A 113508-nucleotide genomic window follows, 5' to 3' on the forward strand; every position below is an offset into this window, starting at 1 on the left:
GGAGAGCTTCTTGCCGTCGTAGGGGCCCTTGTACTTGTCGCCGCCGACCAGCCACTGCTGGACGTAGCGGGGGCCCTCGGTCACGAAGGAGGCGAAGAGGCGCTCGAAGGTGTGGCGGACGTCGTCCATGGACAGCTCGGTGCCGTCCTCCCACTTGATGCCGTCCTTGATCGTGAACGACCAGGTCTTGCCGCCGTCCTTCATGGTGCCGGCGTCGGTCGCGACGTCGCCGACGAGCGTGGCGCCGCCCTTGTCGTCGACCTTGTAGCCGGTCAGACCACGCAGGATCGGGCGGGTGATGGCGCCCTCGGTGGAGACGTAGATCTGCGCCGGGTCCAGGTGGTCCATGTCGAACTGGTCGAGCGAGTAGACCGTGCCGCCCTTGACCGCGCCCGCGACCTCGGGCGCCGGGCCCGTGGAGTCCGCCTTGGTGCCGACCGGGATGTTCATGGTCTTCGCGGTGGAGACCGACGGGACCTTGGACGAGCCCTTGCTGTCGTCACCGCTGCTGCAAGCGCTCAGCACGGTCGTGGAGGCCGCAGCCACACCGGTGGCGATCAGGAAGTTTCTGCGAGAAAAAGACATGCTGAGCCTGCCTATAGGGGTCAATTCGGATGGTCGGAACCAGCCGGACGTCATCGAACCGGGCCGGGTGGTGCAGGGGGTGGCTACCGCTTGGACTTCGGGTCGAGCGCGTCGCGCACCGAGTCACCGAGCAGGTTGAAGGCGAGGACGAAGACCACCATGGAGATGCCCGGGAAGAGCATGAAGGTGATGTCCTCGGTGTAGAACTGCGCGCCTCGGCCGATCATCACGCCCCAGTCGGGGGTCGGGTCGATCATGCCTACGCCGAGGAAGGCGAGGCCCGCCTCCGCGGTCACGAAGGCCGGCAGCAGCAGGGTGGACTGGATGATGATCGGAGTCCAGAGGTTGGGCAGCAGTTCCTTGAACACGACACGCATCGGTGACGCACCCGTGACCTTGGCCGCCTCGACGAACTCCCGTTCGCGCAGGCCGAGTACCTGTCCGCGCAGTAGTCGGGCGATGGACGCCCAGCCGAAGGCGGACAGCACGAGGATCAGCGCGGTGGCGCGGAGCCAGGTCGGGATGTTCTCGTCGGGGGCGACGAAGAAGCCGAAGACCACCGGCATGAACGCGATGAAGAAGAGCGTGGACGGGAACGACAGCAGGATGTCGATGATCCGGCTGACCAGGTAGTCCGTCTTGCCGCCCAGGTAGCCCGCCGTGACACCGATCACGACGCCGAGGACCGTGGTGAGCAGGGCGGCGGCGGTCGCGATGCCGAGGGAGTTGCGGATGGCGTACAGCAGGAACGTGAAGACGTCCCGGCCGAGCTGGGGTTCGATGCCGAACCAGTACTCCGAGCTCATGCCGCCGTTCGGCCCTGCGGGGTACGAGAAGGCGTTGAGGAGCTCGGGGTGCTGGGTGGTGTAGGTGGTGTACGGGTCCTTCCCGTACAGCTTCGCGATCAGCGGCGCGGCTATGCCGATCACGAAGAAAAAGATCACGACGTAAGCGGATATAACGCCCGTCCGGTCGCGCCTGAAACGCTTCCAGGCCAGACGGCCCGGCGACCTGCTCTCGCTGCCCTTCGAGCCGTCCGAAGTCGTCGACTTCTTCGCGGTCTCGTCGGTCACCTCGAGCGGGGCAGCCGCGGATGGAGATGGGGGGGTCATGGTGCTCCTGGCCCAAGGGAGGGTCTGATGACTCCGCAGGGCACTCCCCTACGGGCTACGCCGGACTTTTTCAACGCAATTCATTCAAGGTCAATAAATTCTCGGGCGGCTTGAGTTTCTCTTTACCTTCTTTGCCTGGCCTTGACCATTCCGTAGCTACGCGGGTAGCACCTCGTAATCACCCCGTGCTTTAGTTCGGACTAATCGGGCCAAACGGGCAAGGAGTTCGATATGCGGACGCGAGTGTGCCGAAATACGTACATCGACGGGTCGCAATCCAACGTTTCGGCATCGTTACGCGTAGATCCATTGCGTTGCTGCCCCAAGATCCTCAAGTGGCTCTCGAGGGGCCGTCTGCAATCGGGTGACGTGTCCCCCTAAAGGTCGTCATGGGGCTCCTGGAGGCCGCCGTTCGGTGCAGTGGGTGAGCGATATCGACCGATTGAGTCGATATTGACCGGTAGCGCACCTTTCGCGGATGACCCTTCATGGAGGAGGCACGCCATGCGTTCAGCCACGCACGCCCGATGGGCGGCCTGCGCGGCCGTGACGGCGCTCGCCGCCACGGCCTGCGGGGGCGGCGGCGGCAGCGGCGGGGGCGGCGGCGAGAGCGGCGTGCTCAGCTCCTCCTGGAGCGATCCGCAGAACCCGCTGGAGCCCGCCAACACCAACGAGGTCCAGGGCGGCAAGGTCCTCGACATGATCTTCCGGGGTCTGAAGAAGTACGACCCGAAGACCGGCAAGGCCCAGGACATGCTCGCCCAGAAGATCGACACGAGCGACTCGCAGAACTACACGATCACCGTCAAGAAGGGCTGGACCTTCTCCAACGGCGACAAGGTGACCGCCCGCTCCTTCGTCGACGCCTGGAACTACGGGGCGAGCCTCAAGAACAACCAGAAGAACGCCTACTTCTTCGGGTACATCGAGGGATACGACAAGGTCCACCCCGACAGCGGCAGCCAGAGCGCCGAGGCGCTGTCCGGTCTGAAGGTCGTCGACGACCAGACCTTCACGGTGAAGCTGAACCAGAAGTTCTCCAGTTTCCCGGACACCCTCGGCTACGCGGCCTTCGCCCCGCTGCCCCGGTCCTTCTTCACCGATCACGCCGGTTGGCTGAAGCAGCCGGTCGGCGACGGGCCGTACGCCATCGAGTCGTACACCAAGGGATCGCAGATGTCCCTGAAGAAGTGGGACGGCTACCCCGGTGCCGACAAGGCGCAGAACGGTGGAGTGACGCTCAAGGTCTACACGGACAGCGACACCGCCTACACCGATCTCATCGCCGGCAACCTCGACCTCGTCGACGACGTTCCCGCCTCGCAGCTGAAGAACGTCAAGAACGATCTCGGTGACCGTTACATCAACACCCCGGCCGGCATCATCCAGACGCTCGCCTTTCCCTACTACGACAGCGCCTGGAACAAGAGCGGATCGGAGAAGGTCCGCACCGGCCTTTCCATGGCCATCAACCGGAAGCAGATCACCGACACCATCTTCCAGGACACCCGCACCCCGGCCACCGACTGGACCTCGCCGGTGCTCGGCACGGCGGGCGGCTTCAAGGAGGGGCTGTGCGGGAGTGCCTGTGACTACGACCCGGCACAGGCCAAGAAGCTCATCCAGGAGGGCGGGGGGCTGCCCGGCGGACAGCTCAAGATCACGTACAACGCCGACACCGGCTCGCACAGGATGTGGGTGGACGCCGTGTGCAACTCCATCAACAACGCGCTCGGCAACGACAAGGCGTGCGTCGGGAATCCGGTGGGCACCTTCGCCGACTTCCGCAACCAGATCGGCCAGCACAAGATGACCGGCCCGTTCCGCGCGGGCTGGCAGATGGACTACCCGCTCATCCAGAACTTCCTCCAGCCGCTCTACTACACCAACGCCTCCTCCAACGACGGCAAGTGGTCCAACAAGGACTTCGACAAACTCGTCGACCAGGCCAACGCCGAGACCGACACCGCCAAGGCCGTCTCCACCTTCCAGAAGGCCGAGGAAGTCGTCCGCGACAACATGGCCGCCATTCCGCTCTGGTACCAGAACGGCAGCGCCGGTTACTCCGAGCGGCTCTCGAACGTGGCCCTCAATCCGTTCAGCGTCCCCGTGTACAACGAGATCAAGGTCAGCTGACGCGGCATGGGGCGCTATGTCGTCCGGCGGCTGCTCCAGATGATCCCGGTGTTCCTCGGGGCCACGCTGCTGATCTTCCTGATGGTCAACGTCATGGGCGACCCGATCGCCGGGCTGTGCGGAGAGCGGGCCTGCGATCCGGCGACCGCCGCCCAGCTGAAGAAGGAGTTCGGACTCGACAGGTCGGTGTGGTGGCAATACCTCACCTATATGCGGAAGGTCTTCACCGGCGACTTCGGTACGGCCTTCAACGGGCAGCCGGTCACCGAGCTGATGTCCACCGCGTTCCCCGTCACCGTCCGGCTGACGATCGTGGCCATCGTCCTCGAGGTCGTCATCGGCATCACCCTCGGCGTCCTGACCGGTCTGCGGCGTGGGCGGCCCGTCGACACCGGGGTGCTGCTGGCGACCCTGGTCGTCATCTCCGTACCGACGTTCGTCACCGGCCTGTTGCTCCAGCTGCTGCTCGGCGTGGAGTGGGGCTGGATCAAGCCCTCCGTCTCCCCGGACGCCACCTTCGGCGAGCTGATCGTGCCGGGGCTCGTCCTCGCCTCCGTCTCGCTCGCCTACGTCACCCGGCTGACCCGCACCTCCATCGCCGAGAACAGGCGGAGCGACTACGTCCGGACGGCCGTCGCCAAGGGGCTGCCCCGGCACCGGGTCATCACCCGGCACCTGCTGCGCAACTCCCTCATCCCGGTCGTCACCTTCATCGGCACCGACATCGGCGCCCTGATGGGCGGCGCGATCGTCACCGAGCGGATCTTCAACATCCACGGCGTGGGCTACCAGCTCTACCAGGGGATCCTGCGGCAGAACACCCAGACGGTCGTGGGGTTCGTGACGGTGCTGGTCCTGGTGTTCCTGGTGGCCAACCTGCTGGTGGACCTGCTCTACGCCGTACTCGACCCGAGGATCCGCTATGCCTGAGCAGCCGTTCGAGCAGGACCGGGCCATCGCGGGGACGGGCATGGGCGGGGCGATGGACCTGGCGGCGAGCGAGGCGGAGACGCTGGAGCGGACTCCGGGAGGGCCGCTCGGCACCGGCCCGACGGAGAAACCCCGCTCCCTCTGGTCGGACGCCTGGCGGGACCTGCGCCGCAACCCGGTCTTCATCGTCGCCGGCCTCGTCATCCTCTTCCTCGTCGTCATCTCCCTGTGGCCGTCCCTGATCGCCTCCGGCTCCCCCCTCAAGTGCGACCTCGCCAAGGCCCAGGAGGGCTCCCAGCCGGGCGCGCCCTTCGGGTACGACGGACAGGGCTGCAACGTCTACACACGGACCGTCTACGGGGCCCGTACGTCCGTCACGGTGGGCGTCTGCGCCACGCTCGGGGTCGCGCTGCTCGGGTCGGTCCTCGGCGGGCTCGCCGGGTTCTTCGGCGGGTTCTGGGACTCGGTGCTCTCCCGGATCACCGACGTCTTCTTCGCGATCCCGGTCGTCCTCGGCGGTCTCGTCCTCCTCTCCGTGGTGACCAGCAATACGGTCTGGCCGGTCATCGGGTTCATGGTGCTGCTCGGCTGGCCCCAGATCTCCCGGATCGCCCGCGGCTCGGTGATCACCGCCAAACAGAACGACTACGTCCAGGCCGCCCGCGCGCTCGGCGCCTCCAACTCCCGGATCCTGCTGCGGCACATCGCGCCCAACGCGGTGGCGCCCGTGATCGTCGTGGCCACCATCGCGCTCGGCACCTACATCGCGCTGGAGGCGACCCTGTCCTATCTCGGCGTCGGCCTGAAGCCGCCCAGCGTCTCCTGGGGCATCGACATCTCCGCGGCCTCGCCCTACATCCGCAACGCCCCGCACGCGCTGCTGTGGCCCTCCGGGGCCCTCGCGCTCACCGTCCTGGCCTTCATCATGCTCGGCGACGCGGTGCGCGACGCCCTCGACCCGAAGCTGAGGTGAGCGCCCCCGTGCTGCTCGAAGTGCGCGACCTGCACGTGGAGTTCCGGACCCGGGACGGAATCGCGAAGGCGGTCAACGGGGTCTCCTACGCCGTCGACGCGGGGGAGACGCTGGCCGTGCTGGGGGAGTCCGGGTCCGGGAAGTCGGTCACGGCCCAGGCGGTGATGGGGATCCTGGACACGCCGCCGGGGCGGATCGGCGGGGGCGAGATCCTCTTCCGGGGGCGGGATCTGCTGAAACTCAAGGAAGAGGAGCGGCGGAAGATCCGGGGCGCCGAGATGGCCATGATCTTCCAGGACGCGCTGTCGGCGCTGAACCCGGTGCTGAGCGTGGGCGACCAACTCGGCGAGATGTTCGTCGTGCACCGGGGGATGTCCAGGAAGGACGCGCGGGCCAAGGCGGTCGAGTTGATGGACCGGGTGCGGATCCCGGGCGCCGCCCAGCGGGTGCGGGACTATCCGCACCAGTTCTCCGGGGGCATGCGCCAGCGCATCATGATCGCCATGGCGCTGGCCCTGGAACCCGCGCTCATCATCGCGGACGAGCCGACCACGGCGCTGGACGTCACCGTCCAGGCCCAGGTCATGGACCTGCTCGCGGAGCTGCAGCGCGAGTACCGCATGGGGCTGATCCTGATCACCCACGACCTGGGCGTGGTCGCGGACGTCGCCGACCGGATCGCCGTGATGTACGCGGGGCGGATCGTCGAGTCCGCGCCGGTGCACGACATCTACAAGGCGCCGGCGCATCCGTACACGCGCGGGCTCCTCGACTCCATCCCGCGCCTGGACCAGAAGGGCCAGGAGCTCTACGCCATCAAGGGCCTGCCGCCCAACCTCATGCACATCCCTCCGGGCTGCGCCTTCAACCCGCGCTGCCCCATGGCCCAGGACGTGTGCCGCACCGACGAGCCACCGCTGTACGAGGTGGATCAACACCGGGGCAGCGCCTGTCACTTCTGGAGGGAGTGCCTCAATGGTTGACGCGACGGTTGAGCCGATCCTGGAAGTGACTGGACTGGTCAAGTACTACCCCTTGACGCAGGGCATCTTGATCAAGAAACAGATCGGTGCCGTCAAGGCCGTCGACGGTGTCGACTTCGTGCTCAGGAAAGGAGAGACCCTCGGCATCGTCGGGGAGTCCGGCTGCGGCAAGTCGACAGTCGCCAAGATGCTCGTCAATCTCGAACGGCCCACGGCCGGGTCGATCAAGTACAAGGGCGAGGACATCACCGGGTTGAGCGGGCGGGCGCTGAAGGCCGTCCGCCGCAACATCCAGATGGTCTTCCAGGACCCGTACACCTCGCTCAACCCCCGGATGACCGTGGGCGACATCATCGGGGAGCCGTACGAGATCCACCCCGAGGTGGCCCCCAAGGGCGACCGGCGCCGGCGGGTCCAGGAGCTGCTGGACGTCGTCGGTCTCAACCCCGAGTACATCAACCGCTATCCGCACCAGTTCTCCGGCGGCCAGCGGCAGCGCATCGGCATCGCGCGGGGGTTGGCCCTGCGCCCCGAGGTGATCGTCGCGGACGAGCCGGTGTCCGCGCTGGACGTCTCCGTCCAGGCCCAGGTGATCAACCTGCTCGACCGGCTCCAGAACGACTTCGACCTGTCGTACGTCTTCATCGCCCACGACCTGTCGATCGTCCGGCACATCTCGGACCGGGTCGGGGTGATGTACCTCGGACGGATCGTGGAGATCGGCAAGGACGAGGAGATCTACGAGCACCCGACCCACCCCTACACCCAGGCCCTGCTCTCCGCGGTGCCGGTGCCGGATCCGGACGCCCGGGAACACCGGGAGCGGATCATCCTGAGCGGGGACGTCCCGTCGCCGACGAACGTTCCGTCGGGGTGCCGGTTCCGCACGCGGTGCTGGAAGGCGCAGGAGCGCTGCGCGGTGGAGGTGCCGATGCTCGCGGTGCCCGCCGTGTTCCGGCTGGTGCCGGGGCCGGCCGCCCATGATTCGGCGTGTCACTTCGCGGAGGAGAAGCAGGTGGTTCCGCCGGAAGAGCGGCCGGACGATCTTGCCGACGGGGGTGCATAGCGGGGCGAACCGGGGTCAATCTCGTTAACACGGAGGCAACTTCACCGACCCGGTCCCGATATACGGACGCGGCACTGTAATCAGCGTACGGCCGTGCGGGTGCCGTAAACGGGCCGGGACGCGCCATGTCGTCCCGGCCCGTTGCCCCTTTCCTCTGTGGAGCGCTGTCGCTCAGTCCAGTCCGAGAGTGCGCCGGAGGAAGTCCAGCTGGAGCAGCAGCAGGTTCTCCGCGACCTGTTCCTGTGGGGTCATGTGTGTGACGCCCGACAGCGGGAGCACCTCGTGCGGGCGGCCCGCCGCCAGCAGGGCGCTGGACAGGCGCAGTGAGTGGGCCACCACCACGTTGTCGTCCGCCAGACCGTGGATGATCATCATCGGGCGGTGCGGTTCGGCCGCGTCGACCAGGCCCGCGTCGTCGATCACCGAGTTGCGGCGGTAGACGTCCGGCTGCTCGCCCGGGTCCCCGAGGTAGCGCTCCTGGTAGTGGGTGTCGTACAGGCGCAGGTCGGTCACCGGGGCGCCGACCACCGCCGCGTGGAAGACGTCCGGGCGGCGCAGGGCCGCGAGCGCGGCGAGGTAGCCGCCGAAGGACCAGCCGCGGATCGCCACCCTGGTCAGGTCCAGCGGGAAGTCCGCGGCGAGTGCCTGGAGCGCGTCGACCTGGTCCTGCAGCGCGATCGCCGCGATGTCGTCCTTGACGGCCTTCTCCCAGGCGGGGGAGCGGCCGGGGGTGCCCCGCCCGTCGGCGACGACCACCGCGAAACCCTGGTCGGCGAACCACTGGGAGGTGAGGTGGGCGTTGTGCGCGGCGACCACGCGCTGGCCGTGCGGACCGCCGTAGGGGTCGAGCAGAACCGGAAGGGGAGTGTCCCCGTGGTAGTCCCGTGGCATAAGCACGGCGCACGGAATTCGGCGTGCGCCCCCCTCGGTGAGTGTCACGCGCGGGGACAAACCGGGATCTTCGGCGTACGACATGACAGTTGTCAGAGGTTTTCCGTCACGCAGCACCTGGACACGGGCGCCCGGGGTGTCCAGAGCGGCGGACACCAAAACGGTCACGCCCCCGGCGCGTACGGCCGTGTGCACGCCGGGCGCCTGCGACACGCGCTCCACGCCGAGTTCATTGACGCGGTAGACGTGTACCTCGCCGATCTCGGGGGACTCGGCCTCCTCGCCGGCGGACGCGGAAACCAGCACGTCGTCGGTGGTCACGTCGAGCACCGCGCGGATGTGCAACTGGGCTCCTGTGAGCGGCCGTTCACCCACCGCGAGCACCCGCGCGCCGCCCTCGTCGGCGATCCGGACCAGCTGTCCGGAGGGGCTCCAGCAGGGCACTCCACCGAACAGTTCAAGCCATGTTGGATCTTCGTCGGCGTGCACCATCCGGGTCGCCCCCGACCCCGGGTCCACGGCGAGGAACAGCTGGCTGCGCTGGTCGCGCGCCTGTACCAGCAGCAGCGGTGCACCCGCCTCTGACCAGTGCACATGCGCCAAGTACGGGTAACGCTCCCGGTCCCAGGAGACCTCCGCGCGCCCCCCTTCGAGGTCGTAGGCGAACAGTCGTACGTCCGCGTTCTTGGTGCCCGCCGCCGGGTAGGCGACATGATGTGGCTCACGCTCGGGGTGGGCGGGGTCGGCGATCCACCACCGCTGTACCGGCGTGTCGTCCACGCGGGCCACGAGCAGCCGGTCGGACCGCGGCGACCACCAGAATCCGCGCGCACGCCCCATCTCCTCGGCCGCGATGAACTCGGCCAGTCCATAGGTGACCTGTTCCGACTCGGGCTCCGCCAGCGCCCGGTCGCCCTCGCCGCCGGCGCCCACGATCCGCAGGGCGCCCTCCGCGACGTACGCGACATGGCGGCCGTCGGGGGACGGGCGGGGGTCGATCACCGGCCCGGGGACCGCGAGTTCGCGTGTGGTGCCGGCCCGGAGCTCCGCCGCGAAAAGCCGCCCTGACAAGGCGAAAGACGCCAGCTCCAGGGCCGCGTCGGCGGCGTAGCCGACGATGCCGGCACCGCCCTCACGGCTGCGTTCGCGACGGGCCCGCTCCTGCGCCGAGAGGTGCTCCTCGGCGCCGCCGAGCAGGGTGCGCGGGTCCGCCGCCAGGCGCTCCTCGCCGCTCGGCACATCGAGAATCCACAGGGAATTGGCCCGGTCCGTACCGGAACCGGAGCGCAGGAACGCCACGCGTGAGCCGTCGGGGGCCACGGTGAACGCGCGTGGCGCGCCGAGCGTGAAACGCTGGGTGCGGGCGTGCCGGCGGGGGAATGAGACAGCCTCGGTCTTCATGCCCTGACCATATTGGCCATGCGCCCCCTTGTGCGGCCGTGCGCCGAGCGATGCGCGAGCACGCATAGTTATGATCACTACCGCTGAGTGGGTATGAACCCGCTGGCTTGCGCATGGATTTGCTGTACCGATCTACAACCCCCATACCCGAACCCCCCGCGTCCCTGGGATCTTTGGAGGTGAGCCGCCGTGGCACTCTCGATTTCGGCGGTGGTGCTGCTGGCGATCATCGTCTTCTTGTTGATCAAGAAGTCGGGTCTGAAGGGCGGGCATGCGGTCGTCTGCATGCTGCTCGGTTTCTATCTCGCCTCCTCGACCATCGCGCCGACGATCAGCGATCTGACGACCAACGTCGCCAGCATGATCGGCAGCATCAAGTTCTGACCCGGACCACCTTCCGACCCGGCCGGCCTCGGTGACCGGGGCTGCGTGGCGCTGCCGGTGGCGTTTCGTAGGCTGGGCACATGACGGAACCGCCCGCCCGGCCGCTACCCGCCCGGCGTCTGCTGCTGGTGCACGCGCACCCGGACGACGAGTCGATCAACAACGGCGCCACCATGGCCCGCTATGCGGACCAGGGCGTCCATGTGACGCTGGTCACCTGCACCCTCGGCGAGGGCGGTGAGGTCATTCCGCCCGAGCTGCGGGATCTCACCGGCCCGGCGCTGGGCGAGTACCGGCTCGGCGAGCTCGCCGCCGCCATGCGCGAGCTCGGCGTCACCGACTTCCGGCTGCTCGGCGGCCCGGGCCGCTACCGCGACTCCGGGATGATGGGCCTGCCCGACAACGAGACGCCCGGCTGCTTCTGGCAGGCCGACGTCGACGAGGCCGCCGGACGTCTGGCCGAGGTGATCCTGGAGGTCCGCCCCCAGGTCGTCGTCACCTACGACGACAACGGCGGATACGGCCACCCGGACCACATCCAGGCCCACCGTGTCGCCATGAGAGCCGTCGAACTGGCCGCCGAGGCCGGCCACCGCGTCTCCAAGGTCTACTGGAACCGCGTCCCGCGCACGGTCGCCGTGGCCGCCTTCGCCCGGCTCCAGGACGAGTTGCCGGGGCTGCCCTTCGCCAAGTCCGCCGCCGTCGACGACGTGCCCGGCGTGGTGGAGGACCGTCGTGTCACCACCGAGATCGACGGCACCGGGTACGCCGCCGCGAAGACCGCCGCGATGGCCGCCCATGCCACCCAGGTCGAGGTGGCGCCGCACGGCGTCCCCTACTTCGCGCTGAGCAATGAGTTGGCGCAGCCCGTATTCATCACCGAGTACTACGAGTTGGCGGTCGGCGAGCCGGGCGCGGCGCGCGAGACCGATCTCTTCGCCGGTATCGGGGAGGCGTCATGAGCTCCGCAGGGCGTGGCTCGATGCTCGCGCAACCGTTGCAGCGGCCACCCGCCGGGCGGATCGCCGCCCTGATCGGGCTGATCGTGCTCGGCGCGGTCGTCGGCCTCGCCGGAGCCCTCGTCCAGGCCGCCTGGTTCCCCGGCGGGCTGCTGCTCGCCCTGGCCGGTGCGGCCGGGCTCTTCCTCGGCGGATCGCGGGCACTGGGCAGCCGGTCCGGGGCCGTGGCGCCCGCGTTCGGCTGGGTCGTCGCCGTCATCCTGCTCACCGCCAGTAGACCCGAGGGCGACTTCCTGTTCGGCGCGGGAGGCGGTTCCTACCTCTTCCTGCTCGGCGGCATGGCGCTGGCTGTGATCTGCGCCACTATAGGTTTGGGGCGGCAACCCGACGCGGACGGCGCCCGACTTGGCAACTGACGTACTACTTCGCCGTGCGGCGCGCGTGCGAGTCCGGTGTGGGTTTCCCCAGCGGTCATGGGATAAGCGCCAGAAGTGGCCAGTATGGTGGTGCGCGCCGCCGAGCCGCCCGAGCAAGGTCGTACGGGCGGCGGAGCCAACCGGGAGAACCTGCCTTGAGTCGTGAAACTGACACTCCTTCCTCCGGGCCCGACGGGCACGGGGGAGCCGCTTACCCCTCGGGCACACCGCCGTACGGGACCCCCATGGCTTCCGACGACGGCAAGGGCGCGGGCCGTTCGGCCGCGCAGCCGGAGGAACGAAAGACCGAGACCACGCTGACGACCCGGATCCGGATCAACATCCCCGGATCCCGGCCGATTCCGCCGGTGGTCGTCCGTACCCCGGTCGCCGACGCCGAGAGCGGCGGCGGCGAGGAGACGGGCACGCACGCGCAGCCGACGGGCGCCGCCATGTCCACCGGCACCGTCGAGCCGCCCGCCGAGACCGCGCCGGGGCCCGCCACCGGCGAGCAGGCCAGCGACTGGTTCGCGCCGCGCAAGTCCGGTCCGGCCAAGGGCGGTCAGCGCGGCGGCGCCACCAACGGTGCCGGCCTGCCCGGCGGTTCGCCCGCCGCGGCGCCGAACGCCCCGGCCGCGCAGGGCACCCCCGGTGCCGCGCGTCCGAACGGCGGCCGCCCCGGCGGTGTCGTCGGCTCCATGAGCGTGCCCGGCGCGTCCCGGCCCGGCTCGACCAACGGCGCGGGGCTGCCCACCGGCGCGACCGGCGGCCCGGTGGCCCCCGGACACGGCGGCGGCACCGGCTCCTTCGACGTGACCGAGGCGCTCGCCGCGGGCCCGCTCGGCGGCCCCCGGGGCGGCGCCAAGGGCCCCGGCGAGCCCCGCCGGGACGAACTGCCGTACTTCTCCGAGAACGGCGGCCAGAACGGCGCCCAGCCCGGTCCCGGCGCGCCCGGCGGCGGCCCGGCCGGTCCCGGCGGCCCCAGCGGCTTCAACGGCCCCGGCCTGCCCGGCGGTCCCGGCGGCCCGCAGGGCCCGGCGGGCCCCACCGGCGGCCCGGTCACCGGCGACGGCCCGTTCATCCCGCCGGTCACCGGCGGCCCCGGCGGTCCGGGCGGCGCGCCCTTCACCGGTGGCGAGTCCTTCGGCGCGCCCGGCGGCCAGGCCGGCCCCGGCGTACGTCCGGGCGGCCCCGCCGGCCGGCACGCCCAGGCCGGACCCGGCGCGCGCACCGCCCCCGCCGGTCCCGGCCTCGGCCCCGGCGGCGGTCTGAGCGACGACACCGCGATCCTCACCCCGCAGAAGCCCGCCCCCGAACCGGGCACGCCCGGCTACGGATCCCCGGCGGACATCGTCTCCGGACACACCGTCACCAGCGGTATCCCGGTGGTACCGCCGGGCGCGAACTCCCCGTTCGCGCCGGGCGCGCCCGCCGACGGGCCGCTGCCGCACACGCCCCCGAAGCTGCCCGAACCGGTCTCGCCGCCCCCGGCCGAGTCCAAGGGCAAGGCGAAGGCGAAGAAGAAGCGCGGCAAGCTGCCGCTGCTCGTCGGCGTCGTGGTGGTCGCCGGCCTCGGCGTCTACGGCGCCGGGCTCCTGATGAACCACTCCGACGTGCCCAAGGGCACCACAGTGCTCGGCGTCGACATCGGCGGCGGCACCCGTGACGACGCCGTCAAGAAGCTCGACGACGCGTTCGGCTCACGGGTGAACAAGCCGCTGAAGCTGTCGGTCGACGGCAAGACCGTCTCGCTGCCGCCGGACCAGGCGGGCCTGCAGTTCGACATGCAGTCCACGGTCGAGGCCGCCGCCAAGAGCGACTACAACCCGGTCTCCGTGATCGGGTCCCTGTTCGGCCAGAAGCGGGTCGTCGAGCCCGCCATGCCGGTCGACGAGGAGAAGCTCCAGGCTGCTCTCAAGGGCCTCGGCAGCGGCTCCGGCTCGGCCACCGAGGGCACCATCAAGTTCACCTCCGGCAAGGCCGTCGCGGTCTACGGCAAGGCGGGCAAGGGCATCGACGCGGCCGCCTCCACGAACGCGGTGAAGCAGGCGTACGAGTCGATGGTGGAGACGGGCGCGGCTTCCGCGGTGGCCGTACCGACGACCACCGTGCAGCCGACGGTCTCCAACGCCGAGGTCGACCGCGAGATGAAGGCCTTCGCGGAGCCGGCGATGTCCGCCAATGTCATCGTGCAGACGGACTCGGTGCACAGCATCCCGTTCGGTGCCCTGTCCCTGCCGAAGATCCTCGGTTTCAAGGCCGTCGACGGCAAGCTGGTGGAGACGTACGACCTCGATGCGCTCAAGAAGGCGTACGGCGCCACCTTCGACGGCGTGCTGATCACCCGGGGCACCGGTCAGAAGACGGCCGTCACCCCGCAGGACGTCGCCTCCGCGCTGCGCAAGGCGCTCGTCGGCAAGACGACGGCGGAGCGCGTCGGGGTCATCGACACCAACCCCAGCTGACGCCCACTCCGAGAGGGGGGCGCCCGGTGAGCACCGGGCGCCCCCCTCTCGCGTGTCACGCCGTGCGGATGACATCTGTCATACGGCACTCCGGACGGTCGGCACTGCCCCCGGCCAGGGTCCCGCCGCGAACATGGACGGCATGACAACGACAGCGGCGACGACCGCCACCGGCACCCCGGTGGTGGTCGGGTTCGACCAGGTGAGCAAGACCTACGGGAAGGTGCGGGCCGTCGACGGGCTCTCGCTTCGGCTGCACCCGGGGGAGACCGTGGCCCTGCTCGGGCCCAACGGCGCGGGCAAGTCGACCACGCTCGATCTGCTGCTCGGCCTCAAGCAGGCCGACACCGGCTCGGTGAGCGTCTTCGGCATGACCCCGCGCGAGGCCATCGTCGCCGGCCGGGTGGGCGCGATGCTGCAGAGCGGCGGCCTGATGGACGAGGTCACCGTGCGCGAGCTGGTCAAGCTCGCCTGCGATCTGCACCCGAAGCCCTACAAGGTCACCGACGTCCTCGCCCGCGCGGGCATCTCGCAGATCGCCGACCGCAAGGTCAACAAGCTCTCCGGCGGTCAGTCCCAGCGCGTCCGCTTCGCCCTCGCGACCGCCGGCGACAGCGACCTGATCGTCCTGGACGAGCCGACCACCGGCATGGACGTCTCCGCCCGCCAGGCCTTCTGGGCCACCATGCGCGAACAGGCCGACCAGGGCCGTACCGTCCTCTTCGCCACCCACTACCTCGAAGAGGCCGACGCCATCGCCGACCGGGTGCTGGTGCTGCACCGGGGCCGGCTGCTCGCCGACGGAACGGCCGCCGAGATCAAGGCCAAGGCGGGCGCCCGCCGGGTCTCCTTCGACCTGGAGGGCGAGATCGACGAGGCGTCGCTGCGGGCGCTGCCGTTCCTCACGGCTGTCGACATCTCCGGGCAGACCGTCCGTATCCAGTCGTCCGACGCCGACGCCACCGTCCACGCCCTCTACGGCCTGGGTGTCTACCCCCACAACCTCGAAGTCGCCGGGCTCGGCCTGGAGCAGGCGTTCGTCGCCATCACGGAGGCCGAGGAGGCCAAGGAGGTCACGCAGTCATGAACGCCCTGATCAAGCTGGAACTCGCCCGCGCCCTGCGCAACCGCAAGTTCCTGTTCTTCTCGGTGATCTACCCGTCGATCATCTTCCTGCTGGTCGCCAGCCAGGGCGACACCAGTCAGACCGTCGACGACTCGGGGCTCTCCCTGGCGGCCTACGTCATGGTCTCCATGGCCTCCTTCGGCGCCCTGACCGCCGTCCTGATGGGCAACAGCGAGCGCATCGCCAAGGAGCGCGAGAGCGGCTGGGTACGGCAGCTGCGGCTGACCACCCTGCCCGGGCGCGGCTACGTCCTCGCCAAGACCGCCAGCGCCGCCGTGGTGAGCCTGCCCTCCATCGTGGTCGTCTTCGTGGTCGCCGCCACGGTGAAGGACGTACGGCTGGACGCCTGGCAGTGGCTCGCCCTCACCGGCGCCATCTGGGCCGGCAGCCTGGTCTTCGCCGCGCTCGGCGTGGCCATCGGCTACCTCGCCTCCGGGGACGCGGTGCGCCCGATCACGATGATCACCTACTTCGGCCTGTCGATCCTCGGCGGCCTGTGGTGGCCGTCCTCCTCCTTCCCGACCTGGCTCCAGGACATCGCGAAGTGGCTGCCCACGCACGCGTACGCTGCACTGGGGCGGGCCATCGAACAGAGCCAGGCCCCGCAGGCCAAGGACATCGCCATCCTCGTCGTCTTCTTCGCCCTCTTCGTCGGCGGCGCGGCCTGGCTGTACCGGAAGGACACGCTGAAGGCGTGAGCACGATGACGGAAGACCCGCGGCCGGACGAGCAAGCGCGGGGGGACCGGCTGGTGCGGATCGGCCAGCCGCCCCGCAGCCGGGGCGAGGCGCTGCGCAAGATGGTGTGGGTCCTGCCCTGGCTGATCTACCTCGCCTCCCCGGCGGACGACCTGGCCTCCGGCCACCACGGCACCGCGGCCACGGTGGCCGGCTGGGCGGGCCTGGCGGCCTTCGCCTGGATCTACCTGGCCATCGTCTTCCGCTCCATGGGCCGCCCCTTCCGGGGCTGGATCGTCGACGCCGCGATCGCCGTGGAGGGGACGCTCGCGGTCGTGCTGGCCTTCGGCCTCGGCGGCTCCTGGTTCGGTCTGTTCGTGTACGTCTCCGTGATGTGCGGAGTGACCTTCCCGCTGCGGGTCGCCTACTGGACGATCCCGCTGAACACCGCCGCCATGATGCTGGCGGGCTGGTACCACCACGCCCTGGACGAGGCCTGGGGCCTGTTCCTGGTGGTGCTCCTGGTCGGCTACTCCATGATCGGCGTACGGCAACTGGTCGCCACCACCATCGAGTTGCGCAAGGCCCGCGCCACCGTCGCCCAACTGGCCGCGAACGAGGAGCGGTTGCGGCTCGCCCGTGACCTGCACGACCTGCTGGGGCACTCGCTCTCCCTCATCACCCTGAAGAGCGAGCTGGCCGGCCGGATGCTCCCCGACCACCCCGACAAGGCGGCCCAGCAGGTCTCCGACATCGAGCAGGTCAGCCGACAGGCCCTGGTGGACGTCCGGGAGGCGGTCACCGGCTACCGGCGCCCCCGGCTCGCCGCCGAACTCGCCGGCGCCCAGGTCGCCCTGACCGCCGCCGCGGTCGTCGCCGAGGTCCCGGCCGACCCCGACCTCACCGACGTACCCGAGGACGGCGAGGCGGCCCTCGCGTGGGCGCTCCGCGAGGCGATCACCAACGTCGTACGGCACAGCGGCGCGACCCGCTGCACGGTGGAGCTGCTGCGCCGCCAGACCCTCGACGGCCCGGTCCTCGAACTCTCCGTCGAGGACAACGGCTCGGGCGGCTCCGGCAAGGGCCCCGGCAACGGCCTCACCGGGCTCACCGAGCGGCTGGAGAAGGCCGGCGGCACCCTGGAGGCGGCCCGTGGGAAGCGCGGTTTCCGGCTGGTCGCCAGGGTCCCGCTCGGCGTCGGAGGGGCCGTAGGATCCGGGGCATGAGCAGCACGATCAAGGTCCTCCTCGCCGAGGACCAGTCGATGGTCCGGGAGGCGCTGGCCGCCCTGCTGGGCCTGGAGGATGACATCGAGGTCGTGGCCCAAGTCGCGCGCGGTGACGAGGTGTTGGCCGCCGCGCAGGCGAACGGCATCGACGTGGCCCTGCTCGACATCGAGATGCCGGGCTGTACGGGCATCGAGGCGGCGGCGCAGCTGCACAGGGCGCTGCCCGCCGTGAAGCTGGTCGTCCTCACCACGTTCGGGCGGCCCGGCTATCTGCGCAGCGCGATGGAAGCGGGCGCCGACGCGTTCCTGGTCAAGGACGCCCCCGCCGCCCAACTCGCCGAGGCCGTCCGCAAGGTCCTCGCCGGCGAGCGCGTCATCGACCCCACCCTGGCGGCGGCGGCCCTGGCGGAGGGCGCCAACCCCCTCACCGACCGCGAGCGGGAGGTCCTGCGCGCGGCGGCCGACGGCTCCACGAACGCGGAGCTGGCGGCGGCGCTGCACCTCTCGCAGGGGACGGTACGGAACTACCTCTCGACAGCCATCCAGAAGCTGGCGGTACGCAACCGGGCGGAAGCGGTCCGGATCGCACGGGAGAAGGGCTGGCTGTAGCCGGCCCAGAGGGCGTGAAGAACGGCGGTCAAGCCAGGACGCGTACGAAGGACCGATCGACGGCAGTCTGTCGGCGCCGGGCGGGGTGGCCGGCTCAGGGGCGTGGGGATCGGCGGTCAAGCCAGGACGCGTACGAAGGACCGATCGACGGCAGTCTGTCGGCGCCGGGCGGGGTGGCCGGCTCAGGGGCGCGGGGAACTGCGCGACAAGCCACGACGTACCCGCGGCCGCACACGCACCGCCACTCCTACGGCGAAGCGGCGGCGGCCCCCGCTCCCGTCAGTTGAGACGGGCCCGCGCCGCCCGGGCCTCGCCCCGCACCTTCGCCGCCGCCCCCTCGTCCACCGCGTCGATCAGCCCCGCGTACTCCTCCAGCTCCTCGGCGCCGTCGACGAAGTCGCCCCGCTCCACCAGCAGCCGCGCCCGGTCGTACCGCAGCCGGGCCGGGTGCGAGGGCATCAGCAGCGACAGGTCCACCGCCCACAGGCCCACCTCCGACCGCTCCGGCCGGGCCGCCGCCCAGGCCCGCACGTTGTTGAGGATCCGCCGCAGGACGTCCAGCGGATCGGCAGGTTCCAGCATCGCCGGCTCCAGCGGCACCCCCGCCGCCCCTGCCACCAGCGTCTGCGCGTCCGCCCCGCTCAGCACCCGCCCCCCGTCGAACGGATCGGCCAGCACCTGCTCCTCGGCCGGCCCGAACCCCACCACGAAGTGCCCCGGCAGCGCGACCCCGTACACCGGTGCCCCCGCCCGCCGGGCCACCTCCAGCCAGACCACGGACAGCAGGATCGGCAGCCCGCGCCGCCGGCGCAGCACCTCGTGCAGCAGCGAGGACCCCAGCCTGCGGTAGTCCGAGGCGACGCCGTGGAAGCCGAACCGTTCGCCCAGCACTTGGTGGGCCGCCGTGGCCCAGGCGAGCGGCCCGCCCGGCCGGTACGGCAGCTGCCCGGCCAGCCGGTCCAGCTCCATCTGCGCCGCGTCGATCCCGGCCTCGTCCAGCGAGCCGTCGGCCGCCGCGCCCAGCAGCAGACACAGCGTCGCCAGATCGGGCCGTTCAGACCGCACCTCCTCCGCGAACCGCTCCCGCACCTCGGCGGCCCGCTCCGGCGACGGCGGACGTGGCTGCGGACGTGGATCCGGATCCGGATCTGGAAATGGGGGATGCATAGCTGTTCGGTGCCCTTCCGGAACGATCCGTACCGCGGCGGCCTCAGCGGCCGTCCGCCTCCGGCGCCCTGTAGTGGTGGTACGCGTGGTGCGCCCCGAACCCCAGCCGGGTGTACAGCGCCCGCGCCCCCGTGTTCTCCGCCTCGACCTGGAGCCAGGCCGCCGACGCGCCCTCCTCCAGCGCCCGCCGGGCGAGCGCGGCCATGACCTCGCCGGCCAGCCCCCGGCGTCGTAGCGCCGGATCCACCTCGACGGCGGCGAACCCGGCCCACCGGCCGTCCACCACCAACCGCCCGATGGCCGCCGGGGCACCCTCGCCGGGAACGGTCGCGAACCACACGGACGGCCCTCCGCCCAGCACCCGCAGGGCGACCTCGCCGACCCCCTTGCGCTGGTAGCGCGCCAGCCAGGCCTCGTCGGCCGTCCGGGAGAGGACCACATCGGCCCCCTCCGCCCGGTCCGCCACCGGCGCCAGCGCACCGGTCCACAGCTCGGCGCTCACCTCACGCACCCAGCCCCGCCGCTCCAGCTCCGCGCAGAGCAGCTCCTGGGTGCCCTCGGCGCCGGTCGCGGTCTGCACGTACGCGGGCAGCCCCCGCTCGCCGTACCAGCGCCGTACGGCCTCCAGGGCCGCGTCCAGCGGCAGCCCGGGGTCACCGAGCGGCAGCACGCTGTTGGCCCGCCGCGTGAACCCCGCGGCCGCCCGCAGCTCCCACTCGCCGAGCTGTTCGCTCTCCAGCGGGAGCCAGCCGCGCGAGGCGACACGCGCGAGTTCCCGGTACGTCGCCGCCGGTCCCCGGCGGCGCGCCGGAGCGGCCGGCACCACTTTGGCGGCCACCAGCGCGGACTCCGCTATCCGGACGATCTGCCCGTCCCGCCGGATGATCGTCAACACGCCGTCGTCGTCCCATGATGTGAGAACACCCACCGTGTCGGTGAACTTCTCCTCGGTGGCGCCATTTCCGGCCAAACGGCGCACAGAGACCCGTTTGCCCACGTCAGCAGCGGTGATACGGACCTCGAAGCGTCCTGCGGCCGAGATTTCCACTGGTCAGTTCACCCCTCCTGTTCGGATCATGCCCGAGAACGGAGATACTAGGTGCGGGCATCGACGACGCCGCGCTCCCGCGCGCCAGGCGGCGGAGCCTACGGAGGCCCGCCAGCGCCCAATCGAGGAGGAACGACAGCGTGACCTACGTCATCGCGCAGCCTTGTGTCGACGTGAAGGACAAGGCGTGCATCGAGGAGTGCCCGGTCGACTGCATCTACGAGGGCCAGCGGTCCTTGTACATCCACCCGGACGAATGCGTTGACTGTGGCGCCTGTGAGCCGGTCTGCCCGGTCGAGGCGATCTTCTACGAGGACGACACTCCGGAGGAGTGGAAGGACTACTACAAGGCCAACGTCGAGTTCTTCGACGAGCTCGGCTCGCCCGGCGGCGCCAGCAAGCTGGGCCTCATCGAGCGCGACCACCCCTTCGTCGCCGCGCTGCCCCCGCAGGCCGAGTAAGCCGTAACGGCGGCCCGCCGCACCACCGTGCCGCCTCGGTCCCGTACGGCCTGATCACACCCGATCCGCGCCTGCGGGACCGAGGCGTTTGCCGTACCGGTCGTACCGGTCGTGCCGGTCGTGCCGGCCGCACCAGTCGTACAGGCCGCACCGGTCGTACCGAAGAAAGTGAGCCAGTGACCGTGTCCGCAGTCTCCGACCGTCTGCCCACCTTCCCCTGGGACAAGCTGGAGCCGTACAAGAAGACGGCAGCGGCGCACCCGGACGGCATCGTCGACCTGTCGGTCGGCACCCCGGTGGACCCGGTCCCCGACCTGATCCAGAAGGCCCTGATCGACGCGGCGGACTCGCCCGGCTACCCCACGGTCTGGGGCACCCCGGCGCTGCGCGACGCGATCACCGGCTGGGTCGAGCGCCGCCTGGGCGCGCGTGACGTCACCCACCGCCACGTCCTGCCGATCGTCGGCTCCAAGGAGCTCGTCGCCTGGCTCCCCACCCAGCTGGGCCTCGGCCCCGGGGACAAGGTCGCCTACCCGCGCCTCGCCTACCCCACCTACGAGGTCGGCGCCCGGCTGGCCCGCGCGGAGTACGAGGTCTACGACGACCCGCGCGATCTGGACCCGACGAACCTGAAGCTCCTCTGGCTGAACTCCCCGTCCAACCCGACGGGCAGGGTCCTCTCCGCGCAGGAGCTGACGGAGACCGTCGCCTGGGCCCGTGCCCACGGCGTCCTGGTCTTCTCCGACGAGTGCTACCTCGAACTGGGCTGGGAGGCCGACCCGGTCTCGGTCCTGCACCCGGACGTGAACGGCGGCTCGTACGACGGCATCGTGGCCGTGCACTCCCTCTCCAAGCGGTCCAACCTGGCGGGCTACCGCGCGGCCTTCCTGGCCGGCGACCCGGCGGTGCTCGGCCCCCTCCTGGAGATCCGCAAGCACGGCGGCATGATGACGTCGGCACCGACGCAGGCGGCGGTGGTGGCGGCCCTGTCCGACGACACCCACGTCCAGGAACAGCGCGAGCGCTACGCGTCCCGCCGCGGCCTTCTCCGGGAGGCGCTGGTGGCCCACGGCTTCCGCATCGAACACAGCGAGGCGAGCCTCTACCTGTGGGCGACGAAGGGCGAGTCCTGCTGGCAGACGGTGGCCCACCTGGCCGAACTCGGCATCCTGGTGGCACCGGGCGATTTCTACGGAACAGCGGGCGAGAACTTCGTACGCGTGGCCCTGACGGCGACGGACGAGCGCATTCGCGCCGCGGTGGCGCGACTGGCCTAGGGGCGCGGGGCCGCATCGACACGCGGTTCCGCCGCGTGGGCGCGACCGGACCCCGCCCACCCGCGCGCAACGCACGACGGAACCACCCGCGCGCAACGCACAACGGAAAGGGACCCGGGGCGAACCCCGGGTCCCTTCTCACACCACCGGTGCCGCGGCGTCAGCCGCCCAGCGGCAGGCCCTTGACCGGCAGCCCACCCTTGGTGAGCCCCTGCGTCGGCAGCCCGCCCTTGGTGAGCCCCTGCGTCGGCAGCCCGCCCTTCGTCGCCGTGGCCGCCGTCTCACCGAGCAGCCCACCGGCGGAGCCGGCCGCGTCACCGGCGGCGTGCTGCACCACCGGCGCCGCCACCTTGACGGCCTTGCCGCCGGTCTTGCCCGCGGCCGGCAGCGCCGACTCGACCGTCTTGCCGCCGGTGTGGCCGACGGCCCCGGTGACGTTCTGCGCCGCGGCGTCGGCGGTGGTGCCGACGCTCGCCCCGTCCAGCGCGGTCAGGCCGCCCAGGTTGGGGGTGGTGGCCGGCAGACTCGGGGCCGCGCCGGCGGAGCCGGCCGCACCGACCCCGGCAGCCGCTCCCGCTGCGACGAGCAGCGCGGCACGGGCGATCCGGCGGGTCAGAGGGAGGGACATGGTGCTCCATTCGACGGGAGGGAACGTGATCGCCGTGACTACCGCTCGAAGCCCGCGAAGGTTGCGGAGGCGCTGGGTAAAGAATTGATAACGCATCGCATTATCGGGTGTGGATAAAAACGGGCAAATAGTGCCCGGGTCGAGACCTCGTCGTAACCCGCAGAATCCTTACGTCCCCGCGCTCCCAAGGGATTTCGCGCGTACGTGAGTGGCCGTGCGAAAACCTGCGCACAGCATGGACCCGATCCGCCCGGGCCGACCCGCCGGAGTGAAGAGCCGAACTACTGCCCGGTCAGGATCCGCACCGACCCCGCGGACTTCTCCGCACCGCCCGCGCCCTGTGAACCGGCCGCCGACTGCCACTGGCTTTCCGTGCTCCCGGCGGACCACTCCCGGCCGGCGTACGACACCCGCTGGATGTGCAGCGCGGAGGAGTTGGCCACCGCCCAGTGCGCCAGCTGCCAGCCGCGCTCGCTCTCGGTGCGCCCGGACCTGTCGGTCTTCCCGCCCTCCGGCACCGGCACGGTCACGGTCCGCCCGTGTGCCGTGGCGGTCACGCTCGGCGTCGGTGTCGGTGAACTCGCGGACGTGCCGTTCACCTCCGCACCGGCCTCCTCGACCGCGTCCCGCCCGAAGTCCCGTACCAGCGCGGTCCGTACCGCGTCCGGGCCCGTCGCCGCCGCCTCGGTGCCGGCCGCCGGGCGCCCGTCGCAGGTCAGCGTGGCCGCCGCCTGCCCGGTCAGGGCGGCCGCGAGCAGCGTGGCGTCGGTCTCGTGCTTGGCATACGCCTCCGGGTAGCCGCTGCGCTGCACGCGCTGTGCGGCGACCGTCAGGGGCAGGGTCTCGTAGTCGCGCACCTTGGCCAGGTGGGCGTAGAACATGCCCGCCGCGTACGCCGGGTCCAGGATCTGCTTCCCGGTGCCCCAGCCCTGCGAGGGCCGCTGCTGGAACAGGCCCAGCGAATCCCGGTCGCCGTGCTGGATGTTGAGCAGCCCCGACTCCTGGAGCGCGGTCGCCAGCGCGATGGCCACCGCCCGCTCGGGCATACCGCGCCCGGTGCCGACGGCGGCGATCGTCGCCGCGTTCACCGCCTGCTCGGGCGTGAACTCGTACGACTCGCTGTCGCTTCGGCCCGAGACGACCTTGCAGCCCTCGTCGCCACCACCGCCGGTGACGTACTGGACGACCAGATAGGCGGCGACGGCGCACAGGATGAGCAAACCCGACACGAAACGCAGGACACGGCGGCGACGTGTGGGGCGGGTGGGGGACGGCTCTGGCACGCGTACAACATACTGGAGAGTACGAGCTGTGCACCCCCGGGTCGGGAAGCCTGTGAAACCGCCCGCGCGGTGCTGCGCGCTAGGGTCGGGGCCATGGCCGACACCTCGCTTGACCTCACGCTGGACGCGGCCGCGCTGACCGCGCGACTCGTCGACTTCCGCTCGGAGAGCGGCACCGAGAAGCCGCTCGCGGACGCGATCGAGGCCGTGCTGCGCGCCCTGCCGCATCTGACGGTCGACCGCCACGGCAACAACGTGATCGCCCGCACGAACCTCGGCCGCTCCGAGCGCGTGATCCTGGCCGGCCACATCGACACCGTCCCGATCGCGGACAACGTGCCGTCCCGCCTGGACGAGGACGGCGTGCTGTGGGGTTGCGGCACCTGCGACATGAAGTCCGGCGTCGCCGTCCAGTTGCGCATCGCGGCCACCGTCCCCGCCCCGAACCGCGACCTGACCTTCGTCTTCTACGACAACGAGGAGGTCGCCGCCCATCTCAACGGCCTCCGGCACGTCGCCGAGGCCCACCCGGAGTGGCTGGCGGGCGACTTCGCGGTCCTCCTCGAACCGTCGGACGGCGAGGTCGAGGGCGGCTGCCAGGGCACCCTGCGCGTCCTGCTGAAGACCACCGGCGAACGGGCCCACTCCGCGCGCTCCTGGATGGGCTCCAACGCGATCCACGCGGCCGCCCCGATCCTCGCCCGGCTCGCCGCCTACGAGCCGCGCTACCCGGTCATCGACGGCCTGGAGTACCGCGAGGGCCTCAACGCGGTCGGCGTCTCGGGCGGGGTGGCCGGCAACGTCATCCCTGACGAGTGCGTGGTCACCGTCAACTTCCGGTACGCCCCGGACCGTTCCGAGGAGGAGGCGATCGCACACGTCCGCGAGGTCTTCGCCGACTGCGGGGTCGAGGAGTTCGTGGTCGACGACCACAGCCCCGGCGCGCTGCCCGGTCTCTCGCACCCGGCCGCGGCCGCCTTCATCGAGGCGGTCGGCGGTACCCCGATGCCCAAGTACGGCTGGACCGACGTCTCCCGTTTCTCGGCTCTCGGCGTCCCGGCGGTCAACTACGGGCCCGGCAACCCGCACTTGGCACACAAGCGGGACGAAAAGGTGGAAACCGGCAAGATTCTGGCGGGCGAGGAGCGGTTGCGCGCCTGGCTGACCGGCTGAGCCACACGGTGGCGCTTCGCACCGGACATGCCGACGTCCCGCGCCTGTAACCCGGCTGGATCTACGCTGGGGCGGATACACCTGCAAGCGGAGGGAGCGCACATATGCCTACCGGGAACCCCGAGGGGAAGAAGGTGCCGCCGGACGAGCAGCGCCTGGGACCGGTCCTCCGACGGCGCGGTCAGGTGACCGCGAGCACGACGGACCAGCGTCTGCTGGACGCGGGCGGCCCCTCCGACTGGGTCCACACGGACCCCTGGCGGGTGCTGCGCATCCAGTCGGAGTTCATCGAGGGCTTCGGCACGCTCGCCGAACTCCCTCCCGCGATCAGCGTGTTCGGCTCGGCGCGGACGCCGGTGGACTCGCCGGAGTACGACGCGGGCGTGCAGCTCGGCCGGGGCCTGGTCGAGGCCGGCTGGGCGGTCATCACGGGCGGCGGGCCCGGCGCGATGGAGGCGGCCAACAAGGGCGCCCTGGAGGCGGGCGGCGTCTCGGTCGGCCTCGGTATCGAGCTGCCCTTCGAGCAGGGCCTGAACGCCTACGTCGACATCGGCCTGAACTTCCGGTACTTCTTCGTGCGGAAGATGATGTTCGTCAAGTACGCGCAGGGCTTCGTGGTGCTGCCCGGCGGCCTCGGCACCCTCGACGAACTCTTCGAGGCGCTCACCCTCGTCCAGACGCAGAAGGTCACCCGCTTCCCGATCGTGCTGTTCGGCAGCGCGTACTGGGGCGGCCTGGTGGACTGGCTCAAGCACACCCTGATCGCGCAGGGCAAGGCGAGCGAGAAGGACCTGCTCCTGTTCCACGTCACGGACGACGTGTCGGAGGCGGTGGCCCTGGTGTCCAAGGAAGCCGGCCGCTGAGCGCCCGCGCGCTGACCACCCGCCCGCCCGACTCGATGTGCTGACAAGCGAGCCCAGAGCTCACTTGGCCGCGGCTTTCCACCGACCGGGTCGGGCGGTGGGCGGGCGGGGTCCCGGGGGCCGGGGCGCGGCCCCCGTCACGCCAGCCCCCGCCGGGCGACCGCCGGGGGCCGGTGGCCCGCGATCGACGCCACCATGTCCAGGACCTGCCGGGTCTCCGCCACCTCGTGGACGCGGTACACCTGAGCCCCCAGCCACGCCGACACCGCCGTCGTCGCCAGCGTGCCGATCACGCGCTCCTTCACCGGCCGGTCCAGCGTCTCGCCCACGAAGTCCTTGTTGGACAGGGAGACCAGCACCGGCCACCCCGTCTCGACCATCTCACCCAGCCGCCGCGTCGCCTCCAGGCTGTGCCGGGTGTTCTTCCCGAAGTCGTGCCCGGGATCGATCATCACCGACTCCCGGGGCACCCCCAGCGCCACGGCCCGCTCGGCCAGCGCCAGGGTCACCCGCAGAATGTCGGCCATCACGTCGTCGTACGTCACCCGGTGCGGCCGCGTCCGCGGCTCCGCCTCGCCCGCGTGGGTGCACACCAGCCCCACCCGGTACCGCGCCGCGACCTCGGCCAGCCCCGGATCGACCCCGCCCCACGCGTCGTTCAGCAGATCCGCCCCGGCCTCGCAGACGGCCTCCGCGACCGACGCCCGCCAGGTGTCCACGCTGATCACGACCTCCGGGAACCGCCGGCGCACCTCCGTCACGAACCCGACGACCCGCCGTGCCTCCTCCTCGGCCGTGACCTCCTCGCCCGGCCCGGCCTTCACCCCGCCGATGTCGATGATCGCGGCCCCCTCGGCGATCGCCTGCTCCACGCGCGCGAGGGCGGGCTCGTCGTGGAAGTTCGCCCCCTGGTCGTAGAAGGAGTCCGGGGTCCGGTTCACGATGGCCATGATCACCGGTTCGTGCGGTCCGAACTCCCGCTTGCCCAGCCTGAGCATCGCCTGTGACCTCTCGTAGTAAGTCCCTCGGAACGACCGCCTGCGCCCCTGACTGTCAGACTCGCATGGCACGATCGGACACAGACACATTCGACACCGAGCACACTAAGCGCACTCGGCACCATGAGTGCGCACCGAGCTTCATCGAGCCTGGGGGCCACCGCGATGGTTATGTTCCTGTTCCTGGTCGTCGCGCTCGCGGTCGTGGTCGCCGCGGTCACGCTCTCCGTGGTGAGCGGCGGCGAGAGCGGCCCGCTGCCCGAGGTGGCACCCGAGCGCTTCCAGGACCCGCTGCCCCCGGACCGCCCGGTGCACCGCGCGGACGTCGACAGCCTCCGCTTCCCGCTCGCCCCGCGCGGCTACCGCATGGCGGACGTCGACGACGCGCTCAGCCGTCTCGGCGCCGAACTCGCCGAGCGCGACTCCCGGATCGCCGACCTGGAGTCCGCGCTGGCCGGCGCCCAGGCCGCCCCCCACACCTCGCTGGCCAAGCCGGAACCGGAGGACCGGCCGTGACCGACGGAGCGGCGGTGGCCGGGCCGGACGGCAGGCTGCGCTGCCCCTGGGCCCTGTCCACCGAGGACTATGTGGCGTACCACGACGAGGAGTGGGGCCGCCCGGTCCACGGCGACGACGCCCTCTACGAACGCCTCAGCCTGGAGGCGTTCCAGTCGGGACTCTCCTGGATCACGATCCTCCGCCGCCGCCCCGGCTTCCGGACCGCCTTCGCCGGCTTCCGCATCGAGAAGGTCGCCACCTTCACGGACGAGGACCGGGAGCGGCTGCTGGCGGACCCCGGCATCATCCGCAACCGCTCGAAGATCGACGCGACGATGGCCAACGCGAAGGTCCTGGCGGAGTGGGAACCGGGCGCGCTGGATGCCCTGATCTGGTCGCACGCCCCGGAGCCGGGCGCCTACCCCGCGCCGAAGACCACCGCCGACGTCGCGGCGGTCACCCCGGAGTCGACGGCTCTGTCCAAGGCCCTGAAGAAGCACGGCCTGCGCTTCATCGGCCCGACGACGGCGTACGCCCTCATGCAGGCATGCGGCCTGGTCGACGACCACTTGGAAACATGCGTGAGCAGACGCGCACTCTAGGGGCGCGCGGGGCCGCATCGACATGCGGCTCCGCCGCGCGGGCGCGCCCGGCCTCCACGCACCCGCGGTTCCCCAACGAGGCTCACCGCCCCAAGTACTTGGGCCTCTCCTTGTTCACGAACGCCTGGACGGCGATCCCGTGGTCCTCGGAGGCCCCGGCCCGGGCCTGCAGCTCGTCCTCCTTGTCCAGCGTCTCGTCGAGGGAGTGCGTGAGCCCGTAGGCGACGGCCTCCTTCAGCGCCGCGTACGCCACGGTCGGTCCTTCGGCCAGTTTCCGGGCGACCTTCTCGGCCTCGTCCCGCAACTCGGCCGAGGGCACCACCTTGTTCGCGATGCCCAGCTCGTACGCGTCCTGCGCGCTGATGCTGCGGGGAAAGAGCAGCAGGTCGGCGGCGCGCCCCGGCCCCACGACCCGCGGCAGCGTCCAGGACACCCCGGAGTCCGCGGTCAGCGCGACCCCCGCGAACGACGTGTTGAAGGCGGCCGTATCGGCGACCACGCGGTAGTCGGCGGCCAGCGCGAACCCGAGACCGGCACCGGCGGCGACGCCGTTCACCCCGGCCACCACCGGCTTCGGCGCCCCGGCCAGCGCCCGCACGATCGGGTTGTAGTGCTCCCGGACCGTCGTCATCGTCTGCCCCGAACCCGACTCCCGGTCCGACGCGAGCAGCGTGATGTGTTCCTTGAGGTCCTGGCCCACGCAGAACGCCCGGTCCCCGGCGGCCGTCAGCAGGATCGCCCGGACGGCCGTGTCGGCCGCCGCCTCCTGCGCGACCTCCCGAAGCGCGACCTTCGTCGCGATGTTCAGCGCGTTCATCGCCTCGGGGCGGTTCAGCGTGATCGTCGCGAGTCCGTCGCTCACCTCGTAGAGCACGGTGTCGGTCATGGTGCGTCCCCTCCGTCGTCTCCGTCGTCGCGGCTGACGTACCGCTCGGTACGTCCGTGTCCGAAGGACAGCATGGCGGAGATCGCCGTCCGAGGACGGGACCCGTCGTGTGACCTGCGTCAAAGAAAACCGGAGCCTACTCGGTCGGCGTAAGGACGTGGGGCGGCGCAGTATCGCAGTCACATCGCCGAATTGGGTGGTTTTGCTCGCGCGCGTTGCCCAAGCGATGCCGACTGATGTTGGTCATCGGGTCCTGAGATGCGGGATAATGGCTTGGAAGCAATGTGTTCGATGCCGGTGCCGCGTGTCCCGCCAGGATCGCGCGTGCCCTCGTGGGCCGTCGGCAGACGATGAGCTGTTTTCAGGAAGGGGAACCAGCATGGCGGCCATGAAGCCGCGGACGGGTGATGGCCCGCTCGAGGTGACCAAGGAGGGGCGGGGCATCGTCATGCGCGTTCCGCTCGAAGGCGGCGGTCGGCTCGTCGTCGAGCTGACCCCTGACGAGGCCGCGGCGCTCGCCGACGCCCTCAAGAACGTTGTCGTCTGAGGCGTCAGCGACCACACCCTTTCGGCCGCCCCGGCACTGTATGCGGTGCCGGGGCGCTGCCGTACCCCCGGTCCTTCCCCGGCGGGGTCAGCGCTTGACGGCGCAGAGCAGTCCGTCGCCCACCGGCAGCAGTGACGGCACCAGCTCCGGGCTCTCCCGGACCGTGCGCAGCAGCTCGCGCAGCCGCAGCACCTCGGTCGGCTGCGGCCCGGAGTCGACCGTGCGGCCGTTGGCGAAGACGCCCTCGAAGACCACCAGGCCACCCGGGCGCAGCAGGCGCAACGATTCAGCGAGATAGTCGGAGTACTCCTGCCGGTCGCCGTCGCAGAACACCAGGTCGTACCCGGCGTCCGCGAGACGGGGAAGTACGTCGAGGGCGCGGCCCGGGATGAAGCGGGCCCGGTTGCTCGCGAAGCCGCAGGCACGGAAGGCCTGCCGGGCGAACTGCTGGTGCTCCGGCTCGGGGTCGACGGTCGTCAGGACACCGTCCGCGCGCATGCCGTGCAGCAGATGCATCCCGGACACCCCGCACCCGGTACCGATCTCGGCGACCGCCTTGGCGTCCACGGAGGCGGCGAGCAGACGCAGCGCGGCACCCGTGCCGGGCGACACCGAGCGCAGCCCTGCGTCGCGGGCCCGGTCACGGGCCCACCGCAGCGCTTCGTCCTCGGCGACAAAGGCGTCGGCGAACGCCCAGCTCGTCTGCCGGTTGCCGGTAATGACCCTCTCCTGTCCCCGTGGTTGCCTGGGCGTGACTGTATCCGTTGGTGCCGGGAACCCGCAGATGGGACCAGGCGTTTAGAGGGGTGGAAGACAGGGCGGGGGGACACGAATGGATCACGATGACGAGACGGTGGTCGAGCAACCGCTGATGCGGCCGGATGAGCCGTACCAGCAGAGATCAAATTCTCGTAAAACCGCTTATCCGGTCCTAACGGGCGAGGTGGCTATGGTAGGGGCTCCACTGGACACCACCAGAGCCGACAGGGGAGGTGCGGCCACACCCGGGGATCGGGGAGGAGTGCTACGGCGCTTCCTCGGATCGGCGGGCAGGCCGAAATCCGTGAACGACACCGCTGCTGACCCCAGCCACGCCGACGTGCTCGCCATGGGCGAGGACCGGACCGCGACCTTCTCCACCGACGCGGACGGGCAGGCATGGACTCCGCCCACGTGGGAGGAGATCGTCAGCACGCACAGCGGCCGCGTCTACCGCCTGGCCTACCGCCTCACCGGCAATCAGCACGACGCCGAGGACCTCACTCAGGAGGTCTTCGTCCGCGTCTTCCGCTCTCTGTCGACCTACTCGCCGGGCACCTTCGAGGGCTGGCTGCACCGCATCACGACCAACCTGTTCCTCGACATGGTCCGGCGCAAGCAGCGCATCCGCTTCGACGCCCTCGGCGAGGACGCGGCCGAGCGCCTGCCCAGCCGCGAGCCCACCCCGTCCCAGGCCTTCAACGACGCGCACTTCGACGCCGACGTGCAGCAGGCCCTGGACACCCTCGCGCCCGAGTTCCGCGCCGCCGTCGTCCTGTGCGACATCGAGGGCCTGTCGTACGAGGAGATCGCCGCGACCCTCGGCGTCAAGCTCGGCACGGTCCGCTCCCGGATCCACCGCGGCCGTTCCCAGCTGCGCAAGGCCCTCGCGCACCGCTCCCCGGAAGCCCGCAAGGCCGAGCGCCGCTCCTTCGTGCCCCGTGTTCCCGCACTGGGAGGAGGGGGCGCGTCCGCGTGAGTGGTTCACGACCGAAACCCGCCGAGCGACAGCTCGCCGAGCAGCACCTGGGAGACCGACTCTCCGCCCTGGTGGACGGAGAGCTCGGCCATGAGTCGCGTGATCGTGTCCTGGCCCACCTGGCGACCTGTGCCAGGTGCAAGGCGGAGGCCGACGCGCAGCGCGCGCTGAAGAACGTCTTCGCGGAGGCCGCCCCGCCCCCGCCCTCCGAGAGTTTCCTGGCCCGCCTCCAGGGGCTGCCCGGGGGTGGCGACACCGACGGTTCGCCGTTCGGTGGGGGAGGCCCTTCGGGACGCCGGTCCGACAGCGGGATCTTCGGCGTGAGCCAGGAGGACCGCTTCGAGTTCGGCTACGTCCCGGCCCACCCGCACGACTCGGCCGTGGCCGCCGGCCGGGGCTTCCGTATCCACCCGGTCGGCCGCCCGGACGCCGACCGCTCCGCCTCGCGCGGCATGCGGTTCGCGTTCGTCGCCGCCGGCGCGGTCTCGCTGGCCGCCGTCGCCCTCGGCGGGGTCACCGCCGGCCTGCCCGGCTCCTCGGCCGCCGACGCCCGCAGCGGCACCGGCGGCGGCAGCGTCGCCCCGGCCGGTACGGCGGGCGCGGGCACCGCGGGCGCCGCCGACGCGCAGCGCCGCCGCTCGCTCTCCCCGCTGCTGTCCTCCGGCACCCTGCTCGGCAGCAGCGCCACGACCGCGGCTCCCACCTCGGTCTCCGCGCCGCTGCTGCCCGGGGTGCCCTCCCCGGCCGCCGGTGAGAAGGCGCTGCGTGAGCTGACCGCACCGGTGCTGGCCGGCGCGGCCGCCGTCTCCCCGCTGATACGGCCGCTGACCGCCAACCCGCCGTTCGCCCTCACCTCGTGGACCAGCACGCCCGAGGCGACCGGCGCCGCCCTGCTCGCCGCACCCGTCCCCGACACGACCTCCGCTCCCTCCCCGTCCTCCCGCGCTCCCCGCTGACCACCTGCTGAACGGCCCGGCACGGTGACCCGCGAACCTGGTGGAGGAGGCCTCCGCGGTCGATGCCGAGGGAGACTTCGCGCTGGAGCCGCCCGCCCCCGGCCGCCGACCGCCCCCAGCGGCCCCGGCACGCTCCCGCAGGCGCCGAGAAACGCCTCTCGCCGGTCCTCGGTTCGGCGGACAGGAACTGACAGAAACGTCACAGCCGGGACCGCACGTGTGCCCCGACTAGGCAAACAACCCGGAAAACCGGTCGTACACACGCGGTCGGACACCTCGGGACGGTACCGGTCGGACAGGTACGCCGGGTACCGTGGACCCGGCCCGGACCACGGAACACCCGCAACAGCGACCGGAGGGCCGAGGACCGAGGACATCGCAAGGAGCTTCAGGTGTTCAATGACATAGGACCACTCGAGCTGGTGACCATCGTCGTGCTCGCCGTGCTCGTCTTCGGTCCGGACAAGCTCCCGAAGGTCATCCAGGACGTGATGCGGACCATCCGCAAGATCCGGGAGTTCTCGGAGAGCGCCAAGGCGGACATCCGCGAGGAACTCGGTCCGGAGTTCAAGGACTTCGAGTTCGAGGATCTCAACCCCAAGAACTTCGTCCGCAAGCACCTGGACAGCGATGAGCTGGGGCTGAAGGAGATCCGTAACGGCTTCGACCTGAAGAAGGAGATGGCCGAGGTCACGGACGCGGTGCACAGCCGCGAGACCGATTCCTCCCCCTCCACGGGTACGGGTTCCGCGGGTGGCCGGATCGACATGACCAAGAAGCCCGAGGACCCCGGCAAGGACGACCGTCCGCCGTTCGACGCGGACGCCACCTGAGCCGTACCGGACACTCCGGCGTGAGCGGCGTACGTGACGCGTTTCATACCGCGTGTACGCCGCTCACGGCTTGATCCCGCCGCCCGCGCGACCCACGCGCCGGGCGGTTTCGCTGCTGGTCCCAGCGGTGTGGATATGCTGCCGAGTTGTTGTGCGGACCGGACGAGTGCGCCCGAAGGGGGGCGGGCCGCCCCGGACCGACGAGAGCTAGGAGGCGTCCGGGCAGATGGAGACGACAAGTCGGGTGGGCGAACATACGCCGGTCGCGGAGAACGGACAGCAGGTCCCCTCCGCCCGTCGCACGGTCGACGGCTACCTGGAGGCGCCCTTCCCCTGGTACGGCCTCGACGAGGCGTTCACAGGGCCGCGCTGGCTCATGCAGGTGGGTACGGCGGCCGACGGCGCGGTGGAGCACGGGTCGATCGGGCACGGCGACGAGCCGTCGGTGCGGAACGAGCATCTGGCCGCGTCCGTCGGTGAGCCGAGAGAGAAGTTCGCGGTGGTCGTGACCGTCGCGGCGAGTCCGTCCCGGCGGAGCGCCGACGGGACGGGGCTGCTGGAGGCCACGTCGGTCTCGTCGGCCGCGTGGCTGGCGGGGGTCGGGCTGCTGTCCTTCACCTGGCCGGGGCAGATGGACCACAGCCTGCGGGACGACTGGCTGGACCAGCAGACCGAGACGGCGTGGCAGCTGGCCGACGAGCTGAGCGGGCCGGAGTGGTCCACGCTCTCGCTGCCGGTGGACGGGGTGGCCACGCCGTTCCACTACCGGGAGTCGGAGTTCGGGTGGGTGCTCGCCGGATCCACGTCGCAGGGGGTGCATGTGGGGGCCTACGGCAGGGGGATGTCCGCGTACGGGCTGGGCTTCGCGATGATCAAGGACATTGCCGCGTACGCATGAGGAAACCGCGTACGCGTGAGGAGAGGGGCGCCGGTGGTGTGTGGCGCCCCTTCGCCGTAGGGGTTGCGGTGCCTGTGCGACCGCGGGTGCGTCGCGGCTGATCGCGCCCGCGCGGCGGAGCCGCATGGGAAACAGCTCCGCGCCCCTGAAGGGGCGCGGAGCCTGGGTCTCTCAGAACTTGTTGCGCGGGGTGATGCCCAGGGACAGGCCCGAGAGGCCTCGCTGCCTGCCTCCCAGCTTGCCCGCGATGCCGCGCAGCGCCGCGCCCGCCGGGCTGTCGGGGTCGGTCAGGACGACCGGCTTGCCCTCGTCGCCGCCCTCGCGGAGGCGGACGTCGATCGGGATGTTGCCGAGGACCGGGACGTTCGCACCCGTCGTGCGGGTGAGGCCGTCGGCGACCAGCTGGCCGCCGCCCGTGCCGAAGACGTCGACCATCTCGCCGCAGTGCGGGCAGGGCAGGCCGGACATGTTCTCGACCACGCCGACGATCTTCTGGTGGGTCTGGACCGCGATGGAGCCGGCCCGCTCGGCGACCTCCGCCGCCGCCTGCTGAGGCGTCGTCACGACGAGGATCTCGGCGTTCGGGACCAGCTGGGCGACCGAGATGGCGATGTCACCCGTGCCGGGCGGGAGGTCGAGCAGCAGGACGTCGAGGTCGCCCCAGTAGACGTCCGCGAGGAACTGCTGGAGAGCGCGGTGCAGCATCGGGCCGCGCCAGACCACCGGGGCGTTGCCCGGGGTGAACATGCCGATCGAGATGACCTTCACGCCGTGCGCCGACGGCGGCATGATCATGTTCTCGACCTGGGTGGGGCGGCCGTCCGCGCCGAGCATGCGGGGGACCGAGTGGCCGTAGATGTCGGCGTCGACGACACCGACCTTGAGTCCGTCGGCGGCCATCGCGGCGGCGAGGTTGACCGTGACCGACGACTTGCCGACACCGCCCTTGCCGGAGGCGACCGCGTAGACCCGGGTGAGGTTGCCCGGTTTCGCGAAGGGCACCTCGCGCTCGGTCTGGCCGCCGCGCAGCGCGGAAGCCAGCTCCTTGCGCTGCTCGTCGCTCATCACGTCCAGGGTGACGTCGACGCGGGTGACACCGTCGACACGGGAGACCGCCTCGGTGACCCGCTTGGTGATCGTGTCCCGCATGGGGCATCCGGAGACCGTCAGGTACACGGTGACCGCGACCGCGCCGTCCTCCCCGATCTCCACCGATTTGACCATCCCCAGTTCGGTGATGGGTCGGTTGATCTCCGGGTCGTTCACCGTCGCCAGTGCCTGGCGCACCGCGTCTTCGCTAGCCATACACACGATGGTACGGCGACGCACAGGGCCCCTATAACGCCCCTCACCGGTCGTCTACGTCACGCCTTGCCGACCGATCTGCCGGGAATACGCCGTGGCCGTCCCGCCGCTCCTCCAAATCCCTGAGCAGGTCCTGCAGCTCGGAGCGGATCCAGTCCCGGGTCGCCACCTCGCCCAGGCCCATGCGGAGCGCGGCGATCTCCCGGGTCAGGTACTCGGTGTCGGCGATGGAACGCTCGTTCTGCTTGCGGTCCTGTTCGAGGTTGACCCGGTCGCGGTCGTCCTGCCTGTTCTGCGCGAGCAGGATCAGCGGGGCCGCGTAGGAGGCCTGGAGGGACAGGACCAGGGTCAGGAAGATGAACGGGTACTCGTCGAAGCGGAATTTCCCGGGCGCCGAGACGTTCCACAGCACCCAGGCGATGATCACGAACGTCATCCAGACGATGAACCGCCCGGTACCCAGAAAACGCGCGATGCGCTCGGAGAGCCGGCCGAAGGCCTCCGGGTCCCACTCGGGCAGGAGCCTGCGGCGCGGTGGGCGCGGCTGGTCCAGACGGGGTCCGCGCGGCCGGGTGGCGGCGGTGGCGCCGGACGGGGTCCGCTCCCGGCTGCCCTCACGCTCAGGTGTCATGGCTCCCCACCCCCTTGTCCTGCTCCTCCTCGTCCAGGTCGAACTCGGTCTCCCGCCAGTCCTCGGGCAGCATGTGGTCCAGGACGTCGTCCACGGTCACCGCGCCCAGCAGCGACCCGGTCTCGTCCACCACGGGTGCCGCGACCATGTCGTACGTGGCGAAGAACCCGGCGATGATCGGCAGCGTGGCCTCGGGGTCGAGCGGTTGCAGGTCGTCGTCGAGGAGCGAACTGACCAGGGTGTACGGGGGGTCGCGCAGCAGGCGCTGGAAGTGGACGGTGCCCAGGTACTTGCCGGTCGGGGTCTCGTCGGGCGGGCGGCAGACGTAGACCTGGGCGGCGAGGGCCGGGGACAGGTCGGGGTTGCGGACCCGGGCGAGGGCGTCGGCGACGGTGGAGTCGGGCCGCACCACGATCGGCTCGGTCGTCATCAGACCGCCGGCGGTGTGCTCCTCGTACGACATCAGCCGCCGCATCTCGGCCGCGTCCGCCGGTTCCATGAGGCTCAGCAGCCGCTCCTTGTCCTCCTCGGGGAGCTCGGCGAGCAGGTCGGCCGCGTCGTCCGGGTCCATGGCCTCCAGGACGTCCGCCGCCCGCTCCTCCTTCAGCTTGCCGAGGATCTCGATCTGGTCGTCCTCGGGAAGCTCTTCGAGTACGTCGGCCAGGCGGTCGTCGTCCAGCGCGGCGGCCACCTCGGCGCGGCGCTTGGCGGAGAGATGGTGCAGCACGTTGGCGAGGTCGGCGGGGTGCAGCTGCTCGAAGGTGGCGAGCAGGCTCTCGGCGCCCTGGCCGTGCTCCTCCAGGGAGAAGCCGGTGACCTGCGACCACTCGACGGTGAGCGACTCGCCCCTGGTCCGCCGGAAGGTGCCCGTGCGGCCCTTGCGGACGAAGACGCGGTCGACCTCCCACTCCCGGCGGGCCTGCCGCTGCTGTGCGCCCAGGTCCAGGACGGTGACCTCCTCGCCGGTCTCGACCAGCTGGACGCGGCGGTCGAGGAGTTCACCGAAGACCAGGCGCTCGGTGGGCCGCTGCTCGAAGCGGCGGACGTTGAGCACGCCGGTGCTGATGACCTGGCCGGACTCGATGCTCGTCACCCGGGTCATGGGCAGGAAGATGCGGCGCCGGGTGGACAGTTCGACGACCAGGCCCAGCAGCCGCGGGGGCTTGCGGCCGACGCGCAGCATGACGACGAGGTCCCTGACGCGTCCCACCTGGTCGCCGTTGGGATCGAAGACGGCGATACCGGCGAGGTGCGAGACGAAGATCCGGGGAGCGCCGGCTGCCATGGGTCCGCTTCCTTTTTATCCCGAAGTACCGCTTGGTGAATTTCCTGTCCTTTTCGCCTGCTCGGTGGGGTTCAGGCTAGCCCGTACCGATCGGATACGCCCTGGTGGGCGGTCCGGACGGACTGGCTCCGCCGGGTGGGTGGGGCACCGGTACGCTGCGGTACGCCGTGCCGGACCCCTCAGAAAGGTGGCCCCGTCCGTGACCGCGATTGCTCCGGGCCGTAGCCGTACTCGCCGCGCCGCACTGGTGACCGCGATGTGCGCGCTGACCCTCCTCACCGCGTGCAGTGAGGATCCGGACGCGGGCACCAACGGGGTGGGCAAGCTGGCCCCGGACGTCATCCAGTCGAAGACCCGCGCGGCGGCGACGTCGGTGGCGACGGTCCGGATGGCGGGGACCGTGGTCACGAGCGGGCGCACCTACCAGCTGGACATGCGGCTGAACGCGCGCGGCGGGACCGGGTCGGTCACGTCGAAGGGCTCGACCTTCCACCTGCTCCGGGTGGGCCGGACGCTGTATCTGCAGGCCGACGCGGACTTCTGGAACCATGCCGACGGGAACGACAGGGGTGCGGCCGGCACCCTCGACGGCAAGTACGTGAAGGTTCCGCAGGGCGACCCTTCGTACAAGAAGTTCAGCGGCTTCACGGACAAGGACCTCCTCCTGTCGGGCCTGCTGACCCTGCACGGCTCCCTCTCGACCGACGGCCACCACGAACAGTCGGGCACCCCCACCATCCGCATCGCCGGCGACGGCGGCTCCGGCGGCACGCTGGACGTCTCGCTCAAGGGCGAGCCGTATCCGCTCCGCCTGGAGCGCGCCGGCGGCGCCGGCACCCTCACCTTCACGGACTGGGGCAGGTCCTTCAGCGTCACCGAGCCGAAAAAGGGCGAGACGGTCGACTACGGCAAGCAACTGCCCGCGTCGTAGGGGGCACCGGGGCGGCGGGCGGGTGGTGCCGGACGTGGCCTGGGGTTGGGCTACTTGGGCTTTCTGCGCCTTGCGAGGAGCTTCGGCAGGCCCGCCGGGATCGGGTGCCGGGTGGTCGCCGGGGACGGCGCCGGAACTTCCGCCAGGCTTCCCGTCGGCAGCGGTGTCGTCGCTCCCGTCGGGCGCAGGCGCAGCACCCGGCATTCCCTCGCCCAGCGGTCCGTCATGGCCTCGCCGTCGGGCGCGTTGAGGCGCTTGCCCTTCAGCTCCGCCACCGCCGCGTCCCATTCGGGGGAGCCGGCGGACAGCTCCGTGACCGTCGCCGTCCAGGTGACCAGCCGACCGCCCTTGTCCTTGCTGCGGACGGTCACCTCGGCCGACCCTCCGTCGGCCAGCCCGGTCAGCGGCTGCTCGCTCCCGTCACCGACCAGGCACACGGCCCCGTCGGCCCAGGCATGCCACACCGCACGCGCGGCCGGCGCCCCGGCGCCCCGGACCCAGATGAGGCCGGACTTCTTCGTGGCCTCCTCGACGAGGGCCTGGCCGAGCAGCTCGCTTGTCATGGCGCCCAGCCTAGAGCCAGCCGTTGCGCTTCAGGGTGCGGTGGATGCCGAGGCAGATGCAGACCGTGATGCCCATGATCACCGGGTAGCCGTACTTCCAGTGCAGCTCCGGCATGTACTTGAAGTTCATGCCGTACACACCGCACACCATCGTCGGTACGGCGATGATCGCGGCCCATGCCGTGATCTTCCGCATGTCCTCGTTCTGCGCCACGGACGCCTGCGCCAGGTTGGCCTGGAGGATCGAGTTGAGGAGTTCGTCGAAGCCGACGACCTGCTCCTGGACGCGGGCGAGGTGGTCGGCGACGTCCCGGAAGTACTTCTGGATGTCGGGGTCGACCAGCCGCATCGGGCGCTCACTGAGCAGCTGCATGGGACGCAGCAGCGGCGACACCGCGCGCTTGAACTCCAGCACCTCGCGCTTCAGTTGGTAGATGCGCGCGGAGTCCACACCACGCGAGACCCCGCCCTTGCGGCCGGGCGAGAAGACCTCGGTCTCCACCTCGTCGATGTCGTCCTGCACGGCGTCGGCGACCGCGACATAGCCGTCGACGACATGGTCCGCGATGGCGTGCAGCACGGCCGAGGGGCCCTTGGCGAGCAGCTCGGGGTCGTCCTGGAGCCGGTGCCGCAGCGCCCGCAGCGAGCCCTGCCCGCCGTGCCGGACGGTGATGAAGAAGTCCCGGCCGGTGAAGCACATCACCTCGCCGGTCTCCACGACCTCGCTGTTGGCGGTGAGCTGGTCGTGCTCGACGTAGTGGATGGTCTTGAAGACGGTGAACAGGGAGTCGTCGTAGCGCTCGAGCTTGGGGCGCTGGTGGGCCTGCACGGCGTCCTCCACCGCCAGCGGGTGCAGCCCGAACTCGCCCGCGATACCGGCGAATTCGGCCTCGGTCGGCTCGTGCAGGCCGATCCACACGAACCCGCCGTCCCGGCGCACCTGGCGCATCGCCTCCTGCGGCGTCAGCGGCTTGGACGTCTGTACGCGCGCCCCGTTGCGGTAGACGGCGCAGTCGACGACGGCCGAGGGCGTACCGGGGTCGCGGGTGGTGTCGTAGGCGCCGGTCTCGGCACGCGGGCTCTTGCGCAGGGAGGGGCGGGTCGGGCGGACCACGGCACGGAGGTCGCGGATCATCGACATGGGCAGGCTCCTTCGCGACAGGCAGCGGAAGACCGCGGCGACGGGTGGAACTACCCGGAATGGGGACGTCCTGACTGCGGATGTTTGGCACGTCCACAAAGCGGGGAGCACCGCACCGTTGCGGTGGCGACTTCGCTACTGACTCGGATCAGACGAACGGATCCAGACAGATCCCGAGCGGACCGGTCAGAGGGATCAGGCAAGCGAAAACAACGTGCTCTTCCGAACGACAACGCGAACGTGAAGGCGGCAGCCGACCAGTAGACGAAATCAGAAGGCGGAAGAGCGAGTGGTACTGCACGGGTGACTTCGATCCATGACAGCCCCACCTCCTCCAGCCGGTCCCTCGTAAGGGAGTCCTCGTGGCGTCAGGGTCTGACCGCGACGCTCTGCGTGCTGCCCCGAACCACCGCGGTCAGAGTAGCAGTAGCCCCTAGTGTCAAGGCGCTGCTTTGCCCGGTACTGACGAGTTCTATGCTCACGACATGGCTGATGTTCTTCCTCTGGTCGAGGCCCGGTTGACCACCGCACTGGGCGAACCGGACGCGCGCGCGGCGGTCACCTTCCTCGGCACGGACCGCATCGAGGTGCTCCGCTTCCAGGAGGATCTCCAGGGCGAGAACGTCCTGCGCTATGCCACCCTCGGCATGTCGGCGCACCCCATGACCGACCCCACGGCGACGCTCGCGGACCCCGTCAAGGGACCCCGCGCCGAACTGGTCCTGTCGGTCCGCGCCGGGCTCGCCGAGACCGACAAGGTACTCCGCGCACTGGCTGTCCTCGCCGCGTCTCCGCAGGTGGAGGGCCTGATCGTGGCGCCGGGCGCGTCGCTGGACGTCGGCGAGCCGCTGTGGCCCGGCGCTTCCTTCACCTCGGTCCTGGTCGGCGAGCCGGGCGGTCTCGTCGAGGATCTGGCGCTGGATGAGCCGCTTGATCCCGTGCGGTTCCTGCCGCTGCTGCCGATGACCCCGAACGAGGCGGCCTGGAAACGCGTGCACGGCGCGCAGGCCCTCCAGGAGCGCTGGCTGGCCAACGGGACGGACCTCCGGGACCCGCACCGCAGGTCCGTCACGCTGGACTGACGCGCGAGGGTGAGCAAGCTCACCAAGCGCCATTCGGAAACGGTCAGTTGGCGAACACGCTGACGCCGTCCTCCGTGGCGTGCGACGGCGCCGACTCCGCCGCCTCGTGCGCGAGCGCGTTCCGTCGCACGAGAACCACCACCGCGCCCAGCACGGCGGTGACCGCCGCCACCACGAACGGGATGTGGATGTCGGTCCACTCCTCGATCTTCGGCGCGAAGTAGGGGGCGGCCGCGGCGGCGAACCAGCGGACGAAGTTGTAACCCGCGCTCGCCACCGGGCGGGGCGCGTCCGACACGCCGAGGGCCAGTTCGGTGTAGACGGTGTTGTTCACGCCGATGAACGCGCCGGACAGGATCGTGCAGACGATCGCGGCGGTGTGACCGCCGTAGCCGAGCACGACGACGTCCACGGCGAGCAGCACGAGTGAGCCGCCCAGCACCTTCAGCGAGCCGAAGCGCCGCTGCAGGCGCGGGGCCACCACCACCGAGAAGAACGCGAGCAGCACACCCCAGGCGAAGAACACGGCACCCGAGCGGTACGGGGTCATGTCCAGCACGAACGGGGTGAAGGCCAGCACGGTGAAGAACGTGTAGTTGTAGAAGAACGCCGAGGCGGCGACGGAGGCCAGGCCGCCGTGGCCGAGCGCCCGGATCGGGTCCAGGACCGAGGTCCTGCGGGCGGGCCTGGGCTGCTCCTTCAGGAACGCGGTGATGCACAGGAAGCCGACCGCCATCAGGGTGGCCGTACCGAAGAAGGGGTAGCGCCAGCTGATGTTGCCGAGCACCGCGCCCAGCAGCGGGCCGCACGCCATGCCGAGGCCGAGCGCGGACTCGTAGAGCAGGATCGCCGCCGCGCTGCCGCCGGCCGCCGCGCCCACGATGACCGCGAGCGCGGTCGAGACGAACAGGGCGTTGCCGAGGCCCCAGCCGGCCCGGAAACCGACGAGCTGGCCGACGGTGTCCGACGTGCCGGCGAGGCCCGCGAAGACGACCACGAACGCGAGGCCGAGCAGTAGGGTCCCGCGGCCGCCGATCCGGCTGGAGACGAAGCCGGTGAGCAGCATCGCCACGGCGGTGATCAGGAAGTACGAGGTGAAGAGCAGGGAGACCTGGCTGGTGGTGGCGTCCAGGCCCTTGGCTATGGAGGGCAGGATCGGGTCGACCAGCCCGATGCCCATGAAGGCGACGACGGACGCGCCGGCCGTCGCCCATACGGCCTTCGGCTGCCGCAGGATGCTGCCCGTCCCCGCGTCGAACGGTTCTGCTGACTCCGCCATGCGCTTCCTCCGCCGTTCTCGGCTGCTCACGTCGATTTGGTTGGTGTATACACATAGTAAGTTAGGGCGGCTAATTAATGCAAGATACATCTAACTCCACCCGGTGACCGGTTCCGTCCGGACGGGTGATCGTCCTTGACGTGGGGGATTCCGGGTAGGACCGTGGGGCCCTATGAGGGGCGAACCCAGTTGCCCGAAGTGCGGTGGCCGGGTCAGGGCTCCCGGCCTCTTCGCCGACACCTGGCAGTGCGAGGTGCACGGGACCGTGCATCCGGTACAGCCCGTGATCCCGCCCAGCGTCGAGGCCCTCGATGTCGTGGTGCACCGCACCCAGGTGCCGGTGTGGATGCCCTGGCCGCTGCCGGTCGGCTGGCTGTTCACAGGTGTGGCCTGCGCCGGTGACGACCGCAGTGGTGGACGCGCGACCGCCGTCGCCTGCTCCGGACCCGCGCCGCTCGGCGGCATAGGGGAGATGATCCTGGTCGCCGAGGAACTGGGAGTCGGCCTCGGCGCGCGCTACGCCGGCATCGACGGACCGGATCCGGGCCCGTCGATGGACGTGGAGAAGCCGCCGCAGGCGAAGGTGCTCGCCGCCGGGCGGCCGACGCCGCTGTGGCATGTGCCGGGAGCGCCGGACGACAGGGCCGTCTTCGCGGGCGAGGCCCGGGGGATGTGGCTCTGGGCGGTGGTGTGGCCCGAGCAGACCGGGTTGCTGATGTACGACGAACTGGTGCTCACGGATCTGCGGGACGCGGGCGCGGAGGTGGACCTGGTGCCCTGCGGGGCGTTGTCGCCGCGTCTGCTGGAGCCCTAGTGCGTGGAAGCAGGGGTTGCCTGTGACCTGCCTGTACGGGGCACCCCCGGCTTTCGGGTGTGACAGGGCATCCGCGTCCGGCCGCTATCCTTGACGAGTCCCTTCCGTCCCGTCCCGCCTGGAGTCCGCGTCGTGCGTATCGATCTGCACAGCCACTCCACCGCCTCCGACGGTACGGACAGCCCGGCCGAGCTGGTGCGGAACGCCGCCGCTGCCGGGCTCGACGTCGTCGCGCTGACCGACCACGACACCACCCGGGGCCACGCCGAGGCCGTCGCCGCGCTGCCCGAGGGGCTCACCCTGGTCACCGGGGCCGAGCTGTCCTGTCGTATCGACGGCGTCTCCATGCACATGCTGGCCTACCTCTTCGACCCCGAGGAGCCCGATCTGCTCGCCGAGCGCGAGCTGGTCCGCGACGACCGGGTGCCGCGGGCCCAGGGCATGGTCGCCAAGCTGAACGAGCTGGGCGTGCCGGTCACCTGGGAGCAGGTGAGGCGGATCGCCGGCGACGGTTCCGTGGGGCGGCCGCATGTCGCCTCCGCGCTGGTCGAGCTGGGTGTCGTACCGACCGTGAGCGACGCGTTCACGCGGGAGTGGCTGGCCGACGGCGGCCGTGCCTTCGTGGAGAAGCACGAGACCGACCCCTTCGCGGTGATCCGACTGGTCAAGCAGGCCGGCGGGGTGTGCGTGTTCGCGCATCCGGCGGCCGCCGAGCGCGGGCGTACGGTGCCCGAGTCGGCGATCGCCGAGCTGGCCGTGGCCGGCCTCGACGGCATCGAGGTCGACCACATGGACCACGACGCCGACACCCGGGTCCGGCTGCACGGGCTGGCCGCGGAGCTGGGGCTGCTGGTCACCGGGTCCTCGGACTACCACGGCAGCCGCAAGACGGTGGCGCTGGGCGAGTACACGACCGACCCCGAGGTGTACGGGGAGATCACACGCCGTGCCACCGGCGCGTTCCCCGTCCCGGGGACCGGCGGACGCTGAGGCTCACCCCCGTTCCCGAATTCCCCGCGCGACAGATCGGGCCCGCCCTTCTCCGGGATGGGCTCGCCGGCGCGTGGTGACCCCCATCGCCCTGCGGCACCACCCCCCGCAGCGCCGACCTAGGCACAAGGCTCACGCATGTTCGACGTCGCCGTCTTCGGCTCCCTCTTCCTGACCCTGTTCGTCATCATGGATCCCCCTGGGATCACCCCGATCTTCCTCGCCCTCACCTCCGGCCGGCCCGGCAAGGTGCAGCGGCGGATGGCCTTCCAGGCCGTCTGCGTGGCCGGCGGGGTGATCACCGTCTTCGGGCTCCTGGGCCACCAGATCCTCGACTACCTGCATGTCTCGGTGCCCGCGCTGATGATCGCGGGCGGGCTGCTGCTCCTGCTGATCGCCCTCGACCTGCTCACCGGCAAGAACGACGAGCCGAAGCAGACCAAGGACGTCAACGTGGCGCTGGTGCCCCTGGGCATGCCGCTGCTGGCGGGGCCCGGCGCGATCGTGTCGGTCATCCTCGCCGTGCAGAGGGCGGACAGCGTCTCCGCCCAGGTGTCCGTGTGGGCCGCGATCCTGGCCATCCATGTCGTGCTGTGGCTGGTGATGCGGTACTCGCTGCTGATCATCCGGGTCATCAAGGACGGCGGTGTGGTGCTGGTGACACGGCTCGCGGGCATGATGCTCTCCGCGATCGCCGTACAGCAGATCATCAACGGCGTCACCCAGGTGATCAAGGGCGCGTAGCCGGGCGGGCGAGGGCGCGTAGCCGGGCGGGCGGACAGACGCGGAGCCCCCGTACGGCGTCGTACCGTACGGGGGCTCCGAAGACTCTGCGGTGTTCCGCGCGTCAGTGTGTCTCGTGGTGCGTCGTGGCTCGGGTCTCGTATCCCTTACGAGGCCTGGTTCTCGTCTCTTACGAAGCCTGGTTCTCGGCCGGTCGGATCCACAGCCGCTGCCCGATGGCGGCGGCCTGCTGGACGATCCTGTTGACGGAGGCGGCGTCCACGACGGTGCAGTCCACGGTGGTGCCGTCGACTTCGTCCAGTCGCCTGATCTCGAAGCGCATCTGCCTCTCCCTTCGTCTTGTGTTCCTCCGAGTCAACGGCTTGCGTGTTACAAACATTCCCTTGGCTAAAGAAAATTTTCGAACGCCTAATTACCGACCGGTAAGAGTCGTCCGGGAGACTGACCGGGACCGGTTGTGTTCGCTGCGTGACCGCCGGGACAATGGAGGCGATGAACGACGACCTCGCCGCCCTTCGGGCCCGCATCGATCGCACGAACGAGCTGCTCACCCGCATGCTCGCCGAAGTGGCGAAGACACCTTCGACACACGCGATCTTCGTCGACGCGGGCTACCTCTACGCGGCCACGGGCCGGCTCGTCGCCGGGACGGAGGACCGTCGCGCCTTCGACCTCGACGCCGAGGGGCTGATCGAGGCACTCATCGACAAGGCACGCCAGATCTTCGCGGACAGCCGGCTGCTGCGCGTCTACTGGTACGACGGCGCCCGCCGCCGCATCCACACCGCCGAGCAGCAGACCATCGCCGAACTGCCCGACGTCAAGGTCCGGCTCGGCAACCTCAACGCCAACAACCAGCAGAAGGGCGTCGACTCCCTGATCCGTACGGACCTCGAGTCACTCGCCCGGCACCGCGCCATCAGCGACGCGGCCCTGCTCGGCGGCGACGAGGACCTGGTCTCGGCGGTCGAGGCGGCCCAGGGCTACGGCGCCCGTGTCCACCTGTGGGGCATCGAGGCACCCGAGGGCCGTAACCAGGCCGAGCCGCTGCTCTGGGAGGTCGACAGCCAGCGCACCCTCGACCTCGAGTTCTTCAAGCCGTACGTCGCCCGGCGCACCGCCCACGCCTACGAGACCGGCGGCACCAGGCCCAGCCGGGAGGACGTCCGTTTCGTCGGCGCGCAGATCGCCGCGAAGTGGCTGTCCTCGCGGGGCAGGGAGGCGCTCGTCGAGCTGCTGCCCGGCCATCCCTACCTGCCGGGCCCGGTCGACCAGGACCTCCTCGTCGAGGCCGAGGGCCTGCTCCAGTACTCCCTGCGCGGCCAGGCCGACCTGCGCCGAGCCCTCCGGGACGGCTTCTGGGAGCACCTTCAGACGCAGTACTAGCCGTTCGCGACCAGGACCATTCCGGCGGACCAGATCACGGGAAATCAGCGGTGCCGCACCTCGCGTCTGCGGCCGGCTCGGCACCCCCGCGTCCGCGGCCGGCTCCGCACCCCGCGTACGCGGCGTGATCCGTGGGGCGCGCTCTATCCCTGCACGCCGTCCCAGAAGGCGGCGATCGCCTCGGCGGTGGGGGCCGGTCGGTCGGTGTTCGGGGAGTGCTCGGCACCCGCGACGACCGTCCGGTGCGCGCGCAGCCGTAGCGCCATCTCGTCCAGCAGCGGCAGCGGCCAGGTGTCGTCCCGCGCCCCCGACAGCACATGGAACGGCAGCGGTACGGCGGCGAGTTCGTCGACTCGGTCCGGCTCGGTGCACAGCTGGCGTCCGGCGGCGAGGAGTTCGGCCGGCTTGTTGCCCAGCCAGCGGCGCCGCAGATCCTCCTGGTCCGCCCGATACGCCGCATGCTCCTCCGGGTCGCCCTCGGCCAGCTCCTCCGGCGCCTCCATGGCCTGCATGGCCTCCCACACCTCGGCCATCGGCAGCACCGCGAGCGCGTCCCGCAACAGCTTCACCCGCTGCTGCTGGGGGACGGAGATCTGCGCCGGGCCCGAGGACATCAGCGTCAGCGAGCGGAACGGGGTGTGGTCGAGGAGCACGGCCGCGCGCGCGATCTGACCGCCGAGGGAGTGCCCCAGCAGATGCACGGGCCGGCCGTCGCCGACCGCGGCCGCCTGCGCGAGCACGTCCCGGGCCAACTCCTCCTGGGCGTAGGCCGATTCGTCGTCCTCGGGGCCGTCCGACTCGAACTGCCCACGCCCGTCCACGGCGACGGTCCGGTACCCGCGCGCGCCCAGCGCCTCGTGCAGCGGGTTGAAGTCCTCCTTGCTGCCGGTGAACCCGGGCAGCAGCAGCGCGGTCCCCTTGGGCTCGGTCCCGGCGGCCGCGGGCGCGTCGACGACGGCGAACTTCCCCCGCTCGGTGGCGAGCGCGTACGCACGCGCACCGACGGGCGGGACAAAGGTACGAGGCCTGCTCATGGGGAGAGGTTATCCGCCGCACCGCGACGCCCCGGAAGCCGGCGGATGAATCCCGCGCGAGGTGGCGGGTGGCGGGTGGCAGGCGGTAGGCGGTAGGCAGGCGGTGGGGGAGGGGCGGCAGGCGGCGGAGGCGGGCGGGCAGGCGGTGGACGCGGGCGGCGTGCGGCAGGCGGTGGGGACGGGTGGTGGGGACGGGCGGTGGAGGCGGGCGGGCAGGCGGTGGGGACGGGCGGCGGGCGGTGGGAGGCGGCAGGTTGGGCCGGGAACGCCGACGGCCCGGCCCACACAGGGTGGGCCGGGCCGTTCGGTGAGGTGCTCAGGCCTCGGGAGCCGCCGCGGCGGCCTTCCGGGTCCGGCGGGCCTTCGGCTTCGCCTCCGCGTCGGCCGCGTCGGCAGCGCCGACCGCCTCGACGGACTCGGCCACCTTGCGGGTGGTACGACGCCTCGGCTTGACCTCAGGCTCCTCGCTGGCCTGCGCCGGAATCTCCGCACTGGCGGCAGCAGCCGTCTTGCGGGTCCGGCGGGGCTTGACCTCGGTGCCCTCGACGGTGTCGACGGCGGCCTCGGCGGCCTTCCGGGTCCGGCGCGGCTTGGCCTCGGCGACCTCGGCGACCTCGACGACCTGGGCGGTCTCCGGGGCGGCGGCTGCCGTCTTGCGGGTGCGGCGCGGCTTGGCCTCGGTGGCCTCAGCCGTGTCCACCGCCGTCTGGGCGGCGGCCGCGGTCTTGCGGGTGCGGCGCGGCTTGGCCTCGGCGGCCTCGACGACCTGGGCGGTCTCCGGGGCGGCGACCGTCTCGGTGGCGGCTGCCGTCTTGCGGGTGCGGCGCGGCTTGGCCTCGACGGCCTCGGCCGTGTCGACGGCCGCTTCGGCGGTGGCTGCCGCCTTGCGGGTACGACGCGGCTTGGCGGCCTCCGTCTCCGTCGTGGCCTCGGTCTCGGCCGTCACCGGAGCCGCGGCGGCGGCCTTGCGGGTGCGGCGGGGCTTGGCCTCGGTGCCTTCGGCGGTGTCGACGGCCGCTTCGACGGCGGCTGCCGTCTTGCGGGTGCGGCGCGGCTTGGCCTCGACGGCCTCGGCCGTGTCGACGGCCGCTTCGGCGGCGGCCGCGGTCTTGCGGGTGCGGCGCGGCTTGGGCTCCTCGGCCACCTCGGGCTCAGGCGCGCTCACCACCGCCTCGGCCGGCTCGGCGGCCTTGCGGGTGCGGCGGCGGACCGGTGTCACCGGGGCCTCGACGGCCTGGACGGTCTCGGCGGTCTCCTGCGGAGCCTCCGTGACCTCGGCCGGTGTCACCGCGGCCTCCGCGGACCTGCGGGTCCGACGGCGGCGCGGCTTCTCCGGAGCGACGGTCTCCACCACGGCCTCGACGGCCTCGACGGTCTCCACGACCACCTCGGGCGTCACCGTCTGCGGGGCGGCGGCCGCCACCGGCTCCGGCGACGCCCCGCTGCGCGTACGACGGCGGCGGCGCGGGGTGCGGGAACCCGCGGGCTCCGACGCCGTGACGGACTCGGCGGCGGGGGACGCGGACTCGGCGGCCGGCGCCGAGGACGTCGTACCGGATGCCGGGTCCAGCGCCGAACCGGCGCGGGTGCGACGGCGGCGGCGCGGGGTGCGGGCCGAACGCTCGCGCTCCTCGGAGCGGGCTGCGCCCCGGTCGCGACGGTCGTCCCGGCCACCGCGACCGCGGCCACCACGGCCGCCGGTCTCGCCCAGGTCCTCCAGCTCCTCCGCCTCGAGCCCGGCCCGGGTGCGCTCGGAACGCGGCAGGACACCCTTGGTGCCGGCCGGGATCTTGAGCTCCTCGAAGAAGTGCGGGGAGGTCGAGTACGTCTCCACCGGTTCTGGGAAGCCCAGCTCCAGCGCCTTGTTGATGAGCTGCCAGCGCGGGATGTCGTCCCAGTCGACGAAGGTGATCGCCGTACCCTTCGCGCCCGCGCGGCCCGTACGGCCGATGCGGTGCAGGTACGTCTTCTCGTCCTCGGGGGACTGGTAGTTGATGACGTGGGTGACGCCCTCGACGTCGATGCCGCGCGCGGCCACGTCGGTGCAGACGAGCACGTCCACCTTGCCGTTGCGGAAGGCGCGCAGCGCCTGCTCGCGGGCGCCCTGGCCGAGGTCGCCGTGGACCGCGCCGGAGGCGAACCCGCGTTGCTGGAGCTGCTCGGCGATGTCGGCGGCCGTGCGCTTGGTCCGGCAGAAGATCATCGCCAGTCCGCGGCCGTCGGCCTGCAGTATGCGGGCGATCATCTCCGGCTTGTCCATGGAGTGCGCGCGGTAGACGAACTGCTTGGTGTTCGCGACGGTCGCGCCCGTGTCGTCCGGCGCGGTGGCGCGGATGTGCGTGGGCTGCGACATGTAGCGGCGGGCGAGACCGATGACCGCGCCCGGCATGGTCGCCGAGAACAGCATGGTCTGGCGCCTGGCCGGAAGCATGTTGATGATCTTCTCGACGTCGGGCAGGAAGCCCAGGTCGAGCATCTCGTCGGCCTCGTCCAGGACGAGCGACTTGATGTGCTTCAGGTTCAGCTTCTTCTGGCCCGCGAGGTCCAGGAGCCGGCCCGGGGTGCCGACGACCACGTCGACGCCCTTCTTCAGGGCCTCGACCTGCGGCTCGTAGGCCCGGCCGCCGTAGATGGCGACCACGCGCACGTTACGGACCTTGCCGGCCGTCAGCAGGTCGTTGGTGACCTGGGTGCAGAGCTCGCGCGTGGGGACGACGACGAGCGCTTGCGGGGCGTCGGTGAGGGCCTCGGGGGCGGCGCGTCCGGCCTCCACGTCGGCGGGGACGGTCACGCGCTCCAGGAGCGGCAGACCGAAGCCGAGGGTCTTGCCGGTGCCGGTCTTGGCCTGGCCGATGACGTCGGTGCCGGACAGGGCGACCGGGAGCGTCATCTCCTGGATGGGGAAGGGGTTGATGATGCCGACGGCTTCCAGGGCCTCGGCGGTCTCGGGAAGGATCCCGAGTTCTCGAAACGTCGTAGTCAGGGTGCTGCCTCTTCTGTGTGTCGCGGTCCGAGGCGAGCGCGGGGGTCTTTGACGGACCGTGCCGGGGGACGTCGGCTGCCTTACGGCAGCCGTGTGGGGCACGCCGTATGACACGGGACCTCTACCAACGCTCTAGCGCTCGTACCGCTGAGGTGTCCCTCCGGTCGTCGTACGCGATGTGCCGTACGCGCCGGGAGGGCTGTCGGGTCGGAGCCGATCGGGCCACCGACCGGGCATCCTCATACGTGCGGCCTGTCGAGGTACATCCGAATACGACGGCGTACCAGCAGGCGCATTACCACCATACCCCGGAATCGTGCACATGCGATGGCCGATTTGGTCACGTCGTGGTAGTCACAGTGGTTGACCAGCGGCTTCTCGGTTACTTGTCCGGGACTTCTCGGGGCTTCCCTGAGGATTCCGGGGTCTTCCCCGGGGCTTCCCGGAGCCGGCGGGCGGGCTATTGTGCGCTTCATGACGAGCTCTGACAAGCCTGAGACCGCCTCCGCCGAACCGACCGGTGTCGCCGCCCAGGACTGGGCGCGGGCGGCCGCCGACCCGCAGTACCGTGCCGCGGTCGTGGACCTGCTCGGCGCCCTCGCGTACGGCGAGCTCGCGGCGTTCGAGCGCCTCGCGGAGGACGCCAAGCTGGCGCCCTCCCTGGCGGACAAGGCCGAGCTGGCGAAGATGGCGTCGGCCGAGTTCCAGCACTTCGAGCGGCTGCGGAACCGGCTGACGGAGATCGGCGAGGACGCGACGCAGGCGATGGAGCCGTTCGTCGCGGCCCTCGACGGCTTCCACCGGCAGACGGCGCCGTCGGACTGGCTGGAAGGCCTGGTCAAGGCGTACGTCGGCGACTCGATCGCCAGTGACTTCTACCGGGAGGTCGCGGCGCGCCTGGACACGGACACGCGCGAGCTGGTGCTTGCGGTGCTCGACGACACCGGGCATGCCGGGTTCGCCGTGGACAGGGTGCGGGCGGCCATCGACGCCGACCCTCGTGTGGGGGGCCGACTGGCGCTGTGGGCGCGGCGGCTGATGGGGGAGGCGCTCTCGCAGTCCCAGCGGGTGGTCGCCGACCGGGACGCGCTGTCGACCATGCTGGTGGGCGGGGTTGCCGACGGGTTCGATCTCGCCGAGGTGGGGCGGATGTTCTCGCGGATCACCGAGGCGCACACGAAGCGGATGGCTGCGCTGGGCCTGGCCGCCTAGCGCTCGGTGCGCTCGGTGGGGGAAATCAGGGGAAGTCAGGGGGAGCTGCGCGGCTGCGGGTTCGTGGTGGCTGGTCGCGCAGTTCCCCGCGCCCCTTGGGGAGCGCTTCGGCTCGGGGGCCTGAAACGGTTCTCGGCGCTTGACGCTACGCCGGGATCGATCGTCGGCGCAGGTGGCGGCCCGCAGGGCGGAGCAGCAGCGAGAGAGAGGCCGCCGCGACGATCGCGGCACCCAGGAGGCTCACGAGGACCGTGTCGGGGCCGAGCGCGCTGTGGGTGACGAAGTCGCCGAAGAGGGCTCCTGCGACACCCGTGGAGAACACCAGGTGCCGGGCCGGAAGACGGTGGGAAAGGCGGCTCGCCGCGGCCCATGAAAGGGCCAGGCCGAGCAGTGCGGATCCTAGGACTTCCAGCAACATCACGAGGGGTCCCTCCCACGGCCGGCCGGTGCTTCACGGTCGTAGGCCGTCATACCCGTGACCTGCGGAATGCAATCCTCCTCTGTGGGTGACTTGTGGACCGGATGTGCAGAGCGGACACGGTGGAGCGCACGTGGTGGAACGGACACGGCGGAGCGCACGCGGCGGAGCGGACACGACGGAGCGCGGACACGACGGAGCGCACACGACGGAGGGGCCCGTCGGACACGCGTCCGACGGGCCCCTCCGTGCTGCTGTGGCTAGACCGCGCTGAAGCCCACCTTGCGCACCGTCGGCTCGCCGAGCTCGATGTACGCCAGGCGGTCCGTCGGGACCAGCACCTTGCGGCCGCGCTCGTCCTCCAGGGACAGCACCTGCGACTTACCGGCCAGCGCGTCGGCGACGAGGCGCTCGACCTCCTCGGCGTTGAGACCGCTCTCCAACACGATCTCGCGGGGCGCGTGCTGCACGCCGATCTTGACCTCCACGGCTATGTCCCTCCGACGGTCAGTGAAGTGCGCGAACTTCCGCGCCGTACGCTGCACACATTAGCCCGGTGAGGGGACGTACACGCTGCGGGCGTGCACGCCAGGAGCGAACAGCGAACGGGAATGCCGTGCCGACGGACCCGTGACGCCTCAGTGGTGGTCGGTGCCGTGCAGCGGGAAGCCGGCGATGCCCCGCCAGGCCAGCGAGGCCAGCAACTGCACCGCCTGGTCACGCGGGACGCTGCGGTCGCTGTGCAGCCAGGAGCGCGCCACCACCTGGGCCAGACCGCCGAGGCCGGAGGCCAGCAGCATCGACTCGGCGCGCGAGAGGCCGGTGTCCTCGGCGATCACGTCGCAGATCGCCTCGGCGCACTCGGTGGTGACCTTGTCGACGCGCTCGCGCACCGCGGGCTCGTTCGTCAGGTCGGACTCGAAGACCAGGCGGAAGGCGCCGCCGTCGTCCTCGACATACGCGAAGTACGCGTCCATGGTCGCCCGGACGCGCTGCTTGTTGTCGGTCGTCGACGCGAGCGCGCCGCGGACCGCGTGGATCAGGGCGTCGCAGTGCTGGTCCAGCAGGGCCAGGTAGAGGTCGAGCTTGCCCGGGAAGTGCTGGTACAGCACCGGCTTGCTGACACCGGCGCGTTCGGCGATGTCGTCCATCGCGGCCGCGTGATACCCCTGCGCGACGAAAACTTCCTGGGCGGCGCCCAGCAATTGGTTCCGACGGGCACGGCGCGGCAGGCGCGTGCCCCGCGGGCGCGCCGCCTCTGTCTGCTCGATGGCTGTCACGCCGCCTCCCAAAAATCGTCCACATGCGGATTACGCCGCCCGGCCATCGTACTTTTCGGTAACCGTGCTGTGCGCGGTGCGAGCGCAGAATTTCACGTACCGGACGACGGCGAAAGCCGCACCGGGAAATGTGGACAGGCCAGGCGGACCCGCCGGAGCCTCCGCGGTCAGCGGTAGTCCTCCTCGTCGAGGGAGACGACGCGCGCCTGTTCGATGAGATCGGCCTCGTTCGCGCGGTCCTCGTCCACACCGGTGAGCGGGTCGTCACGGGACGGTGCGACGTCCGTGTGCTGCTCGGCTGCGTCGACCTCGGGCGACTCGACGTCGATCTCCGGGGCGTCCTCCGCCTCCCGTCGCAGATCGTCGAGCACGTCGGGGTCGGTGGGGTCGTAGGCCATCGTGGGCTCCCTTCCATCGAATGTCCCTGGCAGAAGCAGGGGGCCATAAACGGGTGCCCTCCTTATGAGCGTAGGAGACACCGGTTGCGGACGCTATGCCGTCGACGGCCGTTCGCCCGGGACGCCGTCGACCGCCGGCCACACGGCCTCGCCGACGGCTCGCCGAAGCTTGTCGGCGGCCTTCCGGCGGACCGCGTGCTCGCCTCATGGCCCGGCGGCCGGCCCCGCGACGCGATGGCTCGCCCGGACGGCGCTGTGACGGCGAACACACGAATCACTGTGTGATCGTCTCGTAACATTGGCCCATGTCTTCGACCGAGCTGCCCTCAGTGCCGCCCACCAGCGTGCTGCCGAAGGCGGCGGCCGTCAGAGTCGCGGAGGGCGAGCGGCTGCGGACGGTCGGGCTGCCCGGCGTCACCCTCACCGTCCGGTCCAGGCCGCCCACGCGCGCGGGCCTGCCGCCCGCGCTGTTCGTCCACGGGCTCGGCGGCTCCTCGCAGAACTGGTCGGACCTGATGCAGCGGCTCGAAGGCGTCGTGGACGGCGAGGCGGTCGACCTGCCGGGCTTCGGCGACTCCCCGCCACCGGACGACGGCGACTACTCCGTCACCGGGCACGCGCGCGCGGTCATCCGCTACCTCGACGCGGTGGGCCGTGGTCCGGTCCACCTCTTCGGCAACTCGCTCGGCGGCGCGGTCAGCACCCGCGTCGCCGCCGTCCGCCCCGACCTGGTCCGCACGCTCACGCTCGTCTCACCGGCCCTGCCCGAACTGCGCGTGCAGCGCACGGCCATGCCGACGGTGGTGCTCGGCCTGCCCGGCGTCGCCGGACTGCTCACCCGCGCGACCGGCAAGTGGACCGCGGAGCAGCGGGTACGTGGCGTGCTGGCCCTCTGCTACGGCGACCCGGGCCGGGTCACGCCCGAGGCGTTCGAGTACGCGGTGGAGGAGCTGGAACGGCGGCTGCGACTGCCGTACTTCTGGGACGCGATGGCGCGGTCCGCGCGCGGGATCGTCAATGCCTACACCCTGGGCGGCCAGCACGGGCTCTGGCGCCAGGCCGAGCGCGTCCTCGCCCCGACCCTGCTGATCTACGGCGGCCGCGACCAGCTGGTCGGCTACCGCATGGCCCAGAAGGCCGCGCGTACCTTCCGCCGCTCCCGGCTGCTGTCCATGCCGGACGCCGGGCACGTGGCGATGATGGAGTACCCCGCGACGGTGGCCGGGGCGTTCCTCGAACTCCTGGCGGACGCCGACAGGTCGGACGCCGGTACGGTCGCGCCGGGCGCGGGGAGCTGAGGGGCGGGTGGGACGTCACAGTCGCCGTGGTCCGGCCCCCAAAGGCGATGCCGCGGACATAACCGGCATAGGCGCGAGCCGGAACAGTGACCCGAGGAAGGGCGAGCGCGAAGGCGCCGGGCCGGTACCCCGCCCGACCCAGGGCCCGCCTCCGGGAGGGGCCCCGCGCCTGCCGGACGGCACGCCGGCCCGCGGTGTGCCCCGGTTGGCTGACGGCACCCCGGCCCATGGTGTGCCCCGGGTCCGTGGCGGTCATCCCCAGCAGCGGGAAGCCGGCGGTGGCTGGGGTGAGGTGGGCGGACAGGCCGGTGCCGCCGCTTCCGGGGCGGCCGGGCCGTCGATACCGCGACAGCGGCGGGGCGGGCCCGGTGCGCCCCGGCAGGACTACCTCGACGCCTTCGGCGAGGACGCCGACGTCTTCACGCCCCGGCCCGGCGCGGGTACCGGCATCGGAGGCCGGCGCGCGGAAACGTATCCGCCCTCCTCCGGCCCGGCTGCCTCCCTGCTCGACTCCGGCCCGCGCACCTCCCCGCTCGCCTCCGAGCCGTACGGCGGCGACGGCGGTGACGACGCGCCGCCCACCGGCGAACCCGCGCAGCCCAAGGGCGGCAAGGGGCGGGCCCTCACCGGAGTCGCGGCCGCCGCCGTCACCACCGTGCTCGCGGTGATCGTCGCCGGGCAGGTCGCCGACGGCGGTGACAGCGGCGTACGGTCCCAGTCGGCCGCCGGCGACGCACGGGTCACCGACGGTGCCGCCTCGCGCGGCAACGGCCGTACGACACCGTCCGTCTCCGCCTCGCCCCGTGTGGCGACGCTCTCGTACGAGCAGGCGATGGACAAGAAGTACCCGCTCGGCGCCAAGCTGGCCGGGTCCGGGAAGTTCGACGCCGTGCCCGGGGCCGCCAAGGCGCCCGGCAAGGGGCAGAAGTACACCTACCGCGTCGACGTGGAGCAGGGGCTGGGGCTGGACGGCGAGTTGTTCGCCGCGGCCGTGCAGAAGACGCTCAACGACGACCGCAGCTGGGCCCACGACGGCGCCCGTACCTTCGAGCGCGTCTCCTCCGGCAAGCCCGACTTCGTGATCACCCTCGCCAGCCCGGGAACCACCGCCAAGTGGTGCGCCAAGTCCGGCCTCGACACGACCGAGGACAACGTGTCCTGCGACTCGGCCGCCACCGAACGCGTCATGATCAACGCGTACCGGTGGGCACAGGGCAGCAAGACGTACGGCGACAAGATCCACCCCTACCGGCAGATGCTGATCAACCACGAGGTCGGCCACCGGCTCGGCTACGGCCATGTGACCTGCGACAAGGACGGCGAGCTGGCGCCGGTCATGCAGCAGCAGACCAAGTTCCTCGACCACGACGGAATCCACTGTCTGCCCAACCCCTGGCCGTACCCCAAGAGTTGACAGGTGGCGCATACATCACATTGACATGGGCAGAAAGTTCATACATATTTCTGGGCATGTCGTCCCTTCACGCCTCCGAGCGCGCCGCCATCGAGCTGGCGCTCATCGGTGTGACCGCGCTCTGCGTGGCCGACATTCACTGTCGCTGACCCTCGCCCCTGGGCGTTCGCGTCGCGATCTTTCTCCGTTGCCGTGACTCGGTCACGGCTCTTTCGACGACCTGGCGCCCGGGCAGACGTCTGTTCACTTTCGTCTCACTCCTCGTCAATCAGTCTCACTGATCGAGACTCGCCTTCCGAGAGGTCGTCATTCCGATGCGTCAACCGTCCGCCACAGCGCGCCGCCTGGCCGTGGCATCCGTCAGCCTGGTCGTGGCAGCGGGAGCCGTCGCCTGCGGGCCGAAGGACAACGATGCCAAGGGCTCCGGTGGCGACTCCACGCCGCACAAGGGCGGCACGCTCACGGTCCTGAACTCCGACCCCCAGTCGGACTTCGACCCGGCCCGCCTGTACACCTCCGGCGGCGGCAACGTGCCCTCCCTGGTCTTCCGTACGCTCACCACCCGCAACCGCGCGAACGGCGCGGCCGGCGCCAAGGTCGTCCCCGACCTGGCCACCGACACCGGGCGCCCCAGCGAGAACGCGACCGTGTGGACGTACACGTTGAAGAAGGGCCTCAAGTACGAGGACGGGACCGCGATCACGTCCGCCGACATCAAGTACGGCATCGAGCGCTCCTTCGCCCCCGAACTCTCCGGCGGCGCGCCCTACCTGCGGGACTGGCTCGTGGGCGCCGCCGACTACCAGGGGCCGTACAAGGACAAGAAGGGGCTCTCGGCGATCGAGACGCCGGACAGCCGCACGATCGTCTTCCACCTGAACAAGCCCGAGGGCGAGTTCCCGTACCTGGCCACGCAGACGCAGTTCACGCCCGTCCCGAAGGCCAAGGACACGGGCACCAAGTACGAGGAGCACCCGATCTCGTCCGGCCCCTACAAGGTCGTGAAGAACGAGAACGACGGTGAGCACGTGGTGCTGGAACGGAACACCTACTGGTCGTCGGGCGTCGACGACCAGCGCAAGGCCTACCCGGACAAGATCGACGTCAAGTCCGGGCTCGACTCCTCGGTGATCAACCAGCGGCTGTCGGCCTCCCAGGGGACGGACGCCGCCGCGGTCACCACGGACACCAACCTCGGCCCGGCCGAGCTCGCCAAGGTGACCGGCGACAAGGATCTCGCCTCGCGCGTCGGCACCGGGCACTTCGGCTACACGAACTACATAGCGTTCAACCCGAAGGTCAAGCCGTTCGACAACCCCAAGGTGCGGCAGGCGATCTCGTACGCCGTCGACCGGTCGTCCGTGATCAACGCGGCGGGCGGCAGCGCGCTGGCCGTGGCCGCCACCACCTACCTGCCCAACCAGAAGTCCTTCGGCTACACGCCGTACGACCTCTTCCCGGCGGGCGACACCGGCAACGCGGCCAAGGCCAAGGAACTGCTGAAGGAAGCGGGCTACCCGAACGGGCTCACCGTCACGCTGACCCACGACAACGCCCAGAACTTCAGGACCAGCCCCGAGATCGCGACCGCCATCCAGGACGCCCTCAAGAAGGCCGGCATCACGGTCAAGCTCCAGGGTCTGGAGGACAACAACTACTCCGACACGATCCACAACGTGAAGACCGAGCCGGGCTTCTTCCTCTCCGCGTGGGGTGCCGACTGGCCCTCCGGCGGTCCCTTCCTCGCCCCGATCTTCGACGGCCGGCAGATCGTCAAGGACGGCTCGAACTTCAACTCGGCCCAGCTCAATGATGCTTCGGTCAATGCCGAGATTGACGCGATCAACAAGTTGACCGACCTCGACGCTGCCGCCAAGCGGTGGGGCGCACTGGACAAGAAGATCGGCGCGCAGGCCCTGACCGTGCCGCTGTTCCACCCGGTCTACAAGCGACTGGTCGGCAAGGACATCAAGAACGTCGTGATCAGCGACTGGACCGGCGTCCTGGACATCTCCCAGGTCGCGGTGAAGTAGCGCCGTGAGCGAGGCACTTCTCGCCACCCAGGCCCCCGAGGCGCCCGCCTCGGGGGCTTCGGGGGCTCGTCAGTTCTGGCGGCGGCTGCGTACGCAGCGCGCCGCCCTCGTCGCGGCCGCCGTGGTCGCACTGCTCGTCCTGGTCGCACTCGCGGCGCCGCTGCTCACCGCGCTGGAGGGCCAGGACCCGACCACCTACCATCCGTCCCTCATCGACTCCGCGCGCGGCGGCGTCCCGATCGGCTCCTTCGGCGGCATCAGTGGCGACCACTGGCTGGGCGTCGAACCGCAGACCGGTCGGGACCTGTTCGCGCGGCTGGTGTACGGGGCCCGGGTCTCCCTGGGGGTCGCGCTGGCCGCGACCACCGTGCAGGTCGTCCTCGGCGTCATCGTGGGTGTCACGGCCGCGCTCGGCAACCGATGGGTTGATCAACTGTTGAGCCGGGTCACCGACATCATCGTCGCCATGCCGTTGATCATCATGGCGCTGGCGCTGTTGGCCGTCGTGCCCGCCGGTTTTCCGCGGCCGGTCCTGGTCTCGCTCATCATCGGCTTCGTCGCCTGGGGCACCATCGGCAAGATCACGCGGGCCGCGACGCTCTCCCTGAAGAACCTCGACTACGTGGCCGCCGCGCGGCTCAGCGGCTGGAGCACCTGGCGGATCGCCCGCCGGGAACTGCTGCCCGGCCTCGCCGCGCCCGTCATCACCTACGCCGCGCTCATGGTGCCGGCCAACATCTCCATCGAGGCCTCGCTGTCCTTCCTCGGCGTCGGCGTGAAGCCGCCGACCCCGTCCTGGGGACAGATGCTGACCTCCGCCAACATCTGGTACCAGGCGGCCCCGCAGTACCTGCTGCTGCCGGCCGGCGCCCTGTTCGTGACCGTGCTCGCGCTCACCGTGCTCGGCGACGGCATCCGCACGGCCCTCGACCCGCGGTCGGCCTCCCGGCTGCGCGTCGGCACGGGCCGCAGGCAGGAGGCGAAGGCGGCCACCGCGACGCAGACGGCGAAGGCGGCCGCCGCGAAGGAGACGGCGAAGACGGCCGTCGCGAAGGAGACCCAGTCATGACCGGCTTCGGCGGATTCGCGCTGCGCCGTGCCGTCGGCGCGGTCATCACCCTGCTGGCCATCTCGGTGATCGTCTACGTCGTCTTCTACGTCACCCCCGGCAACGTCGCCCAGATCACCTGCGGCCCGCGCTGCTCGCCGGAACAGGTGCACCAGGTCTCCCAGCAGCTCAGGCTCGACGACCCGCTGTACCTGCGGTACTGGCACTTCCTGTCGGGCATCTTCGCCGGCCAGGACTACTCGACCGGCACGTCCGTCGCGCACTGCTCGGCGCCCTGCCTCGGACTCTCGTACCAGAGCGACCAGCAGGTCACCCGGATCATCCTGACCAAGCTGCCGGTCAGCATGTCGCTGGTGATCGGCGCCATGGTGCTCTGGCTGATCCTCGGGGTCGGCACCGGCATCCTCTCCGCCTGGCGGCGCGGCCGGTTCACCGAACGCGCCCTGACCGGCCTCACCCTGGCGGGCATGTCGACGCCGGTCTTCGTCATCGGGCTCGTCCTGATGATCGTGGTCTGCGGACAACTGGAGCTGCTGCCGTTCCCGGAGTACGTGTCCTTCTCGGACGACCCCGAGCAGTGGGCCTGGAACCTGTTGCTGCCGTGGTTCACCCTGGCGCTTGCCGAGGCGGCCTACTTCGCCCGGATGACCCGGGCGTCGATGCTGGAGACGCTCGCCGAGGACCACATCCGGACCTTTCGGGCCTATGGCGTGGGCGACCGGTCGATCGTCGGCCGGCACGCCCTGCGCGGCGCCCTGGCACCGATCATCGCCCTGAACGCCAACGACTTCGGCAGTGCCGTGGGTGGCGCCGTCCTCATCGAGACCCTCTTCGGCCTTCCCGGCATCGGCCAGGAACTCGTCCACGCCGTCACCGTGGTCGACCTGCCCGTCGTCGTCGGCATGGTCCTGGTCATCGGCTTCTTCGTGGTCCTCGCCAACGCCGTCGCCGACGTGCTGTACGCGGTGGCCGACCGACGGGTGGTACTGACGTGAGTCTCGTCCAAGTCACTGATCTGACCGTCGAGTTCGGCGACCTGCGGGCCGTGGACGGACTCTCCTTCGAACTGGCGGCGGGCGCCGCCCTGGCGCTGGTCGGCGAGTCAGGCTCCGGCAAGTCCACGGTCGCCTCGGCCCTGCTGGGCCTGCATCACGGCACGGGGGCGAAGGTCGGCGGCACGATCCAGGTCGCCGGCACCGACGTACAGTCCGCCACCGACGAGGAACTGCGGCGGCTGCGCGGCGCCAAGGCGGCGATGGTCTTCCAGGACCCGCTCTCCTCCCTCGACCCGTACTACGCGATCGGCGACCAGATCGCCGAGGTGTACCGCGTGCACACGCGCGTGTCGCGACGGGCCGCACGCGCGCGTGCCGTGGAGGTCCTGGACCGCGTGGGCATCCCGGACGCGCCCCGTCGGTCCCGGTCCCGCCCGCACGAGTTCAGCGGCGGCATGCGCCAGCGCGCGCTGATCGCCATGGCGCTCGCCTGCGAGCCCGACCTGCTGATCGCCGACGAGCCCACCACGGCCCTCGACGTCACCGTCCAGGCGCAGATCCTCGACCTGCTGCACACCCTGCGCGAGGAGACCGGCATGGGCCTGCTCCTCGTCACGCACGACGTGGGCGTCGCCGCCGAGAGCGTCGACCAGGTGCTCGTCATGCGGCACGGGCGCGTGGTCGAGCAGGGTCCGGTCGCCGCCGTGCTCGGGGCACCCGCGCAGCCGTACACCCGCGAGCTGCTCTCCGCCGTCCCGCGCGTGGACGCGGTGCGCGCGCCCTCACAGGCGTCCGAGGAGGTCGTGCTGGAGGCGTCCGGCCTGCGGCGCGAATTCGGGCGCGGCAAGGCGGCGTTCGCGGCCGTGGACGACGTGTCGCTGACCATCCACCGGGGCGAGACCCTCGGCATCGTCGGCGAGAGCGGCAGTGGCAAGACGACGCTCGGCCGGATGCTGGTCGGGCTGCTGGAGCCGACGGCGGGAGAGGTCCGTTACGAGGGGCACGCGCGCGTGGGCGTGCGGCCGGCCGTCCAGATGGTGTTCCAGGACCCGGTGTCGTCCCTCAACCCCCGGCGCAGCGTGGGCGAGTCGATAGCCGACCCGCTCCGCGCGCGGGGCGTGCGGGATCAGGGGCGCATCCGGGGGCGCGTGATCGAACTGCTGGAGCGTGTGGGGCTCGAAGGGGCGCACTACGAGCGCTACCCGCACGAGTTCAGCGGTGGCCAGCGCCAGCGCGTGGGCATCGCGCGGGCGCTCGCGGCCGACCCGCGCGTCATCGTCTGCGACGAGCCGGTCTCCGCGCTGGACGTCACCACCCAGGCCCAGGTCGTCGCCCTGCTCGGTGAGCTCCAGCGCGAACTCGGCCTGGCGCTCGTCTTCGTCGCCCACGACCTCGCCGTCGTCCGTCAGGTCAGCGACCGGGTAGCGGTGATGCGCCGCGGCCGGATCGTCGAGACCGGACCCGCCGACGAGGTCTACGACAGCCCCCAGGACCCGTACACCCGGCAACTGCTGGCCGCCGTACCCGCCCTCGACCCCGAGGCCGCGGCCCGGCGCCGGGCCGCCCGGCGGGAACTGGCGTCGGCGTGACGTTTCAGCAGCTCCCGGGAGGCAACGCGATGTGACGTTTCGCGGTCGATCGATCTCTTAGCGCGACCGAACGCGAACCGCACGGGAAAGTTACGACCGTTCACCCCTTTTGGTGGCGCGATGGACAACCGTCCGTCGCGCCACCGCCTTGTCCGCATACGTTCTTCCCGCTGCGAGCCACCGAGGCAACGGTGGCTCCCCATACGGGAGATCGATCGGGGGTGCACACGTGCGCATCGGACTGCTTACGGAGGGTGGCTATCCGTATGTGAGCGGTGACGCCAGACTCTGGTGCGACCGGCTCGTGCGCGGGCTCGGGCAGCACGAGTTCGACCTCTACGCGCTCAGCCGCAGCAGGCGCCAGGAGGACGAGGGCTGGCTACCGCTGCCGCCGCACGTCAGCCGGGTACGGACGGCGCCGCTGTGGACCGCCGAGGAGGACGGGGTCGCGTACGGCCGGCGCGCGCGCCGGCGCTTCGTCGAGAGCTACGGGGAGCTGGCGGCGGTGCTGTGCGCCGGTCCGGGAGTCGGCGGCCCGGCCGACGCGGGCCTGGACGGAGCGGACGGCGCGAACAGCGCGGACGGCTCCGGTGCCGGACCCGGCCATCTGGCGGACCGTTTCGGCAGCGCGCTCTACGGACTCGCCGAACTCGCCCGTGACGAGGGCGGACTGGTCGGCGCACTCCGCTCCGACAGCGCCGTGCGCACCCTGGAGCGGGCCTGCCGCGCACCCGGCGCACTCGGTACGGCGCGCGAGGCGCGCGTGCCGGATCTGCTCGCCGTCGCCGCGCACCTCGAACGCACCCTGCGCCCCCTCTCGCTCGACTGGTACGGCGACGACGGCCTCGGCGCCGCCGACCTCTGCCACGCCACCGCCGGCGGCCCGGCCGCCCTCCCCGGCCTGCTCGCCCACCACTTCTGCGACGTGCCGCTGCTGGTCACCGAGTACGGCGTGCAACTGCGCTCGCACTACCTCGCCTCCGGCCCCGACGCGGCCACCCCGGCCGTGCGCGCCCTGCTCGCCGCCTTCCACGGCCGGCTCGCCGCCGAGGTCTACGGCCGCGCCGCGATCATCACCCCCGGCAACGCGCACGCCCGCCGCTGGCAGGAGCGCTGCGGCGCCGACCGCGCCCGCATCCGCACCGTCCACCCGGGCCTGGAGGCCGCCCGCTTCGCCGAGGTCGGCGAGGCGCCGGACCGGGCCGACCCGGACACGCTCGTGTGGGTCGGCCGGACAGAACCGTCCAAGGACCTGGTGTCGCTGCTGCACGCCTTCGCGGAGGTCCGCAAGGAGGAGCCCAAGGCGCGGTTGCGGATCGTGGGCGCCCCGGCGGGACCGGAAGGCCGGGCCTACCTGGGCCACTGCAAGGCGCTCGCCGCCCAGCTCTTCCCGGACGAGGCCGAAGGAGTGCACGCCGTCGGCGACAACCCGGTCGCCTTCGAGGAGATCGGCGGCCCGGAGGCACCGACCCTCGCCGACGCCTACGCGTCCGGATCGGTCGTCGTCCTCTCCAGCGTCGTCGAGGGTTTCCCGGTCGGCCTCGTCGAGGCGATGCTCTGCGCCCGCGCGACGGTCTCCACCGACGTCGGCGCCGTGGTGGAGGTCATCGGCGGCACCGGTCTCGTCGTACCCCCGCGCAATCCGCGGGCGCTCGCGGAGGCGTGCGTGGCGCTGCTGCGCGACCCAGAGCGCCGTGAGCGCCTCGGAGCCGCGGCACGCGCCCGGGCGCTCGAACTCTTCACCGTCGAGCAGAACATCGCGGCATTTCACGGCATTTACCTGGAGATCGTCTCGCACTGTCCGGTGCGCCGGGTCGTCCTCGACGAGGCAGGCGAGCCGCTGCCGTTCGCCGCTCCTGCCGAGGCACATGTTCCCGGCCGCTGGACCGGTCCGGCGGCCCGCGTCGTGAGCCGGGGCGGCCCCGGCTGGGCCCTGAGTTCCGTACCGCGGCCGACCCCGGTACGGGCCACCCCGCTCGCGTCGCCGGAGGGTGCCCTGTGAAGGGCGACGAGGACGGCGCCGTGCACGGCGGTCCGGGGGAGCTGGACCGGCCCGAGCGCCCCGGCGGGGCCGACGCCTGGGACGCGCGGTCGGAGGAATGGCTCCTGGGCGTGGCGGACGACGGCTCGGAAGACGCCCTGTCCCGGAGCGGGGATCGGGACGCGGCCGCGATCGCCGGCGGGGGCCACACCCGGACCGCCCCGGGCACCACGGGCAGCCGTAGACCCAACTCACGTCGAGGCGCCGCCGATCCCGTGAAAGCTCTGATGCACCGCCACCGCGCCCTCTGCGAGCAGGCCGTCGACCCGCTGGAGATCGCGGCCGGCCTGGAAGCGCACGGCGTCACCGACCGGACCGCCGCCCGCTTCCGGCACCGTGACGTCTTCTCACTCGCCGAAGAGCTCTACGCGCGCGTGCCCCGCGACGACGACCCGCGCCCGCGCCCGGAACAGGCGCCCGCGCCCCGCGTGCGCGCCGACCGGGCGCTGCTCACACTCCTGCCGGGCGCGGTCGGCGTGGCGGTGGTGACCGGCGTACGGCTCACCGAGGGGCGCCCCCGCCTCCTGACGGCGGCCGTCGGCGTGCTCGCCCTCGCCCTGGCCGCGGGCCTGGCCCTGCGTCGCGGCCCCCTCGCCGGGCCCGCCCGGCACACCGTGACCGGCACGCGCGCGTGGACCTGCTGGCTTCTTGCCTACGCACTCCTCGGCAACGGCCTCCTGCGCGCCGTCCTGGACGGCGGGCCCGACGGCCTCCCGACCGGCCTCGCGCACGGCCCCTGGCCGGTGACCACCGCGCCCGTCCTCGCCCTCACCCTGTCCTGCGCCCCGGCCGCCTGGAGCGCCCATCTCTTCACGGCGGGCGCCCGCCGCAGGCTCACGGGCAGCCGGGGGCTGGAGGAGTTCGCCGGGTCCGTACAGCCGCTGCTGCTCGGCACGTTCGCCCTCTACCTGGGCGTCCTCACCGCCCTGCTCGCCCTGTGCGCCGCCGCCCTGGGAGAACCCGCCGGCTACCCGGAGGCCCTCACTCTCGGCGCCCTCCTGCTGCTCGCCCGCCTGCTCACCGTCCACAACGTGCCGCAGCGCCCCGCCCTCGCCCTCGCCGCCGCCACGGAAGCGGCCGCCGTGGGGCTGGTCCTGGCCGGCCGGCTGCCCGGCTGCGCCTTCCTGGCGACCCCCGTCGACGCCCTGGCCGGCGCCTGGGGCGCGGGCGGCGTTCCGGCACTCGTCTGCGGCGCCGCGGCCCTGGCGCTGCTGTTCCACGCGACCCGCACTCTCACCCGGGCCTCGGCCCACGCGCCGACGGGAGACCCGGAGTGAGCAGAGCCGCCGTTCTCTTCGCCTGCCTCGCCGTGCTGTCGCGGTGGCAGGCGCCCGGCATCCCGCCGGAGGCAACCGCACCACCCCTTGAAGGAGACCGCCAGATGACCACCTCCCGACCCGGACCCGGAGCGTCCGGAACCACCGGAGTCGCCGGAGCGCACACCCCGGGAGCCACGCGATGAGGGTTCTGCTGATCGGAGCCAACGGATACCTCGGCCGCTTCGTCGCCGACCGGCTGCTCGCCGACCCGGCCGTCCAGCTCACCGCGCTCGGCCGCGGCGACGACGCCGACGTCCGCTTCGACCTCGCCACCGGCAGCCCCGGTGCACTCACCCGCTTCCTCGACGCGGTCCACCCGGGCGTCATCGTGAACTGCGCCGGGGCCACCCGCGGCGGTGCCCGGGAACTCACCCGGCACAACACCGTCGCCGTCGCCACCGTCTGCGAGGCCCTGCGCCGCAGCGGCTGCGGCGCCCGCCTGGTGCAGATCGGCTGCGGCGCCGAGTACGGCCCGAGCCAGCCCGGCTCCTCCACGGCCGAGGACGCCGTACCGCGCCCCGGCGGCCCGTACGGCGTCAGCAAGCTCGCCGCCACCGAACTGGTCCTCGGGTCGGGCCTGGACGCCGTCGTGCTGCGCGTCTTCTCGCCCGCCGGGCCCGGCACCCCGGCCGGCTCCCCGCTCGGCCGCCTCGCCGAAGCCATGCGCCGCGCCATGCAGTCCGGCGACGGCGAACTCAAACTCGGCGGCCTCGGCGCCCAGCGCGACTTCGTCGACGTACGCGACGTCGCCCGCGCCGTCCACGCGGCCTCGCTCTCCGCCGCCCAAGGTGTCATCAACATCGGCTCCGGCCGTGCCATCCGCCTCCGCGACGCCGCCGCCGTCCTCGCCCGGGTCGCCGGATACGGCGGCGCCCTGCATGAACTCGACGGCCCGCCCGGCCCGCTGCGCGGCCCCATCGGCCACCCCCGCCTGGACCCCGACCACGCGGCCCCGGTCGCCTATCCGTACCCGGACGGCTGCGGCAGCTGGCAGCAGGCCGACGTGCGCTGTGCCCGCGACCGGCTCGGCTGGCGGCCCCGTATCAACCTCGAAGAGTCCCTCGCGGACATCTGGATGGAGGCGGCATGCCGCATCTGACCAGCACCAGGTCGGGCGCCGCGACCACCGGCGTCCGCACCGCCCTCGGCATCCCGGGCTATGCCCACCCCCTCCTCGCCCCGGCGCAGTGGGCCGAACTCACCCGCCCGGGCACCCCTTTGCACTGGGTCGTCCTCAACGTGGCGAACGGCCCCGGCAGCCGCCCCGACCCGCACTGCCTGGAAGCAGCCGGCAGACTCCGCAACGCGGGCGTCCGCGTCCTGGGGCGCCTGGACACCACCTACGGCGCCCGCCCCCACGGCGATCTGGTCCTGGACGCCCGCCGCTATCACGACTGGTACCGCGTCGACGGCTTCCTGCTGGAGCGCTGCCCCGGCGAACGCACGGCGCTCCCCGGGATCCGCCGCGCCGTCGCCACGCTCCGCACCATCGGTGGCGCTCCCCACATCGTCCTCGGCCACGGCACCCACCCCCATCCGGGCTACGCGGAGAACGCCGACCAACTGGTGACCTTCGCCGGCCCGTGGAGCGACTACCGCTGGTCGCATGTCGCCGAGTGGACCGCGGACTACCCGCCGGACCGCTTCTGCCATTTCGTGCACGGCATACCCCGCGGGCACCTCGACGAGGCACTGCGCATCGCCCGCTGGCAGGGCGCCGCGACCATCTACTTCACGGACCGTACGGATCACGGCGGTCGCATGGACCCCTGGGAGAACATGCCCGGCTACTGGGACGACATCGTCTCGCGGGTCGGGACAGGTGTCTCGGAATGAAGATGGCCATGGCAGTGTTACACGGAGAACATCTGTAGTGATTGACCGACCAACGGAGTCCCCGTGTCGCTGCCACCCCTGGTCGAGCCAGCCTCTGAGCTCACCGTAGACGAGGTCCGCAGGTACTCCCGCCACCTGATCATCCCCGATGTCGGGATGGACGGGCAGAAGCGGCTGAAGAACGCCAAGGTGCTCTGTGTGGGCGCCGGCGGCCTGGGCTCGCCGGCGCTGATGTACCTCGCCGCGGCCGGTGTCGGCACCCTCGGCATCGTGGAGTTCGACGAGGTCGACGAGTCGAACCTGCAGCGCCAGATCATCCACAGCCAGGCCGACATCGGCCGCTCCAAGGCCGAGTCCGCCCGTGACTCCGTCCTCGGCATCAACCCGTACGTGAACGTGGTCCTTCACGAAGAGCGGCTCGAGGCCGAGAACGTGATGGACATCTTCAGCCAGTACGACCTGATCGTCGACGGCACGGACAACTTCGCCACCCGCTACCTGGTCAACGACGCCTGCGTGCTGCTCAACAAGCCGTACGTCTGGGGCTCGATCTACCGCTTCGACGGCCAGGCCTCGGTCTTCTGGTCCGAGTACGGTCCCTGCTACCGGTGCCTGTACCCGGAGCCCCCGCCGCCGGGCATGGTCCCCTCCTGCGCCGAGGGCGGCGTGCTGGGCGTGCTCTGCGCGTCCATCGGCTCCATCCAGGTCACCGAGGCGATCAAGGTCCTCACCGGCGTCGGCGACCCGCTCGTCGGACGCCTGATGATCTACGACGCCCTGGAGATGCAGTACCGCCAGGTGAAGGTCCGCAAGGACCCGAACTGCGCGGTCTGCGGCGAGAACCCGACCGTCACCGAGCTCATCGACTACGAGGCCTTCTGCGGCGTCGTCTCCGAGGAGGCCCAGCAGGCGGCCGCCGGCTCGACGATCACTCCCAAGCAGCTCAAGGAGTGGATCGACGACGGCGAGAACATCGAGATCATCGACGTCCGCGAGCCGAACGAGTACGAGATCGTCTCCATCCCGGGCGCCAAGCTGATCCCGAAGAACGAGTTCCTGCTCGGCACCGCCCTGGAGGGCCTGCCCCAGGACAAGAAGATCGTCCTGCACTGCAAGACGGGTGTCCGCAGTGCGGAGGTCCTCGCCGTCCTGAAGTCCGCGGGCTTCGCGGACGCCGTGCACGTCGGCGGCGGCGTGATCGGCTGGGTCAACCAGATCGAGCCCGAGAAGCCGGTCTACTGAGCGCGGTCTCTGCGACGGGCGGGGGTTTCGGGTGCGGCAGGCACCCGGAGCCCCCGCCTTCGTCATGAGCAGACCTTGCCGTCCTTCGGGACCGTGCCGTCCAGCAGGTAGGCGTTCACCGTCGAGTCCACGCAGTCGCTTCCGCGGCCGTACGCGCCGTGGCCCTCGCCCTTCCAGGTCAGCTCGACGCCGACGCCCTTGCCCAGCTCGTCGGCCATTCGCCGGGCGCCCTCGTACGGGGTCGCCGGGTCGCCCGTATTGCCGACCAGCAGGATCGGGGCCGAGCCCGGGGCGCTCACCTCCGGGGTGTCGTACTCCCCGGCCACCGGCCAGTCGTGGCACCAGCCGGCCGTGTCCCAGCCCAGGAAGTCGCCGAAGACGGGCGAGATCTTCTCGAAGTCGGGCAGCAGCTTCTTCGTCTGGGCGAGCGTGGGCCGTTGCCTGTCGTCCAGGCACGATATGACCCGCTGGGAGTGGCCGGTCGTGCCGTAGTGCCCCGAGGAGTCACGTTCGTTGTACTGGTCCGCGAGCGACAGCAGCTCCGAGCCGTCGCCGTCCTCGGCCGCCTGGAGGGCGCTGGTCAGCGTCGGCCAGCTGTCCTGGCTGTACAGCGGCAGGACGATGCCGGTGACCGCGAGGGTCTGGGTCAGCTTCCGCCCGGAGGAGGTCGCGAGCGGCTCGGTGTCGAGCCTCTTCAGCAGGGCCGCGATCTTCTGCGAGCCCTGCTCCGGGTCCTGTCCGGTGGACTTGAGGTAGTCGTCCAGCGCCCGTTGGAACCCCTCGGTCTGGTTCTTCGCGTGGCCGACCGAGTCCGCGGTCGGGTCGACCACCGCGTCCAGGATCAGCCGCCCCACCTTCCCGGGGAACAAGTGGGCGTAGACACCGCCCAGTTCGGTGCCGTACGAGATGCCGAAATAGTGCATCTCCGTATCGCCGAGCACCTGGCGCATCAGATCCATGTCCCGGGCCGTGTCGGTCGTCGAGACGTGTGCGATCAGTTCGCCGTCCGCCGTCTCGCAGCCCTTGCCGAAGGCGGCGGCGTCCTTGAAGTACGCCGTCTCCTCCGCCGCCGTGTCCGGGGTGGCGTCGATCGACTCGGCGGACCGCATGTCCTTGTCGCTGCGACACCGGATCCCCTCACTGGCGCCCACCCCGCGCGGATCCCAGCTCACCAGGTCGTACCGCGCGCGCAGCGTGGAGACGGTGGGGGCGTAGTACGGCATCATCGAGACGCCCGAGCCGCCGGGACCGCCGAAGTTGAACAGCAACGAACCGATCCGCTTGCCCGAACCCCCGCTCGCCTTCGTCCGGATCAGCGCCAGCCCTATGGTCTTCCCGTCCGGCTTCGCCCAGTCCAGCGGCACCTTGAGCGTTGCGCACCGCCACTGCCCACCGGGCGCGGCGGAGTCCGAAGTGGTTTTGCAGCGGCCCCAGTCGAGCCGCTGGGAAGTGAGGGAGGGGGGCAGGGCGGCAGAGGCGGTGGAGGCCGGTGACGGCTGTTCGGACCGTGTCTTGCCTTCGTCCCCGCCGCCACCGGACGACCCACCGCCGCACCCGGCCACGAGCAACCCCGCGGCAACAGCGGCCGCCCACCGTACGAAACGCAACATGCGCGCACACCCCCCTCACAGGCTCTCCGCAGGTTCGTCGCGGAAAGCGGTCAGGTCATAGTAGGCGGATCGAGCGGAGGCTGTTGCGGCCTGTGGATAACCTTTTGACCTGCGGTTTCTCAGCTCCCCAACGCTCACGAACAGACGTTGCCGGCCTTCGGCACCCGCCCCTCCAGCAAGTAGCCGTTCACGGTCGACTGCACGCACTTGTCCTTGCTGTCGTAGGCCCCGTGCCCCTGCCCCTTGTACGTCAGCTCCACCCCGACGCCCTTCCCCAGCGACTCCACCATCTTCTTCGCACCCTCGTACGGCGTGGCCGGGTCGCCCGTGTTGCCCACGACCAGGATCGGCGCCGACCCGGGCGCGCTGACGTCGGGATGGTCGGCGGCGCCCGGCACCGCCCAGCTCGTGCAGCTGACCATGCCCCACGCGAGGTAGTCGCCGAACAGCGGGGACGCGGCCCGGAACTCGGGCAGTCTCTGCTGGACGTAGTCGGCGGTGTACCGAGGCTTCGCGTCGGCGCAGTTGATGGCGATGTTCGCCGCCGTGATGTTGCTGTACTCGCCGTTCTGGCTACGGCCGTTCATGGAGTCGGACAGCAGCATCAGGATCTTCCCGTCGCCGTCGTACGCCTCTTCGAGTCCCTCGGTGAGGTACTCCCAGAAGTCCTTGGAGTACAGCGACTGCGCGATGCCGTTGGTGGCGGCGGTCTGGGTCAGCTGGCGGGGGAGGATACCGGGGATCGGCTTCTTGTCGAGGTCCGCGAGGAGCTTGGCGATACGGTCCTTCACGTCCTGCGGGGTGTCGCCGATCGGGCACTCGGTCTTCTTGGAGGTGCAGTCCTCGGCGAAGTTGTCGAGTGCGAGCTGGAAGCCCTTGGCCTGTCCCAGCGAGCTCTGCTCGGGGTTCTGGGTGGGGTCGATGACACCGTCGAGGACGGCCCGGCCCACGTTCTTCGGGAACAAGTGGGCGTAGACGCCGCCGAGTTCGGTGCCGTAGGAGATGCCGAAGTAGTGCAGCTGCTTGTCACCGAGGACCTGGCGCATGAGGTCCATGTCGCGGGCCGCGTCGGTGGTGCGTACATGCGGCAGGATCGTCTTGGAGTTCTTCTCGCAGGCGGCGTTGAACTGCCTGGTGCGGGTGATCAGCTGGGCGCGCTCGGCGCTGGTCTCGGGCGTCGCGTCCTGCTGGAAGTAGTTGTCGAGCTGTTCGTCGTTCTCGCACTCGACGGGGTCGCTGCGGCCGACTCCGCGCGGGTCGAAGCTGACGAGGTCGTAGCGGGTGCGCAGGGCCGCGTAGTCCTCACCGAACGCGGGGAGCGTGGTGACGCCGCTGCCGCCGGGCCCGCCGAAGTTGAAGATCAGGGAGCCGATCCGCTTGCTCGCGTCGCCGCTGGCCTTGGCCCGGATCAGCGCGAGACCGATGGTGGCGCCCTTCGGCTTCGACCAGTCCAGCGGCGCCTTCATGGTCGCGCACTGCCAGGCACCGCCACCGGGCAGCGGCGAGGGGGTGTCGCCACCGCCCTCGGCCTCGTCGGGAGCCGGGCAGGCCTTCCAGTCCAGCTTCTGTGCCGCCAGATCCCCGTCCTTGGCACCGTCGCTGCACCCGGTCAGCAGGGAGGACAGCACCAGGGCGGTGGCCAGGGCGGCGGCACGGATCCGGAAGGGGTTCGGCATGCTTCCATCCTGAGGTCGCACGCGCCCACGCGCGCGGGGCGCGAGCCGTACGAGGTACGACCCCGGTACGCCCGTGGCGCATCCCGTGCGAGCCGGAGCGTCTCGTCCCCCCGGCGCCGTCGCCGTGGTTAGAGCGCTCCCTTGCGGGACAGGTGGTTGAAGGCCAGCCAGCCGGGCAGGACCGGCAGCCACAGGGTCAGCAGCCGGTACAGCAGGACGGCGGGGGCAGCGACCTCCTTGGGGAGGCCGACGGCGATCAGGCCGACGGTCAGGGTCGCCTCGACCGCGCCGACTCCGCCCGGGGTCGGCGCCGCGGAGCCGAGCGCGTTTCCGGCGAGGAAGACGACGGCGACGCTGGCGATGCTGAGCGAGGTGCCCTCGTCGCCGAACGCGCGGATGGAGGCGTCCAGGCACATCACGAAGCAGGCGGTGAGCAGCAGCATGCCGCCGATGCCGGTGACGAGCTTCTGCGGCCGCTGCAGCACGTCCAGCATGCGCGGTACGACGCCCGCGAAAAGCGACCGCACGCGCGTGGAGACGAATTTCCGCAGGAACGGCACCGAGGTCACCACGAGGACCAGTACGGCGACGGTCAGCAGGCCCGCGATGACGGTGCGGGACGGCGACAGCGACGGGGTCTTCTCGGTGCCGGTCAGGTAGCCGAAGGAGAGCAGCATCAGGATGTGACAGCCGAGTCCGAACAGCTGCGAGGCGCCGACGCTCGCCACCGCGAGGCCGGGGCGCACACCGGCGCGCTGCAGGAAACGGGTGTTGAGGGCGACACCGCCGACCGCCGCGGGCGCCACGATCTTCACGAACGACCCGGCGACCTGCGCCGCCACGGTCCGCACGAACGGCACCCGCTCGGGCACGAAGCCGAGCAGTGCCATCGCGGCGGCGACGTAGCTGACCGCCGAGAACAGCACCGCGGCGATCACCCAGCCCCACTGGGCGTTCACGATCAGGGGGCCGAACTCGATGTGGGTGAGCTGGGTCAGCAGGTAGTACGCGCCGATCGCGCCGGCGATGAGGCTGATCAGCGTGCGCGGCCGCACCCGCTCCAGGCGGGCCGGCTCGACGGGCGCCTGCGGCCTGATCTTCAGCACCTGGTGCCGGATCTGGGTGAGCAGGTCCTCCTCGCGGGCCTCTTCCAGCGCGTCGTCCAGGGCCCGCTTCTCGGCCCGCTGCTCGGCGCGCACCGTCTTCTTGTCGGGCTTCCCGGCCTCCTCCGCGCGGGCCTGCTTGGCCTGCCGGGACGCCTCCAGGACCGCGTCGCGTTCGCGCTGGGCACGCTCTCTGGCCAGTCTTCGCAGCGTCGCGCGCGTGGAGCGGGTGAGCGCGATCGGCTGGAGCATCGGCAGACAGTCGGCGACGGCGTCGGGCCCGAGGACGCCCACCGCCGAGGCCACCGCCCGCTCGGCGCCGACCCGCAGACCGAGCGTGGCGACCAGTTGGGCGACGTCCATGCGCAGCAGCAGCTCGCCGGCCGCGATCTCGCCGCCGCGCAGATCCGTGAGGATCACCTGGCCGGAACGATCCACCAGGATGGCGTCACCCGCGAGTCTGCGGTGCGCGATCCGGCGCGACTGCAGGGCCTGTACCTGGTGCCAGGTGTTGTGCAGCAGTTCGTCGGTGATCTCCTCGTCGGCCAGCGAGTCGAGGGTGCGGCCGCCGGTGTGTTCGTAGACGAGCATCACGGCGTCCGGGCCCAGCTCGGAGGTGGCGATCAGCTTGGGCGCGTTGGCGCCGGCCGCGATCGCCGCGTACGCCAGCAGCGCCTCTTGCTCCAGGGCCTGGCGCAGCGACTGGAGGCTGGAGCGGGTGGCGAAGCCGCGCAGCGTCAGGTTGCGCCACGCGCGGTAGAAGAAGCCCTGGGCCTGCTGTTCCCGGTCCACGACCGTGACGTCCAGCGGCGGGCCGTCCTCCAGGGTGACGAAGTAGCGCCGGCCGCGGTCGCCGTTCTCGGTGTCCATGGCCTCCTCGCGGGCCGCGCCGACCGGGTGGAAGCCGACGTGCCGCAGCCCCGCCAGCAGGGTCCGGCCGGTGGGGCGGACGTTGGGGGAGCCGACCGCGTAGAGCGTGCCGTAGGCGACGGTCCAGCCGATCAGCACCGTGAGGATGATCGAGAACGGTGTCGTGTAGCCGGTGACGAGCATGGAGAACGCGTCGAGCATCAGCACGATCCACAGGACCGCACGCCATCTCGGGCGCCGGGACATGCCGACGGCCGTCATATAGGCGATGACGGGCGCGAGATAGCCGTGCACCGGGTCGGTGAGGGCGTGGATGTCCCCGGGGGAGGGCTGGGTGAGCGCCTCCTGGATCGAGCCCGGGGCGGCCCGGGCCACCCACAGGTCGGTGGCGAGGGTCACACCGTGGGCGAGGACGGCCGCGAGCACGCCGTCGGCGATGCGCAGCCCGTCCCGCTTGATCAGCCGCTCGATGGCGAACGCGACCGGCACCAGCAGGATCGCGATGCTGGAGGCCAGCCCCGCGATCTTGATCAGCAGGTCGGGGGCCTGTCCGGTGCCCTTGTTGATGTCCTGTTCGAGCCCGGAGGTGGTGCCGTGCGCGAACGCGGCGATGCCGAGCAGCACGGCGATGGCGAGTACGCCGACCAGAAGACGCATGAGGTCGGAGGGGCGGTGCACGCGCGCGGGGAGCAGCGGTTCGTCGCCCTCCACCTCGTCCGTGTGGATCTCGTCCGGCACGTGTTCCGCCTCGGAGGCGTCGGGGGCGGCGTCGGGTCCGACGGTGGGGGGCGGGTGTCCGGCGTCCGGCTCCACGACCTCCGCGCGCGCGGGTTCCGAAGGTTCGGTGCCGGATTCGGCCGCGTCCGGGCGTGCGGCGGCGTCAGAGGTGCCCGCCGCTCCGTCGGGGTGCACGCCCTGCTGCTCGGTCGTCTCTTCTTGATCTCGTATCACCAGTCACCGCCCGCACGATGGTGGCATGCCCCACCGACACACGAGGGCATCAGGGTGCAGATGCGGGGGCGCACAGTCTGCCCCAAGCGCCGCCCGGGGGCGAGACGGAGACCTGACGTGGACCGCGCGGGTTGTCGGTGGGGTGCGGCAGGATGGGGCGAATGAGCGAGCAGAGCCTTCCCGAGGGCACCCGAGAGGGGTACGCGGACGAACTGCCCGAGTACGCCGAGCGGGTCCTGGAGGTCGCCGAGCGGATCCCGCCCGGGCGCGTGATGACGTACGGCGACGTCGCGGAGTGGCTGGAGGAGGGAGGGCCGCGCCAGGTGGGGCGGGTGATGTCCCTCTACGGCGGCTCCGTCCCCTGGTGGCGGGTGGTACGCGCCGACGGGGTCCTGCTGCCGGGGCACGAGCTGAGCGCCCTGGACCACTACCGCGCGGAGGGCACCGCGCTGAAGGAGGCGAGCAGGGCCGCGGAGGATCATCGGCCGCGGCTCGACATGAAGCGGGCGCGGTGGGACGGCGACGCGGACTCGGGGGCTCACACTTGACAGCTTCCGCCATCCGAGGCCCTCGGGGGGAGCCAGTGGCCCGTTCGAGGGACACCCGGGACGTCCGTGGCATGACGTACGTTCGTGGGATGTGGGGCGCGCGTGCCACGAGTGCCGCCCGAGGCGGATGGGAAGAAGCGGAAGCTCTGCTTCCGTCCGGTTCGGCGGCGTAGCGTCGGCTGCGCGGGTCCCGCTCACCCCACGGCCACCGCACTGCCCGCGCGACCGCGAGCCAACCAGCACACCCACCAGGACCGGCGAACCACGTGAGCTCCTCATCCTCCACCAGGCGCCTGTCGCACCTCCAGGTGCGACAGGGGACCCGTGGCGCTTACCGACTGGTGCGGACCCCGCCCGCCGACACGGATCCCCCTCCTCTGGACGCCGCACAGCGCGCCGTGGTTGACCACGCGGCCGGCCCGCTGCTCGTGCTCGCGGGTCCCGGCACCGGGAAGACCACCACCCTCGTGGAATCGGTGGCCGCGCGGATCGCCCGCGGCGGGGACCCCGAGCGGATCCTGGTGCTGACGTTCAGCCGCAAGGCCGCCGTCGAACTGCGCGACCGCATGGCCCTGCGCGTCGGCGCGGCCCGCGCCCCCCGGGCGACCACCTTCCACTCGTACTGCTACGCCCTGATCCGCGCCCACCAGGACAGCGGCTTGTTCGTCGACCCGCTGCGGCTGCTCTCCGGCCCCGAGCAGGACGTCACCGTCCGCGAGCTGCTGGCCGGCCAGGCCGAGCTGGAGCGGCTCGGGCTCGACCCGGTGCGCTGGCCCGACGAACTGCGCGCCTGCCTGACCACCCGGGGTTTCGCCGACGAGGTCCGCGCGGTGCTCGCCCGCAGCCGCGAACTGGGCCTCGACCCCGCCGCCCTGGACGCCTTCGCCCGCCGTATCGGCCGCCCCGACTGGCGGGCCGCGGCCGCCTTCCTGGCCGAGTACCTCGACGTCCTCGACCTCCAGGGCGTCCTCGACTACGCCGAACTCGTGCACCGCGCGGTGCTGCTCACCCAGCGCCCCGAGGTCGCCCTGGACCTGGCCGGCCGCTACGACGCCGTGTACGTCGACGAGTACCAGGACACCGACCCAGCCCAGGTGCGGTTGCTGCACGCCCTGGCCGGCGGCGGCCGCACGCTGGTCGCGTTCGGCGACCCGGACCAGTCGATCTACACGTTCCGGGGCGCCGACGTGAACGGCATCCTGGACTTCCCGTCCGCCTTCGCGCGCGTGGACGGCCGGCCCGCCCCGGTCGAGGTACTGCGCACCTCCCGCCGCTCCGGCGCCGCCCTGCTGGCCGCCACCCGCCTGCTGACCCAGCGGATGCCGCTGACCAGGCTGCCCGCCGAGAAGGTGCGCGCCCACCGCGAACTGGCCGCCGCGCGGGACGGCGGAACCGTCGAGGTCTACACGTACCCGACGCCCGGCACCGAGCTGGACAACGTCGCCGACATCCTGCGGCGCGCGCACCTGGAGGACGGCGTGCGCTGGAGCGACATGGCCGTCCTGGTGCGCGCCGGGTCCAGCACCATCCCGACGGTCCGCCGCGCCCTCACCGCGGCCGGCGTACCCCTGGACATCGACGGCGACGACGTGCCACTGCGCCACGAACCGGCGGTGGCACCCCTGCTGACGGCGCTCCGGGCGGTGGCGCAGGCGGAAGCGGCACACCAGGGTGCGGGCACCGACGAGGCGAGCCCCGGCGGGGACGAGGGCACCGCAGCCGCAGCCGCAGCAGCCCCCTGCTGGCTGGGCACCGAGACCGCGCTCACCCTGCTCACCTCCCCTCTGGCCGGCATGGACGCGGCCGACCTGCGCCGCCTCGGCCGCGCTCTGCGCGACGAGGAACGGGCGGCCGGCAACGCGCTGCCGCCGCCCTCGGACGACCTGCTCGCCCGAGCCCTCGCCGAACCCGAGCGCCTGGCCGTCCACGATCCCGGGTACGCGCGCGGGGCGCAGCGGCTCGGCGCACTGCTCGGGAAGGCCCGGGAGCGCCTGGCCGGCGGCGGTACGGCCGAGGAGGCGCTGTGGGACCTGTGGAACGGCACACCCTGGCCCTCGCGCCTGGAGCGCGCCGCGCGGCGCGGCGGCGCGGCCGGCCGCAACGCCGACCGTGACCTGGACGCCGTGTGCGCGCTGTTCGCCACCGCCGCCCGCGCGGAGGAGCGCAGCGGCGGCCGGGGCGCGCTGAACTTCCTGGCCGAGATCGAGGCCGAGGACATCGCCGCCGACACCCTCGCCGGGCGCGCGGTACGCCCCGACGCCGTCCGCCTGCTGACCGCGCACCGCTCCAAGGGCCTGGAGTGGCGCCTGGTCGTCGTCGCCGGCGTCCAGGAGGGCCTGTGGCCCGACCTGCGCCGCCGCGGCTCGCTGCTGGAGGCCGACCGGATCGGCCGCGACGGCCTGGCCGAACCGCTCACTCCGGGCGCGCTCCTCGCCGAGGAGCGCCGCCTGTTCTACGTCGCCGCCACGCGCGCCCGCGAACGCCTCGTCGTCACCGCCGTGAAGGCCCCCGCGGACGACGGCGACCAGCCCTCCCGGTTCCTCACCGAACTGGGCGCCGAACCCCAGGACGTCACCGGACGGCCCCGCCGCCCGCTCTCCGTGGCCGCCCTGGTCGCCGAACTGCGCGCGACCACGGTCGACCCGCGCGCGTCCGACACGCTGCGGGAGGCCGCCGCCCGGCGGCTGGCCCGGCTGGCCGCGCTCGCCGACGACGACGGCCGCCCCCTGGTGCCCTCCGCCCACCCCTACCGCTGGTGGGGCATGTTCGAGCCGACCGAGAGCAAGGTGCCGCTGCGCGACCGCGACCAGCCCGTCGTGCTCTCCGGCAGCGCCCTCGACCAGCTCGCCAACACCTGCAGCCTGCAGTGGTTCCTGGGCCGCGAGGTCAAGGCCGACGCGCCCGCCACCACCGCCCAGGGCTTCGGCAACGTCGTGCACGTCCTGGCCGACGAGGTCGCCTCCGGACGCACCCCCGCCGACCTCGCGGTCCTCATGGAGCGCCTGGAGTCGGTGTGGAACGCGCTCGCCTTCGACGCCCCCTGGAAGTCGGCCCAGGAGAAGGACAACGCGCGCGTGGCGCTCGAACGCTTCCTGAAGTGGCACGTCCTGGACCGCACCGCCCGCACCCCCGTGGCCAGCGAGCAGGACTTCGACGTCAGCCTCGAAGCGGGCGACTACGAGGTGCGCATCCGCGGCCAGATGGACCGCGTGGAGACGGACGGCGAGGGCCGGGCCTACGTGGTCGACTTCAAGACCGGCAAGCAGGCCCCGAGCGCCGCCGAGGTGGCCCGGCATCCGCAGCTCGCCGTCTACCAGCTCGCGGTCCGCGAGGGCGCCGTGGACGAGGCCTTCGACGGCGTACGCCCCGAGGCCGGCGGCGCCGAACTGGTCCACCTCCGGCAGGGCGCCGCCCGGCGCGACGGAGGCGAGACCCTGCCCAGGGTGCAGGCCCAGGAGCCGCTGGAGGGGGAGTGGGTCGGCGACCTGCTGGCCACCGCCGCCGGCAAGGTCCTCGACGAACGGTTCACGCCGACCACCGGCCAGCACTGCACGCACTGCGCCTTCCGGGCGTCGTGCAGCGCGCGGCCGGAGGGGCGTCACGTGGTCGAGTGACGTACGACGCCCGTCCCACGGTTGTCAGTGGTCACCGTTAGCCTCGACGGCATGCCCGCCCGCATCACCGACCCCGAGCAGCTCAAAGAGCTCCTCGGCATCCCGTTCACCCCGGAGCAGACGGCCTGCATCACCGCGCCGCCCGCCCCGCAGGTGATCGTGGCCGGAGCCGGGTCGGGCAAGACGACGGTGATGGCGGCCCGCGTGGTCTGGCTGGTCGGCACCGGACAGGTGGCCCCCGAACAGGTCCTCGGGCTGACCTTCACCAACAAGGCGGCCGGTGAACTCGCCGAACGCGTCCGCAAGGCACTCGTCAGGGCGGGCGTCACGGACCCCGATGTCATCGACCCGGACAACCCGCCCGGCGAGCCGGTCATCTCGACGTACCACGCCTTCGCGGGCCGGCTGCTGACCGACCACGGCCTGCGCATCGGCCTGGAGCCGTCCTCCCGGCTGCTCGCCGACGCCACCCGCTTCCAGCTCGCCGCCCGGGTGCTGCGCGAGGCACCCGGTCCCTATCCGGCCCTCACCCGCTCCTTCGCCGACCTGGTCGGCGACCTGCTCACCCTCGACTCCGAACTCGCCGAGCACCTGGTTCGCCCCGAGGACCTGCGGGCCTGGGACGCCGGACTGCTGAACACCCTCGCGGGCGCCAAGCTCGGCAACGCCGACCTGCGCAAGGTCCCCGAGACGGCCGCCGCCCGCCGCGAACTGGCCGAACTCGTCCTGCGCTACCGCACCGCCAAGCGCGAGCGGGACCTGCTCGACTTCGGCGACCAGATCGCGCTGTCCGCGGCGCTGGCCCGTATCCCCGAGGTGGGCCGGCTGCTGCGCGACGAGTTCCGGGTCGTACTCCTCGACGAGTACCAGGACACCTCGGTGGCCCAGCGGGTGCTCCTCGCGGGCCTGTTCGGCGGCGGCACCGGCCATCCCGTGACCGCCGTCGGCGACCCCTGCCAGGCCATCTACGGCTGGCGCGGTGCCTCCGTCGCCAACCTGGACGACTTCCCCGAGCACTTCGCGCACGCCGACGGCAGCCCCGCCACCCGCCAGGCGCTCAGCGAGAACCGCCGCAGCGGCGGCCGCCTCCTCGACCTCGCCAACGGCCTCGCCGAGCCGCTGCGCGCCATGCACGCGGGCGTGGCGGCCCTGCGCCCGGCCCCGGGCGCCGAACTCGACGGCACGGTCCGCTGCGCCCTGTTGCGCACCCACGCCGACGAGATGGACTGGATCGCCGACTCCGTCGCCCACCTCGTCCGCACCGGCACGGCACCCGGCGAGATCGCGGTCCTGTGCCGTACGGCGACCGACTTCGCGGAGATCCAGGGCGCCCTCGTCGCGCGGGACGTCCCCGTCGAGGTGGTCGGCCTCTCCGGGCTGCTGCACCTGCCCGAGGTGGCCGATCTCGTCGCCGTCTGCGAGGTCCTCCAGGACCCCGGAGCCAACGCCTCCCTGGTCCGGCTGCTGACCGGCCCGCGCTGGCGCATCGGCCCCCGAGACCTCGCCCTCCTGGGCCGCCGCGCCCGGCTGCTGGTGTCCCACGCGCGCGTGGGTGACGCCGACGACCCGGACCGCAGGCTCGCCGAGGCCGTCGAGGGGGTCGACCCGGCCGAGGTGATATCGCTCGCGGACGCCCTGGACACCTTCCTGGAGCTGCCGCTCGACACCCAGCGCCAGGACGACGGCCTGCCGTTCTCGCCGGACGCGCGCGTGCGCTTCGCCCGCCTGGCCACCGAACTGCGCGAGCTGCGCCGCTCCCTGTCCGACCCGCTGATGGACGTCCTGCACCGCGTCCTCGCGGTCACCGGCCTGGAGGTGGAGCTGTCCGCCTCCCCGCACGCGCTGGCCGCCCGCCGCCGCGAGACGCTGTCCAACTTCCTGGACGTCGCCGCCTCCTTCGCGGCCGGCGACCAGGAGGCGACCCTGCTCGCCTTCCTCGGTTTCCTGCGCACCGCCGCCCAGTACGAGAAGGGCCTCGACAACGCCTTGCCCGGCGGCGAGAACACCGTCAAGGTGCTGACCGCGCACAGGTCCAAGGGCCTGGAGTGGGATGTCGTCGTCGTCCCCGGCCTGGTCAAGGGCACCTTCCCGAGCAGCCAGGGCCGCGAGAAGTGGACGGCCCAGGCCAAGGTGCTCCCGCACGCCCTGCGCGGTGACACCGACACCCTGCCGGACGTCGAGGCCTGGGACTCGCGGGGCATGAAGGCCTTCCACGAGGCCATGAAGGACCACCAGCACACCGAGGAGCTCCGCCTCGGCTACGTCACCTTCACCCGCCCCCGCTCCCTGCTCCTCGGCTCCGGCCACTGGTGGGGCCCCAGCCAGAAGAGACCGCGCGGCCCCTCCGACTTCCTCCAGGCCCTGTACGACCACTGCGCCACCGGACACGGCGAGATCGAGGCCTGGGCCGACGAACCGGAGGAGGACGAGGAGAACCCGGCCCTGCACACGGCAGGCGCCGACCAGGTGTGGCCGCTGCCCCTCGACGAGGCCGCCCTGGCCCGCCGCCGCGCGGCCGCCGAGACCGTCCTCGCCCACCTGGACGCGCTCACGGCAGGGCAGCACGGCCACCCGGCGGCCGATCACGACCCCGCCAGCCACGAGGACCCGGAGTGGCCCTCGCCACCCGACGACGACGAGCCCGACCCCTACGAGGACGACTACGAGGACGACTTCCCGGACGAGGACTCCGCCGACTGGGAATCCCTGAGCGCCGACCGCCCCACGGTCCCGCACCAGGCGACGCCCGCCGAGCGCACGCCTCGCCGCACACCGGAGCACGCGCGCCGACCGGAACCCGAGCACGGGTGGGGCCCGGAACCCGAGCACGCACGCGTCCCGGCACCCGAGCACGCACGGGTGGCGGAGGCCCAGCACGCGCGGGTGGCCGAGTCCGAACACGCGCGCGCCCCGGAGCGCACCCTCCTCACTCCCGAGGAGGCCCGCGCCATCGCGTCCTGGGACCGCGACCTCGACGCCCTCACCGGCGAGCTGCTGCGCGCCCGCCGGAGCGTCACCGACGTGCCCCTGCCGGCCGCGCTCTCCGCCACCCAGCTGATGCGGCTGGCCGAGGACCCGGACGGGCTCGCGCAGGAACTCGCGCGCCCCATGCCACGCCCTCCACAACCGGCCGCACGCCGGGGCACCCGCTTCCACGCCTGGGTCGAGGCGCGCTTCGAAGAGCTCACCCTGCCCATGCTGGACCCCGACGAGCTGCCCGGGACCGACGCCGAGATCGCCGACGAACGCGACCTCGAAGCCCTCAAGGAGGCCTTCGAGCGCACCGAGTACGCCCATCGCACGCCCTATCGCGTGGAGGCCCCCTTCCAGCTCGCCCTCGCCGGGCGGGTCGTACGGGGCCGTATCGACGCCGTCTACCGGACCGGGCACGGCGACGAGGCGACGTACGAGATCGTCGACTGGAAGACCAGCCGCACCCGGGCCGCCGATCCGCTCCAGCTCGCGATCTACCGGATCGGCTGGGCGGAGCAGCAGGGCGTGCCGCCCGAGTCGGTCACCGCCGCGTTCGTCCACATCCGCACCGGTGAGGTCGAGCGACCGGAGGGTCTGCCGGACCGGCCCGCGCTGGAAAGACTGATCATCGGGCAAGCCGAGTGTGACGAACCGCCCGCCGAGGATGTCGGCGCGGGCCGATAGGCTCGTGACCATGAGCCAGACCCCGGACAGCGCTGTCCGTACGTACATCGAGCAGCACCGTGCCGCCTTCCTCGACGACCTCGCCGAGTGGCTGCGCATCCCCTCCGTGTCGGCCCAGCCCGAACACGCCGCCGATGTCCGCCGCAGCGCCGACTGGCTCGCCGCCGAACTCAAGGAGACCGGCTTCCCGACCGCCGAGGTCTGGGAGACACCGGGCGCCCCGGCCGTCTTCGCCGAATGGCCCGCGGGCGACCCCGAGGCGCCCACGGTCCTCGTCTACGGCCACCACGACGTCCAGCCCGCCGCCCGTGCGGACGGCTGGGACAGCGACCCCTTCGAGCCGGTCGTCCGGGAGAACCGCCTCTACGCGCGCGGGGCGGCCGACGACAAGGGCCAGGTGTTCTTTCACACACTCGGCGTCCGCGCCCACCTCGCCGCCACCGGCCGCACCGCACCCGCCGTCAACCTGAAGCTGCTGATCGAGGGCGAGGAGGAATCCGGCTCCCCGCACTTCCGGGCCCTCGTCGAGGAACACGCGGACCGGCTCGCCACGGACACCGTGATCGTCTCCGACACCGGCATGTGGTCCGAGGACACCCCCACGGTCTGCACCGGCATGCGCGGCCTCGTCGAGTGCGGGATCGTCCTGCACGGCCCCGACCAGGACATCCACTCCGGAGCCTTCGGCGGCGCCGTCCCCAACCCGGCCACCGTCGTGGCCCGCCTGGTCGCGGCGCTGCACGACGAGCACGCGCGCGTGGCGATCCCCGGCTTCTACGACGGCATCGTGGAACTCGGCGAACACGAGCGCCGGCTGTGGGCCGAGCTGCCGTTCGACGAGGAGGGCTGGCTGCGCGAAGCGCATTCGCACGCCACCGAGGGCGAGGCCGGGCACACCACCCTGGAGCGCATCTGGGCCCGCCCCACCGCCGAGGTCAACGGCATCGGCGGCGGCTACCAGGGCCCCGGCAGCAAGACGATCGTCCCGTCCTCGGCCATGGTCAAGCTGTCGTTCCGGCTGGTCGCCGGGCAGGAGCCCGACCACATCGAGAAGGCCGTCCGCGCCTGGGCCACCGAGCGGATCCCCGCCGGCATCCGCGCCGAGATCACCTTCCTGCCGGCCACCCGCCCCTGTCTGACCCCGCTCGACCACCCGGGCCTCCAGTCGCTGGCCCGCGCCATGGGCCGCGCCTTCGAGGGACCGGTCCGGTTCACACGTTCGGGTGGCTCCGGGCCGGCCGCGGACCTCCAGGACGTCCTCGGCGCACCCGTTCTCTTCCTGGGCATCTCCGTCCCCTCCGACGGCTGGCACGCCCCGAACGAGAAGGTTGAGCTGGACCTTCTCCTCAAGGGCGTCGAGACCAGCGCCTACCTGTGGGGTGACCTGGCCGAGAACTGGCGCCATGCCCCCTGACCGGTCCGCGCCGTCCGGAGCGGCACCGCGCGCGGGGCACACTGGAAGGGCCGCCCCGCCCGTCCCGTCCCCGCCCGAACCGGTCTCCTCCCGCCCTTCGTCCCGCTGAACCGCCCGCTGAAACATCCGTTGCACTGGGGGAGTTGGAAGCACCCGTGACCACCTGGACCGACCACACCGCCGACCGACCCATCTCGCTCACCGCCCCGAGCGGCATCGACCGCGCTGCCCACCACCGGCTCGACGAGGCCTGGCTCGCGGCGGCGTGGAGCCACCCCGACACTCGCAGCTTCGTGGTCTCCGGCGGCCAGGTCCTCATCGACGAGACGCCCGACGGCCGTACCGAACTCGTCATGACCCCCTCCTTCGAGGCTCCCCTCACCGAGGCGCACCGCTACTTCCTGGGCACCGACGAGGACGGCGTCAGCTACTTCGCGCTCCAGAAGGACGCCCTGCCCGGCCGTATCGACCAGTCCGCGCGCCCGGCCGGTCTGCGCGAGGCCGGACTGCTGCTCTCGCCGCGTGACGCGGGCCTGATGGTGCACGCGGTCGGCTTGGAGAACTGGCAGCGCACCCACCGCTTCTGCTCCCGCTGCGGCGAGCGCACGGTGATCGCCGCAGCCGGCCACATCCGCCGCTGCCCCGCCTGCGGCGCCGAGCACTACCCGCGCACCGACCCCGCCGTGATCATGGCCGTCACGGACGAGGACGACCGCATCCTGCTCGGCCGCCAGGTGCACTGGCCCGAGGGCCGCTTCTCCACGCTCGCGGGCTTCGTGGAGCCCGGCGAGTCCATCGAGCAGGCGGTGCGCCGCGAGGTCTTCGAGGAGGCCGGGATCACCGTCGGCCCCGTCGAGTACGTCGCCAGCCAGCCCTGGCCGTTCCCGTCCAGCCTGATGCTCGGCTTCATGGCCCGCGCGACCTCGACCGAGATCAACGTCGACGGCGACGAGATCCACGAGGCCCGCTGGTTCTCCCGCGACGAACTGGGCGCCGCCTTCGACTCCGGCGACGTCCTGCCGCCGTACGGGATCTCCATCGCGGCCCGCCTCATCGAGATGTGGTACGGCAAGCCGCTGCCGACGAGGAGTTTCGTCTGAGACGGCGACCCGGCTGATGCCCGACACCCACGACACCTACTGGAACCACAACGTCCACTACCACCCGGTGGTGCTGGACGCCGTGCCGCCCGGCTGCCGTGCCGCCCTGGACGTCGGCTGCGGTGACGGCCTGCTGGCCGCCAAGCTCGCGGCCAGGGCGGAGTCGGTGACCGGCGTGGACCGGTCACCGGAGATGATCCGGCTGGCGCACAAAAGGGACGGCACGGAGAACGTCACCTTCCTGGAGGGTGACTATCTCGACGGCGCGCTCCTCGACGAGGGGAGCTACGACTTCGTCAGCGCGGTCGCCGTCATCCACCACGCCCCGTTCGACGACGCGATCGAACGGCTGGTGGGGCTGCTCGCCCCCGGCGGCCGGCTGGTCATCATCGGCCTGGCCTACAACCGCACCCTCCTGGACTGGGTGATCAGCGGTTGCGGGGTCCCAGCGGCGCGGCTGACCGCGCGCAGGAACGGCGGCAAGCAGGGTCCGACCGATATGCCTGTCGAGGACCCGATCATGAACTGGAAGGAGGTCCGGCGGGCCGGCGCACACCTGCTCCCCGGACGCCGTTACCGGCGCCGGCTGCTGTGGCGCTACACCCTGGTGTGGGACAAGCCGGGCGACATGCGCGAAGGCGGCCCCTGAACGGATCAGGGACCGCCTTGTACGAACGCGGAGAACGCGCCGGTGCGGAGAACGCGAAGGAAGATTACGCGCTGATCTTCTGCTTGACCTGGGCCAGCGAGGGGTTCGTCAGCGTGGAACCGTCGCCGAAGAGCACGGTCGGGACCGTCTGGTTCCCGCCGTTCGCCTTCTCGACGAACGCGGCCGAATCCGGGTCCTGCTCGATGTTGATCTCGGTGTACGCGATGCCCTCGCGGTCCATCTGGCTCTTCAGCCGGCGGCAGTAGCCGCACCACGTGGTGCTGTACATCGTCACAGTGCCCTGCATCTCGCTCGCGCTCCTTCGGCAGGTCGGGAAGTTCGTCCAGGAGAGCAACGTACGCGGCCCGTCCGCCATTCCCACAGCACCGGCCCCGGGTGACGCCTGCCGCATTGGTACGACTGCGAGGGGCCGCCTGTGGACAACCGGCACAGCGGTCTCCGGCGACCTGGCAGCATGGCTGTGTGACAGCAGCAACGCACTCCTCCCTCTTCCCGCAGGTACCGGACTCTGCCGACGCGGTGCTCGAAGGGCTCGACCCCGAGCAGCGCGAGGTGGCGACCGCCCTGCACGGGCCGGTGTGCGTACTGGCCGGAGCCGGTACCGGCAAGACCCGGGCGATCACCCACCGGATCGCCTACGGGGTGCGGGCCGGCGTTCTCCAGCCGTCCAGCGTGCTCGCCGTGACCTTCACCAACCGTGCCGCCGGGGAGATGCGCGGACGGCTGCGCCAACTCGGCGCCCAGGGGGTGCAGGCCCGCACCTTCCACTCGGCCGCGCTGCGCCAGCTCCAGTTCTTCTGGCCGAAAGCGATCGGTGGCTCGCTGCCCCGGCTCGTCGACCGCAAGATCCAGCTGGTCGCCGACGCGGCCGCCGCCTGCCGCATCCGCCTCGACCGGGGCGAGCTGCGGGACGTCACCGCCGAGATCGAGTGGTCCAAGGTCACCCAGACCGTCCCCGCCGACTATCCGCCCGCCGTCGTGAAGGCCGGCCGCGAGGCGCCCCGTGACCCGGCCGAGATCGCCCAGATCTACTCGGTCTACGAGGACCTCAAGCGCGATCGCTCGGTCATCGACTTCGAGGACGTCCTGCTGCTCACCGTCGCCGTCCTGCAGGACCGGCACGACATCGCCGAGCAGGTCCGCGCCCAGTACCAGCACTTCGTCGTCGACGAGTACCAGGACGTCAGTCCGCTCCAGCAGCGCCTGCTGGAGCTGTGGCTCGGCGACCGCGACAGCCTGTGCGTCGTCGGCGACGCCAGCCAGACCATCTACTCGTTCACAGGAGCAACTCCCGACCATCTGCTCGACTTCCGCATCCGTCACCCCGGGGCCACCGTCGTCAAGCTGGTCCGCGACTACCGCTCCACCCCCCAGGTCGTCCACCTCGCCAACGGCCTGCTGGCTCAGGCCCATGGCCGCGCCGCAGACCACCGCCTGGAACTGATCTCCCAGCGCCCCGCGGGACCCGAGCCCGTCCACACCGAGTACACCGACGAGCCCGCCGAGGCCGAGGGCGCCGCCCGGCGTATCCGTGAGCTCGTCGACGCCGGGGTCCCGGCCGCCGAGATCGCCATTCTGTTCCGCACCAACTCCCAGTCCGAGATCTACGAGCAGGCCCTCGCCGACGCCGGCGTGCCCTACCAGTTGCGGGGCGCCGAGCGGTTCTTCGACCGGCCCGAGGTGCGCAAGGCGGGTGTCGCCCTGCGGGCCGCGGCCCGCTTCGGCGGCAATGACGCGCTGCTCGACGACACCGTCGACCTGCCCTCCCAGGTGCGCGCGGTCCTCTCCGGGGAGGGCTGGACCACCGCGCCGCCGGCCGGTTCCGGCGCGGTCCGCGAGCGCTGGGAGTCACTGGCCGCCCTGGTCAACCTGGCGCACGACGTGGCCGCCGCCCGGCCTGCCGCCACCCTCGCCGACTTCGTCACGGAACTCGACGAGCGGGCGGGCGCCCAGCACGCCCCGACCGTCCAGGGCGTCACCCTGGCCTCCCTGCACTCGGCGAAGGGCCTGGAGTGGGACGTCGTCTTCCTGGTCGGTGTCGCCGAGGGGATGATGCCGATCACCTATGCGAAGACCGACGAGCAGATCGAGGAGGAACGCCGTCTCCTCTATGTCGGCGTGACCCGCGCCAGAGAGCGGCTCCATGTCTCCTGGTCGCTCTCCCGTACCCCCGGCGGCCGCCCGAACCGTCGGCCCAGCCACTTCCTGGACGGGCTGCGCCCCGGCTCCACGGGCACCGTCGGCCGTGGCTCCGGCGCCGGTCCCGGAGGCGTCGAACGCGGTTTCACCGGCGGCCCCGTGGCCGCACCCAGGCGTACCCAGCGCACCCCCGCCCGCTGCCGGGTCTGCGGGCGCACCCTCACCGACGCCGGCGAGATGAAACTGATGCGCTGCGACAACTGCCCCTCCGACATGGACGAGGGCCTCTACGAGCGGCTGCGGGAGTGGCGCGCGGACCAGGCCCGGCTCAGCGGCCAGCCCGCCTTCTGCGTCTTCACCGACAGGACGCTGATGGCGATCGCGGAGAGCGCGCCCGACGACGACCGCGAGTTGGCTCGCATCCCCGGCGTCGGCATGCGCAAGCTCAACCGTTACGGCGCCGATGTTCTGGCCATCTGCGCAGGTCGGCAGCCCAGGGGAGCCGTTGAGGGTGACTGATGCCAACTCGTCGAAAAAATAGTTTGCGCATGCCCCAGCAATCCCCATAGGTTCTAGGCACGGAAGCGGCGGCCTTCTCGAAGGCCCGGTTCCGTGTTGTACTTGCATATCCGAGCGGACTGGCTCATCCCAGTCCCTTAGACGCCGAGAGGAGGCGAGTCCAGTGATCAGCATCAAGACCAACATCAGCGCGGCCAAAATGACCGATCTCTCGGCCGTCTCCGTGTGCATGCTCGGCGTCTCGAACCTGGGCACCGGTCTGTCCGGCATTCCTGCCGTGCGTCCGGCGTCCTCCGTTTCTCTCGCGGGTCTTCCCGTCCGTGAGCGCAATGAGCGACCGACTGAGGCACTGGAAGCAGTAGTGGCAGGGGCCCAGGCCTATGCCTTTACGGCAGCCGGTGCCGGAAGCCGGAAGCAGACGCAGCACCACCTGATGTGGGCCTTCCGTGGGCCAGAACCCTGGAGTGATCCAGCCTGAATCGATCAGGCCGGCGCCTTCAGGGCCGCGGAACCCCATCCGGGATCCGCGGCCCTTCTGTTTGTCCCCACCACAGGGACAGACGGGCGAAGGGGCCTCGGGACAAGAGCAGAACCCGGTACCAGCCGCCAACCGGTCCAACCCGACCGGCACGACCAGACGAGGAAGAACCAGCCGTGCAACTCGAAGCGCACGCCCCGTCCGTACCGCCTTCCGAAACGATCCCCCCGCCCGGCCTCACGGAGGACTCCACCTTGATCCCGCTCACCGCGCTCACCGCGCTCGACGACGCCATCGAGAACCTCGGCGTGCCCGTCCCCTGCCGTTCCTACGACCCGGAGGTCTTCTTCGCCGAGTCGCCGGCGGACGTCGAGTACGCCAAGTCCCTCTGCCGCACCTGCCCGCTGATCGAGGCCTGCCTCGCCGGTGCCAAGGAGCGGCGTGAGCCCTGGGGTGTCTGGGGTGGCGAGCTGTTCGTCCAGGGTGTCGTCGTCGCCCGCAAGCGGCCGCGTGGCCGCCCGCGCAAGAACCCGGTCTCGGCATGAACATCCAAGGAACGATCGACCGCCCCCTCACGCACGACCCCAAGAAGCAGGCCCCGATGAAGCCGTCCGCCAGCGAGCCCACCGGCTCCGCGATTCCAGACTTCACCCCCGCCGGTACGACCACCGGCTCGCGTCAGAACAGGACCCGCGAGATGCAACTCATTCCAGAAGCCCTGGCTCGTGCGCATATGCACGAGCGACTGCATGAGGCCGAGCAGGAGAGCCGGGCCGTGCGCCTGGCGACTGCTCGCCGGATGCAGCGCCGGGCCGAGCGCGCCTCGATGCGTGCCCGCCGCGCGCTCGCCATGGCCGTCATGCAGTGATCCCGAACACCTGAAGCGGTGGTCTCCCGGCTGAGGGAGACGAGACTTCCCGCGGGGGCCGGTCCGGCCGAACGGACCGGCCCCCGCGGTGCGTTGCGCCCGCGAATCCGTGCGCCGCGGCGTTATCGTCGCCGGGTGACGAGTCCTTCCGGAGGCAGTGATCACGGTGGCTCCGCCGCGGAGCCCCACCATCCGGTGTGCGCCCGCTGCGGCACCCCGGCCGACGGTCCCCAGCCCACCACCTGGACCTGCGCCATGGAGAACGGCGTCCGCCGGTTCTTCTGCGACACCTGCTCCAGGGAGAACCTCAGAGCGATCGAGGGCCGGCTCGACTCGTCCTGGTGGTGATCACGCCCCTGCCGCCCCTACTGCGCCTCCACGGCCGCCTCCGAGGCCTCCGCAACCTCGGCTTCCAGGACTTCCATGACTTCCGCGACGTCTTCCGCTTCCTCGGCTTCCTCGGCCTCTTCGAGTACGAACCCCGGCAGCCATGCCTCCAGTTCCTCTCGCAGCCGGACCGTCGCGCCCAGCTGGCAGAGCACGCCGATGGTGCTCAGGGTCACCCGGTGTATCAGCAGGTAGGCAGGCGGCAGGTTGAGCTGTTTGCCCAGCTGGTGGGCGGGGTTGCGGGGGTCGGCGATGCGGGCCGCCTGGCTGCGCATCCAGTTGCGGGTGAAGGTGAACTCCTCGACCTGGGCCGGTTCGATGATCGGCAGCAGATAGTCCAGGACGGCGTCGGGGTCCAGCTCTATGGAGTCCTTGACGAACCCCTCGGCGCGCAGCAGCTCGTAGACCGCCTCGGCGTCACCGTCCAGCGTCATCCGCAGGGAGTCGCCGATGGGGGCGGGCAGGCCGCCCGCGAGGCGGTCGACCGTGCCGAAGTCCAGCACGCCCAGCAGCCACTCCTCCTCGTCCTCCGGCCCACCGGGCAGCAGCCGGAAGTTGCCCGGGTGCGGGTCGGCGTGCAGCAGGCCGGTGCGGGCCGGGCCCGAGAACAGGAACCTGGCCAGGAGCTGACCGGCCCGGTCACGCTGCTCCTGGGAGCCCCCCGAGATGATCTCGGAGATCGGTATTCCGTCGATCCACTCCGTGACCAGGATCTGCTCGCACTGGTACACCACGGCGGGGACCACCACATCGGGGTCGTCCCCGAACTCCTCCGCGTGCGCCGACTGGGCCTGCGCCTCCAGGGCGTAGTCCAGCTCTTCGGAGACCCGGTCGCGCAGCTCCGCGATCAGTGGCTTGATGTCCATGCCCGGGATCAGCGGACCCAACAGGCGGGCGAAACGGCTCAGTTGCCCGAGATCGGAGAGCAGGGCCTCGCCGGCTCCCGGATACTGCACCTTGACCGCGACCACACGGCCGTCGTGCCACACCGCCCGGTGCACCTGCCCGATCGAGGCAGCCGCCGCGGGTTTCTCCTCGAATTCCAGGAACAGCTCCCGCCAGTCCTCGCCCAGGCGCTCGGCGAGCACCGCGTGCATGGTGCGGGTCGGCATCGGCGGTGCGGCGTCCTGGAGTCTGGTGAGGGCTGCCCGGTAGGGGCCGGCGATCTCCTCCGGGAGGGCGGACTCGAAGACGGACAGGGCCTGCCCGAACTTCATGGCCCCGCCTTTCAACTCTCCGAGAACCTTGAAAAGCTGCTCGGCCGTGCGCTGTTGCAGCTCGCGGCCGACGATCTCCGCGGACTCACCCACGATGCGCTTGCCCAGACCCCAGGTCGCCCGGCCGGCGAAGCCGAGCGGGAGCGCGGCGAGCTTGGCGGTCCGGGTGACCGCCTTCCGGGGAAGATCAGACATGCGCCCTCCAAGTCCCAGTCGGCCGCGCGGCGTCCGTGTGCTTTCGTCGCTCCGCCGACGGCCGTTGCACCACCATTGTCTCGTGCGGAGCTCCGTCGGTTGAGGAGTGTCCCCCCTTAGCTTTCTCCGCCGCTCCGCACGGGCATGCGCGATGCGGGTGGACCGGCCACGCATGCCAGTGCAGAGCCGGTGCGGACGCCTCCCAGCGCGCTCCGGTGCCGGACGGCGACTCCCCGTCGAGGAAGGCCAGGGCATGCGCGGCGGCCAGTCCTGCCGCGGCCGTCGCCAGCGTCAGATCGCAGGCTCCCACCCGGCGGGCCTGCCCGGACCGCCACTGGGCGATCAGGCGTGGCCAGGCCGGGTCCCGGTCCGAGCGGTGCTCGTGCAGACAGCCGGCGCAGCCGGTCCCGCCGGGCAGGACGAGCGGACCGACGACGCCCGTGCCCTCCACGACACCCGTGTAGAGGTGAGGTGTCCCGGAGGCCATGAGCGGCTCGGCGGCGCCCGCGTCCGGGGCGTGCACCAGGACGTCGTCGCGCGGGGCGATGATCACCAGGGAGAGGCCGGGTTCTTCCTCGGCCGGGTCCGGGCGGCGCGGCGGGCGGTCCGGGGCGGCCCGGCGGACGACCCTGCGGGCGGCCTCGTCCCGCCGCTCGCCGACCGCCTCCGCGGGCAGCCCGCCCGGCGCCACGTCCCACGGCTGGACGCGGCCCACGTCCCGCACGTCGACCTCGCCGACACCCGCGCCCGCCAGCAGCGCGGCCAGCGTGACACCGACCCGGCCGGCGCCCCGCACCTGCACCCGCAGGGCGCGCCGGGCCGCCAGCCGGCCGATCGCGCCGCCCGGCTCCGGTGTGATCAGGGACAGCGCCGCGAGATCGGGACCGAGCCGGTCCAGGACCTCCTGCTTCGCGCGCAGCGCCGCCGCGGCCGGCCCGCCGCCGCGCGCGTCGTCGACGAGCCCGGCCCGCGACAGCCGCTCCACCAGCGCGTCGACATGCCCGTCCGGCAGGTCCATGCGCCGCCCCTCGGCGCGCAGCAGCGCGATTCCGCGGGTGCCGTTGAGCAGGTCCAGGAAGCTGCCGGTCGCCGTGTCCATCGGCCCGAGTGTGATCGCGTGCGCCGGGGTCATCCCGAACTGCACGGTGTTGAGGTCACGCCAGCCGCGCCGGAGCGCGGGCTTCACCAGCGGATGCATGACAGTCCCCCGTAGCTGTCGAAAGGTCGGGGAAGATCCCCGTAGGTCGGGGAAGATCCCCGTCTGCCGGTGGAGCCGGTCACGCTCCGCCCGACGACTGCCAGCATGCCCGGCCCGCTCGCCGGGCGCCGAAAGTTGTCCACAGGCGGTGGGCATTCGTCGTACAAATCAAACGCATGGTGGGGGATCGGCAGCGAACCGTCCCGGACCCGGGACTTCTCCCGTGTGCAGCGGGTAACGTCGGGGCGTGCCCGCCGACCCACTGCACCGCGCCGGAAAGCCACAGCGCAGCATGACGAGCCAGCCGCCCAGCGGCTTGGGGGTGAGCGCGATCGAGGTTCGCAGAAGCGCCCGGCGCCGCCGGACGGTCTCCGCGTACCGCGAGGGCGATCGCACCGTCGTACTGATCCCCGCCCGGATGTCCGAGGCGGAGGAGAAACGCTGGGTCACCGTCATGCTCAACAAACTCGCCGCCCAGGAGAGCAAGCGAGTGCTGGGCGACGCCGAACTGGCCGAGCGCGCCGAGCGGCTGTCGGCCCAGTACTTCGACGGCCGGGCCCGCCCCGCCTCGGTGCGCTGGGTCACCAACCAGAACACCCGCTGGGGCTCCTGCACCCCCGCCGAGGGCAGCATCCGCCTCTCGCACCGGCTCCAGGGCATGCCCGAGTACGTCGTCGACTATGTGCTCTGCCATGAACTGGCACATCTGCTGGTGCCCGGGCACGGACCCGACTTCTGGCGGCTCCTGGAGGCGTATCCGCGCACCGAGCGGGCCAGGGGCTACCTCGAAGGGGTGGTCGCCGCCGACCGGCTGCCCCATGCGCCCGGCGTCCGGGACGAGTGACACGCCCCACGGACGCTCCCCTCGGGGCCGCTGAGCCCGGTTGTGTACCGGGTCTGTACCGACTTCCTCCGATGTCCGAGTTAGCCGTTAGCCTGGCGCGACGCACTCACATTCGGGATGGGGGACGGTCGTAGCGCATGGCCAGGGAATTCCAACGCGGCCACAAGGCCAGGATCAGTGACCTGACGGCGGGCACGGATCTGTACGTAGGCGTGCAGATCGCCGGGCCCGGACTGTCCTTCGACATCAGCTGCTTCGGCCTGGACGCCGACGAACGGCTGTCGGACGACCGGTACTTCGTCTTCTTCAACCAGCCGAAGTCCCCCGAGGAGTCCATCCAGCTGCTGGGTGCCCAGGCGGGCGACACGGAGTCCTTCCGGGTCACGCTGGACCGGGTCCCGCCGCGGATCCAGAAGCTGGCGTTCACGGCGACCCTCGACGGCGCCGGGCAGATGTCGCAGGTCGCGCCCGGATACATCCGGATCGTCGCGGGCGGCGAGGAGGTGGCCCGCTACTCCTTCGACGGCTCGGAGTTCTCCACCGAACGCGCCGTGATGCTGGGCGACTTCTACCTGAAGGACGTGTGGCGCTTCGCAGCCGTCGGTCAGGGCTTCGACGGCGGTCTGGAGGCGCTGCTGAAGAACTTCGGCGGCGAGGTGACGGAGGAGGAGGCGCCCGCCGCGCCCGAGCCGCAGCCGTCGCAGAGCGGACCCGCGCCCGGATTCGCGCCGCCCGCGTTCGCCGCCCCGGCCGCCCCGGCACCGACCCCGGCGCCCCCGGCGCCCGCTCCCGCACCCCAGGGCTTCACCCCGCCCCCGGCCCCCGGCCCCGCGCCGGTTCCGAACGTGCACGGCGCGCCCACCGTCATCGCCTCGCTGGCGCCGCCCGCCCCCGGCACAGTGCCGCCCCCGTCCCCGGCCCCCGCGCCCTACGGCCAGCCGCCCGCCCCGGGCGCGCCCATGCCGCCCGGCTACGGCCAGCCCCCGGCGACCCCGCAGGCCCCGCCCCCGCCGCCCGGCTACCCCCAGGCACCCCAGGCCCCGACCCCGCCCCCGGGCTACGGCCAGCAGCCGCCGTTCGGGCAGGTCCCCGGCCAGCAGACCTACGGAGTCCCGCAGGGCGCTCCCCAGGGCGGTGCCGGAGTGGGCGCGGCGCTCGAGAAGTTCAAGGAGACGCCCACCGGGCAGCGCTGGACGCAGCAGAACAAGAAGCTCGTCCGGGTCGACCTGGGCATGGGCGGCCAGCCGGTGCTGGCCCGGCAGGGCAGCATGGTGCTCTACCAGGGCAAGGTCGACTTCGGCTACAAGGGCGCCGGGTTCGCCGGCCGGATCGTGGGCAACGCCACCGGCCAGGAGATGCAGTTGATGCGCTGCACCGGCCACGGCCAGGTGTTCCTCGCCGAGAACTCCGCCCATCTGCACCCCATCGAGCTCCAGGGCGACGCGATCTGTGTCTCCGCCGAGAGCGTCCTCGCCTTCGACGAGAGCCTCCAGTACGAGGTCCGCCGGATCGAGGGCCACGGCATCCCCGGCGGCGCGCTGTTCACGATGCAGTTCCAGGGCACCGGCACGATCGTCGTCAAGACGCACGGCACGCCCGTCGTGCTGCCGGTGACGCCGACGACGTTCGCCGACTGCAACGCCGTGGTCGCCTGGTCGGCGGCCTCCCAGGTGATCGTCTCCAGCCAGGTCCGGATGCGCCGCAACGCCTACCCGGGCGACACCGGCGAGAGCGTCAACCTGCAGTTCCGGGGCGCCCCCGGCAACTTCATCGTGGTCCAGCCGTACGAGGTCTGAGGGAGCCCGTCATGAACCAGCCGCTCGCGGGCTACGCCCCCGCACCCGTCACCGCCCGCATGGAGAACCACGGCAACAACATGCTGAAGGTCGCCATGCAGACCGGGAACGACCTCCTCGCGCGCGTGGGGTCGATGGTGGCCTACGAGGGTTTCGTCCAGTACGAGCCCAACCCGCCGGCCGTGCGCCAGATCGCCCGGGACTGGATGACCGGCGAGGGCGCGCCCCTGATGAAGTGCTCCGGTGACGGACTGCTCTACCTCGCGGACTACGGCGCCGACGTCGTCGTCATCAACCTCAACGGCGACGGCATCTCCGTCAACGCCACCAACCTGCTCGCCTTCGACGCGCATCTGACGTGGGGTGTGGAGCGGGTCAAGGGGCTCGCGAAGTTCGCCGGTCAGGGCCTGTGGAACACCAAGATCTCCGGGCAGGGCTGGGTCGCGCTGACCTCCCGGGGCAAGCCGATCGTCGTCGACTGCGGCGGTGGCGAGGACGAGACGTACGTCGACCCGGACGCGCTGGTCGCCTGGTCGCCGAACCTGAAGGTGAAGGGCAAGCGCAGCTTCAAGGCGCAGTCCCTGATCGGCCGGGGCAGCGGCGAGGCCTACCAGATGGCCTTCTCCGGGCAGGGCATCGTCGTCGTCCAGCCCAGCGAGGACAGCACCGACCGCCTTCGTTTCCGGGGCTGAGGGGGAGCCAGAGAATCATGCAGAGCCCGCTTTTCGCGTTCAACGACTCCCAGGCCAGGGACCGCTACAGCCTGCAGAACAAGCAGATGCTGCGCGTCGTCCTGGAGGGCCACGACGACGTCCTCGCCCGCAAGGGCACGATGGTCGCCTACCAGGGGCTCGTCGAGTTCGACGCCGAGTACACGAACAACCAGCAGTCACGTGCGCGTGCGTACACCGGCGAGGGCCTGGACCTGATGCGCTGCCACGGGCAGGGCACGGTCTACCTCGCCAACCTCGCCCAGCACGTCCACGTCTTGGACGTCGAGCAGGACGGACTGACCGTGGACAGCGGCTACGTCCTCGCCATGGACTCCTCGCTGCACTACGAGGTGGTCGCCGTGGACAGCCTCTACGGCATCTCCGGCTCCGGGAAGTACCAGCTCAACATCACCGGTCACGGCAAGGTGGCTCTGATGACCTCCGGCGCGCCGCTGCTGATGCAGGTCACGCCCGACAAGTACGTCAACTGTGACGCCGACGCGATCGTCGCCTGGTCCACCGGGCTGCGCGTCCAGATGCAGGCCCAGACGCATTCCTCGGGCGTGTGGCGGCGTCGCGGCAGCACCGGTGAGGGCTGGGAGCTCAGCTTCATGGGAAGTGGCTTCGCGTTGGTCCAGCCGAGTGAACTGCTCCCGCCGCAGGGCGCCCAGATCGGCCAGGGCCTCGCCGCCCAGTTCGGGATGGGCCAGCAGGGCGCGCGCGGAATGAACCAGGGGAACGCCTGGAGCTGACGGCCACGAGGTAAGGGGCGCACGCCGTGGCAGGCGCCCCTTACACGGGTCTTCGCGCGGGTCTGGGGTTCAGAGCCGCGCGCGGGTCCCCTCCAGCAGTCGTACGACCGAGTCGTCGGCGACCTCCGCGACCTCGTCGTAGGCGAACCAGCGCAGGTCCAGGGACTCGTCGCTGATCGTGTGGGCGGCGCCCCGCGGGGCCACGGCCGCGTACTGGACGTCGAGGTGCCAGTGACACGGCGCCGGGATCGAGTGCCGGTCCAGACGCACCGGGCCGCCCGGCAGCAGGGTCAGCCCGGGGATCCCGGACTCCTCGGTCGCCTCCCGCAGGGCCGCCGCGGCCACCGTGGCATCGCCCGGCTCGCAGTGGCCGCCCATCTGCAGCCACATCCGCAGCTTCCGGTGCAGGGTCAGCAGCACCCGGCCGTGTTCGGGGTCGACGACCAGCGTGCTCGCCGTGACATGCCCCGCGTGACACGCCTTCCACATCCCGTCGGGGTGTGCCGCCAGATGGTCCAGATAGGCCTGGCGCAGCTCTTCCTGGCCCTCGTACCCCTTGAGGACGAGGACCGCGTCGTCGTACAGGCTCACTCGGTGTCGTCGCCCTTTGCCTGGTCTTCCTGGTCGTCCTTCTTGTGCAGGTCGGGCTTCTGGGCCGCCTCGCCGAGCATCTTGTCCAGCTCGGAGAAGTCCAGCTGCTCGCGGTGGACGAAGCCGTCCGGGTCGTCCAGGTCGCTCGCCGTCGGCAGCATGTCCGGGTGCGCCCACAGGGCGTCCCGGCCGTCGACCCCGCGCGCGTCGGTGAGCGAGGCCCACAGGCGGGAGGCGTCCCGCAGCCGGCGCGGGCGCAGCTCCAGGCCGATCAGGGTGGCGAACGTCTGCTCCGCGGGACCGCCCGTGGCGCGGCGGCGGCGCAGGGTCTCGCGCAGCGCGTCGGCGGACGACAGGCGCGGCTTCGCCGCCGCGTGGACCACCGCGTCGACCCAGCCCTCGACGAGCGCCAGCGCGGTCTCCAGACGGGCCAGGGCCGCCTTCTGCTCGGGCGTGTCCTCGGGCTGGAACATGCCCTGCTGAAGCGCGTCCTGAAGCTGCTCGGGGTTCTGCGGGTCGAACTGGCCGACCACGTCCTCCAGCTTGGCCGTGTCGACCTTGATCCCGCGCGCGTACCCGTCGACCGCGCCGAACAGGTGCGAGCGCAGCCACGACACATGTGAGAACAGGCGCTGGTGGGCCGCCTCGCGCAGCGCGAGATACAGCCGCACCTCCTCCTTGGGCACGCCGAGGTCCTTGCCGAAGGCCTCGATGTTCACCGGCAGCAGCGCGGCCCGGCCGATCGGGCCGAGCGGCAGGCCGATGTCGGTCGAGCCGACGACCTCGCCCGCGAGCACGCCGACGGCCTGCCCGATCTGCGTGCCGAACATGGCACCGCCCATCGAGCGCATCATGCCGATCAGCGGGCCGGCCATGGCCTGCATCTCCTCCGGCAGGACGTCGCCCATCGCGGCGCCGACCCGCTCGGCGACCGGGTCGACCAGCTCCTGCCAGGCGGGCAGCGTCGCCTCGACCCACTCCGCGCGCGACCACGCCACGGCCGAGCCGGAACCCGACGGCAGCGACGTGGCGTCGTCCAGCCACAGGTCGGCCAGCCGTACCGCCTCCTCGACCGCCGTGCGGTCGGAGGGGCCCACGCTCGCGTCCTTGACGCCGTCGGAGGTGCCCTGGGAGACCGTCTGGCGGGCGATCTGCTTGGCCATGTCCCAGTTCACCGGGCCGCCCTCGTACGAGAGCATCTGGCCCAGCTGCTGGAAGGCCGCGCCCAGGTCGGTGGGGTTCAGCGAACCGAACATGGCAGCGAACGGATTGTCGGCGCCGGGGCCGCCGAAACCGCCCGCCCCGGGTGTGCCGAAACCGAACGGGCTGGCCGGTCCCTGCCCACCACCGCTCTGCTGGTCCTTCTTCTTGCCCTCGTCGCCGTCTTCCGGCTCCTCCGGCGGAAGGCCGAAACCGAATGGGGTGTCACTCACGGGAATCCTCGGCTGGTAAGGCCACCGGTTCTCTCCGGCGGCGCGGCTGCCCGACAACACCACCCAGCGTAGACACCCCGACCCGATCGGGCCTCGGTGCTTCGCCGACAGTCGGCCTGCGGCAGGATGGATGCCACCTGGTACGTACGCGTCACTCACGCTCGTACTGAAGACAACCGCTGGAGACGCCCGGTGAGTTCCCCAGATCCGCAGGTTCGCGCAGCGCGAAACCCGTCAACCCCTGCCGCCCTGCGCGGGCCCGTCGTCGCCGTCACCGGCGCCGCGACCGGGGTCGGCGCGCTGCTCACCGAGCGGCTGGCCGCGTCCGAGGGGATCAAGCAGGTCATCGCCATCGACGAGCGGCGCGGGGAGTGCGCGGACGCCCAGTGGCACATCCTCGACGTGCGGGATCCCGCCATCGCGGACAAGCTCCGCGGGGCCGACGTGGTGGTGCATCTCGCGCTCGACCTGGACCTGGAGACCGATCCCGCCGCCCGTACGGCCTACAACGTGCGGGGGACGCAGACCGTGCTGACCGCGGCTGCCGCGGCCGGGGTGCACCGCGTGGTGCTGTGCACCTCCGCGATGGTCTACGGCGCGCTTCCGGACAACGAGCTGCCGCTCTCCGAGGACGCGGAGTTGCGCGCCACGGCGGAGGCCACCGGCGTGGGGGACCTGCTGGAGATCGAGCGGCTCGCGCGCCGGGCGCCCCGCGCGCACCCCGGGCTCAATGTCACCGTCGTGCGCCCCGCGGTGCTCGTAGGAGGCACCGACACCGCGCTGACCAGGTATTTCGAGTCTCCCCGGCTGCTTGTGGTGGCCGGCTCGCGGCCCGCCTGGCAGTTCTGTCACGTCGAGGACCTGTGCAGCGCGCTGGAGTACGCCGTGCTGGAGCAGGTCGACGGGGAACTCGCCGTCGGCTGCGACGGATGGCTGGAGCAGGAGGAGGTCGAGGAGCTCAGCGGGATCCGGCGGATGGAGCTGCCGTCGGCGGTGGCGCTGGGCGCCGCGGCCCGGCTGCACCGGATCGGGCTGACACCGTCGCCCGCCGGAGATCTCGCCTACACGATGTATCCGTGGGTGGTGAGCGGAAGCCGGCTGCACGAGGCCGGGTGGCGGCCGGCGTGGACGAACGAGGAGGTCCTCGCCGAGCTGCTGGAGGAGGCGGCCGGACGGCACACGGTGGTCGGACGGCGGCTCGGCCGCAAGGACGCGACGGCCGCGGGCGCGGCGGGCGCGACGGTCGCACTGCTGGGCGCGGCGGCCGTGGTACGACGGGCACGGAAGGCCCGGCGGCGGATCTGAGCACGGGCCGGCGGCGGCCCCTGGCCGGGCAGCGGGCGCGTGCCGGAACCGGTGATCGCGAGCGGGGAGTCGTAGGAGTCTCCAAACGGGCACGCGCGTGTGCCGGTTGTTGGGCGTATTCCGTGTGGTCCCGGGATTGCGGCACGATGGGGGTATGGCTGCTGTGAACGATCATCCCGGTGAGCTGGGTGCCGAAGATCCCGTCAAGCTGATCGGGATCCGGGAGGGCGCGCTCTCCGTGGACGAGGTCTTCGCGGCCGTGGGGGACGACGCGGCCGGCGGCATCGCGCTGTTCGTGGGGACCGTGCGGAACCACGACGGCGGCGCCGATGTGGACGCGCTCGGCTATTCGTGTCATCCCAGCGCCGAGAGCGAGATGCGGCGGATCGCCGAGAAGGTCGTCGCCGAGTATCCGGTGCGGGCGCTGGCGGCCGTGCACCGGGTGGGGGACCTGCGGGTGGGTGATCTGGCCGTGGTCGTCGGCGTGTCGTGTCCGCATCGCGGGGACGCCTTTGAAGCCTGTCGGAAGCTGATCGACGACATCAAGCACGAGGTGCCCATCTGGAAGCACCAGAAGTTCTCGGATGGGACGGAGGAATGGGTCGGAGCCTGCTGAAGAACGCCTGTCCGGCCTCCGGTTGCGTAACCGTACCCCCCACGTGAGCGTTGTCAGTGCGGATGATTAATCTGCTGATCAGTCAGTCGCGGACGGTCATGGGGTTGGGAGGTCGGCATGGGGGCGCTTGTCTGGTTGCTGATTCCGCTTGTGGCCGCGGTCGCTGCCGGTCTGTGGGGCAGCTGGGCCAACCGGACCAGGAGAGCCCGCAGCGACGGGCCGGAACTCGACGGGTACGCGCGGTTCCGCGAGGCCATGGAGAGGTCCGACTCCGGCAGCTGAGACGCCTCGGACGGGTGGCCCTGACGGAGCGCTGACAGACACGTCCCGTACTGTCTTTGCATGCCACGCCGCACCGCGACGATGCTCGCCTCCACCCTGATGCTGATCGCGCTCCTGTGCGCCGGAGTGCTCATCAACGTGCCGTACTCGGAGATGTCCCCCGGCCCGACCGTGAACACGCTCGGGGACCACGGCGGCGAGCCGGTGCTGCAGATCTCCGGTCACAAGACGTACGCGACCTCCGGGCACCTGAACATGACGACCGTCCGGGTCACCAGCGCCGACTACAAGATGAACCTCGTGGAGGCCGTCTTCGGGTGGCTCTCGCACGACAACAAGGTCGTGCCGCACGACACGCTCTACCCGGACGGCAAGACCGAGCAGCAGTCCACCCAGGAGAACGCCGAGGAGTTCAGCGAGTCCCAGGAGAGCGCGAAGGTGGCCGCCCTGAAGGAACTGCGCGTCCCGGTGCAGTCCTGGGTCATCGTCTCGACGGTCCTCAAGGACTCGCCCGCCGAGGGCAAGCTGCACGCCGGTGACGTGATCAAGGCCGTCGACGGTACGGCGGTCAAGCAGCCGACCGACGTCGCCACGCTGGTGACCAAGCACAAGCCGGGCGAGGACGTCGTCTTCACGGTCGTACCGGCCAAGGAGCAGGCGGCCGCCGTGAAGGCGAAGAAGACGGCCACCAAGACCGACCAGGTCACCCTGAAGACGACCGCCTCCAGCGACAGCGGCGAGAAGCGCGCCATCGTCGGGATCTCCGCCGGGACCGATCACACGTTCCCGTTCGACATCGACATCAAGCTCGCCGATGTCGGCGGACCGAGCGCCGGGCTCATGTTCGCGCTCGGCATCTACGACAAGCTCACCCCGGGCAACCTCACCGCCGGCAAGTTCGTCGCCGGCACCGGCACGATCGCCGACGACGGCACGGTCGGCCCGATCGGCGGCATCTCGCTGAAGACGATCGGGGCGCGCAACAAGGGTGCCCAGTACTTCCTGACCCCGGCCGACAACTGTGCCGAGGCCGCCAAGGACACCCCGAGCGGGCTCACCCTGGTCAAGGTCAAGACGATCGACGACGCCCTCGGCGCACTCAAGGACATCCGCGCCGGGGACACCGGCGCCCTGCCGAAGTGCGGCACCAAGAGCTGAGGTTCCGTAGAGGCCTGAAAAGCCCGGGGGCGCCCTTCCTGACGAGGGGCGCCCCCGGTGCCGTTCGGGAGCCACGCGGCCGTATGAGAGCCACGCGGCCGTATGAGAGCCGCACGCGCCGGGTGCCGGCCGCGTGCGAGGTGCTCAGTCCGCGAACGTGGCCTTCAGGGCCTCCGCCAGACCCGGGACCAGCTCGGGGCCGGTGAGGACCTCCGTCGGCGAGTCCTTCTCGCGCAGCCGGACCGCCGAGTCGCGGCTGCCGTCCCGCAGCACGCCGACCGTCATCCGGACCTCCTGGCGGTCGGGGTGCTGCGCCACCCACTTGGCCAGCTTGGCCTCGCTCAGCCCCTCCGGGACCTGGGTCTCGGCGGACGGCGGCAGCATCAGCCGCTCCACCGTGAGCGCGCAGCCGACCACCGCGTCCGGCCAGGCGATGGTGCCCAGGAACTCGTCCAGCGCTTTGTCCGTTGGCACTTCGTCCTGCTCGATCGGGGTGAGACCGGTGGTCGCGGACTCGTCCTCCAGACCGAGCTGGGCGGCGAGAGCCGGTTCCTGGGTGCGCAGCCGTGCGGTGTCGACGAGGGCGAAGAGGCGAGCGGGCTGGTCCCAGCCGAGACCGGAGGCGTACTCGTCGATCTCGAGGACGGCCCGGGTGAGCGGATTCGCTGCCATGGGAGTGTTGGACATGGTCACAATCCTGCCTCGTTCATGGCCGGAATCGGGAACCGAGTAAGTCGTGAGTAAGTTGCATAGGTGTGGCCCCACGATCACGGGGGGCCACGTCCGGCCCGCGAACAAGAGGGCCTGACGCGACAAAAGCGGATCAACAGCGAATCAAACAGCGAACTTCGAGGTGCGCACCTTGGCTTTCCAGATGCCGGACCGCGGCGGAGGCCCGACGGGGCCGCGAATCAGAGCGGGCCGCCCGTCCCGGCGCGTCCGGACCCTGCTCATGACACTGGGCGTCCTTGCCGTACTCGGCATGGCGTTCACCATGTTCGCGGGCTTCTGGACGGACTGGCTCTGGTACCGGTCGGTGCACTACTCCTCGGTGTTCACCACCACCCTGTGGACGAAGATCGGGCTGTTCTTCGTCTTCGGGCTGCTGATGGCGGCCGCGGTGGGCTTCAACATCTGGCTCGCGCACCGGCTGCGGCCGCCGCTGAGCGCCATGTCCATGGAGCAGCAGAGCCTGGACCGCTACCGGATGGGGATCGCGCCGTACAAGAAGTGGCTGCTGTTCGCGGTCACCGCGCTGGTCGGGCTGATCGCCGGCGCCTCCGCGGCCGGCCAGTGGCGCACCTGGCTGATGTGGGTGAACGGCGTGCCCTTCCACCAGAAGGACCCGCAGTTCCACCTCGACGTCTCCTTCTACGCCTTCGACCTGCCCTGGTACCGGTTCCTTCTGGGCTTCGGCTTCGCCACCGCGATCCTCTCCCTGATCGCCGCCGCGCTCACCCACTACCTGTACGGCGGGCTGCGCGTCACCAGCCCCGGCGCGCGCGCCACCGGTGCCGCCACCGGCCACCTCTCGGTGCTGCTCGGCCTCTTCGTCGCCCTCAAGGCGGTCGCCTACTGGCTCGACCGCTACGGACTGGCGGTCAAGTCCAGCGACTTCAAGGCCACCGGCAACTGGACGGGCCTCAGATACGTCGACGCGAACGCGTACCTGCCGGCCAAGACGATCCTGTTCTGCATCGCCGTCATCTGCGCGCTGCTGTTCTTCGCCACTCTGTGGCGGCGCACCTGGCAGCTGCCCGTCATCGGCTTCGGCCTGATGGTCCTGTCGGCGATCCTCATCGGCGGCCTCTACCCGGCGATCGTCCAGAAGTTCCAGGTCCAGCCCAACGAGCAGGCCAAGGAAGCCCCGTACGTCCAGAAGAACCTCAAGGCGACCCGCGAGGCGTACGGCATCGACGACACCCAGGTCACCGAGTACAAGGGCAAGAGCACGACCACGGACAAGACCAAGCTCCGGGACGACGTCGACGCCACGGCGAGCATCCGGATCATGGACCCGAACATCGTCTCGCCGACGTTCCAGCAGCTCCAGCAGATGCGGAACTACTACGCGTTCCCGACCAATCTGGACGTGGACCGCTACACCAAGGACGGCAAGGTCCAGGACACCGTCATCGGCCTGCGCGAGCTGAACCTCGCCGGCATCCCGAAGAACAACTGGATCAACGACCACTTCCGCTACACCCACGGCTACGGCGTGGTCGCCGCCAAGGGCACCGAGGCCGACGACCAGGGCCAGCCGGTCTTCACCGAGTCCGACCTGCCGTCCACGGGTGACCTGGGCACGTACCAGCAGCGCGTGTACTACGGCGAGAAGACCAACACCTACTCGATCGTCGGCGGTCCCCAGAAGGAGATCGACTACTCCGACGACAACGGTGAGAAGCTCACCAGCTACGCGGGAAAGAGCGGGGTCAGTCTCTCCAGCCCGATCAACCGCGCCGCGTACGCGGTGGCGTTCAACGAGCCGCAGATCCTGTACTCGGGCGCGATCGGCAAGGGCTCGCGGATCCTGTACAACCGCACGCCCAAGGAACGGGTCGAGGCGGTCGCCCCCTGGCTGACCATCGACGGCGACGCGTACCCGGCGATCGTGGACCACCGTATCCAGTGGATCGTCGACGCCTACACGACGTCGAACGGCTATCCCTACGCCTCCCGTACGACCCTCGGTGACACCACCGCCGACTCGCTGACCGCGACCAACAACTCGCGCGCGGTGGTGGCCCAGCAGAACCAGGTCAACTACATCCGCAACTCGGTGAAGGCGACCGTCGACGCGTACACCGGCGAGGTCAAGCTCTACCAGTGGGACACCGAGGACCCGGTGCTGAAGACCTGGATGAAGGCCTTCCCGGGCACGGTGCAGCCCAAGAGCGCCATCTCGCAGGACCTGATGGACCATCTCCGGTACCCGCAGGACCTGTTCAAGGTGCAGCGCGAACTGCTCACCCGCTACCACGTGACGGACGCCCAGACGTTCCTGACCGGCAGCGAGGTGTGGCAGGTGCCCGACGACCCGAGCAACAAGTCGGGCGACGCGGTTCCGCCGTACTACCTGAGTATGAAGATGCCGGACCAGAGCGCGCAGACGTTCTCGCTGTCGACGACGTTCACGCCCAACGGCCGGGACAACCTCAGCGCGTTCATGTCGGTCGACTCCGAGGCCGGTTCCAAGGACTACGGCAAGATCAGAATCCTGAAACTGCCGACCAGTACGACCGTCGACGGACCCAAACAGGTCCAGAGCAAGTTCAACTCCGAACAGGAGATCGCCGCCGCCATCAAACTCCTCAAGGGCGGCGACTCCGAGGTCGAGTACGGCAATCTGCTGACCGTGCCGCTGGACGGGGGCCTGCTGTACGCGGAGCCCGTCTACGTACGCGGCGCCGGGGTCAAGTACCCGCTGTTGCGCAAGGTGTTGGTCACCTACCAGGGCAGGACCGTCTTCGAGAACACCCTCGACGAGGCGCTCAACAAGGTGTTCGGCTCGAACGGCTCGGACACCGGGTCCTCGGACACGGGATCCTCCGACACCGGGACGACCACGCCGCCGACGTCCGGCAACCCGACGGTCCAGCAGGCGCTGAACGACGCCCAGAAGGCCTTCGAGGCGGGACAGGACGCCCTGAAGAAGGGCGACTGGACGGCGTACGGCAAGGCCCAGGACGAGCTGCGGGACGCGCTCAGCCGGGCCGAGGCGGCGCAGTCCAAGGCCGGCAAGTCCGGTGGCGGCACGTCGCCCAGCGGCAGTCCGAGCCCTGCTACCAGCGCGAGTCCCACCGCGAGCGGCAGTCCCAGTCCGGGCGGGTGATCAGGACCGCCCCGCGCCGTGGTACGGTTTGAACACAACGGCGCGGGGTGGAGCAGCTCGGTAGCTCGCTGGGCTCATAACCCAGAGGTCGCAGGTTCAAATCCTGTCCCCGCTACTGAAATCGAAGGCCCGGATCCTTTTGGATCCGGGCCTTCGTGGTGTGCGGACGGATCGCCAACGGCGCCCGGACCGGGGGCTCGTGGTGTCCGGACGGTCGGCTCGTGGTGTCCGGACGGGCGGCGAACGCATGTACCGGTGCGCGAGGTCGCCGAGCCGCTGTGGGGAGTTGCGTGAGATGTGTTTGACTTGTCGTTCTGTGGGCATGTCGACAAAACGCTGAAGTGACCTCACGCGTTGCGGTATACCGGATGTACCCAGGTTGCAGGTGGTGCGACGATGGACGTTATGGGGGACAAGGCAACTCTGTTCGAGACAGGGCGATTTGTGCAGCCTTCGGGCGAGGAGCCGACCCGCGACGAGGCCGCTGAGGCCGCTGAAGAGGCACGACACCGGCTCCATGCCGAGGCCGGTGACGTCGAATCCATGAGTGTCCTCGGCGCCATGCTGCTGCGCCGTGGCGACCTCGACGGGGCCGAACCCCAGTTGCGGGCCGCCACCGCCGCCGGTGACCGCGCCGCCGCCAACAACCTCGGCGTCCTGCTGAACCAGCGTGGCTACCCCGACGAGGCCGCCGGATGGTGGCGGATCGCCGCCGTGGCCGGTTCCGCGGCCGCCGCCCACGCGCTCGGCCGGTACCACCGGGAGCGCGGCGACGAGCCCGCCGCCGAGTACTGGCTGCGCCAGTCCGCCGAGCAGGGCCATGCGCTCGGCGCCTACGCGCTGGCCGACCTCCTGGAGCACCGGGGCGACGCGGCCGCCGGCCAGTGGATGCGGGCCGCCGCCGAGCGCGGGCACCGGGAGGCGGCGTACCGGCTGGCACGCGCGCTCGACCGCAGGGCGGGCGCCGACGAGGGCGAGGCCGGGACCGGGGCCGGGGCCGGGGCCGGGGCCGACGACGGTGTCGGCGCGGAGACCGCCGCCGGGACTCCGGAGGCCGAGGAGGCCGAGCAGTGGTACCGGCAGGCCGCCGCCCGGGGCCACCGGCGGGCCGCGCTGCACCTCGGGGCGATCCTGGAGAGGCGCGGCCAGCTCAAGGAGGCCGGGCGCTGGTACCTGACCTCCGCCAAGGACGGCGAGGCGCGGGCCGCCTGCGCGCTCGGCTTCCTGCTGCGCGACGCCGGGGACACCGAGAGCGCCGCCGTGTGGTGGCTGCGGGCCGCGCAGGACGGCGACGGCAACGCGGCCAACGCGCTCGGCGCGCTGCACGCCGAGCGTGGCGAGACACAGACCGCGGAGCGCTGGTACCGCGCGGCGATGGACGCCGGCGACGACAACGGGGCGTACAACCTCGGGCTGCTCTGCGCCGAGCAGGGGCGGACCGCCCAGGCCGAGCAGTGGTACCGGCGGGCGGCCTACGCGGGGCACCGGGAGGCGGCGAACGCGCTCGCCATCCTGCTGCTCCAGGGCGGCGACACGGCCGGCGCCGAACCGTGGTTCTCCAAAGCCGCCGAGGCCGGCAGCGTGGACGCCGCGTTCAACCTCGGGATCCTCTACGCCGGGCGCGGCGAGGACCGCGTCGCGCTGCGCTGCTACGAGCGGGCGGCCGCCGCCGGACACACGGAGGCGGCGCTCCAGGTCGGCATCGCCCGGCTGCGGGAGGGCGACGAGGCCGCCGCCGAGCGGCACCTGCGGTGCGCGGCGGGCGGCGGGAGCGCCGAGGCCGCGTACCGGCTGGCCGCCGTGCTCGACGCGCGCCGGCCGAAGGTCTCCGAGCACGAGCTCGGGGAGTCCTCGCTGCACACCAAGACCGAGTGCGAGGAGTGGTACGAGCGGGCCGCCTCGCAGGGGCACCGGCGCGCCCAGGTACGGGTCGGGATGCTCGCCGCCGCGCGCGGGGACGTGGTGGAGGCGGCGCGGTGGTACCGGATCGCGGCCGAGGCCGGCTCGCGCAACGGCGCCTTCAACCTGGGGCTGCTGCTGGCCCGGGAGGGGAGCGAGCCCGAGGCCGCCGTGTGGTGGCAGCGGGCCGCCGACGCGGGGCACGGGCGGGCGGCGTTGCGGCTGGCCCTGGTCTACGCGCGTCGTGGCGAGCTGGCGGAGGGGCAGCGGTGGGCCGACCGGGCGGTGGCGCTGGGACCGGCCGAGGTAACCGAGCGGGCGGGGCGGCTGCGGGACGCGCTGCGCGAGGAGCTGTCGGCCTGAGCTGCGCATTTCCGCAGGTCAGGTGGGCTGGCAGCAATGGATTTGCATCTGCTCGCGTCCCTCACGTAGTGTTCTATTCATCGACGCGGGGTGGAGCAGCTCGGTAGCTCGCTGGGCTCATAACCCAGAGGTCGCAGGTTCAAATCCTGTCCCCGCTACTGAAGGCCGAGGGCCGGAATCCAGAAACGGAATCCGGCCCTCGGTTTTTGTTCTGAGGTTCGCGTTCAGGCACGGATGTTCTGTTCTGAGGTTCCCGTTCAGACACGGATGCGGCTACGGGGCGTGCCCCACCGCCTCCTCGTAGAGCGCCCGGTCCACCGTCCGGGACTCGGGGAGCGGGGCGCCCGGCTCGACGCCCTGGGCCCGGTACGCCGACTGCAGACGCGTCGTCGTGCCCGCGCGGATCTCCCAGTCCATGCGCAGCGGCGGGGTCGAGCGCAGGATCGCGGGGTCGGTCTTCAGCAGCTTCGCGAGGTACGTGACGAAGTCCGCGTCCGACTTGTAGTCACCGGCGAAGTACGTGTCGACCGTGCGGATGTAGGCCCGGAGCAGCGCCACCCCCGCGTCCACGTCGTCGGCCAGGAGCGTACGGCCGTACAGCATGCCGCCGAGCGGCTCGCCCTGCGGCTGGCCGCCCAGGAACGCGTAGCCGGCCTTGCCGGTGACCTGGCGCCACACCGGGTCCAGGAGCCAGGCCGAGTCGACGCCGCCGTTCTGCAGGGCCGTGAGGACGTCGGCCGAGCCCAGCTGCTGGTAGCGGATCCGGTCCAGGCCTCCGCCGTGGCTCGCCAGCGCCTTCTGCATGGGGTAGGCGATCACCGAACCCTTGCCGATCATCGTGCCCAGGGTGCGCCCCGCCATCCGCACGCCGGACGCGGTCTCGCCGTCCTTCAGCCGCACCCACAGGCCGCTCTTCGACTCCGGTTCGGGCGAGAAGTTGCCCGCGACCCACTTGATGTCGAAGCCGCCGCGGACGCCGTTCATCACGGCGGCCTCGGGCGCCGCCCACAGCGCGTCGATGTCGCCCTTGGCCAGCAGCGGCAGCGCGTCCGGCGTGGGCAGCACCTTCAGTGTGACGTCCAGCCCCTCCGCCTTGAACTCGCCCTTGTCCAGGGCGACTTCGAGTGGCGCCACGTACTCCGCGCTCAGGGTGCCGGTCGCGATGGTGATCTTGCGGGGTTTCGGCAGCGGGCGGGCCGCGGGCCTGCCGGGGGAGCACCGGGCCGGGGTTCTCGCCGGCGAGAGATCGGCCGGGTCGGTCCAGGACCCCCGCCCGCAGCCCGCCACCGGGCGGACCGTGCGATGCGCCGTGGCCGCCCCCGGGTCCTCGGAGCGCCGCGCCGAGCAGGCCGTCGTCAGCAGCGCCAGCGCCGCCGCCGCGACCACGTACCGATGAGCTCTCATGACTGCCCCCGTCCCCGGTCCCGCGGCGCCCACGGTGTCAGCAGGCGGCCGGCGAGCCGTATCAGCTCGGAGAAGACCACGCCCAGGACGGCGACGCAGACGATCCCCACGAACATCACGTCGTTCTGGAACAGCGCGCGCGAGTCGAAGATGAGGTGGCCGAGGCCGTCCGTGGCCGCGATCTGCTCGGAGGCGACGATCACCAGGACCGCGACTCCCGCGGCGATCCGCGCGCCGACCAGGACCGCCGGGAGCGAGGCCGGCAGCAGGACATGACGGAACATCTGCCAGGGTGAGGCGCCGAAGACCCGGCCCGCGTCACGGTGGCCGGACGGGACGGCGATCACCGCCGACATCGTGGAGATCCACACGAAGAAGAAGACCGTCACCGCCACCAGAGCCACCTGCGGGCCCTCGCCCAGGCCGAACATGTTCAGGAAGACCGGGAGCAGGGCCAGCTTCGGTACCACGTACAGGGCGTCCAGGAGCGGCTCCAGGGCCGCCTTGACCAGCGGGAGGGAGCCCATCAGCAGGCCCAGCAGATAGCCGGCCGCCGTGCCCACCGCATAGCCCGCGAGCACCCGGCGGGTGGTCGCCCGGACGTCCGGCCACAGGTCGCCCGCCGCCGCCCGGTCCCAGCCGTCGGAGAGGATCGTGGACGGCGCCGGATAGACGCGGTCGTCGATCCAGGCCCGGGTCGCGGCCAGCTGCCACAGGAGGACCAGCAGGACGGGCACGGCGGTCGCCAGGGTCAGCTCCAGGGCGCGCCGGCGCCGGTGGGTGCGGGCGGGACGGAGTTCGGCGGGGCCGGGGGCGCGGACCAGGACACGGGTCCCGCGGCCCGAGGTGAGGGTCGTCATGCTGTTACCGCCTCCTTGCGCAACAGCTCCCACAGCTCGCTCTTCAGCGCCGTGAACTCGGGGGTGTCGCGGATCCGGCCGGTGCGCGGGCGCGGGAACGGCGGGCGGTGCTCGGCGATGATCCGGCCCGGGCGGGCGGACATCACCAGCACCCGGTCGCCGAGGACCAGCGCCTCCTCCAGGCTGTGCGTGATGAAGAGGGTGGTGGTGCGCAGGGCCTGGGTGAGGTCCAGGAGCTCGTCCTGGAGGATCACGCGCAGTTGCGCGTCCAGGGCGGCGAAGGGCTCGTCCATGAGGAGGAGTTCGGGCTCCACGGCCAGGGCGCGGGCGATCGCCACCCGCTGGCGCATCCCGCCGGAGAGGGTCGCGGGGTAGGCGTCGGCGAAGTCCGCGAGCCCCAGCCGGGCCAGCCAGTCCGCGGCCCGGGCATTCGCCGCGCGGCGCGGGACGCGCTGTACGTCGAGGCCGAAACGGACGTTGGCGAGGACCGTCTTCCAGTCGTAGATGCCATAGTCCTGGAAGATCATCGCGGCCGGGCGGGGGCTGTCGGACCGGATCTCCAGCCGGCCGGCGCTGGGGCGGAGCAGACCGGCCGCGATCCGCAGCAGGGTCGACTTGCCGCAGCCCGACGGCCCGACCAGGCAGACGAACTCGCCCGGCGCGACGGCCAGGTCGAGCGGACCGAGGGCGTCGACCGCGTGGGGGGCTCGGCCGAAGGTGCGGGTCAGGGCTTGGGCATGGAGTTTCGGACGTGCCGGAGGCGGCTGATACGGCTCTCCCACGGGATCTCCTCGCAAGAGTGCGGACCCCAAGACCATATGACGGACCGTCAGATTCGGGAACCCCGTGCACGGCGAAGAGGTACGACACGAAGGCCCCGGCACTCACGGTGAGTGCCGGGGCCTTCGGGAACGTTCGTCAGGCGGCCGCCGCGCAGTCCGGGCACAGGCCGCGGTACGTCACCTCGACGTCGGAGACCGTGAAGCCGAACCGCTCCGAGGCGGGGAGGTCGGCCAGCGGGTTGCCGGTCGGGTGGACGTCGCGGATCGAGCCGCAGCGGGCGCAGACCAGGTGGTGGTGCGGCTGGTGTGCGTTCGGGTCGTACCGCTTGGCGCGCTTGTCCGTGGAGACCTCGAGGACCTCGCCGAGGGTGACCAGCTCGCCCAGCGTGTTGTAGACGGTCGCCCGGGAGATCTCCGGCAGCTTGGTGACGGCCCTGGCGTGGACCTCGTCGGCCGTCAGGTGGACGTGTTCGCCGTCGAGGACCTCGGCCACCACGCGTCGCTGCGCGGTCATCCGCCATCCGCGTCCGCGCAGCCGCTCCAGAAGGTCACTCATGACATCCAGCCTAACAGCAGGCCGACCATTTTCCGAACAGGTGTGACTTTGGAGCCGAACTCGACTTGGACCAAGTCCAATCCGGGATGGAGTCGGATCAGAGGGTGGTAGGCGGACTGCTTGTCGTGGGCGGGCCGGACTGCCGGGAGGCCGGGGTCCGGCCCGTGCCGCGCGCCGGACCCCGGGTGTCAGACGGGTTGCGGCGTGCGGGCCCCGGCCCAGCAGCGGATGATGTCGCGGACCGAGACGATCCCGGCCGGTTCGCCGCCGTCGAGGACGATCAGATGGCGGAAGCCGCCGTGGGCCATCGCCCGGGCCGCCTCCTCCAGGGTCCAGGTCGGGGTGGCGAACACGACGTCGTTGGTGGTGTGGGCGTGGATGGGCTCCGTGTCCGGGTTCTGGCCCAGGCCGACGGAGTTCAGGATGTCGCGTTCGGTGAGGATGCCGATGCCGCCGGCGTCCGGGTCGTGGACGATCGCCGCGCCCACGCGCCGCGCGGACATCAGGGCGGCTGCCTGGCGGAGTGTGTGAGCTGGGCCGACGGTGAGGACCACCGTGCTCATGGCGTCACGGACGAGCATGGAAGGTGCCACCTCCTAGGGAACCGCGGAGATAGTTCAGCGATTCACAAGTTCACAAAGTGGGGGTTCTCATAGGGTGGCAGGTAAAGCACGGGTCAACAAGGGGGTGCGAGTAGCCAATTGAGGGCGCACGCGCTCATATGTGCTGGAGCGGACTGCCCCGTTCTGCCTCAGAAGGCTGTTTCAGTAACGCTGGGTGAGGTACGACAGCAACTCGTCGTGGAGCAGACCGTTGGACGCGGCCGCGTTGCCGCTGTGCGGGCCGGGGCGGCCGTCCAGACCGGTGAAGGTACCGCCGGCCTCCGTCACGACGATCGCGGTGGCCGCCATGTCCCACAGGGACAGCTCCGGCTCGGCACAGATGTCCACCGACCCCTCGGCGACCATCATGTACGGCCAGAAGTCGCCGTACGCGCGCGTGCGCCACACCTCCCGGGTCAGGTCCAGGAAGCCGTTCAGCTGCCCCCGCTCCTCCCAGCCGCTCAGCGAGGAGTACGCGAAGGACGCGTCGGACAGCGTCGAGACCTTGGAGACGCGCAGGCGGGAGGCGGAGGAGAGGCTGCGGCCGGTGTAGGCGCCGTGCCCCTGCGCCGCCCACCAGCGGCGGCCCAGCGCGGGCGCCGAGACCACGCCGACGACCGGCCGGTAGCCGCCCTCGGCCGCTTCCATCAGGGAGATCAGGGTCGCCCAGACGGGAACACCGCGTACGTAGTTCTTGGTGCCGTCGATCGGGTCGATCACCCAGCGGCGCGGGCCGGTGCCCTCGATGCCGTACTCCTCGCCGAGGACCGCGTCCCGTGGGCGGGCGCGCTGCAACTGGCCGCGGATCAACTCCTCGGCCGCCTTGTCCGCCTCGCTCACCGGGGTCATGTCCGGCTTGGTCTCGACCTTGAGGTCGAGGGCCTTGAAGCGGGCCATGGTGGCGGCGTCGGCCGCGTCCGCGAGCACGTGGGCGAGCCGCAGGTCATCGTGGTAGTCCGGCATGTGACGAACGCTATCTGCCGGGGTGGGGGCGGGGCTACACGGGGATGGGGCGGATACGGGGGATGTCGGAGGGAGGCCGGGGACTTGGCGGGTGATCGTCCGGCGACCGGGGCGGTGAGGGGCGACCTCGGGGCACCCGCGTGTGTTGGCCGAAGGGCGCCCCCTGGTGCCTTCGCGAACCCTTGACAGTGGGTTCGTGCGCGTCAAATCTGGGCGCAGAGTCGCTCGCCCCAGGAGGCGATGATGCCTGCAGCCCGGGAGTCCCTGCTCGACGCCGCGTACACGGCGCTCGCCCGCCGCCCGTGGGCCGCCGTGCGCATGGTCGACGTGGCCGTGACGGCCGGGGTGTCCCGCCAGACGCTGTACAACGAGTTCGGCAGCAAGGAAGGCCTGGCGAGGGCGCTGGTGCGCCGGGAGGCCGACGGGTATCT

103 protein-coding genes and 2 tRNA genes (2 of these 105 cut by a window edge) are annotated in these 113508 nt (G+C 71.5%); 67 read left to right on the top strand and 38 right to left on the bottom strand.

Annotated elements, in window-relative coordinates:
• Both ABZ642_RS03950 and ABZ642_RS03955 read right to left on the bottom strand, forming a co-directional pair.
• On the bottom strand, positions 1-585 hold the 5' end (the start) of the coding sequence (locus tag ABZ642_RS03950; protein WP_360476649.1) for an ABC transporter substrate-binding protein. It extends 1173 nt beyond the left edge of the window; the window shows 585 of its 1758 coding nt (coding positions 1-585); the start codon lies at positions 583-585; its stop codon lies beyond the left edge, outside the window.
• Between the two features lie 83 nt (positions 586-668).
• The gene (locus ABZ642_RS03955; protein ID WP_360476652.1) at positions 669-1658 is read right to left on the bottom strand and encodes an ABC transporter permease; all 990 of its coding nucleotides are present in this window, start codon (positions 1656-1658) and stop codon (positions 669-671) included.
• Positions 1659-2201: 543 nt separating this feature from the next.
• Here ABZ642_RS03955 and ABZ642_RS03960 point away from each other — a divergent pair.
• From ABZ642_RS03960 to ABZ642_RS03980, 5 genes are read left to right on the top strand one after another with little or no spacing between them, the layout of a single operon-like run.
• Positions 2202-3833 carry an ABC transporter substrate-binding protein gene (locus ABZ642_RS03960; protein WP_360476655.1) on the top strand — a complete coding sequence of 544 codons (1632 nt, stop codon included), beginning with the start codon at positions 2202-2204 and terminating at the stop codon, positions 3831-3833.
• Between the two features lie 6 nt (positions 3834-3839).
• Entirely contained in the window at positions 3840-4763 is a 924-nt protein-coding gene (locus ABZ642_RS03965) for an ABC transporter permease (protein WP_360476658.1), read from the top strand.
• Complete coding sequence (locus tag ABZ642_RS03970) at positions 4756-5736, top strand: ABC transporter permease (RefSeq protein WP_360476661.1); 981 nt, start codon at positions 4756-4758, stop codon at positions 5734-5736. Before ABZ642_RS03965 ends, ABZ642_RS03970 begins: the two co-directional genes overlap by 8 nt.
• An 8-nt stretch (positions 5737-5744) precedes the next feature.
• Positions 5745-6719: an ABC transporter ATP-binding protein gene (locus ABZ642_RS03975; RefSeq protein ID WP_360477587.1), complete on the top strand. Its 975-nt coding sequence runs from the start codon at positions 5745-5747 to the stop codon at positions 6717-6719.
• Complete coding sequence (locus ABZ642_RS03980; RefSeq protein WP_360476664.1) at positions 6712-7785, top strand: dipeptide ABC transporter ATP-binding protein; 1074 nt, start codon at positions 6712-6714, stop codon at positions 7783-7785. The genes ABZ642_RS03975 and ABZ642_RS03980 overlap by 8 nt, the downstream gene beginning before the upstream one ends.
• Before the next feature lie 171 nt (positions 7786-7956).
• Here ABZ642_RS03980 and ABZ642_RS03985 read toward each other — a convergent pair whose 3' ends face one another.
• Entirely contained in the window at positions 7957-10077 is a 2121-nt protein-coding gene (locus ABZ642_RS03985) for a prolyl oligopeptidase family serine peptidase (RefSeq protein WP_360476667.1), read from the bottom strand.
• Between the two features lie 189 nt (positions 10078-10266).
• Here ABZ642_RS03985 and ABZ642_RS03990 point away from each other — a divergent pair, with 189 nt between their 5' ends.
• The 8 genes from ABZ642_RS03990 (at position 10267) to ABZ642_RS04025 (ending at position 17941) form a co-directional block, all read left to right on the top strand.
• A complete protein-coding gene (locus ABZ642_RS03990) occupies positions 10267-10461 on the top strand; it encodes a hypothetical protein (protein ID WP_089098958.1) in 195 nt (64 codons plus the stop codon).
• A gap of 80 nt (positions 10462-10541) precedes the next feature.
• On the top strand, positions 10542-11423 hold the full coding sequence (mshB, locus tag ABZ642_RS03995; protein ID WP_360476671.1) for an N-acetyl-1-D-myo-inositol-2-amino-2-deoxy-alpha-D-glucopyranoside deacetylase: 882 nt from the start codon (positions 10542-10544) through the stop codon (positions 11421-11423).
• Positions 11420-11836, top strand: a complete 417-nt coding sequence (locus ABZ642_RS04000; RefSeq protein WP_360476674.1) for a DUF6113 family protein — start codon at positions 11420-11422, stop codon at positions 11834-11836. Before mshB ends, ABZ642_RS04000 begins: the two co-directional genes overlap by 4 nt.
• 155 nt (positions 11837-11991) lie before the next feature.
• The gene (locus ABZ642_RS04005) at positions 11992-14301 is read left to right on the top strand and encodes a hypothetical protein (protein WP_360476677.1); all 2310 of its coding nucleotides are present in this window, start codon (positions 11992-11994) and stop codon (positions 14299-14301) included.
• Positions 14302-14443: 142 nt separating this feature from the next.
• Positions 14444-15388 carry an ABC transporter ATP-binding protein gene (locus ABZ642_RS04010; protein WP_360476680.1) on the top strand — a complete coding sequence of 315 codons (945 nt, stop codon included), beginning with the start codon at positions 14444-14446 and terminating at the stop codon, positions 15386-15388.
• Complete coding sequence (locus tag ABZ642_RS04015; protein ID WP_360476683.1) at positions 15385-16125, top strand: ABC transporter permease; 741 nt, start codon at positions 15385-15387, stop codon at positions 16123-16125. Before ABZ642_RS04010 ends, ABZ642_RS04015 begins: the two co-directional genes overlap by 4 nt.
• Before the next feature lie 5 nt (positions 16126-16130).
• On the top strand, positions 16131-17330 hold the full coding sequence (locus ABZ642_RS04020; RefSeq protein ID WP_360477590.1) for a histidine kinase: 1200 nt from the start codon (positions 16131-16133) through the stop codon (positions 17328-17330).
• Positions 17327-17941 carry a response regulator transcription factor gene (locus tag ABZ642_RS04025; RefSeq protein ID WP_360476686.1) on the top strand — a complete coding sequence of 205 codons (615 nt, stop codon included), beginning with the start codon at positions 17327-17329 and terminating at the stop codon, positions 17939-17941. The genes ABZ642_RS04020 and ABZ642_RS04025 overlap by 4 nt, the downstream gene beginning before the upstream one ends.
• A gap of 279 nt (positions 17942-18220) precedes the next feature.
• Here the strand turns inward: ABZ642_RS04025 and ABZ642_RS04030 are convergent, their stop codons facing one another.
• Positions 18221-19108 carry a transglutaminase-like domain-containing protein gene (locus ABZ642_RS04030; protein WP_360476689.1) on the bottom strand — a complete coding sequence of 296 codons (888 nt, stop codon included), beginning with the start codon at positions 19106-19108 and terminating at the stop codon, positions 18221-18223.
• A 43-nt stretch (positions 19109-19151) separates the two neighbouring features.
• Complete coding sequence (locus ABZ642_RS04035) at positions 19152-20156, bottom strand: GNAT family N-acetyltransferase (protein ID WP_360476692.1); 1005 nt, start codon at positions 20154-20156, stop codon at positions 19152-19154.
• A 140-nt stretch (positions 20157-20296) separates the two neighbouring features.
• On the opposite strand from ABZ642_RS04035, the gene fdxA reads away from it, so the two are divergent.
• Both fdxA and ABZ642_RS04045 read left to right on the top strand, forming a co-directional pair.
• Positions 20297-20617 (top strand): ferredoxin, encoded by a 321-nt coding sequence (fdxA, locus tag ABZ642_RS04040; protein WP_007495984.1) that lies wholly within the window; start codon positions 20297-20299, stop codon positions 20615-20617.
• A 182-nt stretch (positions 20618-20799) separates the two neighbouring features.
• Positions 20800-21894: a bifunctional succinyldiaminopimelate transaminase/glutamate-prephenate aminotransferase gene (locus tag ABZ642_RS04045; protein ID WP_360477593.1), complete on the top strand. Its 1095-nt coding sequence runs from the start codon at positions 20800-20802 to the stop codon at positions 21892-21894.
• 160 nt (positions 21895-22054) lie between these two features.
• On the opposite strand, the gene ABZ642_RS04050 is transcribed toward ABZ642_RS04045, so the two are convergent.
• The gene (locus ABZ642_RS04050) at positions 22055-22522 is read right to left on the bottom strand and encodes an ATP-binding protein (protein WP_360476695.1); all 468 of its coding nucleotides are present in this window, start codon (positions 22520-22522) and stop codon (positions 22055-22057) included.
• Positions 22523-22803: 281 nt separating this feature from the next.
• Positions 22804-23751: a heavy metal transporter gene (locus ABZ642_RS04055; protein WP_360476698.1), complete on the bottom strand. Its 948-nt coding sequence runs from the start codon at positions 23749-23751 to the stop codon at positions 22804-22806.
• A 147-nt stretch (positions 23752-23898) separates the two neighbouring features.
• Here ABZ642_RS04055 and dapE point away from each other — a divergent pair, with 147 nt between their 5' ends.
• Positions 23899-24978: a succinyl-diaminopimelate desuccinylase gene (dapE, locus tag ABZ642_RS04060; RefSeq protein ID WP_360476701.1), complete on the top strand. Its 1080-nt coding sequence runs from the start codon at positions 23899-23901 to the stop codon at positions 24976-24978.
• 104 nt (positions 24979-25082) lie between these two features.
• Positions 25083-25841 carry a TIGR00730 family Rossman fold protein gene (locus ABZ642_RS04065; protein WP_360476704.1) on the top strand — a complete coding sequence of 253 codons (759 nt, stop codon included), beginning with the start codon at positions 25083-25085 and terminating at the stop codon, positions 25839-25841.
• A gap of 137 nt (positions 25842-25978) precedes the next feature.
• Here the strand turns inward: ABZ642_RS04065 and folP are convergent, their stop codons facing one another.
• Positions 25979-26839 carry a dihydropteroate synthase gene (gene folP / locus ABZ642_RS04070; protein ID WP_360476707.1) on the bottom strand — a complete coding sequence of 287 codons (861 nt, stop codon included), beginning with the start codon at positions 26837-26839 and terminating at the stop codon, positions 25979-25981.
• A 165-nt stretch (positions 26840-27004) separates the two neighbouring features.
• On the opposite strand from folP, the gene ABZ642_RS04075 reads away from it, so the two are divergent.
• Entirely contained in the window at positions 27005-27355 is a 351-nt protein-coding gene (locus tag ABZ642_RS04075; protein ID WP_360476710.1) for a DivIVA domain-containing protein, read from the top strand.
• The gene (locus tag ABZ642_RS04080) at positions 27352-27939 is read left to right on the top strand and encodes a DNA-3-methyladenine glycosylase I (RefSeq protein ID WP_360476713.1); all 588 of its coding nucleotides are present in this window, start codon (positions 27352-27354) and stop codon (positions 27937-27939) included. Before ABZ642_RS04075 ends, ABZ642_RS04080 begins: the two co-directional genes overlap by 4 nt.
• An 82-nt stretch (positions 27940-28021) precedes the next feature.
• Here ABZ642_RS04080 and ABZ642_RS04085 read toward each other — a convergent pair whose 3' ends face one another.
• Complete coding sequence (locus tag ABZ642_RS04085; protein ID WP_360476716.1) at positions 28022-28825, bottom strand: enoyl-CoA hydratase-related protein; 804 nt, start codon at positions 28823-28825, stop codon at positions 28022-28024.
• A gap of 379 nt (positions 28826-29204) precedes the next feature.
• Between ABZ642_RS04085 and ABZ642_RS04090 the strand changes: the two genes are divergently transcribed.
• Positions 29205-29372: a DUF3117 domain-containing protein gene (locus ABZ642_RS04090; protein WP_004950282.1), complete on the top strand. Its 168-nt coding sequence runs from the start codon at positions 29205-29207 to the stop codon at positions 29370-29372.
• Between the two features lie 87 nt (positions 29373-29459).
• On the opposite strand, the gene ABZ642_RS04095 is transcribed toward ABZ642_RS04090, so the two are convergent.
• Positions 29460-30158: an O-methyltransferase gene (locus tag ABZ642_RS04095; protein WP_351745689.1), complete on the bottom strand. Its 699-nt coding sequence runs from the start codon at positions 30156-30158 to the stop codon at positions 29460-29462.
• Between the two features lie 235 nt (positions 30159-30393).
• Here ABZ642_RS04095 and sigE point away from each other — a divergent pair, with 235 nt between their 5' ends.
• The 4 genes from sigE to ABZ642_RS04115 all read left to right on the top strand — a co-directional run bounded on the left by sigE (position 30394) and on the right by ABZ642_RS04115 (position 33797).
• Positions 30394-31110, top strand: coding sequence for an RNA polymerase sigma factor SigE (gene sigE / locus ABZ642_RS04100; RefSeq protein ID WP_360476720.1), 717 nt, complete (start codon positions 30394-30396; stop codon positions 31108-31110).
• Complete coding sequence (locus ABZ642_RS04105) at positions 31107-32066, top strand: anti-sigma factor (RefSeq protein ID WP_360476723.1); 960 nt, start codon at positions 31107-31109, stop codon at positions 32064-32066. Before sigE ends, ABZ642_RS04105 begins: the two co-directional genes overlap by 4 nt.
• Before the next feature lie 392 nt (positions 32067-32458).
• Positions 32459-32899: a sec-independent translocase gene (locus ABZ642_RS04110; protein WP_360476726.1), complete on the top strand. Its 441-nt coding sequence runs from the start codon at positions 32459-32461 to the stop codon at positions 32897-32899.
• A 226-nt stretch (positions 32900-33125) separates the two neighbouring features.
• Complete coding sequence (locus ABZ642_RS04115; protein WP_360476729.1) at positions 33126-33797, top strand: hypothetical protein; 672 nt, start codon at positions 33126-33128, stop codon at positions 33795-33797.
• A gap of 171 nt (positions 33798-33968) precedes the next feature.
• Here the strand turns inward: ABZ642_RS04115 and ABZ642_RS04120 are convergent, their stop codons facing one another.
• The 3 genes from ABZ642_RS04120 to ABZ642_RS04130 are packed head-to-tail and all read right to left on the bottom strand — an operon-like array spanning position 33969 to position 37018.
• Entirely contained in the window at positions 33969-35102 is a 1134-nt protein-coding gene (locus ABZ642_RS04120) for an Mrp/NBP35 family ATP-binding protein (RefSeq protein WP_360476732.1), read from the bottom strand.
• Between the two features lie 43 nt (positions 35103-35145).
• Positions 35146-35733, bottom strand: coding sequence for a DUF1003 domain-containing protein (locus ABZ642_RS04125; protein ID WP_360476735.1), 588 nt, complete (start codon positions 35731-35733; stop codon positions 35146-35148).
• Entirely contained in the window at positions 35723-37018 is a 1296-nt protein-coding gene (locus ABZ642_RS04130; protein WP_360476737.1) for a CBS domain-containing protein, read from the bottom strand. The genes ABZ642_RS04125 and ABZ642_RS04130 overlap by 11 nt, the downstream gene beginning before the upstream one ends.
• A gap of 199 nt (positions 37019-37217) precedes the next feature.
• Between ABZ642_RS04130 and ABZ642_RS04135 the strand changes: the two genes are divergently transcribed.
• Positions 37218-37949, top strand: a complete 732-nt coding sequence (locus tag ABZ642_RS04135) for a hypothetical protein (RefSeq protein WP_360476740.1) — start codon at positions 37218-37220, stop codon at positions 37947-37949.
• A 50-nt stretch (positions 37950-37999) separates the two neighbouring features.
• On the opposite strand, the gene ABZ642_RS04140 is transcribed toward ABZ642_RS04135, so the two are convergent.
• A complete protein-coding gene (locus ABZ642_RS04140) occupies positions 38000-38512 on the bottom strand; it encodes a hypothetical protein (RefSeq protein WP_360476744.1) in 513 nt (170 codons plus the stop codon).
• Between the two features lie 10 nt (positions 38513-38522).
• A complete protein-coding gene (locus tag ABZ642_RS04145) occupies positions 38523-39653 on the bottom strand; it encodes a magnesium and cobalt transport protein CorA (RefSeq protein ID WP_360476746.1) in 1131 nt (376 codons plus the stop codon).
• Positions 39654-40138: 485 nt separating this feature from the next.
• On the opposite strand from ABZ642_RS04145, the gene ABZ642_RS04150 reads away from it, so the two are divergent.
• Positions 40139-40735, top strand: coding sequence for a suppressor of fused domain protein (locus ABZ642_RS04150; RefSeq protein ID WP_360476749.1), 597 nt, complete (start codon positions 40139-40141; stop codon positions 40733-40735).
• A gap of 43 nt (positions 40736-40778) precedes the next feature.
• Here ABZ642_RS04150 and ABZ642_RS04155 read toward each other — a convergent pair whose 3' ends face one another.
• Positions 40779-42014 carry an MFS transporter gene (locus ABZ642_RS04155; RefSeq protein ID WP_360476752.1) on the bottom strand — a complete coding sequence of 412 codons (1236 nt, stop codon included), beginning with the start codon at positions 42012-42014 and terminating at the stop codon, positions 40779-40781.
• A gap of 172 nt (positions 42015-42186) precedes the next feature.
• Here ABZ642_RS04155 and ABZ642_RS04160 point away from each other — a divergent pair, with 172 nt between their 5' ends.
• From ABZ642_RS04160 to ABZ642_RS04170, 3 genes are all read left to right on the top strand, one after another.
• On the top strand, positions 42187-42828 hold the full coding sequence (locus ABZ642_RS04160; RefSeq protein ID WP_360476755.1) for a DUF6758 family protein: 642 nt from the start codon (positions 42187-42189) through the stop codon (positions 42826-42828).
• Between the two features lie 132 nt (positions 42829-42960).
• Positions 42961-43818 carry a PHP domain-containing protein gene (locus ABZ642_RS04165; RefSeq protein ID WP_360476758.1) on the top strand — a complete coding sequence of 286 codons (858 nt, stop codon included), beginning with the start codon at positions 42961-42963 and terminating at the stop codon, positions 43816-43818.
• Between the two features lie 138 nt (positions 43819-43956).
• A complete protein-coding gene (locus ABZ642_RS04170; protein WP_360476760.1) occupies positions 43957-44562 on the top strand; it encodes a MarC family protein in 606 nt (201 codons plus the stop codon).
• Positions 44563-44731: 169 nt separating this feature from the next.
• Here the strand turns inward: ABZ642_RS04170 and ABZ642_RS04175 are convergent, their stop codons facing one another.
• Positions 44732-44884 carry a hypothetical protein gene (locus ABZ642_RS04175; protein WP_351704745.1) on the bottom strand — a complete coding sequence of 51 codons (153 nt, stop codon included), beginning with the start codon at positions 44882-44884 and terminating at the stop codon, positions 44732-44734.
• Between the two features lie 161 nt (positions 44885-45045).
• Between ABZ642_RS04175 and ABZ642_RS04180 the strand changes: the two genes are divergently transcribed.
• Positions 45046-45948, top strand: coding sequence for an NYN domain-containing protein (locus ABZ642_RS04180; RefSeq protein WP_360477597.1), 903 nt, complete (start codon positions 45046-45048; stop codon positions 45946-45948).
• A 143-nt stretch (positions 45949-46091) separates the two neighbouring features.
• On the opposite strand, the gene ABZ642_RS04185 is transcribed toward ABZ642_RS04180, so the two are convergent.
• Complete coding sequence (locus ABZ642_RS04185) at positions 46092-46982, bottom strand: alpha/beta hydrolase (protein WP_360476764.1); 891 nt, start codon at positions 46980-46982, stop codon at positions 46092-46094.
• A 316-nt stretch (positions 46983-47298) separates the two neighbouring features.
• Complete coding sequence (locus ABZ642_RS04190) at positions 47299-49872, bottom strand: DEAD/DEAH box helicase (protein ID WP_360476767.1); 2574 nt, start codon at positions 49870-49872, stop codon at positions 47299-47301.
• 558 nt (positions 49873-50430) lie between these two features.
• Between ABZ642_RS04190 and ABZ642_RS04195 the strand changes: the two genes are divergently transcribed.
• Positions 50431-51177 (top strand): ferritin-like fold-containing protein, encoded by a 747-nt coding sequence (locus tag ABZ642_RS04195; RefSeq protein ID WP_360476770.1) that lies wholly within the window; start codon positions 50431-50433, stop codon positions 51175-51177.
• 145 nt (positions 51178-51322) lie between these two features.
• On the opposite strand, the gene ABZ642_RS04200 is transcribed toward ABZ642_RS04195, so the two are convergent.
• From ABZ642_RS04200 to ABZ642_RS04215, 4 genes are all read right to left on the bottom strand, one after another.
• Complete coding sequence (locus ABZ642_RS04200) at positions 51323-51595, bottom strand: hypothetical protein (RefSeq protein WP_360477600.1); 273 nt, start codon at positions 51593-51595, stop codon at positions 51323-51325.
• Positions 51596-51855: 260 nt separating this feature from the next.
• Positions 51856-52083 (bottom strand): DUF3107 domain-containing protein, encoded by a 228-nt coding sequence (locus ABZ642_RS04205; RefSeq protein WP_046730492.1) that lies wholly within the window; start codon positions 52081-52083, stop codon positions 51856-51858.
• A gap of 150 nt (positions 52084-52233) precedes the next feature.
• Positions 52234-52875, bottom strand: coding sequence for a TetR/AcrR family transcriptional regulator (locus ABZ642_RS04210; RefSeq protein ID WP_360476773.1), 642 nt, complete (start codon positions 52873-52875; stop codon positions 52234-52236).
• 167 nt (positions 52876-53042) lie between these two features.
• On the bottom strand, positions 53043-53273 hold the full coding sequence (locus ABZ642_RS04215; protein WP_360476776.1) for a hypothetical protein: 231 nt from the start codon (positions 53271-53273) through the stop codon (positions 53043-53045).
• 305 nt (positions 53274-53578) lie between these two features.
• Here ABZ642_RS04215 and ABZ642_RS04220 point away from each other — a divergent pair, with 305 nt between their 5' ends.
• The 12 genes from ABZ642_RS04220 to moeZ all read left to right on the top strand — a co-directional run bounded on the left by ABZ642_RS04220 (position 53579) and on the right by moeZ (position 68109).
• Positions 53579-54571: an alpha/beta hydrolase gene (locus tag ABZ642_RS04220; RefSeq protein WP_360476779.1), complete on the top strand. Its 993-nt coding sequence runs from the start codon at positions 53579-53581 to the stop codon at positions 54569-54571.
• 7 nt (positions 54572-54578) lie between these two features.
• Positions 54579-55985, top strand: coding sequence for a DUF3152 domain-containing protein (locus tag ABZ642_RS04225; RefSeq protein ID WP_360476782.1), 1407 nt, complete (start codon positions 54579-54581; stop codon positions 55983-55985).
• Between the two features lie 56 nt (positions 55986-56041).
• Entirely contained in the window at positions 56042-56134 is a 93-nt protein-coding gene (locus ABZ642_RS04230) for an Ms4533A family Cys-rich leader peptide (protein WP_360476785.1), read from the top strand.
• A 165-nt stretch (positions 56135-56299) separates the two neighbouring features.
• Positions 56300-58018, top strand: a complete 1719-nt coding sequence (locus ABZ642_RS04235; RefSeq protein ID WP_360476788.1) for an ABC transporter substrate-binding protein — start codon at positions 56300-56302, stop codon at positions 58016-58018.
• Positions 58019-58022: 4 nt separating this feature from the next.
• Complete coding sequence (locus tag ABZ642_RS04240) at positions 58023-59087, top strand: ABC transporter permease (protein WP_360476791.1); 1065 nt, start codon at positions 58023-58025, stop codon at positions 59085-59087.
• A complete protein-coding gene (locus tag ABZ642_RS04245) occupies positions 59084-60082 on the top strand; it encodes an ABC transporter permease (RefSeq protein WP_360476794.1) in 999 nt (332 codons plus the stop codon). The genes ABZ642_RS04240 and ABZ642_RS04245 overlap by 4 nt, the downstream gene beginning before the upstream one ends.
• Positions 60079-61671, top strand: a complete 1593-nt coding sequence (locus ABZ642_RS04250; protein WP_360476797.1) for an ABC transporter ATP-binding protein — start codon at positions 60079-60081, stop codon at positions 61669-61671. The genes ABZ642_RS04245 and ABZ642_RS04250 overlap by 4 nt, the downstream gene beginning before the upstream one ends.
• A gap of 229 nt (positions 61672-61900) precedes the next feature.
• Positions 61901-63673, top strand: coding sequence for a DUF3492 domain-containing protein (locus ABZ642_RS04255; protein WP_360476800.1), 1773 nt, complete (start codon positions 61901-61903; stop codon positions 63671-63673).
• A complete protein-coding gene (locus tag ABZ642_RS04260; RefSeq protein ID WP_360476803.1) occupies positions 63670-64989 on the top strand; it encodes a hypothetical protein in 1320 nt (439 codons plus the stop codon). Before ABZ642_RS04255 ends, ABZ642_RS04260 begins: the two co-directional genes overlap by 4 nt.
• A 181-nt stretch (positions 64990-65170) precedes the next feature.
• Complete coding sequence (locus ABZ642_RS04265; RefSeq protein WP_360476806.1) at positions 65171-66130, top strand: NAD-dependent epimerase/dehydratase family protein; 960 nt, start codon at positions 65171-65173, stop codon at positions 66128-66130.
• Entirely contained in the window at positions 66118-66867 is a 750-nt protein-coding gene (locus ABZ642_RS04270) for a spherulation-specific family 4 protein (RefSeq protein WP_360476809.1), read from the top strand. Before ABZ642_RS04265 ends, ABZ642_RS04270 begins: the two co-directional genes overlap by 13 nt.
• A 63-nt stretch (positions 66868-66930) precedes the next feature.
• Positions 66931-68109, top strand: a complete 1179-nt coding sequence (moeZ, locus tag ABZ642_RS04275) for an adenylyltransferase/sulfurtransferase MoeZ (protein WP_360476812.1) — start codon at positions 66931-66933, stop codon at positions 68107-68109.
• Between the two features lie 62 nt (positions 68110-68171).
• On the opposite strand, the gene ABZ642_RS04280 is transcribed toward moeZ, so the two are convergent.
• The 3 genes from ABZ642_RS04280 to ABZ642_RS04290 all read right to left on the bottom strand — a co-directional run bounded on the left by ABZ642_RS04280 (position 68172) and on the right by ABZ642_RS04290 (position 74319).
• Positions 68172-69719 carry an alpha/beta hydrolase gene (locus ABZ642_RS04280; RefSeq protein WP_360476815.1) on the bottom strand — a complete coding sequence of 516 codons (1548 nt, stop codon included), beginning with the start codon at positions 69717-69719 and terminating at the stop codon, positions 68172-68174.
• 134 nt (positions 69720-69853) lie between these two features.
• Positions 69854-71395: an alpha/beta hydrolase gene (locus tag ABZ642_RS04285; protein WP_360476818.1), complete on the bottom strand. Its 1542-nt coding sequence runs from the start codon at positions 71393-71395 to the stop codon at positions 69854-69856.
• A 128-nt stretch (positions 71396-71523) separates the two neighbouring features.
• Positions 71524-74319: a lysylphosphatidylglycerol synthase domain-containing protein gene (locus ABZ642_RS04290; protein ID WP_360476821.1), complete on the bottom strand. Its 2796-nt coding sequence runs from the start codon at positions 74317-74319 to the stop codon at positions 71524-71526.
• A 161-nt stretch (positions 74320-74480) separates the two neighbouring features.
• Between ABZ642_RS04290 and ABZ642_RS04295 the strand changes: the two genes are divergently transcribed.
• From ABZ642_RS04295 to ABZ642_RS04320, 6 genes are all read left to right on the top strand, one after another.
• On the top strand, positions 74481-74867 hold the full coding sequence (locus ABZ642_RS04295) for an MGMT family protein (protein ID WP_360476823.1): 387 nt from the start codon (positions 74481-74483) through the stop codon (positions 74865-74867).
• A gap of 266 nt (positions 74868-75133) precedes the next feature.
• Complete coding sequence (locus ABZ642_RS04300; RefSeq protein WP_360476826.1) at positions 75134-78481, top strand: ATP-dependent DNA helicase; 3348 nt, start codon at positions 75134-75136, stop codon at positions 78479-78481.
• 51 nt (positions 78482-78532) lie between these two features.
• The gene (locus ABZ642_RS04305) at positions 78533-82138 is read left to right on the top strand and encodes a UvrD-helicase domain-containing protein (RefSeq protein ID WP_360476829.1); all 3606 of its coding nucleotides are present in this window, start codon (positions 78533-78535) and stop codon (positions 82136-82138) included.
• Positions 82139-82148: 10 nt separating this feature from the next.
• A complete protein-coding gene (locus tag ABZ642_RS04310) occupies positions 82149-83552 on the top strand; it encodes a dipeptidase (protein WP_360476832.1) in 1404 nt (467 codons plus the stop codon).
• 155 nt (positions 83553-83707) lie between these two features.
• Entirely contained in the window at positions 83708-84652 is a 945-nt protein-coding gene (gene nudC / locus ABZ642_RS04315; RefSeq protein WP_360476835.1) for an NAD(+) diphosphatase, read from the top strand.
• 16 nt (positions 84653-84668) lie between these two features.
• Positions 84669-85301 carry a class I SAM-dependent methyltransferase gene (locus tag ABZ642_RS04320; protein ID WP_360476838.1) on the top strand — a complete coding sequence of 211 codons (633 nt, stop codon included), beginning with the start codon at positions 84669-84671 and terminating at the stop codon, positions 85299-85301.
• A 64-nt stretch (positions 85302-85365) separates the two neighbouring features.
• Here the strand turns inward: ABZ642_RS04320 and ABZ642_RS04325 are convergent, their stop codons facing one another.
• A complete protein-coding gene (locus tag ABZ642_RS04325; protein WP_360476841.1) occupies positions 85366-85608 on the bottom strand; it encodes a mycoredoxin in 243 nt (80 codons plus the stop codon).
• A 176-nt stretch (positions 85609-85784) separates the two neighbouring features.
• On the opposite strand from ABZ642_RS04325, the gene ABZ642_RS04330 reads away from it, so the two are divergent.
• The 5 genes from ABZ642_RS04330 to ABZ642_RS04350 all read left to right on the top strand — a co-directional run bounded on the left by ABZ642_RS04330 (position 85785) and on the right by ABZ642_RS04350 (position 89674).
• Positions 85785-87980: an ATP-dependent DNA helicase UvrD2 gene (locus tag ABZ642_RS04330; protein WP_360476844.1), complete on the top strand. Its 2196-nt coding sequence runs from the start codon at positions 85785-85787 to the stop codon at positions 87978-87980.
• A 163-nt stretch (positions 87981-88143) separates the two neighbouring features.
• Positions 88144-88458 carry a hypothetical protein gene (locus ABZ642_RS04335; RefSeq protein ID WP_360476847.1) on the top strand — a complete coding sequence of 105 codons (315 nt, stop codon included), beginning with the start codon at positions 88144-88146 and terminating at the stop codon, positions 88456-88458.
• Positions 88459-88634: 176 nt separating this feature from the next.
• Positions 88635-89003 (top strand): WhiB family transcriptional regulator, encoded by a 369-nt coding sequence (locus tag ABZ642_RS04340; RefSeq protein WP_055610526.1) that lies wholly within the window; start codon positions 88635-88637, stop codon positions 89001-89003.
• Positions 89000-89326, top strand: a complete 327-nt coding sequence (locus ABZ642_RS04345; protein WP_360476851.1) for a hypothetical protein — start codon at positions 89000-89002, stop codon at positions 89324-89326. Before ABZ642_RS04340 ends, ABZ642_RS04345 begins: the two co-directional genes overlap by 4 nt.
• A gap of 135 nt (positions 89327-89461) precedes the next feature.
• A complete protein-coding gene (locus ABZ642_RS04350; protein WP_360476854.1) occupies positions 89462-89674 on the top strand; it encodes a hypothetical protein in 213 nt (70 codons plus the stop codon).
• Positions 89675-89691: 17 nt separating this feature from the next.
• On the opposite strand, the gene ABZ642_RS04355 is transcribed toward ABZ642_RS04350, so the two are convergent.
• A complete protein-coding gene (locus ABZ642_RS04355; protein WP_360476858.1) occupies positions 89692-91125 on the bottom strand; it encodes an AarF/ABC1/UbiB kinase family protein in 1434 nt (477 codons plus the stop codon).
• A complete protein-coding gene (locus ABZ642_RS04360; RefSeq protein ID WP_360476861.1) occupies positions 91118-92323 on the bottom strand; it encodes a ThiF family adenylyltransferase in 1206 nt (401 codons plus the stop codon). The genes ABZ642_RS04355 and ABZ642_RS04360 overlap by 8 nt, the downstream gene beginning before the upstream one ends.
• 247 nt (positions 92324-92570) lie before the next feature.
• On the opposite strand from ABZ642_RS04360, the gene ABZ642_RS04365 reads away from it, so the two are divergent.
• The 4 genes from ABZ642_RS04365 to ABZ642_RS04380 all read left to right on the top strand — a co-directional run bounded on the left by ABZ642_RS04365 (position 92571) and on the right by ABZ642_RS04380 (position 96428).
• Complete coding sequence (locus ABZ642_RS04365; protein WP_360476864.1) at positions 92571-93167, top strand: M48 family metallopeptidase; 597 nt, start codon at positions 92571-92573, stop codon at positions 93165-93167.
• A gap of 137 nt (positions 93168-93304) precedes the next feature.
• A complete protein-coding gene (locus ABZ642_RS04370) occupies positions 93305-94963 on the top strand; it encodes a TerD family protein (RefSeq protein ID WP_360476867.1) in 1659 nt (552 codons plus the stop codon).
• Between the two features lie 11 nt (positions 94964-94974).
• Positions 94975-95655: an AIM24 family protein gene (locus ABZ642_RS04375; RefSeq protein ID WP_351704845.1), complete on the top strand. Its 681-nt coding sequence runs from the start codon at positions 94975-94977 to the stop codon at positions 95653-95655.
• A gap of 17 nt (positions 95656-95672) precedes the next feature.
• A complete protein-coding gene (locus tag ABZ642_RS04380; protein WP_360476871.1) occupies positions 95673-96428 on the top strand; it encodes an AIM24 family protein in 756 nt (251 codons plus the stop codon).
• A 69-nt stretch (positions 96429-96497) separates the two neighbouring features.
• Here ABZ642_RS04380 and ABZ642_RS04385 read toward each other — a convergent pair whose 3' ends face one another.
• Both ABZ642_RS04385 and ABZ642_RS04390 read right to left on the bottom strand, forming a co-directional pair.
• Complete coding sequence (locus ABZ642_RS04385; RefSeq protein WP_360476874.1) at positions 96498-97019, bottom strand: NUDIX hydrolase; 522 nt, start codon at positions 97017-97019, stop codon at positions 96498-96500.
• Entirely contained in the window at positions 97016-98452 is a 1437-nt protein-coding gene (locus ABZ642_RS04390) for a zinc-dependent metalloprotease (RefSeq protein ID WP_360476876.1), read from the bottom strand. The genes ABZ642_RS04385 and ABZ642_RS04390 overlap by 4 nt, the downstream gene beginning before the upstream one ends.
• Positions 98453-98644: 192 nt before the next feature.
• Between ABZ642_RS04390 and ABZ642_RS04395 the strand changes: the two genes are divergently transcribed.
• From ABZ642_RS04395 to ABZ642_RS04410, 4 genes are all read left to right on the top strand, one after another.
• Positions 98645-99757, top strand: a complete 1113-nt coding sequence (locus ABZ642_RS04395; RefSeq protein ID WP_360476879.1) for an SDR family oxidoreductase — start codon at positions 98645-98647, stop codon at positions 99755-99757.
• A gap of 154 nt (positions 99758-99911) precedes the next feature.
• The gene (locus ABZ642_RS04400; RefSeq protein ID WP_360476882.1) at positions 99912-100373 is read left to right on the top strand and encodes a molybdenum cofactor biosynthesis protein MoaE; all 462 of its coding nucleotides are present in this window, start codon (positions 99912-99914) and stop codon (positions 100371-100373) included.
• Between the two features lie 117 nt (positions 100374-100490).
• Positions 100491-100655, top strand: a complete 165-nt coding sequence (locus tag ABZ642_RS04405) for a hypothetical protein (RefSeq protein WP_360476885.1) — start codon at positions 100491-100493, stop codon at positions 100653-100655.
• 60 nt (positions 100656-100715) lie between these two features.
• Positions 100716-101813 carry a PDZ domain-containing protein gene (locus tag ABZ642_RS04410; protein ID WP_360476888.1) on the top strand — a complete coding sequence of 366 codons (1098 nt, stop codon included), beginning with the start codon at positions 100716-100718 and terminating at the stop codon, positions 101811-101813.
• Positions 101814-101957: 144 nt separating this feature from the next.
• On the opposite strand, the gene ABZ642_RS04415 is transcribed toward ABZ642_RS04410, so the two are convergent.
• The gene (locus tag ABZ642_RS04415; protein ID WP_360476891.1) at positions 101958-102500 is read right to left on the bottom strand and encodes a PPA1309 family protein; all 543 of its coding nucleotides are present in this window, start codon (positions 102498-102500) and stop codon (positions 101958-101960) included.
• A gap of 187 nt (positions 102501-102687) precedes the next feature.
• On the opposite strand from ABZ642_RS04415, the gene ABZ642_RS04420 reads away from it, so the two are divergent.
• The 4 genes from ABZ642_RS04420 to ABZ642_RS04435 all read left to right on the top strand — a co-directional run bounded on the left by ABZ642_RS04420 (position 102688) and on the right by ABZ642_RS04435 (position 108068).
• Entirely contained in the window at positions 102688-105648 is a 2961-nt protein-coding gene (locus ABZ642_RS04420) for a UPF0182 family protein (RefSeq protein ID WP_360477603.1), read from the top strand.
• 41 nt (positions 105649-105689) lie between these two features.
• Positions 105690-105763 (top strand) — tRNA-Met (locus ABZ642_RS04425).
• A gap of 281 nt (positions 105764-106044) precedes the next feature.
• Positions 106045-107910, top strand: coding sequence for a tetratricopeptide repeat protein (locus tag ABZ642_RS04430; protein ID WP_360476894.1), 1866 nt, complete (start codon positions 106045-106047; stop codon positions 107908-107910).
• An 84-nt stretch (positions 107911-107994) separates the two neighbouring features.
• Positions 107995-108068 (top strand) — tRNA-Met (locus tag ABZ642_RS04435).
• Between the two features lie 115 nt (positions 108069-108183).
• On the opposite strand, the gene ABZ642_RS04440 is transcribed toward ABZ642_RS04435, so the two are convergent.
• From ABZ642_RS04440 to hisN, 6 genes are all read right to left on the bottom strand, one after another.
• A complete protein-coding gene (locus ABZ642_RS04440; protein WP_360476897.1) occupies positions 108184-109314 on the bottom strand; it encodes an ABC transporter substrate-binding protein in 1131 nt (376 codons plus the stop codon).
• Entirely contained in the window at positions 109311-110174 is an 864-nt protein-coding gene (locus ABZ642_RS04445) for an ABC transporter permease (protein WP_360476900.1), read from the bottom strand. Before ABZ642_RS04445 ends, ABZ642_RS04440 begins: the two co-directional genes overlap by 4 nt.
• Positions 110171-110956, bottom strand: a complete 786-nt coding sequence (locus ABZ642_RS04450; protein ID WP_360476903.1) for an ABC transporter ATP-binding protein — start codon at positions 110954-110956, stop codon at positions 110171-110173. The genes ABZ642_RS04445 and ABZ642_RS04450 overlap by 4 nt, the downstream gene beginning before the upstream one ends.
• 136 nt (positions 110957-111092) lie before the next feature.
• A complete protein-coding gene (locus ABZ642_RS04455) occupies positions 111093-111512 on the bottom strand; it encodes a Fur family transcriptional regulator (RefSeq protein WP_360476906.1) in 420 nt (139 codons plus the stop codon).
• A 188-nt stretch (positions 111513-111700) separates the two neighbouring features.
• Positions 111701-112093 carry a CBS domain-containing protein gene (locus tag ABZ642_RS04460; protein ID WP_360476909.1) on the bottom strand — a complete coding sequence of 131 codons (393 nt, stop codon included), beginning with the start codon at positions 112091-112093 and terminating at the stop codon, positions 111701-111703.
• Positions 112094-112276: 183 nt separating this feature from the next.
• On the bottom strand, positions 112277-113077 hold the full coding sequence (hisN, locus tag ABZ642_RS04465) for a histidinol-phosphatase (protein WP_360476912.1): 801 nt from the start codon (positions 113075-113077) through the stop codon (positions 112277-112279).
• A gap of 243 nt (positions 113078-113320) precedes the next feature.
• Here hisN and ABZ642_RS04470 point away from each other — a divergent pair, with 243 nt between their 5' ends.
• Positions 113321-113508: the 5' end (the start) of a TetR/AcrR family transcriptional regulator gene (locus ABZ642_RS04470; protein ID WP_360476915.1), read on the top strand. The gene runs 415 nt beyond the window's last position; 188 of the gene's 603 nt are visible here — the first part of the coding sequence; it begins with the start codon at positions 113321-113323; its stop codon lies beyond the right edge, outside the window.

The sequence above is a fragment of the Streptomyces sp. NPDC007157 genome, from assembly GCF_040634235.1.
Lineage (GTDB): Bacteria > Actinomycetota > Actinomycetes > Streptomycetales > Streptomycetaceae > Streptomyces.

Bases quoted from the DNA above. Each gene is read 5' to 3' on its own strand.
- ABZ642_RS03960 (WP_360476655.1), top strand. From the start codon at position 2,202: ATGCGTTCAGCCACGCACGCCCGATGGGCGGCCTGCGCGGCCGTGACG.
- ABZ642_RS03965 (WP_360476658.1), top strand. From the start codon at position 3,840: ATGGGGCGCTATGTCGTCCGGCGGCTGCTCCAGATGATCCCGGTGTTC.
- ABZ642_RS03970 (WP_360476661.1), top strand. From the start codon at position 4,756: ATGCCTGAGCAGCCGTTCGAGCAGGACCGGGCCATCGCGGGGACGGGC.
- ABZ642_RS03980 (WP_360476664.1), top strand. From the start codon at position 6,712: ATGGTTGACGCGACGGTTGAGCCGATCCTGGAAGTGACTGGACTGGTC.
- ABZ642_RS03985 (WP_360476667.1), bottom strand. From the start codon at position 10,077: ATGAAGACCGAGGCTGTCTCATTCCCCCGCCGGCACGCCCGCACCCAG.
- mshB (WP_360476671.1), top strand. From the start codon at position 10,542: ATGACGGAACCGCCCGCCCGGCCGCTACCCGCCCGGCGTCTGCTGCTG.
- ABZ642_RS04000 (WP_360476674.1), top strand. From the start codon at position 11,420: ATGAGCTCCGCAGGGCGTGGCTCGATGCTCGCGCAACCGTTGCAGCGG.
- ABZ642_RS04010 (WP_360476680.1), top strand. From the start codon at position 14,444: ATGACAACGACAGCGGCGACGACCGCCACCGGCACCCCGGTGGTGGTC.
- ABZ642_RS04015 (WP_360476683.1), top strand. From the start codon at position 15,385: ATGAACGCCCTGATCAAGCTGGAACTCGCCCGCGCCCTGCGCAACCGC.
- ABZ642_RS04020 (WP_360477590.1), top strand. From the start codon at position 16,131: ATGACGGAAGACCCGCGGCCGGACGAGCAAGCGCGGGGGGACCGGCTG.
- ABZ642_RS04025 (WP_360476686.1), top strand. From the start codon at position 17,327: ATGAGCAGCACGATCAAGGTCCTCCTCGCCGAGGACCAGTCGATGGTC.
- ABZ642_RS04030 (WP_360476689.1), bottom strand. From the start codon at position 19,108: ATGCATCCCCCATTTCCAGATCCGGATCCGGATCCACGTCCGCAGCCA.
- ABZ642_RS04050 (WP_360476695.1), bottom strand. From the start codon at position 22,522: ATGTCCCTCCCTCTGACCCGCCGGATCGCCCGTGCCGCGCTGCTCGTC.
- dapE (WP_360476701.1), top strand. From the start codon at position 23,899: ATGGCCGACACCTCGCTTGACCTCACGCTGGACGCGGCCGCGCTGACC.
- ABZ642_RS04065 (WP_360476704.1), top strand. From the start codon at position 25,083: ATGCCTACCGGGAACCCCGAGGGGAAGAAGGTGCCGCCGGACGAGCAG.
- folP (WP_360476707.1), bottom strand. From the start codon at position 26,839: ATGCTCAGGCTGGGCAAGCGGGAGTTCGGACCGCACGAACCGGTGATC.
- ABZ642_RS04075 (WP_360476710.1), top strand. From the start codon at position 27,005: ATGGTTATGTTCCTGTTCCTGGTCGTCGCGCTCGCGGTCGTGGTCGCC.
- ABZ642_RS04085 (WP_360476716.1), bottom strand. From the start codon at position 28,825: ATGACCGACACCGTGCTCTACGAGGTGAGCGACGGACTCGCGACGATC.
- ABZ642_RS04090 (WP_004950282.1), top strand. From the start codon at position 29,205: ATGGCGGCCATGAAGCCGCGGACGGGTGATGGCCCGCTCGAGGTGACC.
- ABZ642_RS04115 (WP_360476729.1), top strand. From the start codon at position 33,126: ATGGAGACGACAAGTCGGGTGGGCGAACATACGCCGGTCGCGGAGAAC.
- ABZ642_RS04120 (WP_360476732.1), bottom strand. From the start codon at position 35,102: ATGGCTAGCGAAGACGCGGTGCGCCAGGCACTGGCGACGGTGAACGAC.
- ABZ642_RS04125 (WP_360476735.1), bottom strand. From the start codon at position 35,733: ATGACACCTGAGCGTGAGGGCAGCCGGGAGCGGACCCCGTCCGGCGCC.
- ABZ642_RS04130 (WP_360476737.1), bottom strand. From the start codon at position 37,018: ATGGCAGCCGGCGCTCCCCGGATCTTCGTCTCGCACCTCGCCGGTATC.
- ABZ642_RS04140 (WP_360476744.1), bottom strand. From the start codon at position 38,512: ATGACAAGCGAGCTGCTCGGCCAGGCCCTCGTCGAGGAGGCCACGAAG.
- ABZ642_RS04145 (WP_360476746.1), bottom strand. From the start codon at position 39,653: ATGTCGATGATCCGCGACCTCCGTGCCGTGGTCCGCCCGACCCGCCCC.
- ABZ642_RS04150 (WP_360476749.1), top strand. From the start codon at position 40,139: ATGGCTGATGTTCTTCCTCTGGTCGAGGCCCGGTTGACCACCGCACTG.
- ABZ642_RS04155 (WP_360476752.1), bottom strand. From the start codon at position 42,014: ATGGCGGAGTCAGCAGAACCGTTCGACGCGGGGACGGGCAGCATCCTG.
- ABZ642_RS04160 (WP_360476755.1), top strand. From the start codon at position 42,187: ATGAGGGGCGAACCCAGTTGCCCGAAGTGCGGTGGCCGGGTCAGGGCT.
- ABZ642_RS04170 (WP_360476760.1), top strand. From the start codon at position 43,957: ATGTTCGACGTCGCCGTCTTCGGCTCCCTCTTCCTGACCCTGTTCGTC.
- ABZ642_RS04175 (WP_351704745.1), bottom strand. From the start codon at position 44,884: ATGCGCTTCGAGATCAGGCGACTGGACGAAGTCGACGGCACCACCGTG.
- ABZ642_RS04180 (WP_360477597.1), top strand. From the start codon at position 45,046: ATGGAGGCGATGAACGACGACCTCGCCGCCCTTCGGGCCCGCATCGAT.
- ABZ642_RS04185 (WP_360476764.1), bottom strand. From the start codon at position 46,982: ATGAGCAGGCCTCGTACCTTTGTCCCGCCCGTCGGTGCGCGTGCGTAC.
- ABZ642_RS04190 (WP_360476767.1), bottom strand. From the start codon at position 49,872: ATGACGCTCCCGGTCGCCCTGTCCGGCACCGACGTCATCGGCCAGGCC.
- ABZ642_RS04200 (WP_360477600.1), bottom strand. From the start codon at position 51,595: ATGTTGCTGGAAGTCCTAGGATCCGCACTGCTCGGCCTGGCCCTTTCA.
- ABZ642_RS04215 (WP_360476776.1), bottom strand. From the start codon at position 53,273: ATGGCCTACGACCCCACCGACCCCGACGTGCTCGACGATCTGCGACGG.
- ABZ642_RS04220 (WP_360476779.1), top strand. From the start codon at position 53,579: ATGTCTTCGACCGAGCTGCCCTCAGTGCCGCCCACCAGCGTGCTGCCG.
- ABZ642_RS04230 (WP_360476785.1), top strand. From the start codon at position 56,042: ATGTCGTCCCTTCACGCCTCCGAGCGCGCCGCCATCGAGCTGGCGCTC.
- ABZ642_RS04235 (WP_360476788.1), top strand. From the start codon at position 56,300: ATGCGTCAACCGTCCGCCACAGCGCGCCGCCTGGCCGTGGCATCCGTC.
- ABZ642_RS04245 (WP_360476794.1), top strand. From the start codon at position 59,084: ATGACCGGCTTCGGCGGATTCGCGCTGCGCCGTGCCGTCGGCGCGGTC.
- ABZ642_RS04265 (WP_360476806.1), top strand. From the start codon at position 65,171: ATGAGGGTTCTGCTGATCGGAGCCAACGGATACCTCGGCCGCTTCGTC.
- ABZ642_RS04270 (WP_360476809.1), top strand. From the start codon at position 66,118: ATGCCGCATCTGACCAGCACCAGGTCGGGCGCCGCGACCACCGGCGTC.
- ABZ642_RS04280 (WP_360476815.1), bottom strand. From the start codon at position 69,719: ATGTTGCGTTTCGTACGGTGGGCGGCCGCTGTTGCCGCGGGGTTGCTC.
- ABZ642_RS04285 (WP_360476818.1), bottom strand. From the start codon at position 71,395: ATGCCGAACCCCTTCCGGATCCGTGCCGCCGCCCTGGCCACCGCCCTG.
- ABZ642_RS04295 (WP_360476823.1), top strand. From the start codon at position 74,481: ATGAGCGAGCAGAGCCTTCCCGAGGGCACCCGAGAGGGGTACGCGGAC.
- ABZ642_RS04305 (WP_360476829.1), top strand. From the start codon at position 78,533: ATGCCCGCCCGCATCACCGACCCCGAGCAGCTCAAAGAGCTCCTCGGC.
- ABZ642_RS04310 (WP_360476832.1), top strand. From the start codon at position 82,149: ATGAGCCAGACCCCGGACAGCGCTGTCCGTACGTACATCGAGCAGCAC.
- ABZ642_RS04320 (WP_360476838.1), top strand. From the start codon at position 84,669: ATGCCCGACACCCACGACACCTACTGGAACCACAACGTCCACTACCAC.
- ABZ642_RS04325 (WP_360476841.1), bottom strand. From the start codon at position 85,608: ATGCAGGGCACTGTGACGATGTACAGCACCACGTGGTGCGGCTACTGC.
- ABZ642_RS04345 (WP_360476851.1), top strand. From the start codon at position 89,000: ATGAACATCCAAGGAACGATCGACCGCCCCCTCACGCACGACCCCAAG.
- ABZ642_RS04355 (WP_360476858.1), bottom strand. From the start codon at position 91,125: ATGTCTGATCTTCCCCGGAAGGCGGTCACCCGGACCGCCAAGCTCGCC.
- ABZ642_RS04360 (WP_360476861.1), bottom strand. From the start codon at position 92,323: ATGCATCCGCTGGTGAAGCCCGCGCTCCGGCGCGGCTGGCGTGACCTC.
- ABZ642_RS04370 (WP_360476867.1), top strand. From the start codon at position 93,305: ATGGCCAGGGAATTCCAACGCGGCCACAAGGCCAGGATCAGTGACCTG.
- ABZ642_RS04375 (WP_351704845.1), top strand. From the start codon at position 94,975: ATGAACCAGCCGCTCGCGGGCTACGCCCCCGCACCCGTCACCGCCCGC.
- ABZ642_RS04380 (WP_360476871.1), top strand. From the start codon at position 95,673: ATGCAGAGCCCGCTTTTCGCGTTCAACGACTCCCAGGCCAGGGACCGC.
- ABZ642_RS04400 (WP_360476882.1), top strand. From the start codon at position 99,912: ATGGCTGCTGTGAACGATCATCCCGGTGAGCTGGGTGCCGAAGATCCC.
- ABZ642_RS04405 (WP_360476885.1), top strand. From the start codon at position 100,491: ATGGGGGCGCTTGTCTGGTTGCTGATTCCGCTTGTGGCCGCGGTCGCT.
- ABZ642_RS04410 (WP_360476888.1), top strand. From the start codon at position 100,716: ATGCCACGCCGCACCGCGACGATGCTCGCCTCCACCCTGATGCTGATC.
- ABZ642_RS04415 (WP_360476891.1), bottom strand. From the start codon at position 102,500: ATGTCCAACACTCCCATGGCAGCGAATCCGCTCACCCGGGCCGTCCTC.
- ABZ642_RS04420 (WP_360477603.1), top strand. From the start codon at position 102,688: ATGCCGGACCGCGGCGGAGGCCCGACGGGGCCGCGAATCAGAGCGGGC.
- ABZ642_RS04430 (WP_360476894.1), top strand. From the start codon at position 106,045: ATGGACGTTATGGGGGACAAGGCAACTCTGTTCGAGACAGGGCGATTT.
- ABZ642_RS04440 (WP_360476897.1), bottom strand. From the start codon at position 109,314: ATGAGAGCTCATCGGTACGTGGTCGCGGCGGCGGCGCTGGCGCTGCTG.
- ABZ642_RS04445 (WP_360476900.1), bottom strand. From the start codon at position 110,174: ATGACGACCCTCACCTCGGGCCGCGGGACCCGTGTCCTGGTCCGCGCC.
- ABZ642_RS04455 (WP_360476906.1), bottom strand. From the start codon at position 111,512: ATGAGTGACCTTCTGGAGCGGCTGCGCGGACGCGGATGGCGGATGACC.
- ABZ642_RS04460 (WP_360476909.1), bottom strand. From the start codon at position 112,093: ATGCTCGTCCGTGACGCCATGAGCACGGTGGTCCTCACCGTCGGCCCA.
- hisN (WP_360476912.1), bottom strand. From the start codon at position 113,077: ATGCCGGACTACCACGATGACCTGCGGCTCGCCCACGTGCTCGCGGAC.